The 110,595-nt window shown below is 72.0% G+C and carries 112 protein-coding genes, 1 other RNA gene and 1 riboswitch (2 of these 114 running past the window's edge); of the genes, 82 read left to right on the top strand and 31 right to left on the bottom strand.

Features of this window, described 5'->3' with window-relative positions; translation table 11 throughout:
• From NOCA_RS07345 to NOCA_RS07355, 3 genes are all read left to right on the top strand, one after another.
• A protein-coding gene (locus tag NOCA_RS07345) for a 3-keto-5-aminohexanoate cleavage protein (RefSeq protein WP_011754634.1) crosses the window boundary here: on the top strand, positions 1 to 120 show its final stretch. It extends 816 nt beyond the left edge of the window; 120 of the gene's 936 nt are visible here — the last part of the coding sequence; its start codon lies off the left edge, out of view; its stop codon occupies positions 118 to 120.
• A 40-nt stretch (positions 121 to 160) separates the two neighbouring features.
• Complete coding sequence (locus tag NOCA_RS07350; RefSeq protein ID WP_011754635.1) at positions 161 to 865, top strand: GntR family transcriptional regulator; 705 nt, start codon at positions 161 to 163, stop codon at positions 863 to 865.
• 193 nt (positions 866 to 1,058) lie between these two features.
• Positions 1,059 to 1,784 carry a GntR family transcriptional regulator gene (locus tag NOCA_RS07355; protein WP_011754636.1) on the top strand — a complete coding sequence of 242 codons (726 nt, stop codon included), beginning with the start codon at positions 1,059 to 1,061 and terminating at the stop codon, positions 1,782 to 1,784.
• 37 nt (positions 1,785 to 1,821) lie between these two features.
• Here NOCA_RS07355 and NOCA_RS07360 read toward each other — a convergent pair whose 3' ends face one another.
• From NOCA_RS07360 to NOCA_RS07375, 4 genes are read right to left on the bottom strand one after another with little or no spacing between them, the layout of a single operon-like run.
• Positions 1,822 to 2,937: a transaldolase family protein gene (locus NOCA_RS07360; protein WP_011754637.1), complete on the bottom strand. Its 1,116-nt coding sequence runs from the start codon at positions 2,935 to 2,937 to the stop codon at positions 1,822 to 1,824.
• Positions 2,938 to 2,974: 37 nt separating this feature from the next.
• A complete protein-coding gene (locus tag NOCA_RS07365) occupies positions 2,975 to 4,096 on the bottom strand; it encodes an NAD(P)-dependent alcohol dehydrogenase (RefSeq protein ID WP_011754638.1) in 1,122 nt (373 codons plus the stop codon).
• Positions 4,097 to 4,107: 11 nt separating this feature from the next.
• Positions 4,108 to 4,914 carry an SDR family NAD(P)-dependent oxidoreductase gene (locus NOCA_RS07370; protein ID WP_011754639.1) on the bottom strand — a complete coding sequence of 269 codons (807 nt, stop codon included), beginning with the start codon at positions 4,912 to 4,914 and terminating at the stop codon, positions 4,108 to 4,110.
• Between the two features lie 32 nt (positions 4,915 to 4,946).
• A complete protein-coding gene (locus tag NOCA_RS07375; RefSeq protein ID WP_011754640.1) occupies positions 4,947 to 5,819 on the bottom strand; it encodes an MBL fold metallo-hydrolase in 873 nt (290 codons plus the stop codon).
• Between the two features lie 322 nt (positions 5,820 to 6,141).
• On the opposite strand from NOCA_RS07375, the gene NOCA_RS07380 reads away from it, so the two are divergent.
• The 10 genes from NOCA_RS07380 to NOCA_RS07425 all read left to right on the top strand — a co-directional run bounded on the left by NOCA_RS07380 (position 6,142) and on the right by NOCA_RS07425 (position 16,443).
• Positions 6,142 to 7,134 (top strand): branched-chain amino acid ABC transporter permease, encoded by a 993-nt coding sequence (locus NOCA_RS07380; protein WP_041546362.1) that lies wholly within the window; start codon positions 6,142 to 6,144, stop codon positions 7,132 to 7,134.
• A gap of 4 nt (positions 7,135 to 7,138) precedes the next feature.
• Positions 7,139 to 8,080 (top strand): branched-chain amino acid ABC transporter permease, encoded by a 942-nt coding sequence (locus tag NOCA_RS07385; protein ID WP_011754642.1) that lies wholly within the window; start codon positions 7,139 to 7,141, stop codon positions 8,078 to 8,080.
• Positions 8,073 to 8,885, top strand: a complete 813-nt coding sequence (locus tag NOCA_RS07390; protein ID WP_011754643.1) for an ATP-binding cassette domain-containing protein — start codon at positions 8,073 to 8,075, stop codon at positions 8,883 to 8,885. The genes NOCA_RS07385 and NOCA_RS07390 overlap by 8 nt, the downstream gene beginning before the upstream one ends.
• Complete coding sequence (locus NOCA_RS07395) at positions 8,878 to 9,588, top strand: ABC transporter ATP-binding protein (RefSeq protein WP_011754644.1); 711 nt, start codon at positions 8,878 to 8,880, stop codon at positions 9,586 to 9,588. Before NOCA_RS07390 ends, NOCA_RS07395 begins: the two co-directional genes overlap by 8 nt.
• 36 nt (positions 9,589 to 9,624) lie before the next feature.
• Complete coding sequence (locus NOCA_RS07400) at positions 9,625 to 10,971, top strand: ABC transporter substrate-binding protein (protein WP_011754645.1); 1,347 nt, start codon at positions 9,625 to 9,627, stop codon at positions 10,969 to 10,971.
• Positions 10,972 to 11,136: 165 nt separating this feature from the next.
• Positions 11,137 to 12,915 (top strand): PEP-utilizing enzyme, encoded by a 1,779-nt coding sequence (locus NOCA_RS07405; RefSeq protein WP_011754646.1) that lies wholly within the window; start codon positions 11,137 to 11,139, stop codon positions 12,913 to 12,915.
• A gap of 44 nt (positions 12,916 to 12,959) precedes the next feature.
• Positions 12,960 to 13,787 (top strand): PEP/pyruvate-binding domain-containing protein, encoded by an 828-nt coding sequence (locus NOCA_RS07410; RefSeq protein ID WP_011754647.1) that lies wholly within the window; start codon positions 12,960 to 12,962, stop codon positions 13,785 to 13,787.
• 51 nt (positions 13,788 to 13,838) lie between these two features.
• Positions 13,839 to 14,672, top strand: a complete 834-nt coding sequence (locus tag NOCA_RS07415) for a fumarylacetoacetate hydrolase family protein (protein ID WP_202944655.1) — start codon at positions 13,839 to 13,841, stop codon at positions 14,670 to 14,672.
• A gap of 47 nt (positions 14,673 to 14,719) precedes the next feature.
• A complete protein-coding gene (locus tag NOCA_RS07420) occupies positions 14,720 to 15,013 on the top strand; it encodes a putative quinol monooxygenase (protein WP_011754649.1) in 294 nt (97 codons plus the stop codon).
• 44 nt (positions 15,014 to 15,057) lie between these two features.
• On the top strand, positions 15,058 to 16,443 hold the full coding sequence (locus NOCA_RS07425; RefSeq protein ID WP_011754650.1) for an NAD-dependent succinate-semialdehyde dehydrogenase: 1,386 nt from the start codon (positions 15,058 to 15,060) through the stop codon (positions 16,441 to 16,443).
• A 161-nt stretch (positions 16,444 to 16,604) separates the two neighbouring features.
• Here the strand turns inward: NOCA_RS07425 and aspS are convergent, their stop codons facing one another.
• Complete coding sequence (aspS, locus tag NOCA_RS07430; protein ID WP_011754651.1) at positions 16,605 to 17,879, bottom strand: aspartate--tRNA(Asn) ligase; 1,275 nt, start codon at positions 17,877 to 17,879, stop codon at positions 16,605 to 16,607.
• A 224-nt stretch (positions 17,880 to 18,103) separates the two neighbouring features.
• Here aspS and NOCA_RS07435 point away from each other — a divergent pair, with 224 nt between their 5' ends.
• Entirely contained in the window at positions 18,104 to 19,057 is a 954-nt protein-coding gene (locus NOCA_RS07435) for a DUF389 domain-containing protein (protein WP_140403899.1), read from the top strand.
• 18 nt (positions 19,058 to 19,075) lie between these two features.
• On the opposite strand, the gene NOCA_RS07440 is transcribed toward NOCA_RS07435, so the two are convergent.
• A complete protein-coding gene (locus tag NOCA_RS07440; protein WP_140403900.1) occupies positions 19,076 to 20,020 on the bottom strand; it encodes a GNAT family N-acetyltransferase in 945 nt (314 codons plus the stop codon).
• 58 nt (positions 20,021 to 20,078) lie between these two features.
• On the opposite strand from NOCA_RS07440, the gene fdxA reads away from it, so the two are divergent.
• Positions 20,079 to 20,405 carry a ferredoxin gene (gene fdxA / locus NOCA_RS07445; RefSeq protein WP_011754654.1) on the top strand — a complete coding sequence of 109 codons (327 nt, stop codon included), beginning with the start codon at positions 20,079 to 20,081 and terminating at the stop codon, positions 20,403 to 20,405.
• Positions 20,405 to 21,526, top strand: coding sequence for a succinyldiaminopimelate transaminase (gene dapC / locus NOCA_RS07450; protein ID WP_238383485.1), 1,122 nt, complete (start codon positions 20,405 to 20,407; stop codon positions 21,524 to 21,526). The genes fdxA and dapC overlap by 1 nt, the downstream gene beginning before the upstream one ends.
• A gap of 132 nt (positions 21,527 to 21,658) precedes the next feature.
• Here dapC and NOCA_RS07455 read toward each other — a convergent pair whose 3' ends face one another.
• Genes NOCA_RS07455 through NOCA_RS07465 form a run of 3 tightly spaced genes read right to left on the bottom strand, consistent with a single transcriptional unit; the run spans position 21,659 to position 24,186 of the window.
• A complete protein-coding gene (locus NOCA_RS07455; RefSeq protein ID WP_011754656.1) occupies positions 21,659 to 22,621 on the bottom strand; it encodes a hypothetical protein in 963 nt (320 codons plus the stop codon).
• Positions 22,622 to 22,674: 53 nt separating this feature from the next.
• Positions 22,675 to 23,637 carry a 2,3,4,5-tetrahydropyridine-2,6-dicarboxylate N-succinyltransferase gene (gene dapD / locus NOCA_RS07460; protein ID WP_011754657.1) on the bottom strand — a complete coding sequence of 321 codons (963 nt, stop codon included), beginning with the start codon at positions 23,635 to 23,637 and terminating at the stop codon, positions 22,675 to 22,677.
• A 24-nt stretch (positions 23,638 to 23,661) separates the two neighbouring features.
• Complete coding sequence (locus NOCA_RS07465; RefSeq protein ID WP_011754658.1) at positions 23,662 to 24,186, bottom strand: DinB family protein; 525 nt, start codon at positions 24,184 to 24,186, stop codon at positions 23,662 to 23,664.
• A gap of 130 nt (positions 24,187 to 24,316) precedes the next feature.
• Between NOCA_RS07465 and NOCA_RS25575 the strand changes: the two genes are divergently transcribed.
• Together NOCA_RS25575 and ileS are read left to right on the top strand one after the other, a co-directional pair.
• A complete protein-coding gene (locus NOCA_RS25575) occupies positions 24,317 to 24,868 on the top strand; it encodes a Uma2 family endonuclease (RefSeq protein WP_158305643.1) in 552 nt (183 codons plus the stop codon).
• Between the two features lie 226 nt (positions 24,869 to 25,094).
• Positions 25,095 to 28,280, top strand: coding sequence for an isoleucine--tRNA ligase (gene ileS, locus NOCA_RS07475; RefSeq protein WP_011754660.1), 3,186 nt, complete (start codon positions 25,095 to 25,097; stop codon positions 28,278 to 28,280).
• Between the two features lie 175 nt (positions 28,281 to 28,455).
• On the opposite strand, the gene NOCA_RS07480 is transcribed toward ileS, so the two are convergent.
• Positions 28,456 to 29,301, bottom strand: a complete 846-nt coding sequence (locus tag NOCA_RS07480; protein WP_011754661.1) for an LLM class F420-dependent oxidoreductase — start codon at positions 29,299 to 29,301, stop codon at positions 28,456 to 28,458.
• Positions 29,302 to 29,363: 62 nt separating this feature from the next.
• Here NOCA_RS07480 and dapE point away from each other — a divergent pair, with 62 nt between their 5' ends.
• From dapE to NOCA_RS25580, 5 genes are read left to right on the top strand one after another with little or no spacing between them, the layout of a single operon-like run.
• Positions 29,364 to 30,428 (top strand): succinyl-diaminopimelate desuccinylase, encoded by a 1,065-nt coding sequence (dapE, locus tag NOCA_RS07485; RefSeq protein WP_011754662.1) that lies wholly within the window; start codon positions 29,364 to 29,366, stop codon positions 30,426 to 30,428.
• 1 nt (position 30,429) lies between these two features.
• On the top strand, positions 30,430 to 31,161 hold the full coding sequence (locus NOCA_RS07490; protein ID WP_011754663.1) for a TIGR00730 family Rossman fold protein: 732 nt from the start codon (positions 30,430 to 30,432) through the stop codon (positions 31,159 to 31,161).
• Between the two features lie 6 nt (positions 31,162 to 31,167).
• Positions 31,168 to 31,470 carry a DivIVA domain-containing protein gene (locus NOCA_RS07495; protein ID WP_011754664.1) on the top strand — a complete coding sequence of 101 codons (303 nt, stop codon included), beginning with the start codon at positions 31,168 to 31,170 and terminating at the stop codon, positions 31,468 to 31,470.
• Between the two features lie 14 nt (positions 31,471 to 31,484).
• Positions 31,485 to 31,910, top strand: a complete 426-nt coding sequence (locus NOCA_RS07500) for a hypothetical protein (RefSeq protein ID WP_011754665.1) — start codon at positions 31,485 to 31,487, stop codon at positions 31,908 to 31,910.
• A gap of 44 nt (positions 31,911 to 31,954) precedes the next feature.
• Positions 31,955 to 32,710, top strand: coding sequence for a M14 family zinc carboxypeptidase (locus NOCA_RS25580; RefSeq protein WP_049774264.1), 756 nt, complete (start codon positions 31,955 to 31,957; stop codon positions 32,708 to 32,710).
• A gap of 54 nt (positions 32,711 to 32,764) precedes the next feature.
• Here NOCA_RS25580 and NOCA_RS07510 read toward each other — a convergent pair whose 3' ends face one another.
• Both NOCA_RS07510 and NOCA_RS07515 read right to left on the bottom strand, forming a co-directional pair.
• Positions 32,765 to 33,559, bottom strand: coding sequence for an enoyl-CoA hydratase-related protein (locus tag NOCA_RS07510; RefSeq protein WP_011754667.1), 795 nt, complete (start codon positions 33,557 to 33,559; stop codon positions 32,765 to 32,767).
• A 54-nt stretch (positions 33,560 to 33,613) separates the two neighbouring features.
• A complete protein-coding gene (locus NOCA_RS07515) occupies positions 33,614 to 34,390 on the bottom strand; it encodes a PaaX family transcriptional regulator (protein ID WP_011754668.1) in 777 nt (258 codons plus the stop codon).
• Positions 34,391 to 34,532: 142 nt separating this feature from the next.
• On the opposite strand from NOCA_RS07515, the gene NOCA_RS26435 reads away from it, so the two are divergent.
• Genes NOCA_RS26435 through NOCA_RS07525 form a run of 3 tightly spaced genes read left to right on the top strand, consistent with a single transcriptional unit; the run spans position 34,533 to position 36,624 of the window.
• Positions 34,533 to 34,700 (top strand): DUF3117 domain-containing protein, encoded by a 168-nt coding sequence (locus NOCA_RS26435; RefSeq protein ID WP_082574674.1) that lies wholly within the window; start codon positions 34,533 to 34,535, stop codon positions 34,698 to 34,700.
• Between the two features lie 5 nt (positions 34,701 to 34,705).
• Positions 34,706 to 36,289, top strand: a complete 1,584-nt coding sequence (locus NOCA_RS07520) for a leucyl aminopeptidase family protein (protein ID WP_011754669.1) — start codon at positions 34,706 to 34,708, stop codon at positions 36,287 to 36,289.
• Positions 36,286 to 36,624 (top strand): hypothetical protein, encoded by a 339-nt coding sequence (locus NOCA_RS07525; RefSeq protein WP_011754670.1) that lies wholly within the window; start codon positions 36,286 to 36,288, stop codon positions 36,622 to 36,624. Before NOCA_RS07520 ends, NOCA_RS07525 begins: the two co-directional genes overlap by 4 nt.
• A 122-nt stretch (positions 36,625 to 36,746) precedes the next feature.
• Here the strand turns inward: NOCA_RS07525 and NOCA_RS07530 are convergent, their stop codons facing one another.
• Entirely contained in the window at positions 36,747 to 37,397 is a 651-nt protein-coding gene (locus NOCA_RS07530) for an O-methyltransferase (protein WP_041546364.1), read from the bottom strand.
• A gap of 178 nt (positions 37,398 to 37,575) precedes the next feature.
• Between NOCA_RS07530 and sigE the strand changes: the two genes are divergently transcribed.
• Genes sigE through NOCA_RS07545 form a run of 3 tightly spaced genes read left to right on the top strand, consistent with a single transcriptional unit; the run spans position 37,576 to position 40,203 of the window.
• Complete coding sequence (gene sigE / locus NOCA_RS07535; protein WP_011754672.1) at positions 37,576 to 38,268, top strand: RNA polymerase sigma factor SigE; 693 nt, start codon at positions 37,576 to 37,578, stop codon at positions 38,266 to 38,268.
• Positions 38,265 to 38,741 (top strand): hypothetical protein, encoded by a 477-nt coding sequence (locus NOCA_RS07540; RefSeq protein ID WP_011754673.1) that lies wholly within the window; start codon positions 38,265 to 38,267, stop codon positions 38,739 to 38,741. The genes sigE and NOCA_RS07540 overlap by 4 nt, the downstream gene beginning before the upstream one ends.
• A gap of 46 nt (positions 38,742 to 38,787) precedes the next feature.
• Positions 38,788 to 40,203, top strand: coding sequence for a S1C family serine protease (locus tag NOCA_RS07545; protein ID WP_011754674.1), 1,416 nt, complete (start codon positions 38,788 to 38,790; stop codon positions 40,201 to 40,203).
• 151 nt (positions 40,204 to 40,354) lie between these two features.
• Here NOCA_RS07545 and NOCA_RS07550 read toward each other — a convergent pair whose 3' ends face one another.
• Positions 40,355 to 40,600, bottom strand: a complete 246-nt coding sequence (locus tag NOCA_RS07550; protein WP_011754675.1) for a helix-turn-helix domain-containing protein — start codon at positions 40,598 to 40,600, stop codon at positions 40,355 to 40,357.
• A 136-nt stretch (positions 40,601 to 40,736) separates the two neighbouring features.
• Here NOCA_RS07550 and NOCA_RS07555 point away from each other — a divergent pair, with 136 nt between their 5' ends.
• Both NOCA_RS07555 and NOCA_RS07560 read left to right on the top strand, forming a co-directional pair.
• Positions 40,737 to 41,411, top strand: coding sequence for a hypothetical protein (locus NOCA_RS07555; protein WP_011754676.1), 675 nt, complete (start codon positions 40,737 to 40,739; stop codon positions 41,409 to 41,411).
• 3 nt (positions 41,412 to 41,414) lie between these two features.
• Positions 41,415 to 42,728 carry an AAA family ATPase gene (locus NOCA_RS07560; protein WP_011754677.1) on the top strand — a complete coding sequence of 438 codons (1,314 nt, stop codon included), beginning with the start codon at positions 41,415 to 41,417 and terminating at the stop codon, positions 42,726 to 42,728.
• Here the strand turns inward: NOCA_RS07560 and NOCA_RS07565 are convergent.
• Entirely contained in the window at positions 42,707 to 44,035 is a 1,329-nt protein-coding gene (locus NOCA_RS07565) for a hypothetical protein (RefSeq protein ID WP_011754678.1), read from the bottom strand. The genes NOCA_RS07560 and NOCA_RS07565 overlap by 22 nt on opposite strands.
• A gap of 12 nt (positions 44,036 to 44,047) precedes the next feature.
• The gene (locus tag NOCA_RS07570; protein ID WP_011754679.1) at positions 44,048 to 44,413 is read right to left on the bottom strand and encodes a hypothetical protein; all 366 of its coding nucleotides are present in this window, start codon (positions 44,411 to 44,413) and stop codon (positions 44,048 to 44,050) included.
• 121 nt (positions 44,414 to 44,534) lie between these two features.
• Between NOCA_RS07570 and NOCA_RS07575 the strand changes: the two genes are divergently transcribed.
• The 4 genes from NOCA_RS07575 to NOCA_RS07590 are packed head-to-tail and all read left to right on the top strand — an operon-like array spanning position 44,535 to position 48,242.
• Positions 44,535 to 45,986: a WS/DGAT/MGAT family O-acyltransferase gene (locus tag NOCA_RS07575; protein ID WP_011754680.1), complete on the top strand. Its 1,452-nt coding sequence runs from the start codon at positions 44,535 to 44,537 to the stop codon at positions 45,984 to 45,986.
• Positions 45,983 to 46,339, top strand: coding sequence for a DUF6912 family protein (locus NOCA_RS07580; RefSeq protein ID WP_011754681.1), 357 nt, complete (start codon positions 45,983 to 45,985; stop codon positions 46,337 to 46,339). The genes NOCA_RS07575 and NOCA_RS07580 overlap by 4 nt, the downstream gene beginning before the upstream one ends.
• Positions 46,340 to 46,384: 45 nt before the next feature.
• Positions 46,385 to 48,013, top strand: a complete 1,629-nt coding sequence (gene pruA / locus NOCA_RS07585) for an L-glutamate gamma-semialdehyde dehydrogenase (RefSeq protein WP_041546366.1) — start codon at positions 46,385 to 46,387, stop codon at positions 48,011 to 48,013.
• A gap of 10 nt (positions 48,014 to 48,023) precedes the next feature.
• Positions 48,024 to 48,242, top strand: coding sequence for a hypothetical protein (locus NOCA_RS07590; protein WP_011754683.1), 219 nt, complete (start codon positions 48,024 to 48,026; stop codon positions 48,240 to 48,242).
• On the opposite strand, the gene NOCA_RS07595 is transcribed toward NOCA_RS07590, so the two are convergent.
• Both NOCA_RS07595 and NOCA_RS07600 read right to left on the bottom strand, forming a co-directional pair.
• Entirely contained in the window at positions 48,227 to 48,709 is a 483-nt protein-coding gene (locus NOCA_RS07595; RefSeq protein WP_011754684.1) for a DUF2505 domain-containing protein, read from the bottom strand. The genes NOCA_RS07590 and NOCA_RS07595 overlap by 16 nt on opposite strands.
• Positions 48,709 to 49,188, bottom strand: coding sequence for a DUF2505 domain-containing protein (locus NOCA_RS07600; RefSeq protein ID WP_041546367.1), 480 nt, complete (start codon positions 49,186 to 49,188; stop codon positions 48,709 to 48,711). The genes NOCA_RS07595 and NOCA_RS07600 overlap by 1 nt, the downstream gene beginning before the upstream one ends.
• A gap of 118 nt (positions 49,189 to 49,306) precedes the next feature.
• Here NOCA_RS07600 and NOCA_RS07605 point away from each other — a divergent pair, with 118 nt between their 5' ends.
• From NOCA_RS07605 to NOCA_RS07630, 6 genes are all read left to right on the top strand, one after another.
• Positions 49,307 to 50,110, top strand: coding sequence for a tryptophan 2,3-dioxygenase family protein (locus NOCA_RS07605; protein ID WP_011754686.1), 804 nt, complete (start codon positions 49,307 to 49,309; stop codon positions 50,108 to 50,110).
• The gene (locus tag NOCA_RS07610) at positions 50,086 to 55,065 is read left to right on the top strand and encodes an NAD-glutamate dehydrogenase (protein ID WP_083768092.1); all 4,980 of its coding nucleotides are present in this window, start codon (positions 50,086 to 50,088) and stop codon (positions 55,063 to 55,065) included. The genes NOCA_RS07605 and NOCA_RS07610 overlap by 25 nt, the downstream gene beginning before the upstream one ends.
• Before the next feature lie 59 nt (positions 55,066 to 55,124).
• Positions 55,125 to 56,912: an ABC transporter ATP-binding protein gene (locus NOCA_RS07615; protein WP_011754688.1), complete on the top strand. Its 1,788-nt coding sequence runs from the start codon at positions 55,125 to 55,127 to the stop codon at positions 56,910 to 56,912.
• Positions 56,909 to 58,768, top strand: coding sequence for an ABC transporter ATP-binding protein (locus tag NOCA_RS07620; protein WP_011754689.1), 1,860 nt, complete (start codon positions 56,909 to 56,911; stop codon positions 58,766 to 58,768). Before NOCA_RS07615 ends, NOCA_RS07620 begins: the two co-directional genes overlap by 4 nt.
• A gap of 155 nt (positions 58,769 to 58,923) precedes the next feature.
• Positions 58,924 to 60,324 (top strand): amidase, encoded by a 1,401-nt coding sequence (locus NOCA_RS07625; protein ID WP_011754690.1) that lies wholly within the window; start codon positions 58,924 to 58,926, stop codon positions 60,322 to 60,324.
• Positions 60,324 to 60,521 (top strand): hypothetical protein, encoded by a 198-nt coding sequence (locus tag NOCA_RS07630; protein ID WP_011754691.1) that lies wholly within the window; start codon positions 60,324 to 60,326, stop codon positions 60,519 to 60,521. The genes NOCA_RS07625 and NOCA_RS07630 overlap by 1 nt, the downstream gene beginning before the upstream one ends.
• A gap of 137 nt (positions 60,522 to 60,658) precedes the next feature.
• Here the strand turns inward: NOCA_RS07630 and NOCA_RS07635 are convergent, their stop codons facing one another.
• Positions 60,659 to 61,546, bottom strand: a complete 888-nt coding sequence (locus NOCA_RS07635; RefSeq protein ID WP_011754692.1) for an alpha/beta fold hydrolase — start codon at positions 61,544 to 61,546, stop codon at positions 60,659 to 60,661.
• Positions 61,547 to 61,595: 49 nt separating this feature from the next.
• Entirely contained in the window at positions 61,596 to 62,186 is a 591-nt protein-coding gene (locus NOCA_RS07640; RefSeq protein WP_011754693.1) for a TetR/AcrR family transcriptional regulator, read from the bottom strand.
• Between the two features lie 79 nt (positions 62,187 to 62,265).
• Between NOCA_RS07640 and NOCA_RS07645 the strand changes: the two genes are divergently transcribed.
• Entirely contained in the window at positions 62,266 to 63,132 is an 867-nt protein-coding gene (locus tag NOCA_RS07645; protein ID WP_197687674.1) for an SDR family NAD(P)-dependent oxidoreductase, read from the top strand.
• A gap of 101 nt (positions 63,133 to 63,233) precedes the next feature.
• Here the strand turns inward: NOCA_RS07645 and NOCA_RS07650 are convergent, their stop codons facing one another.
• On the bottom strand, positions 63,234 to 63,995 hold the full coding sequence (locus NOCA_RS07650; RefSeq protein WP_011754695.1) for a VOC family protein: 762 nt from the start codon (positions 63,993 to 63,995) through the stop codon (positions 63,234 to 63,236).
• 129 nt (positions 63,996 to 64,124) lie between these two features.
• Positions 64,125 to 65,120, bottom strand: a complete 996-nt coding sequence (gene ku / locus NOCA_RS07655) for a non-homologous end joining protein Ku (protein ID WP_011754696.1) — start codon at positions 65,118 to 65,120, stop codon at positions 64,125 to 64,127.
• A gap of 93 nt (positions 65,121 to 65,213) precedes the next feature.
• On the opposite strand from ku, the gene ligD (NOCA_RS07660) reads away from it, so the two are divergent.
• The 9 genes from ligD (NOCA_RS07660) (at position 65,214) to NOCA_RS07700 (ending at position 73,006) form a co-directional block, all read left to right on the top strand.
• A complete protein-coding gene (gene ligD / locus NOCA_RS07660; RefSeq protein WP_041546370.1) occupies positions 65,214 to 66,140 on the top strand; it encodes a non-homologous end-joining DNA ligase in 927 nt (308 codons plus the stop codon).
• Complete coding sequence (locus NOCA_RS07665; RefSeq protein WP_011754698.1) at positions 66,140 to 66,862, top strand: L,D-transpeptidase family protein; 723 nt, start codon at positions 66,140 to 66,142, stop codon at positions 66,860 to 66,862. The genes ligD (NOCA_RS07660) and NOCA_RS07665 overlap by 1 nt, the downstream gene beginning before the upstream one ends.
• Positions 66,862 to 67,776 (top strand): non-homologous end-joining DNA ligase, encoded by a 915-nt coding sequence (gene ligD, locus NOCA_RS07670; RefSeq protein ID WP_011754699.1) that lies wholly within the window; start codon positions 66,862 to 66,864, stop codon positions 67,774 to 67,776. Before NOCA_RS07665 ends, ligD (NOCA_RS07670) begins: the two co-directional genes overlap by 1 nt.
• A gap of 157 nt (positions 67,777 to 67,933) precedes the next feature.
• Positions 67,934 to 68,455 (top strand): hypothetical protein, encoded by a 522-nt coding sequence (locus NOCA_RS07675; protein ID WP_011754700.1) that lies wholly within the window; start codon positions 67,934 to 67,936, stop codon positions 68,453 to 68,455.
• A 228-nt stretch (positions 68,456 to 68,683) separates the two neighbouring features.
• On the top strand, positions 68,684 to 69,295 hold the full coding sequence (locus tag NOCA_RS07680; protein WP_011754701.1) for a S26 family signal peptidase: 612 nt from the start codon (positions 68,684 to 68,686) through the stop codon (positions 69,293 to 69,295).
• A 44-nt stretch (positions 69,296 to 69,339) separates the two neighbouring features.
• Positions 69,340 to 70,032, top strand: a complete 693-nt coding sequence (locus NOCA_RS07685; protein WP_049774542.1) for a response regulator transcription factor — start codon at positions 69,340 to 69,342, stop codon at positions 70,030 to 70,032.
• Positions 70,025 to 71,239, top strand: coding sequence for a HAMP domain-containing histidine kinase (locus NOCA_RS07690; protein WP_011754703.1), 1,215 nt, complete (start codon positions 70,025 to 70,027; stop codon positions 71,237 to 71,239). The genes NOCA_RS07685 and NOCA_RS07690 overlap by 8 nt, the downstream gene beginning before the upstream one ends.
• A 33-nt stretch (positions 71,240 to 71,272) precedes the next feature.
• Positions 71,273 to 72,079 carry an HAD-IIA family hydrolase gene (locus NOCA_RS07695; RefSeq protein ID WP_011754704.1) on the top strand — a complete coding sequence of 269 codons (807 nt, stop codon included), beginning with the start codon at positions 71,273 to 71,275 and terminating at the stop codon, positions 72,077 to 72,079.
• Positions 72,080 to 72,343: 264 nt separating this feature from the next.
• Positions 72,344 to 72,491: riboswitch (cyclic di-AMP (ydaO/yuaA leader) on the top strand.
• 5 nt (positions 72,492 to 72,496) lie between these two features.
• The gene (locus NOCA_RS07700) at positions 72,497 to 73,006 is read left to right on the top strand and encodes a C40 family peptidase (RefSeq protein WP_011754705.1); all 510 of its coding nucleotides are present in this window, start codon (positions 72,497 to 72,499) and stop codon (positions 73,004 to 73,006) included.
• A gap of 16 nt (positions 73,007 to 73,022) precedes the next feature.
• On the opposite strand, the gene NOCA_RS26775 is transcribed toward NOCA_RS07700, so the two are convergent.
• A complete protein-coding gene (locus NOCA_RS26775) occupies positions 73,023 to 73,658 on the bottom strand; it encodes a hypothetical protein (RefSeq protein WP_011754706.1) in 636 nt (211 codons plus the stop codon).
• Between the two features lie 157 nt (positions 73,659 to 73,815).
• Between NOCA_RS26775 and NOCA_RS07710 the strand changes: the two genes are divergently transcribed.
• The 6 genes from NOCA_RS07710 (at position 73,816) to NOCA_RS07735 (ending at position 79,453) form a co-directional block, all read left to right on the top strand.
• The gene (locus NOCA_RS07710) at positions 73,816 to 74,226 is read left to right on the top strand and encodes a hypothetical protein (RefSeq protein ID WP_041546371.1); all 411 of its coding nucleotides are present in this window, start codon (positions 73,816 to 73,818) and stop codon (positions 74,224 to 74,226) included.
• Positions 74,223 to 75,539, top strand: coding sequence for a hypothetical protein (locus NOCA_RS27465; RefSeq protein ID WP_011754708.1), 1,317 nt, complete (start codon positions 74,223 to 74,225; stop codon positions 75,537 to 75,539). The genes NOCA_RS07710 and NOCA_RS27465 overlap by 4 nt, the downstream gene beginning before the upstream one ends.
• Positions 75,540 to 75,659: 120 nt before the next feature.
• Positions 75,660 to 77,213 carry a methylmalonyl-CoA carboxytransferase subunit 5S gene (locus NOCA_RS07720; RefSeq protein WP_011754709.1) on the top strand — a complete coding sequence of 518 codons (1,554 nt, stop codon included), beginning with the start codon at positions 75,660 to 75,662 and terminating at the stop codon, positions 77,211 to 77,213.
• Between the two features lie 40 nt (positions 77,214 to 77,253).
• Positions 77,254 to 78,792, top strand: a complete 1,539-nt coding sequence (locus NOCA_RS07725) for an acyl-CoA carboxylase subunit beta (RefSeq protein ID WP_041547225.1) — start codon at positions 77,254 to 77,256, stop codon at positions 78,790 to 78,792.
• Positions 78,789 to 79,058 carry a DUF3322 domain-containing protein gene (locus tag NOCA_RS07730; protein ID WP_041546372.1) on the top strand — a complete coding sequence of 90 codons (270 nt, stop codon included), beginning with the start codon at positions 78,789 to 78,791 and terminating at the stop codon, positions 79,056 to 79,058. The genes NOCA_RS07725 and NOCA_RS07730 overlap by 4 nt, the downstream gene beginning before the upstream one ends.
• Positions 79,059 to 79,087: 29 nt before the next feature.
• Positions 79,088 to 79,453 (top strand): biotin/lipoyl-containing protein, encoded by a 366-nt coding sequence (locus tag NOCA_RS07735; RefSeq protein WP_011754712.1) that lies wholly within the window; start codon positions 79,088 to 79,090, stop codon positions 79,451 to 79,453.
• A 128-nt stretch (positions 79,454 to 79,581) separates the two neighbouring features.
• Here the strand turns inward: NOCA_RS07735 and NOCA_RS07740 are convergent, their stop codons facing one another.
• The gene (locus NOCA_RS07740) at positions 79,582 to 81,075 is read right to left on the bottom strand and encodes a glycoside hydrolase family 6 protein (protein WP_011754713.1); all 1,494 of its coding nucleotides are present in this window, start codon (positions 81,073 to 81,075) and stop codon (positions 79,582 to 79,584) included.
• A gap of 283 nt (positions 81,076 to 81,358) precedes the next feature.
• Between NOCA_RS07740 and NOCA_RS07745 the strand changes: the two genes are divergently transcribed.
• From NOCA_RS07745 to NOCA_RS07775, 7 genes are read left to right on the top strand one after another with little or no spacing between them, the layout of a single operon-like run.
• Positions 81,359 to 82,666 carry a CpaF family protein gene (locus NOCA_RS07745; RefSeq protein WP_011754714.1) on the top strand — a complete coding sequence of 436 codons (1,308 nt, stop codon included), beginning with the start codon at positions 81,359 to 81,361 and terminating at the stop codon, positions 82,664 to 82,666.
• Positions 82,666 to 83,520, top strand: coding sequence for a type II secretion system F family protein (locus tag NOCA_RS07750; protein WP_011754715.1), 855 nt, complete (start codon positions 82,666 to 82,668; stop codon positions 83,518 to 83,520). Before NOCA_RS07745 ends, NOCA_RS07750 begins: the two co-directional genes overlap by 1 nt.
• The gene (locus tag NOCA_RS07755) at positions 83,517 to 84,455 is read left to right on the top strand and encodes a type II secretion system F family protein (protein ID WP_011754716.1); all 939 of its coding nucleotides are present in this window, start codon (positions 83,517 to 83,519) and stop codon (positions 84,453 to 84,455) included. Before NOCA_RS07750 ends, NOCA_RS07755 begins: the two co-directional genes overlap by 4 nt.
• Before the next feature lie 43 nt (positions 84,456 to 84,498).
• Positions 84,499 to 84,705, top strand: a complete 207-nt coding sequence (locus NOCA_RS07760; protein WP_011754717.1) for a hypothetical protein — start codon at positions 84,499 to 84,501, stop codon at positions 84,703 to 84,705.
• Positions 84,705 to 85,088: a TadE/TadG family type IV pilus assembly protein gene (locus NOCA_RS07765; RefSeq protein WP_011754718.1), complete on the top strand. Its 384-nt coding sequence runs from the start codon at positions 84,705 to 84,707 to the stop codon at positions 85,086 to 85,088. The genes NOCA_RS07760 and NOCA_RS07765 overlap by 1 nt, the downstream gene beginning before the upstream one ends.
• Positions 85,085 to 85,549, top strand: a complete 465-nt coding sequence (locus NOCA_RS07770; RefSeq protein ID WP_011754719.1) for a hypothetical protein — start codon at positions 85,085 to 85,087, stop codon at positions 85,547 to 85,549. The genes NOCA_RS07765 and NOCA_RS07770 overlap by 4 nt, the downstream gene beginning before the upstream one ends.
• A complete protein-coding gene (locus NOCA_RS07775; protein ID WP_011754720.1) occupies positions 85,536 to 85,985 on the top strand; it encodes a pilus assembly protein TadG-related protein in 450 nt (149 codons plus the stop codon). The genes NOCA_RS07770 and NOCA_RS07775 overlap by 14 nt, the downstream gene beginning before the upstream one ends.
• 10 nt (positions 85,986 to 85,995) lie before the next feature.
• On the opposite strand, the gene NOCA_RS07780 is transcribed toward NOCA_RS07775, so the two are convergent.
• On the bottom strand, positions 85,996 to 88,200 hold the full coding sequence (locus NOCA_RS07780) for a hypothetical protein (protein ID WP_011754721.1): 2,205 nt from the start codon (positions 88,198 to 88,200) through the stop codon (positions 85,996 to 85,998).
• A 90-nt stretch (positions 88,201 to 88,290) separates the two neighbouring features.
• On the opposite strand from NOCA_RS07780, the gene NOCA_RS25585 reads away from it, so the two are divergent.
• The gene (locus NOCA_RS25585) at positions 88,291 to 88,785 is read left to right on the top strand and encodes a CAP domain-containing protein (RefSeq protein ID WP_011754722.1); all 495 of its coding nucleotides are present in this window, start codon (positions 88,291 to 88,293) and stop codon (positions 88,783 to 88,785) included.
• Positions 88,786 to 88,827: 42 nt separating this feature from the next.
• On the opposite strand, the gene NOCA_RS27470 is transcribed toward NOCA_RS25585, so the two are convergent.
• Positions 88,828 to 89,001 (bottom strand): hypothetical protein, encoded by a 174-nt coding sequence (locus NOCA_RS27470; RefSeq protein ID WP_158305644.1) that lies wholly within the window; start codon positions 88,999 to 89,001, stop codon positions 88,828 to 88,830.
• Positions 89,002 to 89,219: 218 nt separating this feature from the next.
• Here NOCA_RS27470 and NOCA_RS07790 point away from each other — a divergent pair, with 218 nt between their 5' ends.
• From NOCA_RS07790 to NOCA_RS07805, 4 genes are all read left to right on the top strand, one after another.
• Complete coding sequence (locus NOCA_RS07790; RefSeq protein WP_197687788.1) at positions 89,220 to 91,196, top strand: PAS domain S-box protein; 1,977 nt, start codon at positions 89,220 to 89,222, stop codon at positions 91,194 to 91,196.
• An 85-nt stretch (positions 91,197 to 91,281) separates the two neighbouring features.
• Positions 91,282 to 92,031, top strand: a complete 750-nt coding sequence (locus tag NOCA_RS25590; RefSeq protein WP_197687789.1) for a response regulator — start codon at positions 91,282 to 91,284, stop codon at positions 92,029 to 92,031.
• 46 nt (positions 92,032 to 92,077) lie between these two features.
• Positions 92,078 to 93,196 carry a peptide chain release factor 2 gene (gene prfB / locus NOCA_RS07800; RefSeq protein ID WP_041546373.1) on the top strand — a complete coding sequence of 373 codons (1,119 nt, stop codon included), beginning with the start codon at positions 92,078 to 92,080 and terminating at the stop codon, positions 93,194 to 93,196.
• A gap of 41 nt (positions 93,197 to 93,237) precedes the next feature.
• Complete coding sequence (locus tag NOCA_RS07805) at positions 93,238 to 94,134, top strand: oxygenase MpaB family protein (protein ID WP_011754727.1); 897 nt, start codon at positions 93,238 to 93,240, stop codon at positions 94,132 to 94,134.
• Positions 94,135 to 94,160: 26 nt separating this feature from the next.
• On the opposite strand, the gene NOCA_RS07810 is transcribed toward NOCA_RS07805, so the two are convergent.
• Positions 94,161 to 94,802 (bottom strand): hypothetical protein, encoded by a 642-nt coding sequence (locus NOCA_RS07810; RefSeq protein ID WP_011754728.1) that lies wholly within the window; start codon positions 94,800 to 94,802, stop codon positions 94,161 to 94,163.
• 25 nt (positions 94,803 to 94,827) lie between these two features.
• Here NOCA_RS07810 and NOCA_RS07815 point away from each other — a divergent pair, with 25 nt between their 5' ends.
• The 11 genes from NOCA_RS07815 to NOCA_RS07860 all read left to right on the top strand — a co-directional run bounded on the left by NOCA_RS07815 (position 94,828) and on the right by NOCA_RS07860 (position 104,309).
• A complete protein-coding gene (locus NOCA_RS07815) occupies positions 94,828 to 96,765 on the top strand; it encodes an alpha-amylase family protein (protein WP_011754729.1) in 1,938 nt (645 codons plus the stop codon).
• Positions 96,766 to 96,789: 24 nt separating this feature from the next.
• Complete coding sequence (gene ftsE / locus NOCA_RS07820) at positions 96,790 to 97,479, top strand: cell division ATP-binding protein FtsE (protein ID WP_011754730.1); 690 nt, start codon at positions 96,790 to 96,792, stop codon at positions 97,477 to 97,479.
• Between the two features lie 54 nt (positions 97,480 to 97,533).
• On the top strand, positions 97,534 to 98,445 hold the full coding sequence (gene ftsX, locus NOCA_RS07825; RefSeq protein ID WP_011754731.1) for a permease-like cell division protein FtsX: 912 nt from the start codon (positions 97,534 to 97,536) through the stop codon (positions 98,443 to 98,445).
• A 55-nt stretch (positions 98,446 to 98,500) separates the two neighbouring features.
• On the top strand, positions 98,501 to 99,760 hold the full coding sequence (locus NOCA_RS07830; protein ID WP_011754732.1) for a peptidoglycan DD-metalloendopeptidase family protein: 1,260 nt from the start codon (positions 98,501 to 98,503) through the stop codon (positions 99,758 to 99,760).
• A 94-nt stretch (positions 99,761 to 99,854) separates the two neighbouring features.
• Complete coding sequence (locus NOCA_RS07835) at positions 99,855 to 100,697, top strand: trypsin-like serine protease (protein WP_011754733.1); 843 nt, start codon at positions 99,855 to 99,857, stop codon at positions 100,695 to 100,697.
• A gap of 110 nt (positions 100,698 to 100,807) precedes the next feature.
• A complete protein-coding gene (smpB, locus tag NOCA_RS07840) occupies positions 100,808 to 101,287 on the top strand; it encodes an SsrA-binding protein SmpB (RefSeq protein ID WP_011754734.1) in 480 nt (159 codons plus the stop codon).
• Complete coding sequence (locus tag NOCA_RS07845) at positions 101,280 to 102,206, top strand: amidohydrolase family protein (RefSeq protein ID WP_011754735.1); 927 nt, start codon at positions 101,280 to 101,282, stop codon at positions 102,204 to 102,206. Before smpB ends, NOCA_RS07845 begins: the two co-directional genes overlap by 8 nt.
• 20 nt (positions 102,207 to 102,226) lie before the next feature.
• Positions 102,227 to 102,597: a transfer-messenger RNA gene (gene ssrA / locus NOCA_RS26450) on the top strand.
• Positions 102,598 to 102,853: 256 nt separating this feature from the next.
• Positions 102,854 to 103,195 carry a metalloregulator ArsR/SmtB family transcription factor gene (locus tag NOCA_RS07850; RefSeq protein ID WP_011754736.1) on the top strand — a complete coding sequence of 114 codons (342 nt, stop codon included), beginning with the start codon at positions 102,854 to 102,856 and terminating at the stop codon, positions 103,193 to 103,195.
• Complete coding sequence (locus NOCA_RS07855; RefSeq protein WP_011754737.1) at positions 103,192 to 103,851, top strand: dihydrofolate reductase family protein; 660 nt, start codon at positions 103,192 to 103,194, stop codon at positions 103,849 to 103,851. Before NOCA_RS07850 ends, NOCA_RS07855 begins: the two co-directional genes overlap by 4 nt.
• The gene (locus NOCA_RS07860; RefSeq protein ID WP_011754738.1) at positions 103,848 to 104,309 is read left to right on the top strand and encodes an SRPBCC domain-containing protein; all 462 of its coding nucleotides are present in this window, start codon (positions 103,848 to 103,850) and stop codon (positions 104,307 to 104,309) included. The genes NOCA_RS07855 and NOCA_RS07860 overlap by 4 nt, the downstream gene beginning before the upstream one ends.
• 7 nt (positions 104,310 to 104,316) lie before the next feature.
• On the opposite strand, the gene NOCA_RS07865 is transcribed toward NOCA_RS07860, so the two are convergent.
• Positions 104,317 to 104,814, bottom strand: coding sequence for a hypothetical protein (locus NOCA_RS07865; protein ID WP_011754739.1), 498 nt, complete (start codon positions 104,812 to 104,814; stop codon positions 104,317 to 104,319).
• 70 nt (positions 104,815 to 104,884) lie between these two features.
• Between NOCA_RS07865 and NOCA_RS07870 the strand changes: the two genes are divergently transcribed.
• Positions 104,885 to 105,184, top strand: coding sequence for a hypothetical protein (locus tag NOCA_RS07870; protein ID WP_041546375.1), 300 nt, complete (start codon positions 104,885 to 104,887; stop codon positions 105,182 to 105,184).
• A 438-nt stretch (positions 105,185 to 105,622) separates the two neighbouring features.
• Here NOCA_RS07870 and NOCA_RS07875 read toward each other — a convergent pair whose 3' ends face one another.
• The 3 genes from NOCA_RS07875 to NOCA_RS07885 form a co-directional block, all read right to left on the bottom strand.
• Positions 105,623 to 106,939: a hypothetical protein gene (locus NOCA_RS07875; RefSeq protein ID WP_011754741.1), complete on the bottom strand. Its 1,317-nt coding sequence runs from the start codon at positions 106,937 to 106,939 to the stop codon at positions 105,623 to 105,625.
• A gap of 35 nt (positions 106,940 to 106,974) precedes the next feature.
• Positions 106,975 to 108,219 (bottom strand): HNH endonuclease signature motif containing protein, encoded by a 1,245-nt coding sequence (locus NOCA_RS07880; protein WP_011754742.1) that lies wholly within the window; start codon positions 108,217 to 108,219, stop codon positions 106,975 to 106,977.
• A gap of 277 nt (positions 108,220 to 108,496) precedes the next feature.
• Positions 108,497 to 108,679 (bottom strand): hypothetical protein, encoded by a 183-nt coding sequence (locus NOCA_RS07885; RefSeq protein ID WP_041546376.1) that lies wholly within the window; start codon positions 108,677 to 108,679, stop codon positions 108,497 to 108,499.
• A gap of 175 nt (positions 108,680 to 108,854) precedes the next feature.
• On the opposite strand from NOCA_RS07885, the gene NOCA_RS07890 reads away from it, so the two are divergent.
• Positions 108,855 to 110,595 carry the 5' portion of a clostripain-related cysteine peptidase gene (locus tag NOCA_RS07890; RefSeq protein ID WP_140404209.1) on the top strand. 230 nt of this gene lie beyond the right edge of the window, so only the first 1,741 of its 1,971 coding nucleotides appear in the window; its start codon is at positions 108,855 to 108,857; its stop codon lies beyond the right edge, outside the window.

The following is a 110,595-nucleotide window of genomic DNA, read 5'->3' on the forward strand; positions in this document are numbered from 1 at the left end:
GAGCGTCTCCGGGCGGCGGCGGCGGTCCTCTACCGCGACATCGCGACCCCGTCCGAGGCGCGCCGCCGACTCGCGCTCCGGTCGGCCGAGCGGAGCAGCGGTCCGGGAGGAGAGTCGTGAGAACATGGGGTGTGCGTGAGACGTCCGAGGAGGAACGCCCGTGATCAACGGGCACGGCGTCGAGTCGGCAATCCGCGGCGAGCTGCTCTCGACCTCGGTGAAGAAGCTCCTGCTCGACAGGATCATGAGCGGCTACTACAAGCCTGGCGAGCGGATCATCGAGCTGCAGCTCTCCAAGGAGCTCGGCACGAGCCAGTCCCCGGTGCGCGAGGCGCTCAGGGACCTGGCCGCGATCGGCATCGTGACGATCCATTCCCGACGCGGAGCGCGGGTTCGGCTGCCCACCAGGAAGGAGCTGTCCGACATCAGTGTCGTCCGTTCCGAGATCGACGCACTGGCAGCCACCCTGGCGGCACCGCTCCTGGACGAGGACGTGCTCGGGCAGCTGCGGGAGACGTACGCCGAGATGCAACGCCACCACGCCGCCGGTGACCACGTGGCACTGACACAGGCCGATGCCCAGTTCCACCGGCTGATCGTGACGACCTCCACCAATCAGGCGATCGAGCACGTCTTCGACCAGCTGGAGCCGTTCGCGCGCACCTTCATCACCTTGACGCTCCCCAAGGCGAACGTCACGTCGATCATCGGTGAGCACAAGCTGATCCTCGACGCGCTCGAGCGAGGGGACGCCACGCTGGCAGCGCGGCATGCACGCGAGCACCAGCTCAACGTCAGCGCGCTCTTCCGCGACCTCTTCGAGGACGAGGAGCGCACGGCCGGCACCGACCCTGGCGGGAAGTAGGTCGCGTGCGACCGCACCGCCAGCCCGTCGCCTTGACGATGGGCGGGCCAGGCTCGTACGATGTAATCGATTATCGAAGGCTCCCTCGTTCAAGCGCGTCCCGACAGAGCGATAGGAAGGGGTGGGTTGCGGGAGCATGGGGGTGGATCCCCGGTGACCGCTCTGTCACGTCGAAGACCTTGGAGGGTGCCCCATGTCCAGCTCCGACCCGCTGACCCGCAGCGTGCTGGCAGATCAGGTCAAGGAGTGGCTGCTCGAGGCGATCCTGGGCGGCGCCTACCCCCCGGACTCGCGGATCGTGGAGACCGCGGTGGCCAAGGAGCTCGGCACCAGCCAGGCCCCCGTGCGCGAGGCATTGCGCGGTCTCGAGGCACTGGGGATCGTCGAGATCGCCCCGTTCCGCGGGGCCCGCGTACGCCGGCTCGAGGCAGCCGAGCTGCTCGAGGCCTACGTCGTCCGATGCACGATCGAGGTGCTGGGCGCCCGCCTGGCAATGGCTCGGCTGACTGATGAGGACATCGCCGGGCTGCTGGAGATCGGTGAACAGATGCAGAGCGCCGCCGACGCGTCCGACGGCCGGGCTCTCGCCGTGGTGGACGCCAGCCTGCACGGCCGCATCATGGAGCTGGCGGGCAACCGCACGCTGCTCCGCGTGTGGCGGTCCTTGGAGCCGATATCTCGTACCTACATCACCCTCGCCGGCCCCGGCTCCGACCCGCAGTGGACCGCAGGCCTGCACACCCCGATCCTCGACGCGATCCGCCTTCGCGACACCGATGGCGTCGTCCACGCGATCGAGAGCCACTTCGATGAGATCCGTGACTGGCTGGCGGACCACCTGGCGGAGGTCGTCGAGCAGCAGGCGGCCGGGACCTCGGGACGCACGGACACCATGAGTGCCGGTCGAGGCCACGACTGAGCGCGGTGACCTCACCGGATCCAGGTGTCCCGAGGATCTACGTCGTGGGATCGGGCAACAGCACGTCGCGCACCACGCTCTCGAGCTCTGCGCATGCGACGAGGAACTGCCGGAGCGTACGCCGCGTCGCACCGAAGTCCTCGAACTCGCTGATCGACATCCCGTCCGGCTCGTAGGCTCGCCGGAACTCCGGCAATCCCCGGTTCAGGCCGTCCAGGATGGCGTCGGCGACCGGCTCGTCGATCAGCGGCAGCGGCTCGATGCCACTGGCGTTGAGCCGTACCTGCCAGTCGAACGGCGGCGAGATGACCACGTCGCCCCCGACCAGCTCGCTCCAGTGCATGTGATTGCGGAACGCCGCGGAGAGAAGTCGGGTACGGAAGCCGCGCTCACGGAAGATGCGGTACGCGCGCTTGAACACCGCGACGCCGGCCCACTCCAGGCTCTCCGCGTCCACGATGTGGCCGTCACGGGCGGCGAGAGCCTTCAGCCAGTCGTCGAGCCGCCCGAGCATGATCGTGCAGACCGGCCCCATGCCGGTGACGTCGAGGCCCTCCGCCTCGCGTCGCTCCAGGCCGCGCTCGATGGCCTCTGCGACGGCAACCGCCTGCGGCACGGTGAAGGACACGGTCGCGTTGATGCTCACCCCCCGGTAGGTGGCCTCCTCCATCGCCCGGATGCCGACCTCCGTGGCGGGGACCTTGACGATGATGTTGGGCGCGAGAGCGTCGAACTGGACCGACTGCGCCACCAGCGCATCGGCGTCGCGATAGTGCCGCGGGTCGGTCTGCACCGACAAGCGGCCGTTGCGGCCGGCGTGCTCGGCGAACGCGCCGGTGAGCAGGCTCGCAGCCTCGATCGAGAGCTCCTCGACAATGGCCCAACCGATCCGTGACTCCGATGCTGTCGGGTGCGCGTCGGCGTACTCGCGGATCCGCCGCTGCCAATGGGGCAGATCGTCGCGCAGCGCGGCCAGGGCGATAACGGGGTTGCACGTTGCTCCTACCGCACCCCAGCCGATCGCGGCTGAGAGCTCCCTGGGCATCACGGAGTCGCTCCACAGCCGGGTCGGTGTCTCCTCCGTCATCCGCAGCAGCGGAGAGACGGCCAGGCCGGGGGAGGGGGCCGCCGGGCCGGTCACCTGATCGCTCATCTGTGCTCCACGCCTGGTTGTCTGTCGAGTGCGCCCGTCACGCCGGGCCGCCGCTCATCAGGAGCACCGGCTTGACCACGTCACCGCTGACGCAGTCGGAGGCGGCCCGGTTGATCTCGTCGAACGAGTAGTGGGTGATCAACCGGTCGAACGGGAGCAGGCCGCGTTGGTGCAGCGTGAGCATGCGGGGGATCATCTGGCTCGGAGTGCTGTCGCCCTGCAGGACGCCGCGCACGGTCAGGCCCCTGGTCATCGCCTCGAGCATCACGATGCCCCCGGTGGCGCCGGGCGGTGCCGTGCCGACGAAGGCGCAGGTGCCGAGGGAGTCCAACGACCGCACCGCCTGGGTCAGGACGGTCGGGACGCCCGTCGTCTCGAGCGCGAAGTCGACGCCCCGGCCCCCGGTCGCCTCCCGGATCGCCTCGACCGGATCGACCGCCTCGGGCGACACCAGGTGGGTGGCCCCGAGCTCGGCCGCCAGCTCGAGCCGGGAGGCGCGGCGGTTCACCGCCACGATCGTGGTCGCGCCGCACAGCCGCGCCGCCATGACGGCGCACAGGCCGACGGAGCCGGTCCCGTAGACCGCCACCGAGGACCCGGGGGTCACTCGGAGCACGTCGAGCACGGCGCCGACACCGGTCTGCACCCCGCAGGCCAACGGCCCGGCGATGCGCAGGTCGGTGTCGTCCGGGACTCTCACGACGCTGCGCGCGTTGGCGACGCAGAATGTCCCGAAGGAGGATTGACCGAAGAAATGGTCCCCGACCGGACGGTGGTCCAGGTCGGTCGTGGCCACCGAGCCGTCGGCGCGGCAGCAGCCGAACTTCAGCTGCGCGATGGAGTCGCAGTACGCCGACCAGCCGGTGCGGCAGCGACGGCACCGGCCGCAGGACGGGAAGCTGAGCACCACCTTGTCACCGGCCCCGACTTCGCGGACCGCGCTTCCCGTCTCCCTCACGATCCCTGCTCCCTCGTGACCGAGCACCGCGGGAAGGGAATCCGGCCGGGAGTCGCGCACCAGCAGGTCGGTGTGGCACAAGCCGGAGGCCACCACCTCGACGAGAACCTCGTCCGGCCGAGGCCCCGAGAGCTCGACCTGCTCGAGCCGGAACGGGCCGCCCGTCTCGCGGACGACGGCACACGTGGCCGTGGTGGTCACGGACGGATCACTCACTGGGTGGCCGTCAGGCCGCCGTCGAGCGTGAGCAGCTGTCCGGTCACGAAGGACGAGGCATCGGTGCAGAAGAAGAGGACGGCGCCGACCAGGTCGTCGGTCTCCGCGATCCGGTGCAGCGGGATCCGGCTGACCAGGTTGTCGTAGAACCCGGGGGCGGCGAGCAGCTCCGCCGCCTGCTCGGTGCGCACGAACGTCGGCGAGATGGTGTTCACCCGGATGTCGTGCTTGGCCCATTCCGTGGCGTGCTGTCGGGTCAAGGCGTCCAGCGCGCCCTTGGCCGCGACATAGGCTGAGAAGCCCGCGTCGATGCCGAGCTGGCCGCGCACGGAGCTGATGTTGAGGATGGCGCCGCCCCGGCCGCCGGCGACCATGGCCCGGGCCGCGGCCTGGGAGACCAGCAGGGCCGTCGTCAGGTTCAGGTCGAGGATCCGGTTCCAGTCCGCTTGCGGGTAGTCCTCGGCAGCGTGCAGGGCGGTACCGGCGCCGCCGCCGATCCCGTTGACCAGGACGTCGACGCGGCCGAAGGCACCGAGGGTCTGCGCGATGGCGTCATCGGCGGCCTCCTTCTGAGTCATGTCTCCGGTGATGACCAGAGCCTCGCCCCCGGCGTCCTCCACGGCACTGCGGGCCGCGGCGAGTCCCGCTTCGGACCGGCCGATGACGGCCACCTTGGCGCCGACACCGGCGAGTGCAGCGCAGGTCCGGACGCCGACACCGCCCGAGCCACCCGCGACGATGGCCACGCGATCGTCGAGCCTGAAGCGCTGCAGTTCGGTCGTGCTGACCTGGGCCGTCGCCATGAAGTTCCTCCGGTCGAAGTGGGTGTGCGCGCTCAGCGGGCAGGGGAGCGCTTGGTGGTGAACTTGTCCCACAGCGACGCGGCGTTGAGCGTCTGGATGTGGTCCATCATGTAGCCCTGGCCGATGTCGACCGGGCCGAACTTGTCGCGGAAGTCGATGCGAGCGATGGTCTCCTCGCGCGACCAGCCCAGCGCCACCGCCTCGGCGACGGCACCGGTCCACTCCAGGAGCACCGCACGCTGAGTGGCCAGGTAGTCGGGGGTGGTCACCGGTCCGTGACCGGGGACGACCGTGTCGACCTCGAGGCTGCCGATCACGTCGAGCGCACCGACCCACTGCTCGACGTCGGAGGTCATCAGCCAGGTCTGACACTGGGAGAACACCGTGTCACCGGTGAAGACCACGCGCTCGTCCGGCACGTACACCGCGACCTGCCCAGGGGTGTGGCCGGGCGTGTGGATTAGGTGGAAGGTCTTCTCGCCGACCTTGAGGTCCAGATCGCCGGTGAACACCAGATCACCGCGGTTCGGGTCCTCGTAGTAGGTGTCCCGGTCGGGCACGATGGCCGCAGCCTCCGGATCGTCGGTGGGGATGGCTTCGATGGCGTACGCGAACGGGTCCAGATCGGGGGTCGGGACCATGAAGTTGTCCGCGACGCCCTGATGGTGGACCACTTCGCCGGCGCCCTTGAAGAAGTAGTTGCCGAAGATGTGGTCGACGTGGTGCTCGGTGTTGATGACGAACCGGATCGGGCCCTCCGCCTCGGCCTGCTTGCGCATCTCGAGTGCCTTGGTCGGCAGCTGCGGCGTGTCGATGAGGACGACGCCGGCCGTGGTCACGACGTAGCTGGGGTTGCAGCCACGGATCGTGGTGGACGTGAAGACATGGGGCGTGACGCGCTGCACGTTGACCTCCGTAGGGACTCGAGCCTGGGCCATCCCGGAACAGCGATCGCTCGTGCTCTCGTCCGGCTTCCAGACATAATCGATTCTCGATGCATGACTGTCAAGCGAGGCTAGCGGACCCGATTTTCGGGCCTTGACGGGTCATGTGACCGCGGTTACATTCCATCTATTATCGAGAATCGACTGATTGGTCCGGGGTCATCGACCCGGGAGATTGGGTGGAGATGGACGCGACTCACCGGCCCGGGCGAGGCACGCCGGGCCCCCGCGCGCGAGCCGCTATCGGCGGGCTGACGTGAGCGGCCGCTCATCGGATCGGGCCGTGAGTGAGCAGCTGCTGCTGCCCTCGCCGCAAGACCCGACGAGTCGCAACCTCGGCCGCGCGGGGACGCCGGTGGTCGCCGCCGTCGCACTGCTCGCGCTGATCTGGATGACCGGGAACACCTCCTCGGTCGTTCCCTCCGTCGTCATCGGACTCACCGAGCACGCCCCCTTGGTGCTGGCCGCCACCGGCTTCGCGCTGCTGTACCGCCTGACGGGGCTGATCAACGTGGCCTACGCGGAGACGGTGACGCTGGGGGCCTATTTCGCCATGCACCTGAACACGACCTACGGGCTCGGCTTCTTCGCGGTCCTGGTCCCGGCAGGGGTACTGGCCGGCCTCCTGAGCGTGGCGACCTACCTGTTGATCTTCCGCCCCGCGAAGCTCCGCGGCGTGGGAACGCTCGAGCTCATCATCATCTCGTTCGGCCTGTCGATCGCCCTGCGCTACGGGCTCCAGTTCGTCTTCGGCACGCCGGTGCGGTTCTTCGACGTGCCGCCCCCGGACAGTGTCAACATCCTCGGGGTCGGGGTGGCGTCGTTCCGTCTGGTGGCCCTGATCAGCGTGCTGGTCCTCGCCGTGGGCCTCTACCTGTTCATCCAGCGGTCCCGCTACGGCCTCATGGTCCGTGCGCTGGCAGGGGACGAGGCGCTGGCCCAGGCCAGCGGGATCCGTCCGTTCGCGGTGACGGTGCTGATCTGGTTCATCGCCGGACTGGCGGGTGGCATGGCCGGTGCGTTCTACGGCGTCGGCTCCTCGGTCAGTCCGATGCTCGGAAGCCGGGTCTTCATCCTGATACTTCTCGTCGTCCTCGTCGGCGGGATCTGGGGCCTGAACGGCGTGATGGTCGTCGGCATCGCCACGGGCATCGCGCTCGCATTCATGACCCTGACCCTCGGCCAGGTCCTGTACGCGCACGTCGTCCTCATCGCCGGCTTCCTGGTCGTGCTCAAGGCCCGCGGCCGCCGGCTCACCGAGAGCACGAAGGTCTGACGCCATGGTTCTCGACACGTTCCTGATCTCAGGCCTGTTCCACGTCGTCATGCTGATCGGGCTGGCGCTCCTGCTGCACCTCCAGCTCGGCCTGAGCCGCATCGCCAACTTCGGCGTGGTCGGCTTCTGGGGGATCGGGCTCTACGCCTTCGGCGTCCTGTACGTCCGGGTCGACTGGCCGTTCGAGGACCCGATCCAGTTCCTCGTGTGCGCCGCGCTGGCCACCATGGCGGCGGGTCTGTGCGGCCTCCTCGTCGGGTGGCTGATCGCCGACCTGGACGTCGACGGTGTGATGGTCGGGACACTGGGGTTCGCGACGGTCGTCGCGCTGCTCGCGACGACGGAACAAGACCTCACGGGCGGGGCCCTCGGCATGGGAGGCCTGCGCTTCCCCTACGACACCGGCGACGTCGCCGTGAACGAGCTGATCTGGCTTCTCGTGCTGGTCGCGCTCGTCACTGGGATCCTCGCCTACGTCTGGCTCGTGCATCGCAATCCCTATGGCCGACTGCTCATCGCGATCGGAAGCAACGAGCCGCTCGCGAAGAGTCTCGGCAAGCCCGCGACGCGCACCAAGCTCGGACTGTTCACGGTCACCTCTGCGCTCATGGGACTGCTCGGGGCCATGTACGGGGTGATGGTGCGGTTCCTCGAGGTGTCCAGCCTGGGCATCGAGCTGACCCTCGCCGCCGTCGTCGGCCTGGTTGTCGGTGGTTCGGTGCGGGTGCTCGGGGCGGTGGTCGGAGTGATCCTGACAGTCGGGGTCTTCGACATCGTCATCCAGTCCTACATCCCGCTGCCGGCGGAGTGGTACACCCAGACGATTCCGCTGCTGCGCGAGGTCCTGTTCGGACTGGCGCTCATCCTTGTCCTGATCTTCCGGCCGCTCGGCCTGCTCGGCCACATGCGGCGCGACCGACTCATGAGGAGGATCCACGGTGCCTGAATCCAGCACGACCTTCCGCACCGAGCTGCCGACCCGGACCGCCCCGCGCCCGCGGCTCACCCTCACCGACGTCTCGAAGAGCTTCGCCGGCCGCACGGTGGTCGATGTCGAGGACCTCAGCCTCGGCGACCATCCCATCGAAGGACTCATCGGCCCGAACGGTGCGGGCAAGACGACCCTGATGCGCCTGATCATGGGGTCTCTCAGGGCTGACACCGGGCAGATCCGTCTCGAGCGGACGGGGCATCACGACGTCGTGCTCTCGCAGCTGCGCGCACACAAGATCGCTCAGTGCGGAGTCGTGAAGACCAACCAGGTGATCACTGACTTCGAGGGGCTGACGATCCTCGACTCGCTTCTGCTCTCGGTCACTCCCGAACGTCGTGAGTTCCCCCTTCACCTGAAGGGGGAACGATCGACCTACGACGAGCACCGGGCCGAGATCGAGCGCCAGCTCGATCACTTCGGGCTGGGGAACACCCGCCGGCTGGCGCTCTCGGCGGGCGAGAAGAAGCTCGTCGACATCATCCGATGCCTGCTGCTGAAGCCTGCCGTCCTGCTCCTGGACGAGCCGACGGCGGGGCTTCCGGCAGAGGTGACCCAGAGGGTCATGGACGCCGTGGGCGGCCTGGCCGCCGACGGCACCACCGTCGTCATCATCGAGCACGACCTCGACGTGATCTGGAACCTCTGTACCCAGGTGACCTTCATGGCCGAAGGCCGGGTGATGCTCCGCGGTGAGCCGTCGGAGATCCGGGAACACGGGACCGTCGTCGAGAGCTACCTGGGCCAGGGTCATGTCTGAGGCCACCAGGGTGCTCGAGGTCAGCGGCCTGCGAGCCGGCTACGACGGGATCGCCGTCCTCGACGAGGTCGACTTCACGGTCGGCGACGAGGTCTTCGCGATCCTGGGCGCCAATGGCGCAGGGAAGACGACCCTCCTTGCCACGCTGGCACGCCTCAATCCGTTGATGGCCGGGACCGTCACCTTCAAAGGCACCGACATCAGCCGGATGAGGGCCTACCAGAGCGCGGGCCTCGGTGTGGGGTACGTGCCCCAGGAGCGCGGTGTCTTCCCCGACCTGACCGTCATGGACAACCTGCGAGTGGGCGGGATGTTCGGCGACCGGTCTGTGTCCGAGCGCGTCGACGAGGTCTTCACGTTCTTCCCTGACCTCAAGCGCAAGCTGAACCTGCGCGCCGGAACCCTCAGCGGCGGCGAGTCGCGCATGGTCGCCTGCGGTCGCGCCCTCATGCAGGATCCCACGCTCCTCCTCCTCGACGAACCGACCGCGGGGCTGTCCCCGCTGTACGTCAGCACGTTCTTCGAGGCCATCCGGCGCATCCGCGACGAACGGCAGGTGGCCATCGTCGTCGCGGAGCAGAACGCCACGCAGGCACTCGGGGTCGCCGACCGCGTGATGGTGCTCAGCCTCGGCCAGAAGTCGGCCGTGATGGAGGCATCCGAGCTCACCACTGAGCAGCTGAAGCACGCCTATCAGATCTGACCAGGAAAGAACTGGCACGGAGAGAGGAACACCCCGATGAAGCGTTCGGTCCCGGTAGGCCGCGCACTCGTTGCGCTGCTCGCCATCACGCTGGTGGCCGCTGGCTGCACCACCAGCTCCGGCAAGGAGAAGGAGGCGACAGACGATGTGGCGGTCTGCGAGCTCGCCTACTACACCGGCGAGTTCGGCTCCTACGGCGAGTCCTTGACCGCCGATGTCGTGTTCCCGGTCGAAGAGGTCATCAACGAGGATCCGCCGCTCGGCCGGTCCTGGAAGCTGTTCCACGAGGACCTCGGCACGGTGGGTGAGGCGCAGGCCGCGCGCACCTGCCTGGACCGGCACGGTGCGGAGATCCTGGTCAGCATCGCTCACGGCTACCGGACCTACCGCGACCTCATGATGGAGCGTTGGCAGGAGGAGGACAGCCCCCTCGCACCCTCGGTTCACGGTGGGGCGATCCCTGGGAACCTCGGCGGCAAGGTCGAGGAGCCCATCTTCCGCGCTCAGGGGCTGGACGAGACGCTCGGCATGACCGGCGCGCTCTACGCCGAGCAGATCGGCGCCAAGTCGGTGGCCATCTTCGCCACCAACGTCGAAGGCTTCCAGCTGGCGGCGGACGCCGCCGAGCGGACCGCCGAGTACCTCGGCCTCGAGGTCCTCGAGCGGATCGATGCCGGTGCCGAGCAGCCCTCCTACGTTGCCGAGGCTCGGAGGATCGCGGACCTCAACCCCGACGCGGTCATCGTCCAGGCCGGTTCCGTGGAGTCCGCAACGCTGATCAAGCAGGCCACCGAGGCGGGCATCTCCCTGGAGTGGATCGGCGAGACCGGGTGGGTCCAGCCCGAGTTCATCAAGACCCTGGGCACCGGACCGCTCGCCAAGCAGAAGGGGATCGGCTTCGCCGCCTTCTCCTACAACGACGAGTCGCCGGCCTGGGACTTCTTCTCCGAGCTCTGGGAGAGCACACCCGGCTATGCCGACAAGTTCGGTCCGCCGAGCGACGCCTACCACTACTCGACCTATGACCTGATGGTGCAGACCGCGCTCGCGGTCGAGGCCGGCGGCTCCTACAAGGTGAGTGACTGGGCGCCGGCCATGCACGAGGTCGGGGAGGCTCCCGGGGAGGTTTGCTACACCTACGCGGACTGCCTCGAGCTCATCCGGGACGGTGAGGACATCGACTACGAGGGCATCACCGGCTCCGGCGACTACACCGACGGCGGCGTGAACCAGATCGTCCAGGCCTACACGCCCTTCGCCGAGGACGGCAGCCACGGGGAGCCGGTGGAGCTCGACGGCGAGCGTGCCATGGAGGTCGTCGAGGCCATCGCCACCGAGGCGAAGTGCGACCCGGAGAACCCGCCGAACGTCTGCGAGTGGTGAGCCCCTTCGCCACTGCCTGATCGGCAGTCGCCCGCAGCCCGGGGCAGCAGTCCCGGGCTGCGGGGGTCCGAGCCTTGACGAGTGACCCACGTCACTTTAGATTATCGATAATCCATTGCAGTGCCGTAGCCACGAAGCTGACGCCACCCACCAGGAGGGGCCCCGATGACCCAGACCGTTGCGACCTTCTTCGGAGACGAGGAGTTCCCTGTCCGCTGGGAGGACGGCCAACAGGACCTCCTGTGGGTCCACGACGACCTGCACATCCCCAACCCGGTCTCGCCGATGTACGCCGACATCGGCGGATGGTGGCTCAAGTGCGACTACATGTTCCGTCGGTTCGGGACACCCTTCGCCTCGGACTGGATCTCCAAGGTCGTCAACGGGTACGTCTACACCGCGGCGATCCCGGCGCAGCCCGGACTGTCGGCCGAGACGACCGAGTACGGCGCCCGCTACGTGCCTCGCGTCCCGGACAACGACGAGTACGCCGCGGAGATCGGTGGCTACCTCGGCTGGACGTTGCCCTACTACGCAGAGAACTTCCTGCACTGGTGGCGGGATCGTCTCGTGCCCGAGATGACGCGCAACTTCGAGCGCTTCGACGCCTACGACTACGAGTCCGCCAGCCTGGTCGAGCTCGCGATCCTCCTCGAGGACGCGATCGACATGCACGACCGCCACTGGCAGATCCACTGGGTGCTCAACTTCGCCCAGTTCTCGTCCACCACGAACCTCAACGCCATCATCGCCGAGGTGAAGGGTGAGGGCGACCACTCCGACCTGATGGGTCGCCTGCAGAGCTCGCTGGAGAACCGCAACTGGGACTCCATCGAGGAGCTGTGGAAGATCAAGGAGCAGATCAGGAAGGATGGCGGACCGGTCGCCGATGCCTTCACGAGGGACACCGCGTCCGAGATCCGGGTGGCGCTGGAATCGACGCCCGAGGGCCAGGCCTTCCTGGCGAAGGAGATCGAGTCCTACCAGGCCGTCTTCGGGTACAAGTCGATGTACGCCCACGAGTTCTCTTTCAAGACCTGGCGGGAGGACCCCGCTCCGGTCCTGGAGTCGATCCGCAGCTACCTCGAGGCCGACTACGACTACCCGGCCGAGATCGCTGCGGTCGGCAAGGACCTCGAGGCGGCCAAGGCGGAGGCGGTCGACGGCGTCCAGGGCGAGGACCTCGACCGCCTCCGGAGCGCGCTCGACCTGAGCCTCCGGATGAACCCGCTGACACCCGACCACCACTTCTACATCGACCAAGGAACCAACGCCCGGGTCCGGCTGGTGCTGATCGCGATCGGCGAGATGCTGGTCGACCTCGGCAAGCTCGCCGACCCCGAGGACGTCATGTACCTGCGCTACAACGAGCTGCGCACCCTCATGGCCGGCAGCAACGGGTTCGACGCCGAGGCACTGGTCGGTGACCGCCGTGACGAACGTGAGACCGCCTACGAGCTGCGCCCGCGCGACTGGTTGGGGACCGCGACCGAGGAGAACCTGGCGTTCCCGTACCTGGCGCTGTGGGCGTTCCCGGACAAGGTCTACCGCAAGCCGTCGGAGGTCGAGGGCGAGATCCAGGGCCTGGGAGCCTCGAAGGGAGTCATCGAGGGGACGGCCCGCGTCGTCCTCTCGCCCGAGCAGTTCAGCCAGGTGGAGCAGGGCGAGATCATCATCTGCCGGATGACCAGCCCGTCCTGGGTCGTTCTGTTCACGAAGATCGGGGGCCTCGTCACCGATGCCGGTGGCATGGCGTCGCACCCGGCGGTGGTCTCTCGTGAGTTCGGCATCCCGGCTGTCGTGGGGACCTCGGACGCGACCCGCAGGATCAAGACCGGTGACAAGATCCGCGTGAACGGGACGACCGGCATGGTCCAGGTGCTCTCGGCCGACCAAGGTGAGAGCGCGGCGGACCGGGCTGCCCATGCGCGAGGTCAGCTGTGAGCACGGCGGTCCGACCGGAAGCATCCATTCGGAAGGACGCGTCCATGCCCGAGACCCCCCTCGTCCTCCCCTTCACCGACGCGCGATGCCGCGAGGTCGCGTTGTCGGGGGGCAAGGGCGCGAGCCTCGCCGCCATGACCCAGAACGGGCTCCCGGTGCCGCCCGGCTTCGTGATCACGTCGACCGCGTTCGGGGAGGCGGTGGATGCGGGGAGGCTCTTGGGCTGCCTCGAGGTCCGAGACCTGGAGGGCGCCCGTGCCGTCGTGGCGGAGACCGAGCCGCCCGTCGAGCTGGTGAGGGCCGCCTACGACGAGCTACCGCGAGGCACCTCCGTGGCGGTGCGGTCCTCGGCCTGCGCCGAGGACGGGAACGACGCGTCGTACGCGGGCCAGCAGGAGACCTACCTGTTCGTCGAGTCGTTGGACGACGTGCTGGAGAAGGTGGTGGACTGCTGGCTCTCCTTCTTCTCCGATCGTGCGCTGTTCTATCGCGAGCACAAGGGAGACCTGCAGGACATCTCCATGGCCGTCGTCGTCCAGCAGATGGTCGACGCGGAGAAGGCGGGTGTCATGTTCACCGTCGACCCGGTGAACCACCGCCGGGACCGCATCGTCGTCGAGGCCGCCCGCGGCGTCGGGGAGCACGTCGTCTCCGGCGAGGTCACCCCCGACTACTACACGCTGGACCGGCAGGGAACGCTGAAGAAGGCGCGGGTCGTCGACGAACAGGTCCTCTCGGAGGCCGAGCTGGCCGAGCTCGCGCGGCTGGGGCTCCACCTCGCGGAGCTGAACGGCTGCCCCCAGGACATCGAGTGGGCCTACGACTCCACCGGCCTCTACATGCTGCAGTCGCGGCCCGTCACGACGCTCTAGCGACCACCTGATGTCCATGGGCGGAGCCGGGGAGGCCGGCCAGTGAGGTACGTGACCTACGAGTCTCCGGAAGGCCGCGGTCGCCGGGTCGGGTACCTCGACGGCGACGCCGTGGTCGATGCCGGGTTCGACGGCGACATGGTCGCGTTCATCGAGGCCGGGGCACCGGTCGGGACCACCCGGGGTGTCGCGAACGCGGTGCTGCGGGCACCCTTGCGGCCACGCACGCTGCGTGACTTCCTCGCCTTCGAGGGCCATCTACTCAACGTCTTCCCGGCCCTCGGCAAGGCGATACCGGAGGAGTGGTACCGGCTTCCGGCCTACTACAAGGGACTACCGGACACCGTGATCGGACCGGAGGACGAGATCCCGTGGCCGGCGTACACCCAGCGGCTCGACCACGAGCTCGAGCTCGCCGCGGTCATCGGCCGTCCGGGGAAGGACATCACCGAGGACAACGCCCTCGACCACGTCTTCGGCTACACGATCTGGAACGACCTCTCCGCGCGTGACGTCCAGGCGGGCGAGCTGCCGGTGGGGATGGGTCCGGGCAAGGCGAAGGACTGGGACGGCTCGAACGTCCTCGGCCCCTGCATCGTCACCGCCGACGAGGTCGACCCGCACGACATCGAGCTCGAGGTCCGCGTCAACGGCGAGCGTTGGGGCGGCGCCAACACCCGGGACATGCACCATACGTTCGAGTCGATGATCGTCTACGCATCCCAGGCGCTGATGCTCCGACCCGGCGAGGTGCTCGGCTCCGGCACGGCCACCGGGGGCAGCGGCGTGGAGCTGGGTCGCTGGCTCGCCCCCGCCGACACGGTCGAGATGGAGGCCTCCGGCATCGGAGTACTCCGCAACGTCGTCGGGCACCGACCGGCCTGACCCGAGATCACCACACCCATCCATCGAAGGAAGTAGAGGGAACGCACATGGCATTCGTCGTAGCCGCCATCTGGAAGGCCAAGGAGGGCGAGCAGAAGCGGGTCGAGGACGTCATCCGGAAGATGACACCGCTCTCTCGTGGCGAGGAGGCCAACCTCTTCTACCAGGCACAGGTCTCTCCCGAGGACCCGCGCACCTTCTTCCTCTACGAGCAGTACGTCGACGAAGCCGGCTACGAGGCGCACAAGGCCACGCCGTATTTCCAGGAGAACGTGTTCGGCTACATCCTCGAGTTCCTCGAGGAGCGATCGGTGCAGACCTACACCACCATCGATGACTGAGGTCCGGCGGGCGCCGGCCGGGCTCGACAAGAGGAGCCCTCGCCATGACCGCTGACCCGATCATCACCGTCGACCCCGCGACCGGCCGCGAGCTGCGTCGCTACGAGGTCATGACGGACACCGACATCGAGGGCGTGCTCGCCCAGGTGACCGCGGCCCAGAGCCTCTGGGCCGGCTCGTCCGTCGAGATCCGCACCGGGGTGCTCCTCCGGGCGGCCGGGATCCTGCGGGATCGGGCCGCCGAGCTCGGCGCCCTCGCGACCGCCGAGATGGGCAAGCCGATAACGGAGGCGATCGCGGAGGTCGAGAAGTGTGCGTGGGTGTGCGAGTACTACGCCGAGACCTCGCCCGGGCAGCTGGCGGACGAAGAGGTCTCCGCCGCCGGGTCCCGCAGCTTCATCCGTTACGAGCCACTCGGCACGGTGCTGGCGATCATGCCGTGGAACTACCCGTTCTGGCAGGTGTTCCGCTTCGTCGCGCCCACGCTCGCCGCGGGCAACGCGGGAATCCTCAAGCACTCGCCCAACGTGACCGGGGTCGCGCTCGCCATCGAGCAGGTGCTCACCCAGGCGGGCCTCCCGGCTGGCGTCTTCCGCACCCTTCTCGTGGCCGAGGCTGAGGTGCCCAGGGTCGTGGACGGACTCATCCAGGACGATCGCGTTGCTGCGGTGACCCTGACCGGCAGCAACAGGGCGGGAGCGAGCGTCGCCGCGAGTGCCGGTCGCGCCGCCAAGAAGACCGTCCTGGAGCTCGGGGGATCCGACCCGTTCGTCGTGCTCGCCGACGCCGATCTGGATGTCGTCGTTCCCAAGGCGGTGGCGGGGCGCTTCCTCAATACCGGCCAGTCGTGCCTGTGTGCCAAGAGGTTCATCGTGCACGAGTCGCTGGCAGGCGAGTTCGCTCGACGTTTCACCGCCGCGGTGGAAGACCTGGCGATCGGACCGCCGGGCGAGGAAGGCACCAGGATCGGGCCGCTCGCCCGGGCTGATCTGGCGGAGAACCTCGGGCGCCAGGTCGACGAGTCGGTCGCGGCCGGCGCGGTCGTCCTCACGGGCGGCAAGCGGCTGGACCGGGGACCGGCCTGGTACGCCCCCACCGTCCTGGTGAACGTCACGCCCGACATGCCGGTCATGGCCGAAGAGACCTTCGGCCCGGCAGCAGCGGTCGTCGAGTTCGCCACAGATGACGAGGCGGTGGCGCTCGCGAACGCGACCCCGTACGGCCTCGGGGCCAGCGTCTGGTCCGCGGATGCCGGCCACGCGCTCGAGGTCGGTTCGCGGATCAGCTCCGGCGCGCTCTTCGTCAACGCCACCACCGCATCCGACCCGCGGCTGCCCTTCGGGGGGGTGAAGCAGAGCGGCTACGGTCGCGAGCTGGGTCCACTCGGCGCACGCGAGTTCACCAACATCCGCACCGTCGTCATCGGGTGAACCCGACCCGGCGTACCGCCCCACGTGCGGTGCCACCGGCCTCCCGGGTGCCCCCTGACCGCGGACTGTTGGGCCGAAGCTGGAACCTCTGGCCCGAAGTTTCGGCCCAACAGTTCCGGTTTCCCCGGTTCACCGGGGAAACCGACTCCCCGCGCCGGCCCTCAGGGGGTCAGCCGGGTCAGGTCGCGCGGGAACAGCGTCACCTCGCGGATGTTCGCGACCCCGGTGAGCCGGGCCGTCCACCGCTCCAGGCCAATCGCGAACCCGCCGTGCGGCGGCATGCCGTGCTCGAAGGCCTGGAGGTACGGCGCGTACGCCGCCGGGTCCTCGCCCCGGGCGCGGATCGCGGCGTCGTACTCCGAGGGCCGGTGCAGGCGCTGCCCCCCGGTGACCAGCTCGAGCCCGCGGAACAGCAGGTCGAAGCTGTTCGACCACCTCTCCTCGCCCGGCCACGGGTGCGTGTAGAACGGTCGCTTCGCCATCGGGTAGCCCTCGACGGCCACGAAGTCGCTGCCGTGCTCGGTGAGCGCCCAGGCGCCGATCGCCCGCTCGTGCTCGGGCGCCAGGTCGGGCTCGTCCTCGGGGGCACCGACCAGTGCCAGCGCGTCGCGGAAGTGCAGGACCGGGATCTCCTCGGGAACGACCGGTATCGCCGCGCCGGACCGTTCCACCGCGGCGCCGACGTGCTCGTGCACCGCCGCGACCATCCCGGCGAGCACGTCGCGCAGCACCGACAGCACGTCGCGGTGGTCGCGGACGAAGCCGAGCTCGACGTCGAGCGAGACGTACTCCGCCAGGTGCCGCACCGTGTCGTGCGGCTCGGCGCGGAACACCGGGCCGACCTCGTAGACCCGCTCGAAGACGCCGACCAGCTGCTGCTTGTAGAACTGCGGGCTCTGGGCCAGGTACGCCGGCCGCCCGAAGTAGTCGACCTCGAACACGTTCGCCCCCGACTCGGTCGCCGACGCCACGAACTTCGGGGTCTGGACCTCGGTGAAGCCGGCGGCGTCGAGGGTCGCGCGGAAGCCCCGGACCGACGCCGCGGCCAGCTCCCACCGGGCCCGCTGCCGCGGGTGTCGCCAGGTCACCGGCGCGTGGTCGAGCAGGGTCGGCAGCACGACGTCCAGGCCGGGGCGCCACAGCTCCACCGGTGGGGTCGCGGCCGGCTCGGTCAGCGCGGTGACGACCGGGTCGGTCAGCTCCATCCCGCCCGGCGCCTGGGCGTTCGCGGTCGCGGTGCCGACCACCTCGACGGTCGTCTCCTCGGGCGGCACGGCCGAGCCGTCGCGGACCACGACCTGGGCCAGGCCGCTGCGGTCGCGGACCACCAGGAAGGTCAGCGCGGACAGCTCACGACGCCGGTGCACCCAGCCTTGGAGCCGCACGGTCGAGCCGGGCGTCGCGGCGGGCAGGTCGGAACAGAGCGTGCGGTGCATGACTACCTCCAGTTGCGGTGAAGCCCTGGAGGTGTGGGCGGGGGCAAGGTCGCGGTGCCACCACACCTTCGCCGATTGCCCGTCGCCGGGTCCCGGCCTCTCGTCGGTACGCCGATCCGCGCGGGCCGTGCTGTCACGAGGGTCGTCACGCCTCACCCGGCCACGTCGATCGTAGGTCGGCACGGCGCCGGGGCGCCAACCGATTGTCGCCGTACCCTCGACGGGTGCTGGTCCACCTCCGCCTCACCGTGCCGGCGGACCTGTCCGGCCCGGTCCGCACGCTGCTGCTCGAGCACGCGTGCACCACCAACATCACCGTGGCCGCGGGCGCGTGCCTGCAGCCCGAGGGCGACCTCGTGGAGTGCGACGTGGCCCGGGAGCAGGCCGGCCAACTGCTCGACGAGCTCGACCGGCTCGGGCTCGACGAGACCGGCGGCATCGTGATCACGACGCCGACGGGGACGCCGTTCGCGGCGGCCCGCCGGCTCGAGGCCGCCGCTCCGGGCCATCCCGACGACGCCGTGATCTGGGAGTCGGTCGAGGCGCAGGCCGAGTCGGGGGCGGTGCCGACCGTGTCCTACCTGGTGTTCCTGGTGATCGCGGTCGCGCTCGCGTCGATCGCGGTGATCACCGACTCCGCGGTGCTCGTGGTCGGCGCGATGGTCGTCGGCCCGGAGTTCAGTGCGATCGCTGCCGCCTGCGCCGGCCTGGTGCTCGGCCGCTGGGGACTGGTCGGGCGCAGCCTGCGGCTGCTGGTGCTCTCGTTCGTGTTCGCGATCGCGGCGGTCGCGCTGTTCGCCCTGCTCGGCACCTGGGCCGGGGTGATCACCGCCGCGGACGTCACCCGCCCGCGGCCCAACACCGGGTTCATCTGGCACCCCGATCTGTGGTCGTTCGTGGTCGCGCTGCTGGCCGGCGCCGCCGGCGCGCTGGCCCTGGCCATCGAGAAGACCGCCACCATGGTCGGCGTCTTCATCAGCGTCACGACCGTGCCGGCCGCCGGCAACCTCGCACTCGGCCTCGCGGTCGGTGAGCCCGGCGAGATCGTCGGATCTCTCGCCCAGCTCGGCGCCAACATCGGCGGCATGATCGTCTCCGGCACGCTGCTGCTCGCGGTGGTGCGGGTCGCGTGGCCGTGGCTCACCGCGCGCAGCGAGCGGCTGCTCGGCACCCGGTGACGCGGGCGGGATCCTGGCTCAGGCGGACGGCGCGAGGTAGCGGTAGGCGTGGTGCGTGGTGAACCCCAGCCGCTCGTAGAGCGCGAGCGCGGGCTCGTTGTCGCCGAGCACCTGGAGGTACGTCGTGGTCGCGCCGCGCTCGGCGCCCCACTCCAGCAGCGCCGCCAGCACCGCGAGCCCCAGCCCCTGGCGGCGGTGCTCCGGGGCGACCTCGATGCCGCGGAAGCCCACCCAGTCGCGCTCGTACGCCGCCACCCCGCGGGCCCGGTCGCCGAACCGGAGCGTCACGAGGTCGCCGTCCTCCTCGAGCTCCGCCGGGTCGGTCGGTTCCGCCGGGCGGGCGGCCCGCAGCGCCCGCCGCACCTGCGCCACCCCGGCCATCTGGAAGAGCGTGTCCGCGTCGTGGCTCTCGGCGACCCACCCGTGCGAGCGGAACAGCTGGTCCTCGGCCGAGTCCGGCAGCACCGCCGCGATCGGCCGCCCGGTGCGTCCGGCGTAGAAGTCGAGCACCTGCGCGTAGTCGTCGGCCACCCCGGACGGCGCCATCGCCAGCACCGAGTTGGCCCGGCGCGCGGTCGTCCCGGGGGAGTGCCGCAACAGCCAGTCGCCCAGCGGCCGGGTCTCCAGCCGGGGCCACAGCGCGAGCGCGCGCAGCTGCGCCTCCTGGGCCGGCACCCGGTGGCGCGGCGAGGGCCGCGGCGGCACCGGCTTGCCGGAGACGATGTCCGCGGTCGCGATGTGCACCGACTCCCCATCCGACCCGGCTGGACCACCCGAGTCGCGCTGCACCACGCAGACGCCGTCCGCCCACGACACGCACACGCCGAGGACGTCGGTGTACGCCGGTCCGCCCGACGGCCCGGTCCGGTCGCGCAGCAGCCGGCGGACCACCACCCGCTGGCCGACCACGTGCGGACCCAGCGCATGCTTGCCCAGATCGTGGGGTCCTACCTCCTCGGCCACGTTTCGGATACTAGGCTGTGCCGAGCAGCGCTCCCGCTACGCCCTACAGGAGGATTCGGTGACCTACGTCATCTCCCAGCCGTGCGTCGACGTCAAGGACCGGGCGTGTGTCGACGAGTGCCCCGTCGACTGCATCTACGAGGGCAAGCGGATGCTCTACATCCACCCCGACGAGTGCGTGGACTGTGGGGCCTGCGAGCCGGTCTGTCCGGTCGAGGCGATCTTCTACGAGGACGACACCCCGGAGGAGTGGAAGGCGTACTACGACGCCAACGTGCACTTCTTCGACGACCTCGGCTCCCCGGGCGGCGCGGCGAAGCTGGGTGAGATCGACCACGACCACCCGATGATCGCCGAGTTGCCCCCGCAGAACCAGGACCACTGATCACGCCGCTCGACCGCCCCGACCGCAGGGTCTCGGCCCGGCTGCCGGACTTCCCCTGGGACCACCTGGTCCCGTACGCCGAGCAGGCGCGGTCGCACCCCGACGGCATCGTCGACCTCTCGGTCGGCACCCCGGTCGACCCCACGCCCGAGGTCGTCCAGGAGGCGCTGCGCGCCGCGGCGGACTCGCCGGGCTACCCGCAGACCGCCGGCCGAGCCGACCTGCGGGAGTCCTGCCTGGACTGGCTGGCCCGCCGGCACGGCGTGACCTGCTTCGACACGGCGGACGGCACCGTGCTGCCGGTGATCGGCACCAAGGAGCTGATCGCCTCGATGCCGGTCCACCTCGGCCTCGGCCCCGGTGACCTGGTCGTCTACCCCGAGCTGGCCTACCCGACGTACGAGGTCGGCGCGGCGCTCGCCGGCGCGCGCGCCCTCGCCAGGGACTCGCTGACCTCCCTCGGCCCGGAGCGGCCCGCGCTGCTCTGGCTGAACTCCCCGTCGAACCCGACCGGCCGGGTGCTGCCGCCCGAGCACCTGAAGAAGGTCGTCGACTGGTGCCGCGAGCGCGGCACGATCCTGGTCTCCGATGAGTGCTACCTGGAGTGCGCCTGGGAGGACCGGCCGGTCTCCGTGCTGCACCCGAAGGTCTCGGGCGGCTCCGCTGAGGGCATCCTCGCAGTGCACTCGCTCTCCAAGCGCTCCAACCTGGCGGGCTACCGGTGCGGCTTCGTGGCCGGCGACACCGCACTCATCGGGGAGCTGCTCGCGGTGCGCAAGAACCTCGGGCTGATGCTGCCCGGCCCGCAGCAGGTCGCGATGAAGGCCGCGCTCGACGACGACGCGCACGCCCTGGAGCAGCACGCCCGCTACGCCGCCCGCCGAGCCAAGCTGCGCGACGCACTGCTCGGCGCCGGCTTCACCATCGAGCACTCCGAGGCGTCGCTGTACCTGTGGGCCACCCGCGACGAGGACTGCTGGGAGACCGTGTCCTGGCTGGCCGAGCGCGGCGTCCTGGTCGCCCCGGGCGCGTTCTACGGCCGCGCCGGCGGCCGCCACGTGCGGGTCGCCTTCACCGCCACCGACGAGCGGGTCGACGCCGCGGTCGCCCGGCTGGCCTGACCCGGCAGCCCCGTCCCCCCACCGGCTGGCCTTCGCGGTAGTCCCTGACGATTGCGCGGTTGGGAGCGCTCCCGGACCACGCAATCGTCAGGGACTACCGGGCGAGATTCCCTGCGATGGCGGCCCGGCTCATCAGTCGAACACGTCGACGTGCACGTGGTCGCGGTGCTCGAGGATCGCGCGGTCCCCGGCCCGCTCGGGCGGGTCGTAGTCGCGCCAGCCGTCGTCGGAGGAGCTGCCGGAGGTCCAGATCCGGTCGTCGAAGATCACGTGCTGGATGCCGAGCCGGTCGGCCATGGCCACGAGGTACTGCGCGATCGCCCAGCCGCGGACCTTGTTCTCCGCGCTGACCGGCCGGACGAAGACGTCGATCGCGCGGCCGCCGTAGTGCGTGGACCCCTCCATGTGGCCGGTCGACACCCCGCCCTGGGCGAAGCCGCCCATCGGCGGCTGGCCGAACAGCTGCCCGACCTCCCGGCGTACGACGTCGGCGCGGCGGGTCAGCCCCGAGTCGCGCAGCCGGTCCGGCTCGGCGTCGGGCGGGTCCGAGATCCGGCAGGTGAACGCGTGGCGGGAGTTCCCGGTGAGGGCCGAGGCGAGCACCCGGGCGTCGGCCTCGTGGTCGGCGTACGCCTCGGGGAACCCGGAGCGCTGCACCTCCTGGGCCGCGACGGTCACCCGCATCGACTCGTAGTCGCCGATCTTCTCCAGGGCGTCGTAGAACGCGTTGGTCGCGTAGTAGGGATCCAGCACCTGCTCGGCCGTCCCCCAGCCCTGGGAGGGCCGCTGCTGGAACAGCCCGAGCGAGTCGCGGTCGCCGGACTCGACGTTGTAGAGCTTCGACTCCTGGTACGCCGTGGCCAGGGCGATCGTCGCCGCCCGGGCCGGCATCCCGCGGCCGACCGAGATCGCGGTGATCAGCGCCGCGTTCTCGGCCTGCTCGACCGACAGGTGCACGGCGCGGCCGCTGACGGTCGCGGTGCACTCGTCGCGCTGCAACAGCGGGGAGACGTGGTCGAGCACGCCGTACCCCACGGCCGCCACCACCCCGACGGCGGCGAGTCCCAGCAGCGCGACACCCGTGCGCGTCCTCATGCCGTCGCCGTCCGGGTCACCATGAGGCAAGTGTCAGGGTCGGGTGAAACCGATCAGTTGGCGTGCAGCGCGGCGTTCAGCTCGATGCCGCCGCCCTGCCACGGGACCGCCTCGATCGCTCCGGTGACCGAGTTGCGGCGGAACAGCACGTTGCTGGCGCCGGAGAGCTCCAGCGCCTTGACCACCTTGGGCTTGCCGTCCAGGTCGCGCACGGTCACCTTGGTGCCGGCGGTGACGTAGCACCCGGCCTCGACCACGCAGTCGTCGCCCAGGGAGATGCCGATGCCGGCGTTGGCGCCGAGCAGGCAGCGCCGGCCGATCGAGATGACCTCCTTGCCGCCGCCGGAGAGGGTGCCCATGACCGAGGCGCCGCCGCCCACGTCGGAGCCGTCGCCGACGACGACGCCCGCGGAGATCCGGCCCTCGACCATGGAGGCGCCGAGCGTCCCGGCGTTGTAGTTGACGAAGCCCTCGTGCATCACCGTGGTGCCCTCGGCCAGGTGCGCGCCGAGCCGCACCCGGTCGCCGTCGGCCACCCGGACGCCGCTGGGCAGCACGTAGTCGACCATCCGCGGGAACTTGTCGACGCCGAAGACCGTGAGGTGCCGCCCGTTCGCGCTCAGCCGCGCCCGGGTCGCCTCGAAGCCCTCGACGGCGCACGGGCCGGCACTGGTCCACACCACGTTCGTGAGCAGGCCGAAGACGCCGTCCAGGTTCACCGAGTGGGGTACGACGAGCCGCGTCGACAGCAGGTGCAGCCGCAACCACACGTCCTCGGTCGCCGTCGGCGGGGCCTGCAGGTCCGCGATCTCGACCAGCAGCACCTCGCGGGTCACCCCGCGGTCCTTGTCGCGGCTCTGCAGCGCGCTCAGCTCCGCCGGCGTCACCGCGTCGGCCGGCGCCTCGCCCAGGGCGGGGGACGGGAACCAGACGTCGAGGACCGTGCCCGCGCCGTCGATCGTCGCGAGGCCGAAGCCCCAGGCAGTGCTGGGCCGTGTCGCAGCTGTCGCAGTCACGGCGTACACCCTAGGGCGCCGCGGTCACTGGCCGGTGCGGCCGTCCACGGACTCGCGGAGCAGGTCGGCGTGGCCGCAGTGCCGGGCGTACTCCTCCACCAGGTGCACGGCGATGTCGCGCACCTCGGTCGGCTCGCCGTGCACGGGGACCAGCCGGCCCCAGTCCTGCTCCGCGGCCAGCCACGCGTCGGCGTCGGCGACCTCGCGGCGCCACGACTCCCAGGCGTCCGCCACCAGGTCCGGGTCGGGGGCGGCTCCGTCGAAGTCCAGGTCGGGCGTGTCCGCGGACCAGTACAGCCGCGGCAGGTCCATCCGCTCCTGCAGGACCCGGCGGTTCCAGCTGTGCTCGACCTTCGCGAGGTGCCTCAGCAGGCCCAGCAGCGAGAGCGTCGAGGGCGGCACGGCACGCCGGGCGAGCTGCTCGGGGTCCAGGCCCTCGCACTTCATCTCGAACGTGATCCGGTAGTTGCGCAGGTAGGTCAGCACCGTGTCGCGCTCGCCGTGGGTGGACCGGTAGTCGCGGCGGTCCGGCCGCTCGGGCTCACTCATGCGTCTACTCGACCAGCCGGGTGTGGAGAACGCAATCGGGTTGTCGGTCGGCGGTGACACGCTTCCGTCGTCCTGCTCTCGGGTCCAGAATGGAAGGAGTCCGGATGTGTCGAGCCGTCGAGGAGTGGCCGTGTCGGTCCAGCGCGAAGAGCCGCTGCGCCGAGTCCGCATGTCCTGGGAGGAGTTCCTGGAGCTGCCCGAGTGGCCGCGGGCGGAGTGGGTCGACGGCGAGGCGGTCATCATGAACTCGCCGCCACTGTTCAGACATGGTCGAGCGGTCATGCAGTTCGGTGCGCTCCTGGTGCCGCTCTTCCCCGAGCACCATGTGGTGACTGAGGTCTATCTCAGGTTGCCCCGCAACCGGGTGCGTCTCCCCGACGTCATGCTCACCGACACCGAGCCGAAGGACGGCTGCGTGTCCGATCCACCGCTGATGGTGGCCGAGGTGCTGTCGCTCGCGACCCGGTCCGAGGACACGATCCGCAAGCCGATGGAGTACGCGAAGGGCGGCATCGGGCAGTACTGGGTGGTCGACCCATGGCTGCGGGCCATCGACCTGTGGCGCAACGCCGACGGCGAGTGGGAGCTGCTCGCCCGGGTGGACGACGATCATCCGACCGCCGAGGTCGAGCTCGCCGGGGTGACGGTGCCGATCGACCTGCGCCGGCTCCTGGGCGACTGAATGCGATTGGCGGACCGGCGCGCGCACGCCGTACCCTGTGGCCACAGGCGTTCGAGCCGTCATCAGCGGCGAGCCTCCGGAAGAACGGTCCACGAGACCCAGTAGAACCGGACGGGTAGGCCCGTCACAGCTGTGAAGGAGCGGTCCCTTCGGGGGCAAGCAGGGTGGTACCGCGGTCCTCGGATCGTCCCTGCGGTGGAGGATCGACCGAACCGCAGGAGCCCAGATGACCTACCCGAAGAACGACTCCGGCAGCGTGCCCTCGAGCCCCCGCTTCCCGGAGATCGAGGAGCGCATCCTCGCGTTCTGGGAGCAGGACGGCACGTTCCAGGCCAGCATCGACCAGCGCGACGCCGGCGAGAACGGCGCCAACGAGTTCGTCTTCTACGACGGCCCCCCGTTCGCCAACGGCCTGCCGCACTACGGCCACCTGCTCACCGGCTACGTCAAGGATCTGATCCCGCGCTACCAGACGATGCGCGGCCGCCGGGTCGAGCGGCGCTTCGGCTGGGACACCCACGGCCTGCCGGCCGAGCTCGAGGCGATGCGGCTCAACGGCATCAAGACCACCGACGAGATCCTCGAGCTGGGCATCGAGAAGTTCAACGAGGCGTGCCGCGCCTCGGTGATGAAGTACACCGGCGAGTGGCGCGAGTACGTCACCCGCCAGGCCCGCTGGGTCGACTTCGACAACGACTACCGCACGATGAACCCCGACTACATGGAGTCGGTGATCTGGGCGTTCAAGCAGCTCTTCGAGAAGGGCTGGGTCTACGAGGGCTTCCGGGTGCTGCCCTACTGCTGGAACGACGAGACCCCGCTGTCCAACCACGAGCTGCGGATGGACGACGACGTCTACCAGACGCGGCAGGACCCCGCGGTCACCGTCGGCTACGACATCACCACCGAGGGCCCGTTCCAGGGCACCAAGCTGCTGATCTGGACGACGACCCCGTGGACGCTGCCGAGCAACCTCGCGGTGATGGTCGGCGACGACATCGAGTACGTCGTCGTGGCGGTGGACGGCCCGGAGAAGACGGAGCGCTACCTGCTCGCCGCGGCCCGGCTGGCGGCGTACTCCCGCGAGCTCGGGGAGTCGCCGGAGGTCGTGTGGCGGGGGCCGGGCGCGGACCTGGTCGGGCTGACCTACGACCCGCCGTTCTCCTACTACCGCGGGCACCCGAAGGCGTTCCGGGTCGTCGCGGCGGAGTTCGTGACCACCACGGACGGCACCGGGCTGGTGCACACCGCCGGCGCCTTCGGCGAGGACGACAAGGTCGTCACCGACCGCGAGGGCATCGAGGCGGTGATGCCGGTCGGCAAGGACGGCCGCTTCACGTTCCCGGTCACCGACTACGAGGGCCTGCAGGTCTTCGACGCGAACCTGCCGATCATCGAGCACCTCCGCGACGGCGGCGGCTCGGTGACGCCCGGCACCGTGCTGCTGCGGCGCGAGACCTACGACCACAGCTACCCGCACTGCTGGCGCTGCCGCGAACCCCTGATCTACAAGGGCGTCTCGTCGTGGTTCGTCGAGGTGACCGCGTTCAAGCAGCGGATGATGGAGCTCAACCAGCAGATCAACTGGGTGCCCGAGCACATCAAGGACGGCCAGTTCGGCAAGTGGCTGGAGAACGCCCGCGACTGGTCGATCACCCGCAACCGGTTCTGGGGCAGCCCGGTGCCGGTGTGGAAGAGCGATGACCCGGCGTACCCCCGCATCGACGTCTACGGCTCCTTCGAGGAGCTCGAGCGCGACTTCGGCACGCTGCCGCGCAACCAGGCCGGCGAGCCGGACCTGCACCGGCCCTACGTCGACGACCTGGTCCGCCCGAACCCCGACGACCCAACGGGAAAGTCGACGATGCGCCGGGTCGCCGACGTGCTCGACGTGTGGTTCGACTCGGGCTCGATGAGCTTCGCGCAGAACCACGTGCCGTTCGAGAACGCCGACTGGTTCGCCCACCACTTCCCGGCCGACTTCATCGTCGAGTACATCGGCCAGACCCGCGGCTGGTTCTACACCCTGCACATCCTGGCGTCGGCGATCTTCGACAAGCCGGCGTTCGAGAACTGCATCAGCCACGGCATCGTGCTCGGCTCGGACGGCAACAAGATGTCGAAGTCGCTGCGCAACTACCCCGACGTGCGCGAGGTCTTCGACCGCGACGGCGCGGACGCGATGCGCTGGTTCCTGATGTCCTCGCCGATCCTGCGCGGCGGCAACCTGATCGTCACCGAGCAGGGCATCCGCGACTCGGTGCGACAGGTGCTGATCCCGCTGTGGAACAGCTGGTACTTCTTCCAGCTCTACGCGAACGCGGCCGAGGGTGGGCAGGGCCACGACGCCGTCGCGCGCACCGACTCCGAGCACCCGATGGACCGCTACATCCTCGCGAAGCTGCACGACTTCGTCGCCGAGATGACCGAGGCGCTCGACGGGTACGCCGTCGCCGACGCGTGCGACGCCACCCGGTCCTTCCTCGACGTGCTCACGAACTGGTACATCCGCCGCTCGCGGGACCGGTTCTGGGAGGGCGACGCGGACAGCTTCGACACGCTCTACACGGTGCTCGAGACGGTCTGCCGCGCCGCCGCGCCGCTGATGCCGCTGGCGACCGAGGAGGTCTGGCGCGGGCTGACCGGCGGCCGCTCGGTGCACCTGGCGGACTGGCCGCTGGCCGAGTCGCTGCCGGTCGACCCCAAGCTGGTGTCCGCGATGGACCAGGTCCGGGAGGTCTGCTCGGCCACGTCGGCGCTGCGGAAGGCCGGCAGCCTGCGCAACCGGCTGCCGCTGTCGACCCTGACCGTGGTCGTCGACGACCCGGCCGCGCTGGCCGGGTTCGAGGCGATCGTCCGCGACGAGGTCAACGTGAAGGAGGTCCGGCTGCTCGCGACCGAGTCGCCCGAGGCCTCGTCGTACGGCGTGGAGCAGCGGCTGACCGTCAACGCGCGCGCGGCCGGCCCGCGGCTCGGCAAGGACGTGCAGGCGGCCATCAAGGGCTCGAAGTCCGGCGACTGGTCGGTCGCCGACGACGGCACCGTCACCTCCGGCGGGCTGGTGCTGGCCGAGGGCGAGTACACCCTCGAGACCGTCGCCGGGTCCGCCGACGGCGGGTCCGCGACCGGCGTGCTGCGCAGCGGCGGGTTCGTGGTGCTGGACACCACGGTGACGCCCGAGCTCGCGGCCGAGGGCCTGGCCCGCGACCTGGTCCGTGCAGTCCAGCAGGCCCGCAAGGACGCGGGCCTGGACGTCTCCGACCGGATCGCGCTGACGATCGGCGGGTCGGACGAGGTGCAAGACGCCGCTCGGACGCACGAGCAGCTGATCACCGCCGAGACCCTGGCGACGTCGTACGACGTGGTCGCCGCCGACGGCCCCGAGCCCACCATCACGGTCGCGAAGGCCTAGCCGTGTCGGCGCAAACTGCCCGCCTGCGAGGCTCGAGTCGGCGCGTCTTGCCCGGCTGAAGGGGTCGAGTCGGCGCAAACTGCCCGCCTGTCCACAGCACCTGGGGACCGGGTGGGGCATGACGCGCCGACTCGGCGTGCTGGGGCGGGCAAGATGCGCCGACTCGGCGTTGGGGTCAGGTGAGGCCCAGGCGGCCGGCGAGGCGGTCGAGCGAGGCGAGGACCTCGTCGGGGGCCTTGTCGGGCACGCCCCAGATCAGCTCGGTGGCGCCGGCCTCGGCCCAGGCCATCAGGTCGGCGGGGTCGGGCCTGAACGCGATCAGGATCCGGATCTCGGGCCGACCCTCGCGGCCGACGTCGGCCCAGGCCTTGTGCAGCGCCTCGATGTTGGCCGAGATGTCGGCCTGGGTCGGCGTGGTCATCCAGCCGTCGGCGTGCTCGGCGATCCACCGGAACGTCTTCGGCCCGCCGCCGGCGCCGATCACCAGCGGGATGTGGCCGGCCGGCTTGGGGTAGGCCCAGGACGGCCCGAACGAGACGAACTCCCCGTCGTAGGACGCCTCCTCCTGGGTCCACAGCGCGCGCATCGCCTCGACGTACTCCTTCAGCACCGTACGGCGGCGCGCGGCCGGGACGTGGTGGTCCGCGAGCTCGTCGGTGTTCCAACCGAAGCCGGCGCCGATGTCGACCCGGCCGCCGGAGAGGTGGTCGAGGGTGGCGATCTGCTTGGCCAGCGTGATCGGGTCGGACTCGACCGGCAGTGCCACCGCGGTGGAGAGCCGGATCCGCGAGGTGACCGCGGCGACCGTGGCCAGTGAGACCCAGGGGTCGAGGGTGCGCAGGTAGCGGTCGTCGGGCAGCGTCTCGTCGCCGGTGCTGGGGTGGGCCGCCTCCCGCTTCACCGGGATGTGGGTGTGCTCGGGCACGTAGAACGTGTCGAAGCCCCGCTCCTCGGCCGCGGCGCCGAGCGCGGCCGGCGTGATGCCGCGGTCGGAGGTGAACAGGACGAGTCCGTTACGCATGCGGCCGATACTAGAACGAGTTCTAGTTCGGTCGATAGTCCCGCGGCTGGTTGGATGAGGGCATGCACCGGATCGACCTCACGACCGACGTCGTCACGCTGACCGAGCGGCTGGTCGACATCGAGTCGGTCAGCCGCAACGAGCAGGCGATCGCGGACGCGGTCGAGACGGCGCTCGCGGCGTACCCCCACCTGACCGTCACCCGGCACGGCAACACCGTCGTCGCCCGCACCGACCTCGGCCGGCCCGAGCGGGTCGTGATCGCCGGCCACCTCGACACCGTGCCGGTCAACGACAACCTCCCCGCCCGCCGCGAGGGCGGGCTCCTGCACGGCCTCGGGACCTGCGACATGAAGGGCGGCGACGCGGTGATCCTCCGGCTCGCCGCCACCGTCACCGAGCCCACCCGCGACGTCACCTACCTGCTCTACGACGCCGAGGAGGTCGAGGCCGAGCACAACGGCTTGCGGCTGCTCTCGCTGAGCCACCCCGAGCTGCTGGCCGCCGACTTCGCGATCCTGATGGAGCCGTCCAACGCCGGCGTCGAGGCCGGCTGCCAGGGCACGCTGCGCGTCGACGTGCGCACCACCGGCGAGCGCGCCCACTCCGCGCGCAGCTGGCGCGGCGTCAACGCGATCCACCGGGCCGGCGAGGTGCTCCGCCGCCTCGAGGGGTACGCCGCCAGGCGGCCGGTCATCGACGGGCTGGAGTACCACGAGGGCCTGAACGCGGTGGGCATCCGCGGCGGCGTGGCCGGCAACGTGGTCCCCGACGAGTGCGTCGTCGCGGTCAACTACCGGTTCGCCCCCGACCGCTCGGAGGCCGAGGCCGAGGCGTTCGTCCGCGAGTTCTTCGCCGGCTTCGACGTCACCGTCACCGACTCGGCGCCCGGCGCGCTGCCCGGGCTCGACCGGCCGGCCGCGAAGGCGTTCGTCGACGCCGTCGGCGGCGAGGTCAACCCGAAGTTCGGGTGGACCGACGTGGCCAGGTTCACCGGGCTCGGCATCCCGGCGGTGAACTACGGGCCGGGCGACCCGGTGCTCGCGCACAAGCAGGAGGAGCACGTGCCGATCGAGCAGATCGAGCGTTGCGAGACCCGGCTCCGGGCCTGGCTGGAAGGACGCTGAGATGGTGCGCTCGAAGTCCAAGGGCCCGATCCTGCAGCGCCGCGCCCAGGTGGACGCGGTCACCACCGACCAGCGGCTGCTCGACAGTCGTGGGTCGGCCGACTGGGTGCACACCGACCCGTGGCGGGTGCTGCGCATCCAGGCCGAGTTCATCGAGGGCTTCGGCGCCCTGGCCGAGCTCGGCCCCGCGATCTCGGTGTTCGGGTCCGCCCGCACCCCGGCCGACCACCCGGCGTACGCCGTCGGCGAGGAGGTCGGCCGCAAGCTCGTCCAGGCCGGGTTCGCGGTGATCACCGGCGGCGGGCCCGGCGTGATGGAGGCGGCCAACAAGGGCGCGAGCGAGGCGGGCGGCATCAGCGTCGGGCTCGGGATCGAGGTGCCCTGGGAGGCCGAGCTCAACGGCTGGGTCGACGTCGGCATCAACTTCCGCTACTTCTTCGTCCGCAAGACGATGTTCGTGAAGTACTCCCAGGGCTACATCGCGCTGCCCGGTGGGCTCGGCACCCTCGACGAGCTGTTCGAGGCGATGACGCTGGTGCAGACCCAGAAGATCACCTCGTTCCCCATCGTGCTGCTCGGGGTCGCGGAGTGGGCCGGGCTGCTGGACTGGATGGGCGACTCGATGCTCGCCGACGGCCGGATCAAGCAGGCCGACCTCGACTCGCTCCTGGTCACCGACGACATCGACGAGGCGATCGCGTGGATCGTCGCCGGCCGCCGGGACGGTGAGTAGGCCGTGATGTGGTTCTTCGCGGTGCTGATCGTGCTGGCGCTGGGCGGGATCGCGGTCGTCGCGGCCGGACGCGGGGCCCCGCTGGCCGAGGTGTACGACGACCGCCCCGACGCCGGTGTGCCCGCGGAGGGGCCGGTGACGGCCGAGGACCTGCGGCGGGTGCGGTTCCCGCTGGCGGTCCGCGGCTACCGGATGTCGGAGGTCGACGCGCTGCTCGACCGGCTCGCCTCGCAGCTGGAGAACGGCCGCGGTCCGGAGGATGAACGTCCCGGGTCCCCGCCCCGTCATGGCGGCGAACCCCACGCGTAGGGCACACTGCGCACGTGTCGACCGAGGTGATCGTCTACGTCCTCACCGGGCTGGCGGCCGTGGTGATCGTGCTGACCCGGCTCCGGCTCGGTCGCCAGGACGGCGGCGCCGGGCGCCTGCAGATGGGCAGCGGGCTGCTCAACGTGCACACCGGCGCCGGGGCCCTGGCGCTGGTCCTGTGGCTGGTCTTCCTGGTCGCGGGCGAGGACTCCGCGGCGGGCAGCGAGACCGTCGGGATCATCGCGCTGGCGCTGTGGTGGGTGGTCGTCGTCGCCGGCCTGCTGATCCTGGTGCGGTGGCTGCCCAGCCGCGGGCGGCACGCGTCGGAGGGACGCGAGGACACCTGGTCCGAGGGGCCGGGGCTCTCGATCCTGGCGCACGTCGGGATGCTCGTCGGCGTCGGCGTCTTCACCTGGGCCTACCTCACCGCCGCGGTCTGACCGGCGCGCGGATGATCCGGCCCGATGTTCTAGGGTCGGTGCCCATGCGTCTCGGGACCCTGCTCGCCACCGCCCTCACCGTCACCCTCGCCACCGGGCTGCTCGCCGGCGTGCCGACGGCGTCGTACGCCGTGCGCGCCCCCGACGACCGGCCGGCCGTCAAGGAGGTCCGGGTGATCGGGCACTCCGTGCGGGGCCGGCCGATCAAGGCCTTCCGGCTCGGGGAGCGCGGCCGGCCGAAGGCGCTGCTGATCTCCACCATGCACGGCAACGAGGGCCACCCCCGGCAGATCCTCGCCACGCTGCGCGACGGCCGGCCGATCCACGGGCTCAACCTGTGGGTGCTGCCGATCTACAACCCCGACGGGCTCGCGCGGCACACCCGCAAGAACGCCCACGGCGTCGACCTCAACCGCAACTTCCCCTACCGCTGGGCCGACCTCGACGGCAGCTACGAGTCCGGGCCGCGGCCCGGCTCCGAGCCGGAGACCCGAGCGGTGATGAAGTTCCTGAAGCAGATCAAGCCGCGCTGGATCGTCAGCTTCCACCAGCCGCTGCACGGCGTCGACACCGACACCAAGAACGCGCGGTTCTCCCGGCGGGTCGCCGACAAGCTGAACCTGCCGCGCAAGTCCTTCACCTGCGGCGGCGTCTGCCACGGCACGATGACCGGCTGGTACAACCACCAGTTCCGGGGCTCGGCGCTGACCGTCGAGTACGGCGCGCACCCGTCCACGCGGCTGATGCGCAGGATCGCGCCGAAGCAGGTGCTCTCCATCTGGGGTGCCCGGCGGGGTTGAGTCGCCCCCGAGCGACGGGGTCCCGGCCCGGCTCACCGACCCCTGGACACCGGTTCACCGGCCCTCGAACACCGGCTTCTGCTTGGCGACGAAGGCGGCGACCGCGGCCCGGTGGTCGGCGGTGGCGCCGGTCTTCTGCATCATCGCGCTCTCGAGCTCCAGCGACTCCTCGAAGGAGTGCCCGGCGGCGTACGCGACGGACTGCCGCATCGCCCCCAGCGCGACCGTCGGGCCGGCGGCCAATCGGCTGGCCAGGGCACCGACCTCGGCGGCCAGCTCGTCGGCCGGCACCACCCGGGTGGCCAGACCCAGCTCGAGCGCGTCCGCGGCGGGGACGGTGCTCGGGAAGTAGAGGAGCTCCAGCGCCTTCGCGCGGCCGACCAGCCGCTGGAGGTGGTAGCTCGCGCCGGTGTCACAGGACAGCGCGACGTTGGCGAAGGCGAGGTTGAAGCCGGCCGTGTCGGCCAGGATCCGCAGGTCGCAGGCGAACGCCAGGCTGGCCCCGGCGCCGGCCGCGACCCCGTTGACGGCCGCGACCACCGGCTTGGCCATGCCGGCCAGCGTGGTCACGATCGGGTTGTAGTGCTTGTCCACGGTCGTGAACAGCAGGTCGCTGCCGCCGTTCTCGAGCAGCTCGATGTGCTCCTTGAGGTCCTGGCCGGTGCAGAAGGCCCTGCCGCTGCCGGTCAGCACCACGCAGCGCACCGCCGGGTCGTCGGCCACGGCCCGCACCGTCTCGAGGAGCAGCTCCTTGGTGGCCACGTCGAGGCTGTTGTAGGCGTCCGGACGGTTGAGCGTGATGGTCCCGACGCCGTCGGTGACGTCGAGGAGGACGGAGGGCTCGGTCATGCGGGCATCCTGTCAGGTCGGGCCGAGGGCCGGGGGCCGGCGGGTACGGCGGTGTCAGTCGCCCAGGCAGCGGGCCACGAACCGGTCGGCCCCCGGCTTGAGCCGGCCGGCCGCGCCCGCGAACAGCTCGGCCGCGGCGTGGCCCGGCCAGTCGCGCGGCAGCAGGGCGTCGGGCAGCCCGGGGTCGGTGAAGAGGAACTTGCGCCACTCGTGGACGAGGTGGAACCGGGCCGCGAACGCGGCCTCGTCGGGGTCCTCGTGGGCGGCGAGGTGCTGTTCGACCAGGTCGTCGGCGGCCTGCAGCCACCCCTCGTAGGCCAGCCGCAGGGCGGCCAGGTCCCAGGCGCCGGTCGGCGGGGGGTCGAAGCGGTCGGCCCGCGCGGTCGTGGCGCTGGCGCGCTCGCGGTCCAGCACCGAGCCGAGCTCGGTCCGCTCGAACGGGGTGACCCACACGTGGTCGGCGAGCTCGGCGTACCCGATGAAGGTGAGCCCGGCGCGCAGCCGGGCCCGGGCGGCCCGGCCCGGCGGCGGGCTGACGAACGCCAGGTGCCAGTGGCCGTCCCAGGCGGGTGCGTCGCGGCGGTAGACGCGACGCCCGGTCTCGTCGAGACGCCGGTCCGCCCGCGTGGTGGTGCGGTAGCCGCGGCCGCCGTCGAGCTGGACCGGCTCGAGCCAGCCCTGCATCACCATCCGGGAGATCGCCGTGCGCACGGCCGGGGCCGCGATGCCGACCGGGTCCAGGAGCCGCACCAACGCGGCCACCGGGGCCTCGCTGCCGCGCGCGCGCAGGTGGTCGCCGTACACGTCGAAGAGCGCCGAGCGGGCCTGCATGTCAGGAGTGTGCCAGTAGCCCGGCCGGGCTCCGGGCGGGCTGTGCTCCGCGTCACCGTCGGATAGGGGATAATGGTCCGTGCGTACGGCGCAGCCGGGTCCTCGGAGGCCCGCTGCCACATCACAAGAGGAAGGTGCGCGGATGGCGGCGATGAAGCCGCGGACAGGCGACGGTCCGCTGGAGGTCACCAAGGAAGGGCGCGGCATCGTGATGCGCGTCCCGCTCGAGGGCGGTGGCCGCCTCGTAGTCGAGCTGAACGCCGAGGAAGCAGGCGCTCTCGGGGATGCCCTCAAGGACGTCGTCGGCTGACCCCGGTGCCTGCGACCCCCTCATCGGCCCCCTCATCGGCCCCGTCCTCACCGGCCCTCCCGAGCCAGGTCTCCCCACCCGAGTTCGCGCTGAGCGCGGCGCTCCCGCACGCCATCCTCGGGGTCGAGGTGGTGGCCCTACCGGTGCTCCCCGGCGACGACGGCGGCCCGGTCGCGTTGGGTCCCGGTGCGGCCGAGCTCGGCGAGCAGCTCGGGCTCGACCTGCTCGCGTACCTCGAGGGTGACGGCGCGACCGGTGCGGCCGGCGAGATCCTCTCGGTGCCCGTGCCGCTCGGTACGCCGGACAACGCGGGGCTGCGATGCGTGCTGCTCGCCGGCGTCGGCGCCCAGACGGCCGCGGACCTCCGGCGCGCCGGGGCGGCCCTCGCGCGGGCGACGTACGACCGCAGGTCGCTGGCGACCACGGTCCCGGCGATCGCCCCGGACGACGGGCTGGAGGCGTTCGTGGTCGGCGCCATGCTCGGCTCGTTCGGGTTCAGCTGGCGCTCCGGCCCGCCCCCGCACCAGCCGGTGAAGCGGGTCGTGCTCGCGGGGCTGCCTGACCCGCGGCCGCTCGCGCCGGTGCTCGACCGGGCGGTGGCCATCGGGGGCGCCGGCTGGCGCTCGCGGCTGCTGGCCACGGTGCCGTCCAACCTCAAGAACCCGCCCTGGCTCGCCGACCAGGCCGAGCAGATCGGCCGCGAGGCCGGCCTCGAGGTCACCGTGTGGGACGAGCACCGGCTCGCGGAGGAGGGATTCGGCGGCCTGCTCGGCGTCGGCCGGGCCTCGGCGACGCCGCCCCGCCTGATCCGCCTCGACTACAGCCCGCGCAAGGCGGGCCGCCGTACGCCCACCGTCGCGCTGGTCGGCAAGGGCATCACCTTCGACACCGGCGGCCTGTCGATCAAGCCGGGCGAGGCGATGGTGAACATGAAGCGCGACATGACCGGCGGCGCCGTCGTGCTCGCGACGATGGCCGCGCTGAGCGCCGTCGACTGCCCGGTGCGGGTGGTCGGCCTGGTCGTCGCCGCGGAGAACGCCATCGGCGGCGACGCGCTGCGGCCCGGCGACGTGATCCGTCACTACGGCGGCCGCACCAGCGAGGTCACCAACACCGACGCCGAGGGGCGGCTGGTGCTCGCCGACGCTCTCGCGTACGCCGTCGCCGAGGTGAAGCCGGACGCCGTGGTCGATGTCGCGACGCTGACTGGCGCCATGAAGGTCGCCCTCGGCCAGCGGACCGGCGGCCTGTTCGCCAACGACGACGCGCTGGCCGCGACCCTGGTCGCCGCCGCGGAGCGGGCCGGCGAGCCGCTGTGGCGGTTCCCGCTGGCGAGCGTCTACGAGCCCAAGCTCTCCTCCACCGTGGCCGACGCCGACAACGCCCCCAGCGGGCCCGGCGCGATCGTGGCCGCCCTGTTCCTGCAGCACTTCGTCGGCGACCTGCCCTGGGCGCACCTGGACATCGCGTCGGCCGGCGACTCCCCGGACGAGCGGCACGAGTGGACCACCGGGCCGACCGGCTTCGGCGCCCGCGCCCTGCTCGCCTGGCTCGGCACCGGGCACCCCCTCGAAGGAGTCGGATCATGAAGGGTCTCACCGTCCGCTGGTCGCTCGCCGACGCCCCCGCCGGGGTCGAGGAGCAGCTCGCGTCGTACGTCGCCGACAGCTCGCACGCGCGGTTCACCGGCCAGCCGGGGCTGCGCTTCAAGACCTGGCGGTGCCGTCCGGGGGAGTGGTTCGAGGGCTGCTACGTCTTCGTCAGCGACGAGGCCCGGGCGGCGTTCCAGGAGGCGTTCTCCCAGACGGCCGCCGAGTCGCCCGGCTCCCAGATCATCGGCAGCGCCCCGATCCTGATCGAGGAGTGCGACATCGTCGCCGTCGCCGAGGGTGGCGACGGGTTCCTCGCCGCCGGCCGCTACTGAGGTTCGCCGGTGGCCGGGGTCCGGTTTCCCCGGTGAACCGGGGAAACCGGAACTGTTGGGCCGAAGTTTCGGGCAAGAAGTTCCAACATCCCCGGTGAACCGGGGAAACCGACGCCGGGCCCCTAAGCCCCCGGGTTCCACTCCTTCTTGGCGACCAGCAGACCGTCACCGACAGGCAGCAGGACGGCGACCAGGTCGTCGTGCTCGGCGACCTGGCGGCCGAGCTCGCGGATCGCCACGGTGTCCTCGTCGCGCTGGGCAGGGTCGGCCACCCGGTCGTGCCACAGCGCGTTGTCGAAGGCGACCACACCGCCGGGGCGCAGCAGCCGCAGCGCCTCCTGGAGGTAGGCGGAGTACTCCGCCTTGTCGCCGTCGCAGAACACCAGGTCGTAGTGGCCGTCGGTCAGCCGGGGGAGTACGTCGAGCGCCGCGCCGGAGATGGTCCGGGCCCGCTGTGCGGCGATGCCGGCCTCGGTGAACGACTGGCGGGCCAGGCGCTGGTGCTCGGCCTCGATGTCGACGGTCGTCAGCACGCCGTCGGCGCGCATGCCGCGCAGCAGCCACAGCCCGGAGACGCCGGTGCCGGTGCCGATCTCGACGACGGCCCGCGCGTCGAGCACCGAGGCGAGGAAGCGGAGTGCGGCGCCCCCGCCGGGACCGATCGGGACGACCCCGACCTCCTCGGCACGGGACCGGGCCGCGGCGAGGACGTCGTCCTCGACGACGTACGCCTCGGCGTAGGACCAGCTCGCGGGCTTGATCGGCGTGGTGATGGCGGCCTCCTGGGATCGGCGGACTCACCGTACCGCGACCGACGGGAACGCCGCGGGAGCCGCGCACGTTCTCCTGGATGAGGTCGCACCGGCCTCGCGAGAGACCCGCACCACCCGCGCGAAGAGCAGGCGAAAGAGACACGATGCTCACAGGTTCCTCTCAGCAGAGGTCTCTACGGTGAGGAAGGACAAGACCCTGTTCCCCCAGGCACGCAAGCGCCAGCAGCCCCTCCAGGAGGCACCCATGGACACGCCGGTGACCCCCGCTGCGGGCGGTCCTGCCGACCGACCGGCCGAGGGCGTCCCGTCCTGGGAGGAGATCGTCGAGCAGCACTCCGACCGGGTGTTCCGGCTGGCCTACCGTCTGACCGGCAACCGCCACGACGCCGAGGACCTCACCCAGGAGGTCTTCGTCCGGGTGTTCCGTTCGCTGTCCACCTACACCCCCGGCACCTTCGAGGGCTGGCTGCACCGCATCACCACGAACCTCTTCCTCGACCAGGCCCGGCGCAAGCAGCGGATCCGCTTCGACGCCCTCTCCGACGAGCGCGCCGACCGGCTCACCAGCTCCTCGCCGAGCCCGGATGCGGCGTACGCCGACCGCACCTTCGACGACGACATCGAGCGTGCCCTCGCGACCCTGCCGCCGGACTTCCGCGCCGCGGTCGTCCTCTGCGACGTCGAGGGGCTCGCCTACGAGGAGATCGCCGAGATCCTGGGCGCCAAGCTCGGCACCGTCCGCTCCCGCATCCACCGCGGCCGCGCCATGCTGCGCTCCGCCCTCGCGCACCGGGCGCCGAGCGCCGGCCGGGTGCGGTACGCCGGTCCCGCGGCCGGGCCGCTGCTCTCGGGCTGGGGGTCCGCGACGTGATCGGCCACCACCTGGGCTCGCGCACCAGCGCCCTGCTCGACGGTCAGCTCTCCACCGACGAGACCGAGCGGGCCTGGGCGCACGTGCACGGCTGCCACGCGTGCCGCGACCTCGTCGAGCGCGAGGGCTGGATCAAGACCCGGCTCGCGGGCCTCTCCTTCGAGGTCGCCGCGCCCGCGGCCCCGGCCTGGCTGAAGGGCTCGCTGATCGACGCCTCGGCCGGCTGCGGCTCGGCGTGCCTCACGATGGCGGCGCCGGCCGACCACCGACGCCGCAACCTCGGCCTGGCCGCCATCGGCGGCGGCGCCGTCGGCGCCGCGGTGATGGGCGTCCTGGTGTTCGGGGTCGCGCCCGCCGACGCCCCCACCATCGACCGGCGGGCGCCGCTCACCTCGATCACGAACACCCAGGCTCCCCGGACGCCGACGCCGACGGTGCCGGCCGCCCACGTCACCCGACAGGCGAAGCGGTAGCGAGCCCGCCGGTCCCGGATTTCGCGGCGCGGGTCAAGATAGTGCCGTGACGCAGGACGAGCCCCGCGACGACGAGTCGACGCAGCCGCTGGCGGCCGCGCCCCTCGGGCCGCCGCCAGCCACGCCCCCGGCCACGCCCGCAGAACCCCCCGCCGCGCCGCCGGCGGCACCACCCGTCGCACCGCCGGCCGGACCGCCCGCGGGTCCGCGGCCGCCGAGCTGGCTGCCGCCCACCGTGCAGTCCCCTCCGCACCGGTGGGCCGGGCTGCCGCCGGGAGCGCCGTACGCCGGCCAGCAGCAGCCCTTCGGGCCGTCGTTCGGTCCTCCGTCGGGCCCGCCACCGGGCCACCTGGCCCCGCGCGGCCGGGTCCCCGGCTGGCTGTGGCCCGTGGTCTGCGTGCTCGCCCTCACCCTCGGGCTCGTGGGTGGCGCGCTCGGCGGCCTCGCCTACGATCAGCTCAGCGAGGACGAGCCGGGCACCGTGAGCAGCGGCCTGGCCGGCGTCGACACCGTCTCCGAGGCGCCGCTGTCGGCGGACAACGGGTCGATCGAGGCGGTCGCCGCGCGGCTGCTGCCGAGCACCGTGCAGATCTCCGCCGAGTACGAGGGCCAGCGCGGCGGGGCCACCGGCTCCGGCTTCGTGTTGGACCGGCAGGGGCACGTGATCACCAACAACCACGTGGTGGCCGACGCCGACGAGGCCGACGGCCCGATCCAGATCGTCGACCAGGACGGCAACCGCTACCCCGCGACCGTGGTCGGGCGCAGCCCGGTCTACGACCTGGCGGTCCTCTACTCGCCGAAGGCGAAGGGCCTGACGCCGGCCGCCCTGGGTGCCTCCCAGGAGCTGCGGGTCGGTGAGGGCGTGGTCGCCATCGGCTCGCCCCTCGGGCTCAGCTCGACCGTGACCGCCGGGATCGTGAGCGCGCTGCACCGGCCGGTCACCACCGGCGACGCCGGCAACGACTCCTCCTACATCAACGCGGTCCAGACGGACGCGGCGATCAACCCCGGCAACTCCGGGGGGCCGCTGGTGAACCTGCGCGGCCAGGTCGTCGGCGTGAACTCCGCGATCGCGACGACCGGCGGCGGCATCGGCGGTGAGTCCGGCAACATCGGCGTCGGCTTCGCGATCCCGATCGAGCAGGTGCGGGTCACCGCGGACCAGATCCTGCGCACCGGCGAGGCGAAGTACCCGGTCATCGGCGCGCAGGTGCAGACCGGGCAGAACGACGGCAACGGCGCCGAGATCGACGAGGTCATGCCCGACACCCCCGCCGAGAGGGGCGGCCTGCGCAAGGGCGACGTGATCATCGAGGTCGAGGGCGAGCGGGTCACCGACGGCATCGCCCTGATCGTCGCGATCCGCACCCACCAGCCGGGGGAGACTGTGGAGTTCACGATCCTGCGGGACGGTCAGGAGCGCACCATCTCGCTCACCCTGGGCGCCGAGACCGGCTGAGCTTCGCGTCCGCGGTGGCCAGGGCTCGCGGTGATCGGTTTCCCCGGTGAACCGGGGAAACCGGAACTGTTGGGCCGAAACTTCGGGCCAGAAGTTCCGGTTTCGGCCCAGGGGTCCGGGTCGTGGCGACGAAGTCGACACCCATGCGCGGTCAGGCGTCGGCCTCGGAGCGGGTGTCGGACTCGACGTAGGGGTGCTCGTCGACGAAGGTGCGGGTCTCGGCGTACATCCGCTCGATGAACTCCTCGAGCTGGGCCGACTCCACCCGCCACTGGCCCCGGCCGCCGATCTTGATCGCGGGCAGGTCGCCGCGCCGGACCAGGGCGTAGACCTGCGCGCTGGAGGTGTTGAGGACCTCGGCGACGTCGGCGAGCGTGAGGAAGCGGGGGCCGGCCATGGGGTCATCGTCGCACCTGGAAGGGCCGGGCGCGGGGCCGGCCGGGCCGGTTGTGGACGACCGGCCGGACGACCGGCCGGACGACGGGTTGTGGAGGACGGGTTTCGATGCGCCGGAGTGTGGTGATGATGAGCGGGTGACTCGGCGGCCGGCGCAGCGTCCGGAGATCGGGGGAGTCGCCCCGGTCCCGCCGGCGACGCGCGCGACCCGGGCCGGTTGGCGCGATCCGCGGCTCTGGGTCGGGGTCCTGATCGTCGCCGTCTCCGTCGTCGCGGGCGCGCGGCTGCTCGCCGCCGCCGACGACACGGTGTCGGTGTGGGCGGTCTCGGGCGATGCGGGCCCGGGGGCGGAGCTGGACGCCGGCGACCTGGTCGCCCACCGGGTTCGGTTCGCCGACGCGGAGGACCTCGGGCGCTACTTCACCCTCGACGACGAGCTGCCCGCCGACCTGCGGCTGGTCCGTGGCGTGACGGCAGGGGAACTGCTGCCACGATCCGCGCTCGGCGCCGCCGACGACGGTGCGGACACGGTCGAGCTGCCGGTGGCGGTCGACGTCGAGCTGGTGCCGCCCTCGGTGCGCGCCGGGTCGGTCGTCGACGTCTACCTCGTCGGCCGCGGCAACCGCGACCACACGGGGCCGGCGCTGGCCGGCGCGACGGTGGTCGACGCACCCGGCATCGACACGACGTTCGGGTCGGCGAGCGGGCACCGCCAGCTGGTGCTCGCCGTACCGCAGGCCGATGCGGCCGCCTTCCTCGACCAGCTGGGCCGCACCGAGGCGCCGGTCCTCACCGTGGTTCGCCGAGGCTGACCCGTGGCCGACCGTGCGCTCGTCCTGATCGTCGCCTCGGGGGCGGCGTGGGAGCCGGCCGCCCTGCGTCGGCTCGGCGACCACCCCGGCATCGTCGTGCTCAAGCGCTGCGTCGACATCGACGACCTGCTCGCGGCGGCGACGGCGGGACAGGCCGACGTCGCCGTGCTCGGCCTGGATGCCCCGGGTCTGGACCGCAGCGCGGTCGACCTGCTCCGCAAGCACGGCGTCCGCCCGGTCGCCATCGCCCCCGGCGGCGTCACCCTCGACGGCGGGCGGCTCCGGGCCGCGCGCATCGGCGTGCACCGGGTCGTCACCGACGACGACCTCGACCGCCTGGTCGAGACCGTCCTCGCCGAGGAGTCCCCGGCCACCGCGGTCCGGCCGCCGGCCCCGCTCGGACCGCCACCTGCCGGACCCCCGAGTCCGCCTCCGTCGGGACCGGCACCCGGTACGCCGGCGCTACCCGGCCGGGTGATCGCCGTCTGGGGCCCGGCCGGTGCACCGGGGCGGACCACCGTCGCGACCGCCCTGGCGGCCGAGACCGCCCGCCGGCAACGCCGTACCGTCCTGGTCGACGCCGATCCGTACGGCGGCGCCGTCGCCCAGCAGCTCGGCATCCTCGACGAGGTCTCCGGCCTGCTCTCCGCGGCTCGGCTCGCTTCCTCGGGGCAGCTCGAGGAGCGGTTCGCCTCGGTCCAGCGCGGCATCGACCCCCACCTCAGCGTCGTCACCGGCCTGCCCCGGGGTGACCGGTGGGTCGAGGTGCGGGTCGGCGCGATCGAGCACCTGCTGGAGGTCGGCCGTGAGCAGGCCGAGGTGGTCGTCGACACCGGCTTCAGCCTGGAGGAGGACGCCGCGCCGGACTTCGGCACCCGCCCGGCCCGCAACCAGATGACGCTGGGCGCGCTCGAGGTGGCCGACGAGGTGGTCGTCGTCGGTGCAGCGGACCCGGTCGGCCTGTCCCGGCTGGCGCGCGGCCTGGTCGAGCTGCGCGACCTGACGGCCGGACGCCCGGTCCACGTCGTCGTCAACCGGATGCGCGGGACGCTCGGCTGGTCCGAGCGCGACATCGCCGGGATGGTCCACGGCTTCGCCCGGGTCGCGGGCCTGCACTTCCTCCCCGAGGACCAGGTGGCCGTCGACCGGGCACTCGTGAGCGGCCGCACCCTCGTCGAGGTGGGCGACTCATCGCTCGGCCGGGCGGTCGCGCGGCTCGTGGACGCCCTGTCGCCGCGGGGCTCGACCGGCGCACCGGCGGACCTCCCGGCGCCCGGTGCTCGGCGGGCGCAGGCTCAGGCCGCGAACAGCAGGTAGAGCCCGCCGACGGTGAACGCCACCATCGCGAACAGCAGCGGCAGCTGACCGGTCAGCTGGTGCCGCGGCGGCAGGATCTTGATCGCCCGGTCGTGGGCCGCGATCACGCCCAGCACGTGCCCGACGACCACCGCGAGCACCTTGACGTTCGCCAGGAACGTGGGGTGGTAGGCCAACCAGTAGACCGGGTCCAAGTTCCCCGTCCCCAGGTAGTTGCTGCCGTCGCTGAACGGGTCGCTCGCCTGCACCAGCGTCAGCTGGCCGACCTCGACGAGGTAGCGCAGGTAGTGGGCGATGATGTAGCCGACGATGATCGGCACCACCGAGTGCGCCAGCAGGTTCGGCAGCTCGCGGCGGCGCAGGTCGTCACCGAGCCCGGTGAGCACGCAGCCGACCACGAACACCAGGCCGACGCCGACGCAGAACGCCAGCAGCGCCAGGTTGTTCAGCAGGTACGACGAGGTGTCGGTGGACTGCACGAAGGACAGCCACCGGGTGGAGTCCTTGAACGAGTCGAACGCCGTGCTGCCGAACAGGACCGCGACCACCGCCACCAGCCCCGGGCGGGCCGGCGTCGTGTCCAGGTTCGCCAGCGGGCTGCGGACCACCAGCAGGTCACCGCGCCGGCCCCACACCGAGAGCCGGGAGACCAGGGTGGAGTAGACCTCGAACGGGTCGGCGCGCTCGTAGAACGTGGTGCCGAACAGCGCGCCGCCGACCAGCATCACCGCGACGTACGCCGCACACCACAGCCGGACCGGCCCGAGCTCGGTGGAGAACGGGTAGACGAGCTCCATCCACACGAACGCGAACAGGCCGAGCGCGGCCGGCCAGTAGCCGAGTCGGTCGGGGTAGGTCAGCAGCCCGCGGTCCGGGTCGCTGCCGGAGACCTTCGCGAACGCCAGGTTGATGGTCCGGGCCGGGCTGATCGCCTTCCACACCGGGCCGAGCAGCACCGACAGCGGGACCAGGCCGACCCACCACCACACGTAGAAGATCCCGAAGATCGGGTTGATCACCAGGTCCTTGCCGAACACGGCGGCCATCGCGGCCCAGAGGAAGACCACCATGCCGAACACCCGGCAGGCGACCCGCCAGCCGGTGGAGTCGACCAGCCGGCCGAGCAGCGTCGGCGCCGGCCGGCCGCTGGTGGCCGCGTCGTACCGCGGGGTGCGCCAGGCGACCGCCAGGACCGTGAAGGAGACGACTAGGGCGGCGCTGGCTCCCGCGATCGCCAGCTCCGGCGAGATCGGGAGGTCCTTCGCGCCACCGATCCCGTGCGCGAGGGTGATGCCGTCAGGAGACAACTCAGCAGGCCCTCATCGGACCTCGAGCTGGACGATGACCTTCTCGAGGTTGTGCGACTCGACGTCGACCGTGCCCGGCTTGTCGATGCCCTTGATGGTCAGCGTCGACTCGCCGGCCTCGTACTCGAGCTCCTGCTCGGGTGTGGAGTGCACGTGGATCTCGCCCGGGGCGTCCGCGGTCACGTCGAGCTCGACGTCCTGCCCGACGGCGACCTCGACCCGCTCGCCGTTGGGGGTGACGCTCTCGCCCTGGATCGTCACCTCGACGACCTCGGGGCCGGAGTCCGCGCCATCGCTGGGGGAGTCGCTGCCACCGCATGCCGTGAGGGCGGGGAGGGAAGACAGGAGTACGGCCAAGGAGGCCAGCACACGGCGCATCGTCTCGTCCTTCTGCTCGGCCCTGCTGCTGGGGCTGCGTCGACCTCGGTAACGTTCGTCAGGATCGCACGTCGGACCAACGCCCGATGCGCCGCCCCGGCGGTGCGACGAAAGGGACACCATGACCGAGAGGCTCCGTCCGCGTGACGTGGCCATCCTCGCCGAGGAGTCCGCGTCGACGCCGATGCACAACGCGACCGTCGAGATCTTCGAGCCCGGCCAGTCCGGCTTCGACTACGCGCGGCTGGTCCGGCTGGTGCAGGAGCGGATCTCGTTCGTCCCGCGCTACCGCCAGCGGGTCCAGCCGGTGCCGGGCCGCCTCGCCAACCCGGTGTGGGTCGACGACGAGCACTTCGACATCGGCTACCACGTACGCCGCTCCGCGCTGCCCCGGCCGGGCACCCTCGACCAGCTCCGCGACCTGGTGGCGCGGATCGTGTCGCGCCCGCTGGACCGCAGCCGCCCGCTGTGGGAGATGTACTTCGTCGAGGGGCTGGCCGACGGCCAGGTCGCGATCCTCACCAAGTCGCACCAGGTGCTGGTCGACGGCATCGAGACCGTCGACCTGGGCCAGGTGCTGCTCGACAAGTCGCCGGAGCCCAAGGAGCTGGGCGCCGACGGCTGGCGGGCCCGCGCCCGCCCCTCGCCCATCGCGCTGATGGCCGGCGCGGTCCACGACTCGCTGACCGGCCCGGAGACCGTGGCCGAGACGCTGCTCAGCACGACCGGGTCGGTGCTGCGCGGGGCCGCCTCGAGCGCCCGGTCCGCGGGCCGCGTCTTCGACGCGCTCGCGAACCGCAGCGTCGCCGGCGACTCGCCGATCATCGGGCCGCTGTCGCAGCAGCGCCGGATCGTCGCGGTGCGCACCGACCTCGCCGACTACCGTAAGGTCCGCGAGGCGCACGGCGGCACCGTGAACGACGTCGTGCTCGCGACCGTCACCGGCGCGCTGCGAGCCTGGCTGATGACCCGCGGGGAGTCGATGCGCGGGATCCGGCAGATCAGAGCCGTCGTCCCGGTCTCGGTGATCGACGAGGAGCTCGAGGCGACCTCGCTCGGGAGCCAGATCGCCGCCCACTTCGTCGACCTGCCGGTGTGGGAGGCCAGCCCGGTGGTGCGCCTCCACCAGGTCTCGTACTCCTTCCAGGCGCACAAGGAGACCGGTCGCGCGGTCGGGGCCAGCCGGCTGGCCAGCATGTCCGGCTTCGCGCCGGCGACCTTCCACGCGATCGGCTCCCGCGTCGCCACGGTCGAGCGCCGCCGCGGGTACCAGCTCAGCGTCACCAACGTCCCCGGTCCGCAGGCGCCGCTGTACGCCGCCGGGGCCCGGATGGTCTCGACCTACCCGGTCCCGCCGCTGCTCGAGGGCCACCCGCTGGCGATCGGGGTGACGTCGTACGACGGGCACGTGTACTACGGCCTGACCGCCGATCGCGACCTGCTGCCCGACGCCGACCTCCTCGGCCCGTGCGTCCAGGAGGCGCTCGACGAGCTCGTGGACTCCGCGTCCGGCAGCCGCAGCCGCGCCCCCCGTGGACGCAAGAAGCGGCAGCCCCCCGAGGAGCCGTCGTGACGGTCCGGGCCTACCTGCCGACCACGATCGCCCTGCTCGCCGAGCAGCACGCCCAGGGCGGGTTCGCGGTCACCGACGAGGTCGTCGTGCTCGACGGCGCCGAGGACGACGAGGAGGCGGAGTACGACGCCCTGATGACCGCGGCCGCCGCCTCGGCCGTCCTCGTGGCGGGCCCCGGCCGGCGGGTCGTGGTCGTGGCCGAGCTCGACCGCGAGCCCGAGCCCGGGTGGACGGTTCCGCTCAAGCGGGTCGTGGCGGTGCACGCCGACGCGGAGGACCGCCCCGCCGATGCGGACCCCGACGAGGACCTCGCGTGGTTCGCCACCCAGGAGATCCCGCACCTCCTCGACTGACCGCCGACTCGGTACCGTCGCACCCCGGTGGATACGCTCGCAGGCATGGACGCTGTGACCCACCCCCCGGCTCCGGTCAACGAGCCGAACCTGACCTACGCACCCGGCACTCCCGAGCGGGAGTCGCTGCTGGTCGAGATCGAGCGGCTCGAGAAGAGACAGAAGAGCCTGCGGGCCTACATCGGCGGGCGGTGGAAGGCCGGGGGCGGCGCGGAGGTCGCGGTGGTGCAGCCGCACGACCACCAGCACGTGCTCGGGGTGCTGAAGAACGCCACCCAGGCCGACGCGCGGGCGGCGGTGAAGGCTGCGGGCGAGGCGGCGCCACAGTGGCGGGCGATGGACTTCGACGACCGGGCAGCCATCCTGCTCAAGGCCGCGGAGCTCCTGGCCGGGCCGTGGCGCCAGCGGCTGAACGCCGCGACGGTGCTGGGGCAGTCCAAGACGCCGTTCCAGGCGGAGATCGACGCGGCGTGCGAGCTGATCGACTTCTGGCGCTACAACGTGCACTACGCGCGGGAGATCCTGGCCGACCAGCCGATCGCGAACAGCCGGGGGATCTGGAACCGGACCGACCACCGGCCCCTGGAGGGGTTCGTCTACGCGATCACGCCGTTCAACTTCACCGCGATCGCGGGCAACCTGCCCACGGCGCCGGCGTTGATGGGCAACACGGTGATCTGGAAGCCCTCGCCGACCCAGCAGCTGGCCGCGTCGTTGACCATGGAGCTGCTCGAGGAGGCCGGCCTGCCGCCCGGCGTGATCAACATGCTTCCCGGCGACGGCATCGACGTCTCCGCGGTGGCGCTGGCCCACCCGGACCTGGCCGGGATCCACTTCACCGGCTCCACCCCGACCTTCCAGCACCTGTGGCGCGAGGTCGGCAACAACATCGAGAACTACCGGTCCTACCCGCGGATCGTGGGGGAGACCGGCGGCAAGGACTTCATCGTCGCCCATGCCTCGGCCGACCCCGACGTGCTGCGCACCGCGATGATCCGCGGCGCCTTCGAGTTCCAGGGTCAGAAGTGCTCGGCCGCCTCTCGCGCGTACGTCGCCCGGTCGGTGTGGACCAGGATGAAGGACTCCTTCCTCGCCGAGATCGAGTCGATCACCGTCGGGGACCCCACCGACTTCTCCAACTTCATGGGCGCGGTCATCGACGAGCGAGCCTTCGCCAAGCACCGGAAGGCGATCGAGCGGGCCAAGCGGTCCCGCAAGCTCGACATCGTGGTGGGTGGCACCCTCGACGACTCGGCCGGCTGGTTCGTGGACCCGACCGTGGTCGAGGGCGGGGACCCGACCGACGAGATGTTCACGACCGAGTACTTCGGCCCGATCCTCGCGGTGCATGTCTTCGAGGACGGCGACTTCGAGAAGGTCGTTCGGGGCATGGAGTCGATCGCCCCTTACGCGCTGACCGGGTCCGTCATCGCCCAGGACCGCCGCGCGATCGCCTGGGCCCAGGACGAGCTCCGCTTCGCCGCCGGCAACTTCTACATCAACGACAAGCCCACTGGCGCCGTCGTGGGCCAACAGCCCTTCGGGGGTGGCCGCGCGTCCGGCACCAACGACAAGGCCGGCGCGGCGGTCAACCTCCTGCGCTGGACGTCGCCGCGCTCGATCAAGGAGACTTTCGTTCCGCCGACCGACTACCGCTACCCCTACTTGGGCTGAGGATGGGCTGATGATCCCGTTGCACCTGGGTGCCCTGCACCCGGTCGAGCAGGCGCTCACGCTCATCCTGGCGTTCGGCCCGTTCGCGCTGCTCGGCCTGGTGGCCTGGCTGCGGCGGCGCGCCGACCGTCGCGAGGACGCCCGGACCGAGAGCACCGCGACCAGCCAGACCGACAGTCGCGTCGGCAGTCACGCCGGCAGTCACGCCGGCGGTCACGCCGACAGGTAGCGGGCGCCGACCTTCTCCTCGGCCACCAGGGCCTTGCGGAGCAGGTCGGAGACCAGCCCCTCGATCTTGCCGCCGACCAGCGGCAGGTTCACCCGGATCTCCACGTCGACCGTCTCGACGGTGGTCCCGCCGGACTCCACGAGGGTGATGGTGCCGTCCATGTGCCCCGGCTTGCCCGGGATCGTGACGTGCAGCTCGGCGGTATCGGGGGCGGACCAGTCCTCGCGCTGCACGATCCGGATCTCGTCGCCGACGAACTTCTTCGCGAACGACGGGATCCCCGCGGCCGGCTGAACCTGCTCGATCAGGACGGTCATCGCGTCGCCGGACCGGTCGATCTCGACGTCGGCGCTGACGACCCGTTGGTACTCGCAGACCCCCTCCCGGAAGCGGGGGTCGGCGAGCATCTCGACGACCTGCGCCAGGGGCGCGGCGTAGGTCATCTGGTGGGTGAGACGGCGCGACATCAGCGGCCCGCGAGGTACTCGACGCCGACGCCGTGCTCGGCGTCCATCCCGGCGGTGACCTTGTCGGCGAGCAGGTGCTCGAGCTTGCCGCCGATGAGCGGGAGCTTGACCTTTATCTCGAGCTCCACGATCTCGACGGTCCCGGAGCCCTCGGGGCGCAACGTGATCGTGCCCTTGAGCGTGGACGGCTTGCCGGGGGTGTCGATCTGCAGGGTGCCGCCGGTCGTGTCCGTCCAGGTCTCGCGCTGGATCGCGCGGGTCGACGCACCTGCGAAGGTGCGCGCGAACGACGGTAGGTCGTCCGTGCGCTGCTCCTGGTCGACGCTCAGCGTGAAGCCGTTGCCGTCGCGCTCGAGGGTCACCTCGGCCGAGATCACGTCCTGGGCCGCGCAGGCGGCCTCGCGGAACGCGGCGTCGGCCAGCATCTCGAAGACCGCGGCCGGCGCGGCGTCGTAGTGGAGCTCGTGTCGGAACCTCATGCCCCACATCATGCCCGCGTCTCGCGTGTCGGCTTCGCCGCCACGCAGGCCGCGGAGTCGCTCCCGGGGCGGCCGCACCGCGCGGTGGTACAGGTCGTGGAGCCCTAGGGTCGGGCCTATGAGCGACAACTTCGTGTCCTTCGGTGAGCAGGGCGCCCAGCTCACCTACGGGAGCTACCTGCGACTGCCGCAGCTGCTGGAGGCCCAGCACCTGGAGTCGGACCCACCCGCGCACGACGAGCTGCTGTTCATCACGATCCACCAGGTCTACGAGCTGTGGTTCAAGCAGCTGCTGCACGAGGTCTCCGCCGCGCGCGATGCGATGCTCGGGGGCGAGGCCGGCGGCCGGCTGTGGTGGGCCCAGCACCTGCTCACGCGGGTGCACGTCATCGAGCGGGTGCTGGTCCAGCAGATCGACGTCCTGGAGACGATGACGCCCCAGGAGTTCCTGGAGTTCCGGCAACGGCTCGCTCCGGCCAGCGGGTTCCAGTCGGTGCAGTTCCGCGAGCTGGAGTTCCTCTCCGGCGCGAAGGACCCGGCGTACCTCGAGCGGTTCCGGGGGATCACCCCTGCCGAGAAGGCGCGGCTCGACGCGCGGCTGTCGGAGCCGACGCTCTGGGACGCGTTCCTCGCGATGCTGCGCTCCTTCGGCTTCGCCGCCGACTCCGACGCCGAGGTCTCCGCGGCGCTGCGCACCGCCGCCCACGACCGGACCCGGTACGCCGTGGTGTGGGCCCTGTCCGAGGGATTGCTCCAGCACGACGAGCTCGCCGCCAACTGGCGCGCCCGGCACGTCGTCATGGTCGAGCGGATGATCGGCAGCAAGTCCGGGACCGGCGGGTCGAGCGGCTCGTCGTACCTCCGCTCCCGGCTGCCGGTCCAGTACTACCCGCTCCTATGGGGACTGCGCAGCGAGCTGTAGGAGCCCCGAAACGCCGACTCGGCGGGGCGGTGTTGGTGGACGGACGACGGCGTCCTAATGTCGGACCCGTGTCAACGACGACGCGTGAGCAGGACCTGTCCGAGCTGCTGTCCGAAGCCGCTGCCCTCGCCCGCAAGGGCAAGGGGACGGGCAGCCCGCCGCACGACGCCATCGACGACCTGATCCGGGCCTACTACCGCCACGTCGCCCCCGAGGACGTGTGCGAGCGCTCCGCCGTCGACGTGTACGGCGCGTTCGCGTCGCACTACCGGCTGGCCGCCGAGCGACCCCAGGGCACCGCTCGGGTCCGGGTGTTCACGCCGACGCCCGGCGACCAGGGCTGGTCCGCCGCGGGGCACTCGGTCGTCGAGGTCGTCGTCGACGACATGCCGTTCCTCGTCGACTCGCTGACCATGGAGCTCTCGCGGCAGATGCGCGACGTGCATCTGGTCGTCCACCCGCTCTTCGACGTGGTCCGCGACATCACCGGCCAGCTGCGCGAGGTCAACCCGGGCGCCGACGCGACCGACTCCGACGAGACCGGCCGCGAGCTCGGCCGGGAGTCGTGGATGCACGTCGAGATCGACCGGATCCCCGAGGGCGAGGACCACGGTCGGATCGAGGAGTCGATCCAGCGGGTGCTGCGCGACGTGCGCGAGTCGGTCGAGGACTGGTCGAAGATGCACGCCCAGGTCGCCGACATCGTCCACGAGCTGACCGTCGAGCCGCCGGACGGTGTCGACGCCGAGGAGGTCCGTGAGGCGCGGGACCTGCTCCAGTGGCTCGCTGAGGACCACTTCACGTTCCTCGGCTACCGCGAGTACCACCTCGAGCGGCAGGACGACGGCGAGCACCTGCGCGGCGTCCCGGGCACCGGGCTCGGCATCCTGCGTGCCGACCAGGACATGGCGACGTCCTCGGGCAAGCTGCCGGCCCAGGCCGCGGCGAAGGCGCGCGAGAAGACCGTGCTCGTGCTCACCAAGGCGAACTCGCGATCGACCGTGCACCGCCCGGCGTACCTCGACTACGTCGGCGTGAAGAAGTTCGAGAACGGTGAGGTGGTCGGCGAGCGACGGTTCCTCGGCCTGTTCTCCAGCGCGGCCTACACCGAGTCCCTCACCCGCATCCCGTTGCTCCGCGACCGTGCGACGGCCGTCCTCAAGCGCATCGGCTTCTCGCCGCACAGCCACGACGGCAAGGCGCTGATGGACACCCTCGAGACCTACCCGCGCGACGAGCTGTTCCACACCAGCGTCGACGAGCTGGCCCCGATGGCCCAGGCCGCCATGCACGCGCGCGAGCGCCGCCAGCTGAAGATGTTCATCCGGCGTGACACCTACGGGCGCTACGTGTCGGTGCTCGTCTACCTGCCCCGCGACCGTTACAACACCGCGGTCCGGGAGCGGTTCTCCGAGATCCTCCGGGAGAGCCTGGGCGGCGACACCGTCGAGTTCACCGTCCGGCTCACCGAGTCGACGACGGCCCGGGTGCACTTCGTCGTGCACCCGCCCAAGGGCTCGGCGATCCACGAGGTCGACTCCGCCGACCTCGAGCGGCGCCTGCTCGAGGCGTCCCGGTCGTGGCGCGACGACTTCGCCTCCGCGGTGCTCGCCGAGTACGGCGAGGAGGACGGCGCGCGGCTGGCCCGCCGCTACCTCGACTCGTTCCCGGAGGCCTACAAGGAGGACTTCCCGGCCCGGATCGGGGCGCTGGACCTGGGCCGGCTCGAGGCGGTGCGGGTCGGCGAGAACGGCGCCGGGCTCGACCTGTCGCTCCACCAGGACCTCGACGCGGGCCAGGGCGAGGCCCGGCTCAAGGTGTACCGGATCGGACCCCCGCTGTCGCTCTCGGAGGTCCTCCCGATGTTGTCCTCGATGGGGGTCGAGGTCGTCGACGAGCGGCCCTACGACCTCGACGGCCTCGAACGGCCGACCTACATCTACGAGTTCGGCCTGCGCTACGAGCGGGCCCTGCCGGACGACTCCCGTGAGCTGTTCGAGGACGCGATCCGCGCCGTGTGGGGCGGGCACAACGAGATCGACGGCTTCAACTCGCTGATCCTCGGGGCCGGCCTCACCTGGCGGCAGGCGACGGTGCTGCGCGCCTACGCCAAGTACATGCGCCAGGGGAACTCGCCGTTCGCGCTGGACTACATCCACGACGCGCTGAGCAACAACGTCGACATCACCCGGCTGCTGGTGCTGCTCTTCGAGATCCGGTTCGACCCGACGGCCGACCACACCCGGGCCGCGAAGATCGAGGAGCGGATCACTCGCGCCCTCGACGACGTCGCGAGCCTCGACCACGACCGGATCCTGCGCTCCTACCTCGCGCACATCCGGGGCACGCTGCGCACCAACTACTTCCAGGCGTCTCGCGACGGCGGGGTGCGCTCCTACATCTCGTTCAAGCTCGACCCGTCGGGGATCCCAGACCTCCCGGAGCCGCGGCCGCGCTTCGAGATCTTCGTGTACTCACCGCGCGTCGAGGGCGTGCACCTGCGCTTCGGCGCGGTCGCCCGCGGTGGCCTGCGCTGGTCGGACCGTCGCGACGACTTCCGCACCGAGGTGCTGGGCCTGGTGAAGGCGCAGATGGTGAAGAACACCGTGATCGTGCCGGTCGGCGCGAAGGGCGGGTTCTTCTGCAAGCAGCTCCCCGACCCCGGCGACCGGGACGCGTGGCTGGCCGAGGGCATCGCCTGCTACAAGACGTTCATCTCCGGGCTGCTCGACATCACCGACAACCTGGTCGACGGGGAGACGGTGCCGCCGGAGCAGGTGGTGCGCCACGACGGCGACGACTCCTACCTGGTGGTGGCCGCCGACAAGGGCACCGCGGCGTTCTCCGACATCGCGAACGGCGTCGCCAAGGACTACGGCTTCTGGCTCGGCGACGCGTTCGCCAGCGGCGGCTCGGTCGGCTACGACCACAAGGGCATGGGCATCACCGCCCGGGGCGCGTGGGTCGCGGTCCAGCGGCACTTCCGGGAGCGCGGCGTCGACTGCCAGACCGAGGACTTCACCTGCGTCGGCATCGGCGACATGTCCGGCGACGTGTTCGGCAACGGCATGCTCCGCTCCGAGCACACCCGCCTGGTCGCGGCCTTCGACCACCGCGACATCTTCTTGGACCCGAGCCCGGACGCGGCCGCGTCGTACGCCGAGCGCAAGCGGCTCTTCGAGCTGCCCCGCTCGAGCTGGCAGGACTACGACCACGCGCTGATCTCCGAGGGTGGCGGCGTCTACTCGCGGTCGCTGAAGAAAATCCAGCTCAACGACCCGGTGCGCTCGGCGCTCGGCATCGCGAGCGACGTGGAGTCGATGACGCCGGCCGAGCTGATGCGCGCCATCCTGCTCGCCCCGGTCGACCTGCTCTGGAACGGTGGCATCGGCACCTACGTGAAGTCCTCGGAGGAGACCAACGCCGCCGCCGGGGACAAGGCGAACGACGGCATCCGCGTCGACGGCCGCGACCTGCGGGCCCGCTGCGTCGGCGAGGGCGGCAACCTGGGCTTCACCCAGCTGGGCCGCGTCGAGTACGCCCTCGAGGGCGGGCCCGCAACCGCCGACTCCGGGCACGGCGGCCGGATCAACACCGACTTCATCGACAACTCCGCCGGGGTCGACACGTCCGACCACGAGGTGAACCTGAAGATCCTGCTCGACCGGGTGGTCAAGAACGGCGACCTCACCGAGAAGCAGCGCAACGCCCTCCTGGCCGAGATGACCGACGAGGTCGCCGACCTCGTGCTGCGCGACAACTACGAGCAGAACCTCGCCCTGGCGAACGCGGCGGCGAACGCCGGCTCGATGCTGCACGTCCACGAGGAGTGGGTCCGCAGGCTCGAGCGCGACGGCTTCATCAACCGGGAGCTCGAGGGGCTGCCCACCAGCCGGGAGGTGCGTCGTCGGCTCGACCGCGGTGCGGGCCTCACCACACCGGAGATGTCGGTGCTGCTCGCCTGGACGAAGATCGCGCTGGCCGAGGAGCTGCTGGTCTCGGACCTGCCCGACGACCCCTACCTCGACCTGGACCTCCGCGCCTACTTCCCGCAGCCGGTCCAGGACGGCTTCGGGCCGCAGATCCACGAGCACCCCCTGCGACGCGAGATCATCGTGACCCAGGTCGTCAACGACATCGTGAACGGCGCCGGCATCACGTTCTGGCCGCGGCTGTCCGGGGAGACCGGCGCCACCGGCGCCGAGCTGACCCGCGCGAACTTCGTGGCCCGGGAGATCTTCGGCTCGCTGCCGCTGCGCGACGACCTGCGGACCCTCGACAACCAGCTCGACGCCGCGGTGCAGACCCGGATGCGGCTGGAGATGCGCACGCTCGTCGAGCGGGCCTCGCGGTGGCTGGTCAACAACCGGCGGCCGCCGCTGGACAGCCAGGGGACCGTGGACCAGTTCTCCGGGCCGGTCCAGCGGGTGATGGCCGAGCTGCCGGACCTGATGACCGGCCGCGAGCTCGCGGCGTACCAGGACCGGTGCGAGCGACTGGAGGGCGAGGGCGTCCCGTCCGACCTGGCCAGCCGGGTCGCGGTGCTCCCACCCGCCTACGTGCTGCTCGGGATCGTGGAGGTCGCAGCCCGCGAGGAGCTGGACCCGGCCGACGTCGCCCGGGTGCACTTCGCGCTCGGGGAGCGGCTCGGCCTGGCCGCGCTCGTCCAGCGGATCCTGGGGCTGCCGCGCGACGACCGGTGGCAGACGATGGCCCGGGCGGCGCTGCGCGACGACCTGCACGACGTGCACACCCAGCTCACCGCGCAGGTGCTGGCGACGACCTCCGCCGATGACCCGGCCCCGGTCCGGATCGCCGCCTGGGAGGACGCCGACGGCGTCCTCGTCCCGCGGGCGGCCGCCACCCTCGAGGAGATCTGCGCCGACGACGCGGCCGACCTGGCCCGGCTCTCGGTCGGGCTGCGCGTCGTCCGCGGACTGCTCGGGACGAGTTGACCCGGTCCGCCGATAACCCGTCGCCCGGTGTCGGCGGGCCGACCTAGGATCGAGCAACGATGCGCGACCCTCTCGGCCCCTCGCCCGACCAGGACCCACCCGCCGGCGTGCACTCGCTCTGGCGGCTGCGCGGGTACCTACGCCCGCACGCGCTGTCGATGTCGATCATGCTGCTCGCCTCGCTCGGCGGGGTCGGGCTCTCGATCGCGATCCCGCTGGTCACCAAGGCCCTCATCGACGGCCCGATCACCCACCACGAGCTCCGCGGGCTGATCGGCCTCGGGCTGCTCGCGCTCGCCCTCGGGGTGCTCGAGGCGGTGCTGGTGTGGTGGCGCCGCTGGGTCCAGTCGGCCACCGTGCTCGACCTGGAGACGGCCCTGCGCGGCGACCTCTACGACCACCTCCAGCAGCTGCCGATGAGCTTCCACAGCCGTTGGCAGTCCGGCCAGCTGCTCTCGCGGGCCACGACCGACCTGTCCGCGATCCGCCGGTTCAGCGGCTTCGGGCTGATCTTCCTGATCACCAACGTGCTGCAGCTGGGCGTCGTGACCGTCGTGCTGCTGGAGATGTACTGGCCGCTCGGCCTGGTCGTCGCCGCGACCGCGGCGCCGATCGTGTGGCTCTCGATGCGCTTCGAGCGGTCCTACGTGCTGGTCTCCCGCCGGGTCCAGGACGAGCAGGGCGACCTCGCGACCCTGGCGGAGGAGGGCGCGGTCGGCATCCGCGTGATCAAGTCCTTCGGGCGCAGCGAGCACGTGTCCGCGCAGTACGAAGCCGCCGCCCGCACCCTCCACGCGACCAGCATGGACAAGGTCCGCCTGTCGGCGAAGTTCTGGACCTTCCTCGAGGTGATCCCCAACCTGGCGGTGGTCGTGGTGCTGCTGCTCGGCTCGATCGGCGTCGGCAAGGGCTACCTGACCCCCGGCGAGCTGGTCGCGTTCATCACCCTGATGCTCTCGCTGGTGTGGCCGGTCGCCTCCCTCGGCGTCATCCTCGCGATGGCCCAGGAGGCGATGACCGCGGCCGCCCGGATCCTGGAGATCTTCGACACCGCACCGGCCATCGTGACCGGCACCCGTGAGATCGAGCGGCCCCGCGGCCACGTGCGCTTCGAGCACGTCGACTTCGCGTTCCCCGACGCGCCCGGTGAGCTGGTGCTGCGCGACGTCAACCTCGACATCGCGCCGGGGGAGACCGTCGCGCTGGTCGGCGCGACCGGGTCCGGCAAGACCATCCTCACGGCGCTCGTGCCGAGGCTGTACGACGTCACCGCCGGCCGGGTCACCATCGACGGCGTCGACGTCCGCGAGCTGCGCCTGAGCCACCTGCGCCAGCTCGTCGCGACCGCCTTCGAGGAGCCGACGCTGTTCTCGATGAGCGCCCGGGAGAACCTCACCCTGGGCCGCGCCGACGCCACCGAGGAGGAGATCGAGTCCGCGCTCGAGGTCAGCCAGGCCGGGTTCGCCCGGGACCTGCCGTGGGCCCTGGACACCCGGATCGGCGAGCAGGGGATGGCGCTGTCCGGCGGCCAGCGCCAGCGCCTCGCCCTGGCCCGGGCGGTGCTCGCCCGTCCTCGGGTCCTCGTCCTCGACGACACACTCTCGGCGCTCGACGTGCACACCGAGCGGCTGGTCGAGGAGTCCCTGCGCCGGGTGCTCGCGGACACCACCGGCCTGGTGGTCGCCCACCGCGCCTCGACGGTGCTGCTCGCCGACTGGGTGGCGTTGATCCAGGACGGCACCGTCACCCACGTCGGCGATCACCGTGAGCTGCTCGCCACCGTGCCGGCCTACCAGGAGCTCCTGGCCGCCGAGGCCCTCGACGACACCGAGGGTGGTGCGGCATGACGACCGGCCCCGGGAGCAACACCGACGACGACACCGACGTCCGGCGCTGGCGGGGCGTGGCCGAGGTCGACGCCGACGAGGCGGCGGAGCGGATGACCGCCGGTCGGCTCGGGGGTGGCTCCGGACGGCTGCTGCGCGAGCTGCTGGCGCCGTACCGCCGCGCCATCCAGGCCCTCGTGCTGATCGTGGTGGTCGAGAACGCCGCGCGGCTCTCGATCCCCTACCTGGTCAAGGAGGGCATCGACACCGGCATCCCGCCGATCCAGGAGTCCGGCGACCTCGAGCCCCTGTTCCTCGTCGTCGGGGCGGTGCTCGTCGCCACGCTGGTGCAGGCCCTCTCGCGCAACCTGTTCCTCGTGCGCTCGGGCCGGATCGGCCAGGACGTGCTCTTCGAGGTGCGCCGCCGGGTCTTCCGTCACTTCCAGGTGCTCAGCCCGGCGTTCCACGACGGCTACACCTCCGGGCGGGTGATCTCGCGGCAGACCTCCGACGTGGACGCCATCTACGAGATGCTCGAGACCGGCTTCGACGGCCTGGTCACCGCCGCGCTCACCCTGGTCGGCACGGCCGGCATCCTGTTGCTCCTCGACGTCAAGCTCGGACTGGTCGCGCTGCTGTGCGGCCCGTTCCTCGCCTGGTTGACGAACTGGTTCCGCAAGGAGTCGGCGCGCAGCTACCAGGTCACCCGCGAGAAGGTCGCGCTGGTCATCGTCCACTTCGTCGAGTCGATGGGCGGCATCCGCGCGGTCCAGGCCTTCCGCCGCGAGCCACGCAACCAGGAGATCTTCGACGACGTCAACGACCAGTACCGCGCCGCCAACCTGGTGGCGTTCCGGCTGGTCGCCTGGTTCATGCCCGGCATCCGCCTGATCGGCAACGTCACCATCGCGCTGGTGCTGCTCTACGGCGGCTACCGCGCCTACCAGGGCGAGGTCACCGTCGGCGTGCTCGCCGCGTTCCTGCTGTACCTGCGGCAGTTCTTCGAGCCGATGATGGAGATCTCGCAGTTCTACAACACCTTCCAGTCCGCGTCGGCCGCGCTCGACAAGCTCGCCGGCGTGCTGGACCAGGAGCCCGGCGTACCCGAACCGCAGCGTCCGCGCGACCTGCCGGAGGCCCGCGGCGAGCTGCGCTTCGAGCACGTCGGCTTCGCGTACGTCGAGGGCCGGCCGGTGCTGCCCGACCTCGACCTCACCGTGCCCGCCGGGCAGACCCTCGCGCTGGTCGGCACCACCGGCGCCGGCAAGACCACCCTCGCCAAGCTGGCCACGCGCTTCTACGACCCCACCTCGGGGCGGGTGCTGCTCGACGGCGTCGACCTGCGCGAGCTGGCCTCGGACACGCTGCGCGACCGGGTCGTGATGGTCACCCAGGAGAACTACCTGTTCTCGGGCAGCGTCGCCGACAACATCCGCTTCGGCCGCCCGACGGCCACCCGGGAGGAGGTGGTCGCCGCGGCGCGGGCGCTGGGTGCCGACGACTTCATCCGGACGCTGCCCGCGGGCTACGACACCGACGTCAGCAACCGCGGCGGCCGGCTCAGCGCCGGCCAGCGCCAGCTGGTGGCGTTCGCCCGGGCGTTCCTCGCCGACCCCGCGGTGCTGATCCTCGACGAGGCGACCTCCTCGCTGGACATCCCGAGCGAGCGCCTGGTCCAGCGGGCGCTGCGCACCGTCCTCGCCGGCCGCACCGCCGTGATCATCGCCCACCGGCTCTCGACCGTGGAGATCGCCGATCGGGTGATCGTCATGGAGCACGGCCGGATCGTCGAGGACGGCTCGCCCGCGGAGCTGGTCGCCGGCGGGTCGGGCCGCTTCTCCGACCTCCACCGCGCCTGGCTCGACTCGCTCGCGTGACCGTCCGGCCCTCTGCCGCGGCTCCCGAAATGCTGTCGTTTGGTCACCAACGGCGGGACCTGGATGGGGCGAGGTCCCGCCGTTGGTGACCAAACCACAAGGTTTCCGGACCACCGAGCCGCGCGATCGGCCCCGCCAGCCCATAGCCTGGGCGCATGACCGATCTCTCCCGAGCCGGGGTGGCCGAGACCGCACGACTGGTCGCGGGGGGTGAGGCCTCGGCGCGCGGCGTGGTCGAGCACGCCCTGGCCCGTATGGAGGAGCGCGACCGCGGGCTGAACGCCATCTCCCAGCTCCTGGTCGACGCGGCGATCGCGGAGGCGCAGGCGCGCGACGAGGCGCTGGTCGCCGGCGGTCCGATCGGCCCGCTGCACGGCGTACCGGTCGTGATCAAGGAGGAGATCGACGTCGCCGGCACGGTGACCACGTTCGGCGGCGAGGCCAACTCGACGCCGGCCGACGCGGACGCCGAGGTGGTACGCCGACTCCGCGCGGCCGGTGCGGTGATCGTCGCCAAGACGACCATGCCGGAGTTCGGGGCGTTCCCGTTCACCGAGTCCGCCTCACGCGGTGTGACCCGCAACCCCTGGGACCCGAGCCGCACCCCGGGCGGCTCCAGCGGAGGGACCGCCGTGGCGGTCTCGGCCGGAATGGTGCCGGCCGGCATGGGTGGGGACGGCGGCGGCTCGATCCGGATCCCGAGCGCCAGCTGCGGGCTGTTCGGGCTCAAGCCCCAGCGCGGCCGGGTGACCACCGCCCCGCACCCGCACCTGTGGTGGGCGCTGGGCACCGCCGGGCCGCTGACCCGCAGCGTGCTCGACAGCGCGCTGGTCTACGACGCGATCCGCGGCAACGTCGCCGGCGACCTCTACACCGCCGGCGGCGACGAGCCGTTCGTGGCGGCCGCCGGCCGCGAGCCGGGGCGGCTGCGGATCGGCTGGTCGGTCAAGCCGGTGACCCTGGGCGTGCGCCCCGACCCGGTGCACGTCCGCGCGGTCGAGGACACCGCCCGGCTGCTGACCGACCTGGGCCACGACGTCCGGGAGGTCGACCCGCGCTACCCGGACCCGACGGCCGCGTTCGTGCCGCAGTTCTTCGCCGGCATCCGCACCGAGGCCGACCAGGTCGAGCACTTCGAGCGGCTCGAGCGCCGCACCCGCGAGACCTACCGGCTCGGGTCCTGGGTGACGCCCAAGGTCATCGACCGCGCGCTCCGCACGACCGAGCAGGTCGCCGCCAAGGCGAACCGGGTCTTCGAGGACGTCGACGTGCTGCTCACCCCGGCGATCGCGCACCGGCCGCCCCGCGTCGGCCGCCTCGACGGCGTCGGCACCGTGCGCGCCTCGCTGCGGGCGATGCCCTCGATCGCCTACGCCGCGCTCTGGAACGTGGCCGGCAACCCGGCTGCGTCGGTGCCCTGCGGCCTCGCTGCGGACGGCCTCCCGGTCGCCGTGCAGCTGGTCGGCCGTACCGACGACGAGGCGACCTTGTTCTCCCTCTCCGCGCAGCTCGAGGCCGCCCGGCCGTGGCCGCTGCTCGCGGGCGACCCCGCCTGATGCCGGCGATCGCGGTCGCCGACCTCACCATGACGTACGGCGAGCTGCGGGCGGTCGACGGCGTCAGGCTCCAGGTCGGCGAGGGCGAGTTCTTCGGCATCCTCGGCCGCGGCCCTGCCCCGATGGGCATCCTCGCGGCGTTCGCGGTTGTGGTCACCCTCGTCGCCGCCCGGCTGTTCTGCTGGGAGACCACCTGAGGCGAGCGGCGTGCCCTTGGTCGGTTTCCCCGGTGAACCGGGGAAACCGGAACTGTTGGGCCGAAGTTTCGGGCCAGAAGTTCCAACTTCCCCGGTGAACCGGGGAAACCGGAACCGGCGCTGAGCCCAGGGGCGGCTCAGGAGGCGAGCTCGTCACGGGCATCGGCCACCTCGTCGGCCACGAACCGCACCACGCTCGCGACGACGTCAGGATCGGCCAGCACCCGGCTGTGGCCCAGGCCGCGGGTCTCCAGGTACGTCGCGCCCGGCCAGCCGGCGGCGAGCTCGCGGGCGAGACCGGTGCCGACGCTGCGGTCGTCGCGGTCCTGCACGACCAGCGCCTCGGGCAGGCCCGGACGCTCGGCGAGCAGCAGCGTCTGGAGCTCGTCGGGGCGGTAGCCCGTCCGCTCCTCGACCAGCCGCTCGGTGTGCCGCTGGACCCGGTCGCCGAAGCCGAGGAGCCGGCGGAAGTACGCCGTGAACCCCGGGACGCCGTCCACGGGCGCGACGAGCACCACCCGTTCGGCGGTGAACCAGCCGTCCCGCAGGGCGAGGAGCAGGGAGAGCGTGCCGAGCGAGTGGGCCACGACCGCCCGCGCCGGGCCGAACTCCGCGACCACGGCGTCCAGGGCCTGGGCGAGCTCGACCGCGTCGGTCGTCTCCGGACCGTGCCGGCCCGCGTCCGAGCGGCCGTGGGAGGGCCCGTCGTACGCCACGACCCGGTGCCCGGCGGCGACCAGCGGCTCGACGAAGTGCCGCATCTGGTCGCCGTTGCCGCCCCAGCCGTGCACCAGGTAGACCGGCGGACCCTCGCCCCAGACCTGACCGCGCAGGGTGCGGCCCTGCCAGCGCACCTCGAACGGGGCGCCGGTCGGCGCGACCAGCGGCATGCCGCGCGGGATCCGGAACCAGATCCGGATCACGAGCCGGGCGCCGAGCCCCGGCGCCACCCGGTCGAGCAGCCCGAAGCCAATCCGGATAATAGAACGAACGATCGTGCGTTTCTGAGCGCCTGACGATGCCATGGCGGTTCCTCTCGGGGGATGGGGCGGTGGTGGGTCCGGGGCGGTGGGGTCAGCGCGGGCGGGCCGACTCGACGAGCCGCTCGAAGGCGGTGCGGGCGCGGTCGGTGGCGTCGGGGACGCGCAGCATCCGGCAGCTGTGGTGGTGGGTGAGCATGATCCCTTCGAGCTCGAAGGCGAACTGCTCGAGGTCGAGGTCGGCGGCGAAGTCGCCCTCGGCGACCGCCGTGGCCACGATCGTCATCACGGACTCGGCCTTGTCACGCTCCGAGCGGAGCAGCTCCTCGCGGACCGGGCCGTCCTGGTCGTCGAACTCGCTCACGGCGTCGACGAACAGGCAGCCACCGGCGAGGCCGCCCTGCTGCCAGGCCAGCCAGTGCTCGAAGAGCGCGCGGACCCGCTGCTCTCCGCGGGGGGTGGCGACGGTGGGCCGCAGCACCCGGTCGACGAAGCGCTCCCGGGCGCGGCCCAGGACGCCGATCTGCAGCGTCTCCTTGGAGGAGAAGTGGCCGAACAGGCCGCTCTTGGACAGCCCGGTCTGGGTGGCCAGGGTGCCGATCGTCAGCCCGCCCAGGCCCACGCGGGAGGCCAGGTCGGCCGCCTCGTCGAGGATCGCGGCACGGGTCTCGGTGCCCTTGCTCATGACCCAAGAAAAGCACGACCGTTCGGACGTGTCAACGCCCGCGCGCCTCGTGCGTCCGGCTCCGCTACGGTCCTGGCCCATGGGACTGCTGCTCGCCACGCCGCGGGCGCGCGCCGCCCGGGCGCTGCGCCGACTCGTCCACGACCCGGCCAGCCCGCTCGCCGGGCGCACCGTGCTGGTCACCGGGGCGTCCTCCGGGATCGGGGAGGCGACCGCCCGCGAGGTGGCCCGGGCCGGAGCGACCGTCCTCCTCGTGGCGCGCCGCGCCGAGGAGCTCGAGCGGGTCCGGCAGGAGATCGAGGAGGCCGGCGGCCGGGCCTCGGCGTACCCCTGCGACCTGACCGACGGCGACGCCGTCGACGCGCTGGTCGCGCAGGTGCTGGCCGAGCACGGCGTCGTCGACTACCTGGTCAACAACGCCGGCCGGTCGATCCGGCGGTCACTGGACCTCACCCAGGACCGGTTCCACGACTTCGAGCGCACGATGGCGATCAACTACTTCGGACCCGTGCGCCTCACGATGGGCCTCCTGCCGGCGATGCGCGAGCAGGGCTTCGGACACGTCGTCAACGTGCTCAGCTGGGGCGTGCAGATGAAGGCACCGAAGTTCAGCGCCTACCTCGCCTCGAAGACCGCGCTCGACACGTGGAGCCGGATCGCGGGTCGGGAGACGTACGGCGACGGGGTCACCTTCACCAACATCCGGTTCTCGCTGGTGCGTACCGCGATGTCCGCGCCGACCGAGGCGTACGCCGGGCGCGGCGCCAGCCCCGAGCAGGCCGCCGCGCGGGTGCTGCGCGCGCTGGAGGACCGGCCGGTGACGCTGAACACCCGCGCCGGGGACGTGGGCGAGCTGCTCAACATCCTCGCGCCCCGCCTCAGCGACTGGCTCTACCACCGCTTCGACGCGGTGTTCCCCGACTCCAAGGCCGCCCGCGGCGACTGACGCGACTGCTGTAACGCCGTGTTACCCCTTCCTCCCACCGTGCTGCAGCACGGTCGGTAGGACCGGTAACCGGGCGTTACAGCAAGAAGGGGGCCGGGCGCTCACCCCCGGTTCGGGCCCACGACGCTGAGCTGCACCCCGGCCGGGTCGGCGAGCACGGCCAGCCGGCCGTACGGCGTGTCGTGCGGGCCGCTGTCCGGGAGCAGGCTGCCGCCGAGCTCGACGGCGCGGGCGACGGTGGCGTCGGCGTCCGCGACCTGCACGTAGAACACCCAGGTCGACGGCGCCCCGTCGAAGTGTCCGGTGGCGTCCATGATGCCGGCGAGCGCGTCGTCGTCCCTGCCGAGCGTCGTGTACCGGAACTCCGGGGTGTCGCTCATCTGGTGTGTGGACCAGCCGAACACGTCGCGGTAGAAGGCGACCGCCGCCGGGTAGTCGGTCGTGTGCAGCTCGAACCAGGACGGCGCGCCCACCTCGGCGCGGACGGCGGTGCCCTCGAACGCCAGCGGCTGCCAGACGCCGACCGCGGCCCCGGAGGGGTCGGCGACGACCGCCATGTGGCCGAGGTCGCCCACCTGCATCGGCTCGACGACGACCTGGCCGCCGTGCTGCCGGGCCGAGGCGACCGTGGCCGCGACGTCGGTGCTGCGCAGGTACACCGACCACGTGTCGGGCAGGCCCACCTCGTTGCGCATCAGCCCGGCGACGGGCGCGCCGTCGCGCAGGAACTGCGCGTAGCCGCCGTACTCCGGGCCGCTGCCTTGGACCGTCCAGCCGAACAGCTCGCCGTAGAAGGTGCGGGCGGTGTCGGTGTCGGCCGCGAACAGCTCGATCCAGGTCGGTGCTCCGGGGACGTTGCTCATCGTGGGCTCCTCATGGTCGTGGCGGGCGGGTGCTCACGAGTCCGACCGGGCCGGGCCGGCGTTCTCATCGGCCCGCTCGACGAACGTGATGGAACGCATCGGTGTCCCCTGCGGACAGCCGGCTCCAGGTCAGCTGGCCTTGCGGGCCGGTGCCTTCTTGGCGGCCTTCTTGGCGGGTGCCTTCGTGGCGGCCTTCGTGGCCGCCGACTTCTTGGCGGCGGTCTTCTTCGCGGGTGCCCTCTTTGCCGCCGACTTCTTGGCGGCGGTCTTCTTCGTGGGCTCGGTCTGGTCCTCGGCCTCCTCCTCGGAGTCGTCCCGGGGACCGGCCGCGGTCTCCTCGCCGCGGGCGGACTTCGCGGCGTCCACCGAGCGCTGCAGCGCGGCGAGCAGGTCGACGACCTCGCCGGAGGACTTGGTCGACGTCGGTGTGCGCTTGACCTCGCCGCCCTCGACCTTGGCCTTCACCAGCGCCTCGACCGCCTCGGCATAGTCGTCCTCGAACTCCGCCGGGTCGAAGTCCCCGGCCAGCGTCTCGACCAGCATGTTCGCCATCTTGACCTCGGCCGGCTTGACCTCGCCGGCGTCCACCACGAAGTCCGGGGTGCGGATCTCGTCGGGCCACATCATGGTCTGCAGCACGATCACCTGTCCGTTGTCGGCGTCCTTCACCCGCAGCACGCCGACCGTGGTGCGCTGGCGGAGCGCGACCGTGACGACCGCCATCCGGTCGGCGTCGAGCAGCGCCTGGCGCAGCAGCGCGTAGGGCTTGGCGCCGGACTTCTCCGGCTCGAGGTAGTAGGACTTCTCGAACAGCATCGGGTCGATCTGCTCGGACGGCACGAACTTCTCGACCGCGATCTCGCGCGACGACGTCGACGGCAGCTCGGCCATGTCGTCGTCGGTGAGGACCACCATCTCGCCGTCCTCGGTCTCGTAGCCCTTGGCGATGTCGGCGTAGGCGACCTCCTCGCCGTCCAGCGAGCACACCCGCTGGTACTTGATCCGCCCGCCGTCCTTGGCATGCACCTGCCGGAACGAGACGTCGTGGGACTCCGTCGCGGCGTACAGCTTCACGGGCACGCTGACGAGCCCGAACGACACCGCGCCCTTCCAGATCGCACGCATCCGCATCCTCCTCCAAGGGGTGGTGCCCAGTGTGACTCATGTGAACACCCGCAGTCATCGGTGCGCAGTCGACGGTCCGGCAGGATGGAGTCCATGCGCCCGATGCTCGCCACCCATGGTCGGCAGGTCCCGACGGGGGAGGCCTGGGCGCACGAGGTGAAGTGGGACGGGGTCCGCGCGCTGACCGAGGTGCGCGACGGCGCGCTGCGGATGACCAGCCGCAACGAGAACGCGATCACGATCGCCTGGCCCGAGCTCGCGACCAGCCCGCTGGGTGATCGCGACCTGCTCGTGGATGGCGAGATCATCGCGCTCAACGAGCGCGGGCTGCCGGACTTCCGCACCCTCCAGGACCGGATGCACGTGCGCAAGGCGGCCACGGCGGCCCGGCTCTCGCGGGAGGTGCCCGCGACCTACATGGTCTTCGACGTGCTCCGGATCGACGGTCGCGACCTGACCGGCGAGCCGCTCGACGTACGCCGGGAGCTGCTCGCCGGCCTCGGCCTGGACGGCACCTGGCAGGTGCCGGGCTCCTACGACGACGGGCCGATGCTGTTCGAGGCCACCCTCCAGCAGGGCTTCGAGGGCATCGTCAGCAAGCGCCGCAGCTCCCGCTACGCCTTCGGCGAGCGTTCGCCGCACTGGCTGAAGTTCGCGCACCGGCACCGGGTCTCCTACGTGGTGGGCGGGTGGCGCCCCCAGGAGGGCACCGCCGACCGGCTCGCCTCGCTGCTCGTGGGGGAGCCGACCGCCGACGGGCTGCTCTACCGTGGCCGGGTGGGCAGCGGGATCGGGCCGAAGCAGGGGCGTGCGCTGGCCGAGCTGGTGGCCCGGCTCGGCCGCCCCGCCAGCCCGTTCGCCGACGAGGTGCCGCGCGCCGACGCGCAGGGCACCCGCTGGCTGGAGCCGGTCCTGGTCGTGGACATCGACACCCACGGTCGTGGGTACCAGCGCCTGCGCCAGCCCTCGTTCCAGGGGGTTCGCTCCGACCTCACCCCGGAGGACCTGTGCTCCACCTGATGGCCCGTTCACTCCTGATGTCCGTCGGCACGCCCTTCGTTCTCGCGGTCGCGCTGGCCGCGACCGTGCTCGTCGCGCCGCCTCCGGCGCAGGCGGCGCGCGACCACGTCCGCCTCGACGGCGTCGACGTCCGCCTGCGCCCGGGCACCACCCAGGTCGTCACCGTCAACCACACCCGGGGCTACCGGGCCCGGGTGACCTGGTGGGTGCGGACCGGCGAGGGCTGGCAGAAGCGGATGCGGGCCACCGACGGCCGGATCGGGTACGGCGGGCTGGTCGTCGGCCGGCACCGCAGGCAGGGCACCGGCACGACTCCGCTGGGCACCTACGACCTGCCCTCGGCGTTCGGCACGCACCGCGCGCGGCCGGGCTGGGACCTCGACTACCGCAAGATCCGGAAGGGCGACTTCTGGGTGCAGGACAACGCGTCGGACCACTACAACCGGTACCGCAACAAGCGCCAGGGCGGCTTCCGCTGGTGGCTGCCGGCCGGCGACCCGAACTCCTCCGAGCGGCTCTCCGACTACCCCGTCCAGTACGAGTGGTCGATCGTCACCGGTTTCAACGGCCGCCAGGTCCGCCACCGCGGGTCCGGGATCTTCTTGCACGTCAACGGCTCGGGCGCGACGGCCGGCTGCGTGAGCGCACCGCGCTGGTTCATCAAGTCGCTGATGGACCGCCTCGACCCGGACCGGAAGCCCGTGATCGCGATCGGCCGCTGATGGCGCAGCCCGAGAAGGAGGAGGTCCGGGTCCAGGTGGACGGCCGGACCCTCACCATCAGCAACCTGTACAAGGTGCTCTACCCCCGCACCGGCACCACGAAGGGGGAGGTCCTCAACTACTACGCCCAGGTCGCGCCGACGCTGCTGCCGCACCTCGCGGGGCGCTGCGTCACCCGGATCCGATGGCCGCACGGCGTGCACGAGGGCAGCTTCTTCGAGAAGAACGCCCCAGCCGGCACCCCGTCGTGGGTGCGGACCGCCGAGGTCCCCACGACCGGCAGCCGCGCCCAGTCCAGCTCCGATACCTTGGTCTTCCCGATCATCGAGGACCTGGCGACCCTCACCTGGCTGGTCAACCTCGCGGCCCTCGAGCTGCACGTGCACCAGTGGACCGTCGACCGCAGCGGCCGCCCGCGGGGCGCGGACCGGGTCGTCGTCGACCTCGACCCGGGGGAGCCGGCCGGCCTGCACGAGTGCTGCCGGGTCGCCCTGATGGTGCGCGACCGGCTCGCCGAGCGCGGGCTGGCGGCCAAGCCGGTCACCAGCGGCAGCAAGGGCCTGCACCTGTACGCCGACCTGCCGGAGCGGGTGCCGTCCGAGGACTCCTCGGCGCTGGCCAAGGCGGTCGCCGAGGAGCTCCAGGGGGAGCACCCGGCGCTGGTGACCGCGACCATGACCAAGGCCCGGCGCGCGGGGAAGGTGTTCCTGGACTGGTCGCAGAACGCCGGCTCGAAGACCACCGTCTCGCCGTACTCCCTGCGGGGGCGAGAGCTGCCCACGGTCGCGACGCCGCTCGCCTGGGCCGAGGTCGAGGCGGGCGCCCAGGACCCGATGGCGCTGCGCCAGTTCCGCTTCGACGAGGTGCTCGAGCGCGTCCAGGAGCACGGCGACCTGTTCGCCGGCCCCCGCTGAGTGCTGCCCCGGATCGCATCTGCGCAGGTCAGAGGCGGTGCGGGACGGTGGCGCCTTCTGTTACCGAACGGTGGATCTTCCGTGGAGATCGTGTTCATCGGGTGTGGACCGGGCCTGCCTACCTTGGCGGTGTAGCACTGGAGCACCAGGGGATGACATGACCACCACGACAGCTGCCGCCACGGCCAGGAAGCTCATTCTTCCTGTGGGCAGCGTCGTCGGCGCCGGCTTGCTGGCCATGTTGATGGGGGTCCCCTGGACGAGTGCCGGCGAAGGAGCCTCCGGGATCCGGCTGCTGGCCGACGACCACCAGGGCGCGACCCTCACGATCAGCAGGATCGAGCCCGGTGAGTCTGTGTCTCGCAGCGTGACCATCCGCAACTCCGGTGGCACGCCGTCGAGGCTCTCCTTCCAGGAGACGGGAGACCCCTCGCCGTTCGCGGACGGGGAGCTGCGCCTGGTCATCGACCAGGACGGCCGAACCTTGTACGACGGCGACTTCGCCGCCATGAGCGACATCGCGCAGGACGTGGGCACCGTCGAGTCCCACGGGTCCAGCACGTTCACGTTCACGGTGTCCCTGCCGGACGACGCCCCGTTCGCCAATCAGGGCGACCCGGCGTCGGCGTCGTACACGTGGGTGAACTCGACCTCTGGATCGTCCGGATCCTTCGGCTGAGGAGGGCCGACCGGCACTGATCGACCATCGGGGACGACGTCGGCCGCCCGCGCACCTGGGGGGCGCGCGGACGGTCGCCGTCCGACCCGGAACCTGGACGAGTCGTCCGGCGCGCCTGGGGGGAGCGCCGAGCGGCCCGACCGTCCCGGAGGGAAGCCTGTCCGGCGCTGTTGGGGGGGAGCGCCGGACGGGCCGTCCTCCCCGACCACATCTCGGAGAAATCCGCCCATGGAGATCACGACCTCCCCGCACCGCCCGGCGTCGACGCCGTGGGGGCGCCTGCTCGCGCTCGTGGTCATCGTCGCGCCCGTCTCGATCCTGGTCCTGCTGCCGATCGGGCTCGGCCTGGAGCGCTACGTGATGTCCGGCGACTCCATGGACTCCGGAGCCGCGGGCGGCATCTCACAGGGGTCGGTCGTCTTCGAGCGCGCGGTCCCGGTCGGTGACCTGCGGGTCGGCGACGTGATCACGTTCCGGCCGCCCGCCGGCGCTGGCGTCGACGGGCTCGTCACGCACCGGATCGTCAGCATCGGGACCGACGGGATCCGCACCCGGGGCGACGCCGAGGCGGTCCGCGACCCGTGGGTGCTGCACCCGAAGGAGCCGACCCTGCCCCGGGTCGTCTACACGCTCCCGTGGGTCGGCTACGGCTACCTGGTGATCTTCCACCCGATCTCACGCCTGCTGATGGCCGGCTCCGCGGTGCTGCTGGTGCTGCTGATCACCAGTGAGATCCGCCGCCGCCGGGGGGTGGCGGCCACCGGCCACGACGCCCCCGACCAGCCGGAAGCGCCGGTCCCCGGTGCGGCCACCCGCGCGACCGAGGGGAGCGAACGTTGAGTACCGCCCTCGGGCCGGGTGCCGCGGGCCCTATGCTCGCTCCCATGGCGCAACGAGTTCTGGTGGTCGAGGACGAGGAGGACATCGCGTTCCCCCTCGTCCGAACGCTGGAGCGCGAAGGTTACGACGTCTCGTGGGTGGACAGCGGCCAGAAGGCCCTGGACACCATGGCGACCGCACCCGAGGTCGTGATCCTCGACCTCGGGCTCCCGGACATCGACGGCCTCGAGGTGTGCCGCCGGGCCCGGGAGGCGGGGTTCGAGGGCGCGATCATGATCGTCACCGCCCGGGCGGGCGAGCTGGACCGGGTGGTCGGGCTCGACTACGGGGCCGACGACTACCTGGCCAAGCCGTTCGGCCTGGCCGAGCTGCAGGCGCGCGTGCGCGCCCTGTTGCGCCGTACCTCCTCCGGCTCGGCCACGGCCGAGGGCGCGAAGCCCGACGGGCTGCGCATCGACGTGGACGCCCGGCGGGTCTACGCCGGCGACGAGGAGGTCCCGCTCACCGGCAAGGAGTTCGAGGTGTTGAACATCCTCGCCGCCAACCGGGACAAGGTCGTCTCGCGCGGCCGGCTGATGGCCGACGTGTGGGACGAGAACTGGTACGGCTCGACGAAGACGCTCGACGTCACCATCGGACGGCTGCGCCAGAAGCTCGAGAGCGTCGGCGTGACCGACAGGGTGGTGGCCGTTCGAGGTGTGGGGTTCCGCCTCGAGGGCGGCACCCCAGATGCGTGAACGCCTGACGATCGCCTTCGTCGTCCTCACCATCGTCCTGCTCCTCGGCGCCGGCGCGGTGCGGACGTTCGTGCTGCGCGACCTGATCCAGGAGCAGGAGGCCGGCCACCTGCGCCAGGAGGTCGAGCTGATCGGTGCGATCATCGACGACCGGGAGGCGGCCGGTGGGGCGATCGACGACCGGTTCCTGACGACGCTGGTCAGCCCGGACCGCCGCCTCGAGTACGACCCCGAGAACGGCCCGGCGGTCGTGGTCCGCGGCCCCGACTACACCGGAACCGACGACCCCCAGGACGACCTCGCCGCGGTCCTCGCGGTCCGTGGAGCCCGGGTCACGGTGAGCCAGTCGCCGCAGGTGGCCAGTGACATCGTCGGGCGCGACACCGGGTCGATCGCGGCGCTGTTCGTCCTGATCGCGGTGGTCGCCGGCATCGCCGGCTTCCTGATCGCCTCCGCGCTCTCCTCGCCGTTCCAGCGGCTGGCCGTCGCGGCCGCGGCCCTCGGCCGCGGCCGGTTCGACCTCGAGCTGCCGCGCACCCGGATCCCCGAGGCGCGGGCGATCTCGAACGCCCTGCGGGCCAGCGCGCACCAGCTCGAGGACCGGGTGCACCGCGAGCGCGACTTCGCCGAGCACGCCTCGCACGTGCTGCGCACCCCGCTGACCGGGCTGCGGCTCGAGCTGGAGGACCTCACGCTGCGCGACGACGTGCCGGCCGACGTGCAGGAGTCGGCGGCGCGCAGCCTGGCCGCGGTCGAGGAGGTCGGCGCGGTCGCCGGCGAGCTGGTCGAGCTGACCCGGCGGGGCAGCCTGGTGGCGGGCTCCGAGCTGCCGCTGGTCGACCTCGCGACCCAGCTGGCGCAGCGGTGGGCCGACCGGCTCGGGGTGCGCACCCGGTCGCTGACCGCTGCCGCCGAGGGAGAGCTCTCGCTGACCTACACACCCGGCCCGGTCGAGCACGTCACCGACCTGCTGCTGGCCGACGTCGTCCGCCGCGGGAGCGGCCCGGTGCGCATCGTCTTCCACGGCGAGGAGGCCGGCCACCTGCGCATCCACGTCGAGTGCGAGGGCCGCGGACGGGAGGACCACCACGGCGCCGAGCCCGTGGACCGGGTCGCGCAGGTCACCTCCGTGGTCGAGGCGCTCGGCGGGCGGGTGACCGGGTCGCATCCCGCCGAGGGCATCGAGGTCCTGCTGCCCCGTCGCTGACTCCTAGGACGCTGGGTCGGGGCCTGGGCAAGAATGGCGGCCATGACGACTCGCCCCGTGGAGACCTGGCTGACCGACATGGACGGCGTGCTCGTGCACGAGGAGGTGCCGATCCCGGGCGCCCAGGAGTTCATCGAGGCGCTCAAGGCCTCGCAGCGCCGGTTCCTGGTGCTGACCAACAACTCCATCTTCACCCCGCGTGACCTGCGCGCCCGGCTGCTCGGCAGCGGCATCGACGTGCCCGAGGAGGCGATCTGGACCTCCGCGCTGGCGACCGCGCAGTTCCTCGACGACCAGCGCCCGCGCGGCACGGCGTACGTCGTCGGCGAGGCGGGCCTGACCACGGCGCTGCACGACATCGGCTACGTGATGACCGACCGCGACCCGGACTACGTCGTGCTGGGGGAGACCCGCACGTACTCCTTCGAGGCGATCACGCGGGCGATCCGGCTGGTCGCTGCCGGGGCCCGCTTCATCGCCACCAACCCCGACGCCAGCGGGCCGAGCCAGCAGGGGATGCTGCCGGCCACCGGCTCGGTCGCGGCGTTGATCAGCACCGCGACCGGGCGGCGGCCGTACTTCATCGGCAAGCCCAACCCGCTGATGATGCGCAGCGCGCTGAACCGGCTCGAGGCACACTCCGAGACGACCGTGATGGTCGGGGACCGGATGGACACCGACATCATCAGCGGCCTGGAGGCGGGGCTGCGCACCATCTTGGTGACCACCGGCTCCACCCGCCCCGAGCAGGTCTCGACCTTCCCCTACCGGCCGACCCGGGTGGTCGACTCCGTGGCCGACCTCCTCGAGCTCGTCGACCCACGCCCCGACGCCGGCTGAGGCCTGCGGCTGCGCCGGCCGGTCTTCCGGTTTCATCGGCCGGCCGATGAAGCTCGCGCGAGTCCGCATCCCGGCCCCGCGGCTACGCGGGCCGCGTCGGGGTGTGACGTTCGTCCAACGGGCCGGCGGATCCAGGCGGGGAGTGTGGCCCGCGCCACGGCCGAGGCCGTCCGTCGGGTCGTGATCCGGCGGGGTCTGTGGCTACCGTCCTCGACCGTTTGCACCACGCACCACCGGCCGCGGGTACGCCGAGTCCTGCCCGTCCGCGACCGGTCGCCGACATCCGGGGCAGGAGTGGGGGAACCACCTTCGTCGTCCGCGCGGACCACTCGGGGTGAAGCCACCAGCCGGTGGCCGGGCACCTTCCACGCCCGAACCCGACAGCTCACCTCACAGGCGTGGGAAGGAACCACGCACATGACACTCATCCTGCGCGCGCTCGCGAGCGCCGCCCTCGTCGTCGGCCTGCTGACCACGGCGCCCGCCGTCCCTGACGCACACGGCGCGACCGCGGCCCGGGAGACCAAGCACCGGACCGCTCGCCAGGCCACGGCTCGCAAGATCGGCCACGCGATCAGCATCGCGGTCAACCAGAAGGGCGACCCCTACCGGTCCGGAGCCGCCGGCCCGCACGCGTTCGACTGCTCCGGGCTGACCTTCTTCAGCTACCGCAAGGCCGGCTTCAAACACCTGCCCCGGACGTCCTCCGCCCAGGCCCACTTCGCGAAGCGGATCAAGCGCGGCGCGATGCGTCGCGGCGACCTGATCTTCTTCTACGACGGCGGCGGCGTCTACCACGTCGGCGTGTACGCCGGCTTCAACCACGGGCACCGCTGGGTGCTGCACTCGCCGTACTCCGGCACCCGCGTGCGCACCGACAAGCTGTGGACCGACCGGTGGTTCGCCGGCACCCTGCGCTACCGCTGAGACCCGAGCCGCCGGCTCACTTCCACTCGAAGGTCGCCAGCACCGAGTCGACGATCCGCTGTCGCTCGGCCGGCGGGATCCGGGCGTAGAGCTGGAACCGCAGCACGATGATGCGGTCGTCGATGATCACGCCGTACTCCGACTGCCAGTTCAGCGGCTGGGCCCGGCCCTCGAGGTGGTACATCTCCACGCCGTCGAGGACGGCGTTGGGGAGCTGCTTCGGTGTCATCGGGTAGATGCGGCGCGAGACCTTCAACGAGTTCCGGCCGAGCTCGGTCGGGCCGGCGGTCGAGCCGAACGCCGGGGTCTCGCCGAGCGACAGCAGCGACGTCGAGCCGGGGTCCTGCCCGTCCTTCTGGGTGGTGACCAGCTGGTCGCCGACGAACCAGCCCTTCGGGATCCGCAGCCGGGCGTGTGGCATCGAGAGCTGCGGCCCCGTCGCGGGCGCCACCGTCGGCGCGGCGGAGGCGGTGCTGTCGGGGCCGTCGGTGGGGTCGGCCGGACCGGTGGCACCGGGGGAGCCGGCGGCGCTGCTGCTCGCGCCGCCGGGCGACGGGTCCGGGGGTGCGGCGCCGCTCGGGTCGCCGCCGGAGCAGGCGGTGCCCAGCGTCAGGACCGCGACCACGGCGGCCGCGGGGACCGAGGAGCGCACGTCGTCCTCCCGAGCTGGGTGCGGATGTGTCCCGTGGGCCTGAGCCTAACCACGCCGCCCGGTCGGCAAACCGGGTGAGCCGACAGGTTTGGGCCGTCCGGGTTGCGGGCAAGCGGCCGTCGACGGACACGCTTCCATCGGGGGAAGGTCGACGCAGATGCACGCCGTGGACATGCTCGGGACGCTCGGGCTTCCGGACGACCTGATCGAGGAGGTGCGCGGGATGCTCGCGTCCCGCGCCACGGCGCTCGAGGCCGCCGAACCCTCGCCCATCGGCGACGTGTTCGGCGGGTCCGCCCAGGGGGCGATCCTCGGCCGGCACGCCTCCCTCGCCCAGCGGCACGTCGCCGAGGCGGTCCTGGAGATGGTGGCCGGCCTGCGCGGCTACCGCGACGAGCTCGGCGCCCACCAGGCGCGGATGGGCGACACCGACACCCAGGGCGCAGCCGACCTGCGTCGGATCGAGCAGGCGACCGCGTGCGTCGCGGCGACCAGCTTCGCCACGAACGACGCCTGCGCGCTGCCCACCTCGGGAGCCACGCGGCCCGCGGACGGGGTGGGCGGGTGAGCGGCCCGCAGCGCGCGCGGCTGGACCGGGCGCTGGCCGGCGCCCACGAGGACGCGGTGACCTCGAGCGCGCGGGAGTGGGTCCGGTGCGTCGGCATCCTGCACGACATCGCGGCCGCCCTCGACGGCGCCTCGCCGGAGGTCAGACGAGAGATCGGCGGCCGGACCGGGCCCGCGATCGACGCCGCGTTCCAGCGGTCCAGCCAGGGCATGGTCCGGCGGGCCGACGACCTGGTCCGGGGCAGTACGGCGCTCCAGGCGGCGGCCGAGGCGATCGGCGCCGCGCGGGCCGAGCAGGAGCAGCTGCGGCACCAGCCGCTGACCGCGCCCGCGCCGTACGTCGCGGGCCCGGGTCCACGCACCGACGAGGACATCGCCAGGGAGGCCGCCGCGCGGCAGGCACAACGCGACTACGACCTCGCCTACGCCGACCAGGAGGCCCGGGCCCAGGCCCGCGCCGACCACCTGGACCGGGTGTTCGCCGCGTCCACCGCGACGATGAAGGACATCCACAAGGTGCCCGACCCCGAGCCGTCCGGCTCCGGCTCGGACACCTCCGGCGGGTCGGGGGCGGGGTCCGGCGGCGCCGTGCCGCACCCGGTCCCGGCGGGTGGCGGGAGCGGGCCCCGGGGCGACGGCCCGTCGTCGACCCGGCCGCCCGGCGGGTCCGGTGACGGCTCCGGCCACCACCATCCCGGCACCCACGGCACCCACGGCACCCACGGCGTGCCGCCGCCCGCACCGGGTGACGTCGGCGCGCCCCAGGGCGGCAGCGCCGTCGACGTCCCCGGCCCGACGCCCGTCGGAGCCCTCGGCGGCGCCGTACCGGTGGGCAGCCCCGGCGGCCTCGGTCTCGGCCTGGCCGGCGCCGCCACGGGCGGCCTCGGCGGCGGACCGCTCGGCACCGGCCTCGCGGCCGGTGGCATCCGCGGCGGGGTCGCCGGCCCCATCGTCACCGCCCCCGGGACCACGGCCGGCGGCGTCCGCGGCATCGGCGCCACCTCGCGTGCGGGGGTGACCGGTGCCCTCGGGCGACCCGGCGGGGTTGCTGCGGTCGGGTCCGGCCCGGGCAGCACCGGGCGCGGGACCGCGGCCCGCTCGAGCGGGGTCGCCTCCGGACGCGGCACGGGCCGGGGCGCGGGCGGCCGTGGCGCTGCCGGTGCACGCGGTTCGGGCGGTCGTGGCACGGGCGCGGCGGCCGGTGCCCGCAGCGGGCGCAAGCAGGACGACCGACACGGCGGGCGCGACCCGTTCGGCACCGTCGCCGAGGACTGGATCGACGACGAGGAGGTCGCTCCGGGCGTGCTCGACTGAGGTCGTCCGGCGGGTCCCGGGACTCCGTTCCCGCGACGTCCCGGGACGGGCGGGCAACGGCCCGCCGACGTGGGACCAACGACCCGGGGCAGGCCCCGTGCTGGCTGCCAGCATGAAGTCATGACCTACGGCGACACCGAGACAGGGGGCGCCGGCGCCGCCGGCGTGAGCGCGGCACGGCGAGAGATCGGGGTCACCGAGCTGATCCTGCGCGACGCCCACCAGAGCCTGATGGCGACGCGGATGGCCCTCGAGGACATGGTCGACGCGTGCGCCGACATCGACGCGGCCGGCTACTGGTCCGTCGAGTGCTGGGGCGGCGCGACGTACGACGCCTGCATCCGCTTCCTCAACGAGGACCCGTGGGAGCGGCTGCGCACGTTCCGCCGGCTGCTGCCCAACAGCCGCCTCCAGATGTTGCTGCGCGGGCAGAACCTGCTCGGCTACCGGCACTACGAGGACACGGTCGTCAACAAGTTCGTGGAGAAGTCGGCCGAGAACGGCATGGACGTCTACCGGACCTTCGACGCGCTCAACGACGTGCGCAACGTGCGGGAGGCGATCAAGGCCGTGCGCCGCGTCGGCAAGCACGCCCAGGGCACCATCTGCTACACCGAGAGCCCGCTGCACACGGTGCAGGGGTACGTCGACATGGCCCACGAGCTGATGGAGCTCGGCTGCGACTCGCTGTGCCTCAAGGACATGGCGGCGCTGCTGCGGCCGCAGCCGGCCTTCGACATCGTCGGGGCGATCAAGCAGTCGCTGGGCCAGGACGTCCGGGTGCACGTGCACTGCCACGCCACCACGGGCGTGACGCTGGTCAGCCTGATGAAGGCGATCGAGGCGGGCGCCGACGTGGTCGACACCGCGATCTCGTCGGTCTCGATGGGCCCCGGCCACAACCCGACCGAGTCGCTGGTCGAGATGCTCGCGGGCACGCCGTACGAGACCAAGCTCGACGACGCGCGGCTGCTCAAGATCAAGGACCACTTCGCGGTCGTGCGGCCCAAGTACACCGAGTTCATGTCCGCGATCACCGGCGTCGAGACCGAGATCTTCAAGAGCCAGATCCCCGGCGGCATGATCTCGAACATGGAGTCGCAGCTGCGCCAGCAGGGCGCGGGTGACCGGCTCAAGGAGGTCCTCGAGGAGGTGCCGCGGGTCCGCAAGGCCGCCGGCTACCCGCCGCTGGTGACTCCGTCCAGCCAGATCGTCGGCACCCAGGCCGTGTTCAACGTGCTGATGGGCCCCTACCAGGTGCTCACCGCGGAGTTCGCCGACCTGATGCTGGGCTACTACGGCGAGGCGATCGGCCCCCGCGACCCCGAGATCGTCGAGGCCGCCCGGCTGCAGACGAAGAAGGAGCCGATCGAGGTCCGGCCTGCCGACCTGCTCGAGCCCGAGTGGGACAAGCTCTGCGCCGAGGCCAACGCCCTCGAGGGTGCCGACGGCACCGACGAGGACGTACTGACCTACGCGATGTTCCCGGGCGTCGCGCCGAAGTTCTTCCTCGAGCGGCCCGAGGGCCCGAGGAACGTCGGCAAGGACCCCGCGCAGCAGGCGGCCGAGAAGCTCGCCGCCGCAGCGCCCGGCACCGGCCCGGTCACGGGCCCCATCCACTACGCCGTCTCGATGAACGGCCGCAAGCACGACGTCACCGTCGAGCGAGCCTGAAGGGAATCCGGTGAGCAAGCACAAGCAGCACCAGGCCTCCATGGAGGAGCGCACCTCCGAGCTCGCGGAGCGGCGCCACAAGGTCGAGCTCGGCGGCGGCGAGTCCCGCCAGCAGAAGCAGCACGACCAGGGCAAGCTGACCGCCCGCGAGCGGATCGAGGCGCTGATCGACCCCGGCACGTTCCAGGAGACGGGGATGTTCGCCCGGCACCAGTCGACGTACTTCGGGCTCGACAAGGCCGACTACCCGGCCGACGGCGTGGTCACCGGCGAGGGCGCCGTCCTCGGCCGTCCGATCCACGTAGCCAGCCAGGACTTCACGGTCGCCGGCGGCTCCGCGGGCGAGGTGCACAGCGACAAGGTCGTCGCGATGATGCAGGCGAGCCTGACCACCGGCACGCCGTTCGTGTTCATCAACGACTCCGGCGGCGCCCGCGTCCAGGAGGGCATCGGCTCCCTGGCCGGCTACGGCCGGGTGTTCTACAGCAACGTGCTGCTCTCCGGTGTGGTCCCGCAGATCGCGATCATCGCGGGGCCGTGCGCGGGCGGCGCGGCGTACTCCCCGGCGCTGACCGACTTCATCATCCAGACCCGCAAGGCCCACATGTTCATCACCGGGCCCAACGTGATCGCCCAGGTCACCGGCGAGCAGGTCTCCTCCGACGCGCTCGGCGGCGCGGACGCGCACATGGCGCGCTCCGGCGTCACCCACTTCGTGGCCGACGACGACGAGCAGGCGGTGCTGATCACCAAGAAGCTGCTCAGCTTCCTGCCGCAGAACAACACCGAGGACCCGCCGATCGTCGACCCCGACGACACCATCGAGCCGGACCTGGAGCTGCCGAAGGTGGTGCCGGTCTCGGACAAGAAGGGGTACGACGTGCGCGAGGTGATCGCGCGGATCGTCGACCGCGCGGACTTCCTCGAGGTGCAGGCGGGCTACGCCCAGAACATCGTGATCGGCTTCGGCCGGATCACCGGGCGCACGGTCGGCATCGTCGCCAACCAGCCCAGCGTGATCTCCGGCGTGCTCGACATCAACGCCTCCGACAAGGGCTCGTGGTTCGTGCGGTTCTGCAACGCGTTCAACATCCCGCTGGTGACCCTGGTCGACGTGCCGGGCTTCCTGCCGGGCGTCGCGCAGGAGCACGGCGGCATCATCCGCCACGGCGCGAAGCTGCTCTACGCCTACTCCGCGGCGACGGTCCCGAAGATCACCGTGGTGCTGCGCAAGGCCTACGGCGGCGCGTACGTCGCGATGTGCTCGAAGGACCTGGGCGCCGACAAGGTGTTCGCCTGGCCGACGGCCGAGATCGCGGTGATGGGCGCCGAGGGCGCGGCCGAGATCGTGTTCCGGCGCGAGATCGCCGACGCCGAGGACCCCGACACCCGGCGCGCGGAGCTGGTCGACGAGTACCGCTCGACGTTCTCCACGCCGTACGTCGCGGCCGGCCGGGGCCTGGTCGACGACATCATCGACCCGTGCTGCACCCGGGCGCACATCTCGCGGGCGCTGGAGATGCTGGCCAGCAAGCGCGAGCTGCGGCCCGCCAAGAAGCACGGGCTGGGCCCGACGTGAGCGGCAGCGACATGCAGGAGCTGCTCGCGGCGGTCCGCGAGCTCACCGAGCGGGTCGCGGCCCTCGAGGCCGAGGTCGCCGCCGTACGGACGCGGCAGGAGCAGGAGATCCCCGAGGAGGTCGTGCTCGCGATCTCCGCCGCGGTGGCGTCGTTCCTGGGCCACCGCGCGAAGGTCAAGCAGGTGCACTACCGGACCGGTCAGGCATGGGCCCAGCAGGGTCGCGTGGCGGTGCAGGGTCACCGGATCATCCATGGTGCCCGGTGACGGGGCCCGGTCAAGGCGAAGGTGAGGACATGCAGCTCAAGGTGACCGTGAACGGCCAGGTCTACGAGGTCGAGGTCGAGGTCGAGGAGGAGCAGCCGCCCACGCTCGGCATCTTCATGGCCGGAGGGACCTTCTCCGCGCCCGCGGGGGCGCCCGTCAACGGGGCCGCGCCCGCCGCCGACGGCGAGGGCGTGCGCGCCCCCCTGGCCGGCACCGTCGCCCGGATCCCGGTCGAGGAGGGCCAGGAGATCGAGGCCGGCGCCGTGCTGGTGGTGCTCGAGGCGATGAAGATGGAGACCGAGATCACCGCCCCGGCGGCCGGCACCGTCGGCAGCATCCTGGTCAAGCCCGGCGACGCCGTCACCGGCGGCCAGCTGTTGGTCGAGCTCGCCTGACGCCGCCGGCGGTTTCCCCGGTGAACCGGGGAAACCGGAACTGTTGGCCCGAAGTTCCGGCCCAACAGTTCCGGGATTGCCCGGGAAGTACCGGTGCCCCGTGGTGCCGGGGGCCGTGGGCCATCGGCCTACGGCGTCCCGGTGAAGTACGGCGAGAACGTCCAGGTCTTCTTGAGCAGCTCGGCGTACTCCGGGCTGAACTTGGTGCCGCCCTCGCCCTGGTCGGGCAGCCAGGGCCGACTGATCCACAGGTAGGCGTCGACGTACTTCGCGGCGATCCGTCCGACGTCGGCCGGCAGTCCCCAGGCCCGGTTGTCGACGTCGGTGGTGGGCGGGACGCCCAGCGCGGTGCACGGCGTCTTCTGGGTCTTGGTCCGGCACGGCGGGATCTCGCCCGGCTGGGTGTAGTTCGGCGTCTGCCCGCCCTGCGGATTGATCTCGCTGCCGTGGAACGGTTGGCCGTTGTCACTGGTCTCCAGCACGGCGTGCTTGTTCTTCAGGCCCTTGCGGGCCAGCGCCTCGGAGACCTTCTTCGCGAACACGATCTCGCGCTCCAGGTAGTTCTTGTGGGAGACGTTGAGCGAGAACCCGCGCGCGTGCTCGACGCCGCTGAGCGCGAGGTACTTCGCGACCGCCGCGACGTCGCCGCGGGCCCAGTCCTCCGAGCCCATGTCCAGGTAGACGGTGGCGCGCGGCTGGGCCGCGAGGGTCTGCACGGTCCACGCGAGCATCCGGGCCGGCAGCAGCGCCTTCCGGCGGCCGACCTTCCCGACCCACGCCTCGAACGCCTTCTTCACGAAGTAGCCGTCAGGCTGGACGATCACCGCGACCCGGCTGTCGCCGATGCCCTGCGCCAGGTTGGTGACGTAGCGGCGGTACGACGCCTGCTCGGCCTTGGTCGGCAGCCGCTGGTCGATGCGCGCCTCGCCCTCCCAGGGGAACATCCGGAACAGCGTCATCAGCGCGAGCTTCTCCGGGTCGCCGGCCTGGGCGCCGGCGACGTAGGCCCGCACCTTCGTGGTGACCTCGTCGTCGCCGATCCAGCGCCCGAAGTACGTCGCCTTCTCGATCATCGCGAACAACGCCAGCTCGTCCTTCTGCGCCGGACCCAGCTTGTTCCAGCCGATGTAGGCCTGGTCCTGCAGGCCGGTGTAGACCCCCCACTCCCGGCCCGCGAGCGGGTTCGACGGGTTCGCCCGCTGCGCGACCGTCACCGGCGCGATGTAGAGGGTCTGCTCGGCGTACGCCGCCTCGCCGAGCGCCGCCCGCACCGCGATCTCGTAGGTGTGGCCCAGCACCAGGTCGGCGTCGTCGGTCGTGATCGTGTACGACGTGGTCACGGGCAGGACGGTGCCGACGAGCTGGCCGTCGAGCAGGATCTCGTAGTCCAGGACGAGCGGCAGCCCGGCCGGCGCCTCCCACGTGACCGAGATCGCGTTGCGGCCCGGCACGACCGTCGTCTGCAGGTTCTGCGGGGGACCGGCCGCGGGTGGCAGGATCCCGGCCCGGTGACCGGGCTTCCGATCGTTGTCGGCCGACGCGGCCGAGGCCGCGCCGAGCAGGGCGATCGCGAGGCATGCCGCGAGGGTGACCGCGAGTCCCCGCGCAACCCGAGTGTGCATGGCTGCAGCCTAGGAGTCCGGAGCCGCGCTGTGTACTGGTTCGCGGCGCGGCCCAGGACGTGATCCGGATCGGGGTCCAGTGGCCCAGGGGCCCCGATCCGGATGCGTCCGCGATCTCGCACGGCGACCTCAGCCCGCAACCGTCGCCGTCGCCGTCGGCGTGAGATGAGTGCATGGGAACCGGCCCCGGCCCGATCGTTGTCCACAGGCAGCGACGCCGGTGGGTTTGGCGGGGGCCTCGATCAGGAAGACTCACCGCCAAGGAACCATCTCGGGGGACTCGATGTCACTGACCCACCCACCGGCGCACCCGGCGACGCACCCGGCGACGCACCCGGCGGCCCGACGTACGGCGAGCGCGCACGAGGAGCTGGTCGAGCAGCTCGACCTGCACGTCCGGGAGCTGGTGCGGCGCGAGGCCGTGGACCCGCAGCGCGAGGCCGACCTGGTCCGACGGATCGCCGAGTCGGTGGTGCGCGAGCACGACGAGCGCAGCCTCACCGGCGCGGTCGCGCCGGTGTCCGACGTCGACTCGATGGTCGGCGAGCTGGTCGCCCGGGTCTCCGGCTTCGGGCCGCTCCAGCCGCTCCTCGACGACCCCACGGTCGAGGAGGTCTGGATCAACGACCCGAGCCGGGTCTTCGTGGCCCGCAACGGCCGTCACGAGCTGACCACGTTGGTGCTCACCTCCGCGCAGGTGCAGGAGCTCGTGGAGCGAATGCTGAAGACCAGCGGCCGACGCATCGACATCAGCCAGCCGTTCGTGGACGCGATGCTGCCGGAGGGGCACCGCCTGCACGTGGTGCTGGAGGGGATCAGCCGAGGCTTCTCCGCCGTCAACATCCGCAAGTTCGTGCTGCGCGCCGCCCGGTTGCGCGACCTGGTCGAGCTCGGCAGCCTGACGCCCGCCGGCGCCGGCTTCCTCGAGTCCTCGGTCCGCGCCGGGCTGAACGTGCTGGTCGCCGGCGGCACCCAGGCCGGCAAGACCACGATGCTCAACTGCCTGGCGGCCGCGATCCCCGGCGGCGACCGGGTGGTCTCGGCGGAGGAGGTCTTCGAGCTGCGCTTCCCGCACCCCGACTGGGTGCCGCTGCAGACTCGGCAGTCCGGGCTCGAGGGCACCGGCGAGATCCGGCTGCGCGACCTGGTCAAGGAGAGCCTGCGGATGCGGCCGAGCCGGATCATCGTCGGCGAGGTCCGGGCCGAGGAGTGCCTGGACCTGCTGCTCGCCCTCAACGCCGGCCTCCCGGGGATGTGCACGATCCATGCCAACAGCGCCCGGGAGGCGCTGGTGAAGATGTGCACCCTGCCGCTGCTCGCCGGCGAGAACATCTCGGCGCGGTTCGTGGTCCCGACGGTGGCGGCGAGCGTCGACCTGGTCGTGCACCTCGGCGTCGACGAGCACGGCGTCCGCCGGGTCAACGAGATCGTCGGCGTGCCGGGCCGGGTCGAGAACGACGTGATCGAGGTCGAGCCGCTCTTCGAACGCCACGGCGGCGACCTGCGCCGCACCGGCGGGATGCCACCACACCCCGAGCGCTACGAGCGGTTGGGCATCGACGTCCGCCGGGTGCTGGCCGAGGGGGCGTGATGGGCGCGCTCGTCGGACTGGGGGTGGGCGTCGGGCTGATGCTGGTCTGGAGCGCGTTCGCCCTGCCCCGCGGGACCCGCGCGACGTCCTCGCGCCGCGGTCGGGCCGCCGGGCTGTTGGCGCGGGCGGGCCTCGGGCAGGTCTCGGTCACCGGTTTCGTCGTGCTCTGCGTCGGGTGCGGTGTCGTCACGACAGTCGTGCTCCAAGCGGTCTCCGGCACCCCGCCGGTCGCGCTCGCGTTCGGACTGATGGGTGCCTGGGCGCCGGTCGGGATCGTCTCCGGCCGGGCCCGGCGACGTCAGCGTGAGCTCGCCGAGGTGTGGCCCGAAGCCGTGGACAACCTGACCTCAGCGGTGCGCGCAGGCATGTCACTGCCCGACGCCCTGGCCGGGCTCGGCTCCCGCGGCCCGGAGCCGTTGCGCGACGCGTTCGACCAGTTCGCGCTCGACTACCAGGTCACCGGGCGGTTCGGCGAGTGCCTGGACCGGCTCAAGGAGCGGCTGGCCGACCCGGTCGGTGACCGGGTGGTGGAGGGTCTGCGGATCGCTCGTGAGGTCGGTGGCGGCGAGCTCGGCCGGCTGCTGCGCAACCTCTCGTCGTACCTGCGCGACGACGCCCGCACCCGCTCGGAGCTCGAGGCACGGCAGGCCTGGACCGTGAACGGCGCCCGCCTGGCCGTGGCGTCCCCGTGGCTGGTGCTGCTCTTCATGTCCTTCCAGTCCGAGGTGATCCACCGGTACGCCTCGCCGGGAGGCGTCCTGGTGCTCGCCGTCGGTGCGGGCGCCTGTGTGGTCGCGTACCGCCTGATGATGCGCATCGGGCGGCTCCCCACCGAGCGGCGGATCCTGTCATGACACCCGCGGTGTGGGGTGCGCTGCTGGGCGCCGTGGCGGGCTCGGGGCTGCTGCTCGTGGCGGCACGGGTGCGGGTGATCCGCCGGCCCCAGCTCGCCGTGCGGGTGCTGCCCTACGTCCGCGACCTCCCCCTGGTCGGCCGGGCGCCGCAGCTGAGGGTCGCGTCCTCGTCCACCTCCGCGGCTGCCGGCGTGTTCGGGCCGGTGCTGCGCTCGGCCGCCGACGCCGTCGAGCGGATCCTCGGCGGCGCGACGTCCGTACGTCGTCGCCTCCAGCGCGCCGGCCTCGACAAGACCGTGCACGAGTTCCGCATCGAGCAGGTGCTCTGGGGGGTGGTGGGCTTCGCCGTCGCCGCTGCCTGGGGTGTGCTGCGGATGCTCACCCAGCCCGGCGCCGCGGTGTCCTCCCTGCTGGCCTGCGCGGTGGCGTTCATCGTCGGCGTCCTGGCCCGCGACACCTACCTGACCAGCCAGGTGCGCGCCCGCGAGCGCCGGATCCTGGCGGAGTTCCCGACCGTGGCCGAGCTGCTCGCGCTCGCGGTCGCCGCCGGCGAGGGGCCGGTCGCCGCGCTGGACCGCGTCGTACGCCGCAGCGGTGGCGAGCTGTCCGCCGACCTGGCCCGGGTGTTGGCCGAGATCCGCACCGGCGAGCCCGTGGCTACGGCCTTCGACGCGATGGCGTCGGCAAGCGGGCTGCCGCTGGTCGCCCGCTTCGCCCAGGGCATCGCGGTCGCGGTGGAGCGCGGCACGCCCCTCGCCGACGTGTTGCACGCCCAGGCCGCCGACGTCCGCGAGGCGGGCCGGCGCGAGCTGATCGAGGCCGCCGCCCGCAAGGAGGTCTTCATGATGGTGCCGGTCGTGTTCCTGGTCCTGCCCATCACCGTGCTCTTCGCATTCTGGCCCGGCGTCGTCGGGCTGCACCTGACCACTCCCTGACCAGCCTGCCCTCGACGAGGACCCTTCGGAGAACGGAAGAACCATGGAACACATCTCGCTCGCGATCACCCGGCTCCACCTGGCGCTCGCCCTGGTGCTCGGGCGGCCGCGGGACCGCGACGAGCGCGGCGACGTGCCGGGCTGGGTGATGATCACGGTGATGACGGCCGGCCTCGTCGTCGCGATCACCGCCGTCGCCCAGCCGCAGCTGAAGTCGATGCTCGACTCGGCGCTCAACCAGGTGAAGTAATGCCCCGCCGCGGCCAGCGCGGGTCCGCGGTCGTGGACTTCGTGCTGGTGCTCGTGGTGCTGGTGCCGATCGTCCTCGGCATCCTCCAGGTGGCACTGGTGCTGCTGGTGCGCAACACCCTCGCCTCGGCGGCGTCCGAGGGCGCGCGGTACGCCGCCACGTTGGGCCGCGGGCCGGCCGACGGCGTGGCTCGCACCCGCCGCCAGATCGACGGGGCGATCTCGGGGCGCTTCGCGCGCGACGTCTCGGCGCGCCCAGCCACGGTTGACGGCGCACCGGGCGTGGAGGTGGTCGTCCACGCGACCGTGCCGGCGCTCGGCCTCGGCGGGCCCGGCATCTCCCTGACCGTGACCGGGCACGCGGTCGAGGAGCAACGACCGTGAGCCGCTCGCTCGCCCGGCGCCGGGGGGAGGACGGCAGCGCGCTGGTCGAGCTGACCTGGCTCGGCATCCTGCTGCTGGTGCCCCTGCTGTGGATCGTGATCTCGGTGTTCGAGGTACAACGCGGCGCGTTCGCGGTCAGTGGCGCCGCCCGCGCCGCGGGCCGCGCCTACGCGCTCGCGCCCACCGACGCGGAAGGCTCCGCGCGGGCCCGGGCGGCGGCCCGGCAGGCGCTCGACGACCAGGGCGTGCACGGCGTGCCGCTCGACGTGCGGGTCACCTGTACGCCGTACCCGCACGACTGCCACACCGGCACCTCGGTCATCACCGTGGTGGTCGCCTCGCGGGTGGACCTGCCGCTGCTGCCGGCCTTCCTCGGGGGCGGAGCGCCGAGCTTCGCGCTGGATGCCACGCACGCGGTGCCGATCGGGCAGTTCCAGGAGATCGACCGTGCCACGCCGTGACCGCACGGAGGCCGGCCAGGCCACGCTGCTGATCGTGGGCTTCGCGTTCGTGCTGGCGATGGGGGTCGCGCTGGTCGTCGACGCGTCCGCGGCCTACCTGCAGCGCCAGGGCCTGGACACCGTGGCCGACGGGGCGGCGCTGCGGGGCGCCGATCTGGGCGCCACCGGCCGCGAGGTCTACACGGGAGGAGTGCCGGAGGCTCGGCTCGAGCTGACGGCCGCGGCCGCCCGGGCCTCGGTCCACGACTACCTGGTCTCCTCCGGCGCGTACGCGTCGTACCCGGGCCTGAGCTTCACCGTCGACGTCGACCCGGACGCCGCCAGCGTCACCGTGCACGTGCGTGCCCCGCTGGACCTGCCGCTCACGGTCCCCGGCTCGCCAGAGGTCGCCGTCATCGGCGCCTCCGGGTCGGCGGTCGTGGTGCCCGAGCGGTGAGCCGCTCGGGTCAGCCGACCGGGGCCACGAAACCCAGCCGGTACGGGTCGCGACCGCCGAGGTTCGGCTCGATCCACGACGTGAATGCGAGCGCGCCGTCGGTGCCGGTGATCGACTGGACCCGGTCGGCCCAGCCATCCGTGGGATCGGGTGCGACCGTGCCGGTGGCCGCGTCGAGGAAGGGGGTCGAGCCTCCGTCGACCCAGAGCAGCCGGCCGAGCGGACTGACCCGGAGCAGCACCCGGTCGCCGGCGAAGGGTCCCGGGGCGAAGGAAGGGTCGCGGCGCGACCGGGCGTCCAGTCGGGTCAGACCGGGGCTGGCGAGATCCGGTCCCTGCAGCACCCGGGTGAACAGCCCCGCTGCGAACAGCGACCGGCCGGCGGAGGCGACGTCGTACACCGGACCCTCGATCCGGGGGTCGAACGCCGGCCGTCGCTCGCCGGTGCGCCGGTCCAGCCGCAGGATCGCCGTGTTCCGCGGGCCGCCCGCACGGGTGCGACGCTTGAAGCTGCCCGCGGCGACCAGGTCGCCGTCGATGCTGTCGAGCTCGGTGACGTAGCCGCGCAGCGGCAGCGGGTAGATCGCCACCCGCTTGCCGGACGCGCCGTAGACCTCGATCTGGTTGCGCGGGAACCGGACGTCGTCCTGCATCCGACGGGCCACGTAGAGCCGGTTGCCGATCGTCGTGACGCCGGTCAGGTCGCTGACCTGCAGGGACCGGCCCGGCAGCTCTGCGCCGGTGTCGCGGTCGAAGGCGCGGATCCACCAGTCCCACTGCGAGTAGAACTGGTGGCTCTGGGCGGCCGCGGGCGACGGGTCGTAGCCGAGGAAGTGCGTCGGTGCCACGAACAGCGCGGTCCGGCCGACCAGCAGGTCGCCGTAGGCGCGGTCCGGCACCGCGAAGCCGGGCATCGGCTCGAGCGTGTCGGCGTCCAGCGCGGCGATGCCCTCGGTCCGCACGAAGTCGCTCAGGTAGAAGTGCCCCCCGACGTAGGCGTGGCCGCCGGAGAGCTCGACCGTGTTCGCCTGCAGGTCGTACGACGGCACCGCGGGGCCGGTCGGCGCGCCGGTCGTGGCGTCCAGCACGGCGAGGCCGCCGGCCGGCTGCCCGGCCACGGTGGTGAAGCTGCCCGCGGCCCAGAGCCGGTCGCCCTCGAGCGCGAGGTCGTAGACCCCCGCGGGCACGCCGACCGCGTTGCGCTCGGCCGGGATCGCGGGCGCGAACGCGGGGTCGACCGCCCCGCTGGCGGGATCCAGCGCGACCAGGCGGCCGGCCGCCAGGTCACCGCCGACGTAGAGCCGGCCCCCGGTGTAGAGGAGCGCGTGCACCCGGCGGTCGAAGGGCGGGCCGGCCGGGCCGCCGAGGTCGGGCGCGAAGCCCGGGTCGACCGCGCCGGTGGAGGCGTCGAGGGCGGCCAGCCCCGCGCCGCCGACGTAGAGGCGGTCGGCGCCCAGGGTCATCGCGCGCACCGGCTCGTCGACGGCGGCGGCGAAGCCCGCGACCGGGTCGCCGGAGGCGGGGTCCACCGCGGAGACATTCTCCGCGGCCACGAACAGCCGCGCCGAGCGGTCTCCGGCCGCCGGGGCGAGCACGAGCTCGGTGACCCGCTTCGCCTGGGGCGCGTCGAAGTCGGACACCGCGCCGTCGTCGGTGGCGAGGGCCGCCAGGTGGTGGCGGGACACCCCGTCGATCGACTCGAAGATCCCGCCGGCGTAGAGCGTGTCGCCGTCCAGCGCCAGCGCGCTGACCAGGCCGTCGGCGACCGGGAGGAAGCCGCTGTCGAGACTGCCGTCCGCGCGCACGTGCGCCAGCCCGCCGGCGGCCCGGCCGCCGATCCGGGTGAAGTCACCGCCGAGGTACCAGCCGCCCGACCCGTCGGCGAGCGCGACCGAGACCTGGCCGTCGGCGATCCGCGGACTCGCGGCGTCGGCTCCGGTCGCGGTGTCGAGCGCGGTGCCGGGTCCGGCGTACCGACCGACGGTGGAGAACCAGCCGTGGGCGTAGATCCGGTCACCGGAGCGCACCAGCTGCTCGATCCGCTCGTCGGCCACGACCGATCCCGCCGGCAGGTCGTCGCTCGTCACGGCCGCCGGCGCGCCGACCCGCCCCGCCGGACCCGAACCGGGGTCGGCGGCGGGGCCGAGCGTCACCGCACCCAGGCCCAGCGCGATCACGACGGGCAGGGCGAGCGCGGGGTAGCGGCGTGGGGGCATGGCCCGGAACGTAATTCGACAGCACCCCGGGGGTGAGGCTTACCGTGGGGATTGGCCCAGACGGTCTAGCCCATGATCCGGGAGGGACGCATGACCGACCGACGCCGACCGGTCCGCACCGCGCTGGTGGCCTGCGCCGCGAGCGTGGCGATGGCCGCCGGCACCGTCGTCGCGACGGTGACCGTCGCGCCGCCCGCGCAGGCGCGGGTGGCCGCGGTGGAGTACCAGGCCGAGGCGTTCACGGTGACCAACGTCCAGCGGTTGGCGCACGCGCGGGTGCCGCTACGGCACCAGGCCTGCGTGCAGAAGTGGGCGGTGCGCCAGGCGCGCAAGATGGCCCGCCAGGAGCGGATGTTCCACCAGGACCTCGCGCGGGTGGCCAACGACTGCGGGCTCTCGCTCGCCGGGGAGAACGTCGCGTACGGCTACCCCTCCGGGCGGTCGGTGGTCGTCGACGGCTGGATGAAGTCCAAGGGCCATCGCGCGAACATCTTGAAGCGGGACTATCGGCTGATGGGCATCGGCGCGCGCCGCGCCGGTGGCACCTGGTACGTCGCGCAGGTGTTCGGCCGCAAGGCCCGCTGACCCACCGGCCGCACCCTCGGCGCTGCCGCCCCAGCGTTTGGCTCAGCGTGGGGCCGGGTCGCTCACCGTGACGTTGCCGGGAGGCAGGTCGGTCGTGCTCGCCAGCTCCGCGACCGAGACGAGCGTGACCGCCAGCAGCCCGACGCCCGCGACCACGCCCACGATGCGTGCGCGGTGGCGCCGCAGGGTGGGGGTCGGACGGACCTCGATGATCATTGCGGGCTCCCCGAAGAGCTGGTCGGCGGGACTTGTAGAGACTGGTGGCGCCGCCCGAGCAGCGCCTGCGCACCACGGTTCCACCCCCGCAGGCCGCGCGGGCCGGAACGGTGCCTCATCTCCGTGCGCTGCACAAACCTGCACAACTCCCGCAGAAGTTCCCAGAAGTCGATCGCTGGGCCGCGACATCGGTGCCCCCGCTGGGTTAGGTTCCCCTGGTGTCCGGGGTGGGCGAGGAACTGGGGTCGGATCCGGGTGGATCGGGCCGGCGTCCGACGATCGTGATCGTCGACGACGCCGCCGACGTCCGCACGCTGGTCCGCAGCCGGTTGCGCCTCTCCGGCCGGCTCGAGGTGGTCGGCGAGGGGTCGACCGGCGTCGAGGCGGTCGACGCGGCCCGGCGGCACCGGCCGGACCTACTGCTCCTCGACGTCTCGATGCCGGAGATGGACGGCCTGGTCGCCCTGCCCCTGATCCTCGACGTCTCGCCCGGGACCCGGGTGGCGATGTACAGCGGCTTCTCCGAGGACGGCCTGGCGCACCGGGCGGTCGCGCTGGGGGCCGCCGCCTTCCTGGAGAAGTCCACGCCGCTGGAGAGGCTGGTCGACCAGCTGGTGGCGCTGCTCGACGCCGGGCCCGTCGCCCCGGTCGAGCGCAGCGGCCCCGAGGTCGACGAGCGGGACCGCACGGTCCTGCACGAGCACCAGGAGCGGTTCCGCGAGGTCTTCGACGACGCGGCCATCGGCATGGCCACGGTCACCCTGGCCGGACAGGTGGTCCGCGCCAACGCCGCGCTGGCCGCGCTCCTCGGCCGCCGCGTCGAGAGCCTGGTCGGGCTTCCGTACGCCGACCTCACCGGCGGCCGCGCCGACCTCGTCGCCGACGCCCTGGCCCAGATCCTCGACGGCCGCAGCCGGGTCGTGCAGCTCGAGCACGACGTCACGGGCGCGACCCCGCCGCGCCGGGTGATGGCGACGGTCGCCCCGGTCCTGGACAGCAACGGCCGGCCGCTCTACCTGTTCTGGCAGGTCCAGGACGTCACGGCCCAGCGTGCGGCCGAGGAGGAGCTGCGCCGCAGCGAGGCACGGTTCCGGCTGCTGGTGGAGAACGTCGAGGACTACGCGATCTTCATGCTCTCCCCGGAAGGGCTCGTGGAGAGCTGGAACGCCGGGGCCCAGCGGATCAAGGGCTACACCGCGAGCGAGATCGTCGGCCGGCACTTCCGCACCTTCTACCCGCCCGAGGTGCAGGAGGCCCGGCACCCCGAGCACGAGCTCGAGCTCGCGCTGCGCGACGGCCACTACGAGGAGGAGGGCTGGCGGGTCCGCAAGGACGGCGGCCGGTTCTGGGCCAACGTGCTGATCACCGCCGTCCACGACCAGACGGGCCGGCACATCGGCTTCGCGAAGATCACCCGGGACAACACCGAGCGACGCGAGATGCTCGAGGGCCGCGAGGCCGCCGCCGGCGCGCTCGCCGAGGCCAACGCCCAGCTCCAGCAGGCGGCCGAGGACCAGGCCCACTTCCTCGCCGTGACTGCGCACGAGCTGCGCACTCCCGTCGGCGTCCTCGCCGGCACGGCGGAGATGCTGGCCGCGCACGCCGACGAGCTCGACGCCGAGGAGCGGCACGAGCTGCTCGAGGGCATGGGCTCCAGCGCCGCCCGGCTCCGCCGCCTGCTCGCCGACCTGCTGACCGCCTCCCGCCTCCAGGCCAGCGCCCTCGAGCTCGACGTCGAGACCGTCGACGTCGGTGCCCTTCTCGACACCGCGGCCGCGGCCGCCCGTCGCGCCCACCCGGGCGCGGAGATCGAGGCCACCGCCGAGCCCGGGCTCCTGGTCGAGGGCGACCGCGACCGGCTCGGGCAGGCCGTGGACAACTTGGTCGCCAACGCCCTGCGCCACGGGAGCCCGCCGGTGCTGGTGTGGGCCCGGGCGGCGGGCACCGACCCGGACACGGTCGAGATCGAGGTCCGCGACGCCGGGCCGGGGGTCAGCGAGGAGATGCGCGAGCGGCTCTTCGACCGGTTCGCGACCGGTCGCAGCGGCGGTGGGACCGGTCTCGGGCTCTACATCGTGCGCCAGCTGGCCCGCTCCCACGACGGGGAGGCGACGTACCGTCCCGGTGGCGCCGACGGCACCGGCGGCTCGTTCGTGCTCACCCTGCCGCGCTCGGGTGCCGATGCGCTCGGCTGACCGGGGGGCGAGGCGCCGGCCGACGCGCGGACGCGGACGGCCCCGGGTGCGTGCCACGGAGGAGTTGAGCGCCTACGCTTCCATCGTGCCCATCCGCGTCCTCCTGGTGGACGACGTCGTTGAGGTACGCCGGCTGGTCCGCACCTCGCTTCGCTTCCGGGGTGGTTTCGAGGTCGTGGGCGAGGCGGCGGACGGTGTCGGGGCCGTCCGGCTCGCCGCACAGTTGCGTCCCGACGTCGTCGTACTCGACCTCGGCCTGCCCGACATCGCGGGCCGCGAGGTCCTCACCCGGGTGCGCGAGGTCTCGCCCGTGACCAAGGTCGTCGTCTTCTCCGGGCTGGAGACCGCCGACCGCAGCTGGATCAACGACCACGCCGAGGGGTACGTCGTCAAGGACGCCGACCTCGGCTACCTCGTCGACCTGCTCGAGTCGGTGGGCAACAGCGCCGACACCCGGGCCACGATCGACCTCCCCGACGACCTGCGCAGCGTCAGCACCGCGCGCCGCTTCGTGCGCGAGAAGCTGGCCGAGTGGGGAGTCGACGGGCCCGTCGATGACGCGCTGCTGGTGACCAGCGAGCTGGCCGCCAACGCCCTCACCCACGCCGGCTCCTCATACCGGCTCCGGCTCTCGGTCAGCGAGCGAGCGCTGCGGATCGAGGTCGCCGACGGCGGGCCCGGCACCCCGGAGCCACAGCCGCTCACCGAGACCGAGGAGCACGGCCGTGGCCTGCACCTGGTCGGGGCGCTCGCAGCGTCGTGGGGGATGGAGTCGGCCGGCAGCGGGAAGCGGGTCTGGGCCGAGCTTCCGCTGTCGATCGCGGTCGCCGAGTAGGCGGCCGAGTAGGCCGGGGCCGCGGCGCACCGTAACCTTGGTCCTTGTGGCAGGACCGGACTACGACACCGAGATCAAGCAGCTCCAGGCGACGATGCACACCATCGAGCAGGTGCTCGACCTGGAGACCATGCGCGCCGAGATCGCCGACCTCGGCGAGCAGGTCGCCGCGCCCGACCTCTGGGACGACCAGGACAACGCCACCCGGGTGACCGGGCGCCTCTCCGCCCTCCAAGGTGAGCTGGACCGCTTCACCGCGCTCCAGGGCAGCGTCGACGACCTGGCGATCATGGTGGAGATGGCCCAGGAGGAGGGCGACGCCGACGCACTCGCCGAGGCCGAGGCCGAGCTCGGCCGCCTGAAGCGGTCGGTGGAGGCCCTCGAGGTCCGCACCCTGCTCTCCGGCGAGTACGACGCCCGCGAGGCGATCGTCACGATCCGCTCCGGCGCCGGCGGCGTCGACGCGGCCGACTTCGCCGAGATGCTGATGCGGATGTACACGCGCTGGGCCGAGCAGCACAAGTACCCCGTCGAGGTCTTCGACGTCTCCTACGCCGAGGAGGCTGGCATCAAGTCGGCGGAGTTCGCGATCCACGCGCCGTATGCCTACGGCACCCTCTCGGTCGAGGCCGGCACGCACCGGCTGGTCCGGATCAGCCCGTTCGACAACCAGGGCCGTCGCCAGACCTCGTTCGCGGCGGTCGAGGTGGTGCCGGTCCTGGAGCAGACCGACGAGATCGAGATCGACGAGAACGACATCCGCACCGACGTGTTCCGCTCCGGCGGCCCGGGCGGCCAGTCGGTCAACACCACCGACTCCGCCGTCCGCCTGACCCACATCCCGACCGGCATCGTCGTCAGCTGCCAGAACGAGAAGTCGCAGCTTCAGAACAAGGCCTCCGCGATGGTGGTCCTCAAGGCCAAGCTGCTGGCGAAGAAGAAGGCCGAGGAGGCCGCGCTCAAGAAGGACCTGAAGGGTGATGTCGCGGCCGCGTGGGGCGACCAGATGCGCAACTACGTGCTGAACCCCTACCAGATGGTCAAGGACCTGCGCACCGGCTACGAGGTCGGCAACCCGCAGTCGGTCTTCGACGGCGACGTCGACGACTTCATCGAGGCCGGCATCCGCTGGCGCCGCGGCGCGGAGAAGGCCGCCGCCAACTGACGACTCGGCCAACTGGCCAGAACGTGTTCTAAGGTCGGTCCATGCGGCGGGACCACTGGAAGAGGCGCAACGACTCGCTCGACCCGGAGACCGACTTCGTCGAGATCTACCGCAACGTCGTGATGTACGAGTTCCCGTGGGACATGAACCAGGCGCTCAGCTTCGCGCTGTTCCGCACCTACGCCGTGCCCGGCATCGGCCGGCTGCTCGACGACACCGGGGCGTTCACCGAGCAGGTGCAGAAGAGGTACGACGACACCGCGCTGCTGCTCGAGCCGCCGACCCGGCTCGGCTTCGACCACCCGGAGTCGCGGGCCGCGATCCGCCGGATCAACACCATGCACCGCGCCTACGACATCCCGGACCACGAGTTCCGCTACGTGCTCTCGACGTTCGTGGTCGTCCCGAAGCGCTGGCTCGACGACTACGGCAAGCGGTCGCTGACGCCGACCGAGCTCGAGGCGTCGGTGCGCTACTACCGCACGCTCGGGCGGCACATGAACATCCGCGACGTGCCGGAGACCTACGCCGGGTTCGAGGAGCTGATGGACTCCTACGAGGCCGAGCACTTCGGGTACGACGAGGGCGCCCGCCGGGTCGCCGACGCCACGCTGGCGCTGATGCAGACGTTCTACGCCCCGCCGGTGCGCCGGCCGGCCGGGCTGTTCGCCAAGGCGCTGATGGACCAGCCGCTGCGCGAGGCGTTCCGGTACGACGCGCCCGCGGCGGCCGTCCAGCGGGCCAGCCGGGCCGCGCTGCGGGCCCGTGGCCTGGCCCTGCGGGCCTTCCCGGCCCGCCGCTCGCCGAAGCGGATCGAGGACATCTCCTGGATCCGCAGCTACCCCGACGGCTACCGGATCGAGGAGCTCGGCACCTTCCCGGTGCCCGGCGTCGCCGGCTGCCCGGTCCGCCACGATCGGGAGGCGTCTACCGGCTGAGCCCGCGCGGCCGCGACGACGAGGAGTCAGGCGGCCGCCGCCTGCAGGACCGTCGCGCACCAGCCGCTGGCGCGGTCCAGCGCCTCGCCCGGCGGTCCCGGCTCGGCCCCCGAGGTCTCCACGGAGCAGGACAGCCAGGCATCGCCGAACAGCCCGTGGAACGCGGTGACCCCGCCGGCGCCGCCCGAGCAACGCACCGCCACCCCGCGTGACCCGAACCGCGGCGCGCCGGTGACCGGCGCGCAGCCCTCCGGCCGCGTGGCCGCGCGCCGCAGGTACTCGGCCTGGCCGGCGGTCACCGGTGGCGCGAACACCCACGCGCGGACCGTCGTACCGTCCGCCGACCAGCGGCAGCCGTACTCGTGGGCGACGTCGGTCAGGCCGGGCGCGAGCGTGGCCCGCTCACCGTTCGCCCACGCGTGCTCGTCGGCGGGGGCGGCGCCGAGCGCCTCCTCGACCGCGGCCGGCGCCACCCGGGCGCAGAAGTCTTCGCGGGCCACCGTCATGGTGTCGGTCGCCAGCTCGGCCAGCGGCGCGGCGGAGTCCAGCGGGGGGCGCGGTTCGGGAGCATCGCCCTCGCACGCGGTCGTGAGCGCCAGCAGACCGGCCAGCAGGCCCGTGAGCAGCCCCGTGAGCGGGGCCACGGATGGAGCACGCGGAAGGGGCACGAGGACAACCTACGGGGGTGCTTGAATGCGGGGGATGAGCGCTCCCGCCGACGTCCAGGCCGCAGCCGCCGCCCTCCTGGGCGGGCTGGGCGCCGAGCGCCGCGAGTCCTTCGCGCTGCGACTGGACCGCTGGTGGCCGGACCTGCGCGCCGCCGTCGTCGAGCTGTACGACGACCCCGATGCGGTGGCCCGTCGTCTCGTAGCGGTCGCCGCCGCGGGCCACGCGGCCCGCTCGGAGGACCTGCACCGGCTCGACGAGCGCCGGCTGCTGGAGCCGGACTGGCTGCAGCACCCGCGGATGTTCGGCTACGCCTGCTACACCGAGCGCTTCGGGGGTGACCTGGCCGGGCTGCGCGACCGGCTCGACCACCTCGAGGACCTCGGCGTCACCTACCTGCACCTGATGCCGCTGCTGCAGCCCCGGGAGGGCGACAACGACGGCGGCTACGCCGTCGCCGACTACCGCACGGTCCGCCCGGACCTCGGCACCACCGCCGACCTCGCCGACCTCGCGGGGGTCCTCCGCGCCCGCGGGATCAGCCTCGTGGTCGACCTGGTGCTCAACCACGTCGCGCGCGAGCACGAATGGGCGGAGCGCGCTCGGGCCGGGGAGCCGGCGTACCTCGCGTACTTCCACCACTACCCCGACCGCGAGCTGCCCGACGCCTACGAGGCGACCCTGCCCGAGGTGTTCCCGGACTTCGCGCCCGGCAACTTCAGCTGGGACGACGACCTGGGCGCCTGGGTGTGGACGACGTTCAACGCGTGGCAGTGGGACCTCGACTGGGCCAACCCCGCGGTGCTCGAGGAGTTCGCCGACATCGTCGTGACGCTCGCCAACCTGGGCGTCGAGGTGCTCCGCCTCGATGCCATCGCGTTCCTGTGGAAGCGGCTCGGCAGCACCTGCCAGAACGAGCCGGAGGTGCACGCGATCACCCAGGCGCTGCGCGCCGTCGCGCGGCTCGCGGCGCCGGCGGTGGCGTTCAAGGCCGAGGCGATCGTCGGCCCCCGCGACCTCGTGCAGTACCTCGGCCTCGGCGCGCACGCCGGGCGGGTCAGCGACCTGGCCTACCACAACAGCCTGATGGTGCAGGTCTGGTCGATGCTCGCCACGCAGAGCACGACGCTGGCCCGGCACGCGCTGGCCGCGCTGCCGTCGGCGCCCGCCACCTCGACCTGGATCACCTATGCCCGTTGCCACGACGACATCGGCTGGGCCATCGACGACGGCGACGCGGCGGCCGTCGGCCTCGACGGCCCGGCGCACCGGCGCTTCCTCGCCGACTGGTACGCCGGTGACTTCCCGGGCTCCTGGGCCGACGGGCTGGTCTTCCAGCACAACCCGGAGACCGGCGACAAGCGGATCAGCGGTACGGCGGCCTCGCTGGCCGGGCTGTCCGAGGACACCGACGCCGGGCTCGCGCGGATCTTCCTCGCCCACGCGATCGTCGCCGGCTGGGGCGGGATCCCCGTGGTGTGGAGCGGCGACGAGCTCGGCCAGCCCAACGACCCGGACTGGGCGACCGAGCCCGGCCACGAGGACGACAACCGATGGGCGCACCGGCCCCGGCTGGACGGCCGGCTCGCCGCACAGCGCCACGACCTGCGCACGGTCCCGGGCCGGGTCTTCAGCGGGCTCGCCCACCTGTCCCGGGTCCGGGCCGGCCTGCCGCAGCTGCACGCCTCCGCGGCCAGCGAGGTCCTCCTCGACACCGACGAGGGCGTGCTCGCGTGCGCGCGGCGGCACCCGAGCGGCGCGATGGTGACCCTCTACAACGTCACGACCACGCCGCGGCCGTTCCCGATCCACCGGCTGGCGGAGTGCGGCATCGGTGCGCCGTACGACGCGCTCGGCGGGCACCCGATCACCGCGGGCGCGGACGGCCAGGCCTGGCTGCCGCCGTACGCCGCCTGGTGGGTGGTCGACAGCACAGGTCCCCAGACACGTCCCCGGAAGCATTAGGCCCAGGGTCTACGCTCGACTCCCGTGATCCGGTTCGAGAAGGTGGTCAAGACCTACCCCGGCCAGGCGAGCCCTGCGCTCGACCAGGTCTCGGTCGACGTCGACAAGGGCGAGTTCGTCTTCCTGGTCGGCACGTCCGGCTCCGGCAAGTCCACCTTCCTGCGGCTGGTGCTGCGCGAGTACCGCGCGACCTCCGGCCGGATCTACGTCGCCGGCAAGGAGATCAACCGGCTCGCCAGCTGGAAGGTGCCGCGGATGCGCCGCCAGATCGGCACGGTCTTCCAGGACTTCCGGCTGCTGCCCAACAAGACCGTCGCGGAGAACGTCGCGTTCGCGCTGCAGGTGATCGGCCGCTCGCGCTCGGAGATCAACCGGCTGGTGCCCGAGACGCTGGAGCTGGTCGGCCTGGAGGGCAAGGGCGACCGGATGCCCGACGAGCTCTCCGGCGGCGAGCAGCAGCGGGTCGCGGTCGCCCGGGCGTTCGTGAACCGGCCGATGATCCTGATCGCCGACGAGCCGACCGGCAACCTGGACCCGGCCACCTCGGTCGGCATCATGAAGCTGCTGGACCGGATCAACCGCACCGGCACCACCGTCTTGATGGCCACCCACGACGCCGGCATCGTCGACCAGATGCGCAAGCGGGTCATCGAGCTCGCCGACGGCCGGGTCGTGCGCGACCAGGCGCAGGGCATCTACGGCTTCCAGCACTGACCCCCAGCACCGACTGCAGAGCCCCGACCCCCGAACGAGGACCTCGACACCCACATGCAGCTTCGCTACGTCTTCTCCGAGCTCGGCCAGGGCCTGCGCCGCAACCTGTCGATGCACCTGGCGGTGATCCTGACCCTCTTCGTGTCCCTCACGCTGGTGGGCCTGGGGGTGCTGCTCAACCAGCAGGCCACGAAGGCTGCCGACCAGTGGGGCTCGGAGCTGCAGATCACGGCGTTCCTGTGCAAGGCGCGCGACGACAACCCGGCCTGCACCAGCGAGGTCACCGACGCGCAGAAGGACCGGATCACCAAGGTCATCGAGGAGAACCCGGAGGTCGCCGGCTACCGCTTCGAGACCAAGGAGGAGGCCTTCGCGAAGATCAAGGACCTCCTCGGCGCGGACAAGTTCGCGGGGCCCAACCCGGCCGCAACCGCCGACGACATGCCGGAGTCGGTCTGGATCACGCTCGAGGACCCCGACGAGTACGCCGGCATCGAGAGCGCGATCGTCGGCCTCGACGGAGTGTCGAACGTGCGCGACCAGCGCCAGATCGTGGGCCCGGTGCTCCAGGGCCTGCGGGTGATGCAGTGGGGCGCGTTCTGGATCGCCGCGTTCCTGGTGGTCGCGGCGCTGCTGCTGGTGGCGAACACGATCCGGCTCGCGGCCTTCGCGCGCCGCCGGGAGATCGGCATCATGCGGCTGGTCGGTGCGTCCACCCTCTACATCGCGCTGCCGTTCATCATGGAGTCATTGGTGACCGCGGCGATCGCGGTCGGGGTGTCCGTCGGCACCCTCGGCGCGTTCATGTGGTTCGCGGTCCACGGCCGGCTGGAGGACCTGGTCGGCTTCATCCCGTGGATCGGGGCCGGGGAGTTCACCGTCGCAGCCATCTGGGTCGCGGTGCTCGGCCCGGTCCTGACGCTGCTGCCGACACTCGTGCTGACGCGCAAATACCTCAAAGTCTGACGCGCGCACGTTACCGTCGAGGAGTTCTCTTCCCCGAACACGTGAAGGCAGACCGGTGCGTCTCTTCCCCCGTACCGCACGCCATCGCCTGACGGCAGCCACCGCGGCCTGCACGCTGGCGATCGGTGCGCTGGCCGTTCCCCTCGCGAACGCCGAGCCGAAGGACCTCAAGCACAAGCAGCAGCAGGCCCAGCAGCAGGTCAAGAGCGCCGAGCAGGACCTCGACGAGTCCAGCGCGCGGCTGCGCCGGGCCCAGGGCGCGCTGGACCGGGCGATCCACGAGCTCTCGACCGCCCGTGGCGAGCTGCGGGCCGCCAGCGCCCGCCTCCAGGCCGCCGAGATCCGCGACCGCGAGATGCAGGCCCGCCTCGAGACCGCCGAGCAACGGCTCGTCGACGCGCAGACCGACCTCGCCGACGGCCAGGCGGCCCTCGACGACCAGCGGCTGAAGCTGACCGACACGGTCACCGACATCTACGAGCAGGGCGACCCGCAGCTGCTCGCGTTCGCCACGCTGCTGGAGTCGCGGAGCACCGCCGACCTGACCCGCCAGTCGGCGCTCAACGACGTGATCGTGGGTCGTGAGGCCCGGGCGTACGACGACCTCCACGCCGCCGAGGTGCTGCTCCAGGTCCGCGAGAACCAGGTGCAGGCCGCCCGCGACGACGTCGAGGTGCAACGCCAGGCTGCCGCCGAGCACCTGGTCACGATGGAGACCCTGCACCAGGAGGCGCGCGCCGCCCGCGACAAGGTGATGACCCTGGTGGAGACCCGGCGCGACGCGCGCGCCGGCGCGATCCGGGCCCGCCAGCAGGACCGCAAGGAGCTGCAGGAGGCCAAGCGCCGCGAGAACCACGTCCGCCAGCTGATCCTGGCGGCCGCCCGCCGCGCCAAGGGCGGCTACACCGGGCCGACCAACGGCCTGATGATCCGGCCCGTCCCCGGCGTGGTCACCTCGCCGTTCGGCTACCGGATCCACCCGATCTACGGCTACTGGGGTCTGCACGACGGCACCGACTTCGGGGTCTCCTGCGGCGAGGGGATGCGCGCGGTGGCCTCGGGCACCGTGATCGCGAAGTACTTCTCGTCGGTCTACGGCAACCGCCTCTACCTCAGCCTGGGCCAGATCAACGGCAAGAACGTCACCGCGGTCTACAACCACGCCACCGGCTACCGGGTCGGCGTCGGCGACCGCGTCAGCCAGGGCGAGATCGTCGGGTACGTCGGCTCCACGGGCTGGTCGACCGGCTGCCACCTGCACTTCTCGATCCTGGTGAACGGCACCGCCGTGGACCCAATGAACTGGCTGCCCTGACCCCGCCGGAACTTCTCGGCCCAGGGGTCTCCCGCTGGACGATCTTCTGTGATGGACTCCCTCTCCTCGGGGGAATGACGAGAGGGAGCGATACATGAAGAAGATGTTCTGCGCGGTGCTCGCGGCCGCGATGCTGCCGGTGCTGTTCCTCGCCCGGCCCGCCCAGGCCAGCACGGGCGGCACGTTCGACGGCGCCAACCAGTACTCGAACGTCGGCCTGATCCTGTTCTACGACGCGACCGGCCGCTACCGCTGCAGCGCGACCCTGATCAGCCCCACGGTGCTGGTCACCGCGGCGCACTGCACCGACGGCGACGTCGGCAGCGTGCTCGTCGACTTCCGCAACTTCATCGCCGCGACCGGCCCCTCGCCGTACGCGCCGGCCGCCGACCCGTCCGCGGGCTACACCGACCAGGAGATCGCGGACATGGGCTTCGTGTCGGGCACGGCCCACGCCCACCCGGCGTACTCCGACTTCACCGACATGGACAACTGGAACGACGTCGGCGTGGTCGTCCTCGACGAGCCGGTGGACATCGCCCCGGCCAGCCTGGCCGGCCTGGGCACCCTGGACCAGATCGGCACCAACAACCTGCGCAAGACCCTGTTCCGTGCGGTCGGCTACGGCACCGAGGTGCGCAAGTCCGAGACCGGACCGCAGAACCCGACGCCGCAGAGCTACCCGCTCGAGCGGCGCTACGTCGACATGCCCGGCCAGAAGCTCACCCCGCAGATCCTGCAGACCAACGGCAACGAGCGCGACGTCTTCGGCACCGGCGGCACCTGCTTCGGCGACTCCGGCGGTCCGGTGTTCTACCAGGGTGAGATCGTCGCGGTGACCAGCTACGGCTACACCTCGAACTGCCGCTACCTCGGCGGCTACCAGCGCGTGGACATCGCGGTCACCCAGGACTGGGTCAACTCCTTCCTGAGCTGACCCCGACCCGGGTCGCCCGGGACGTCATACGGAGGGTGTTGCCCCTTGCACCGTCCGTATGACGTCCGCCGACTCGGCATTCCGGTTGCCGGTCCTGGGAGAATGGGCGGATGGCCAAGGAGCAGGGGCGCAAGCTGATCGCGCAGAACAAGAAGGCGCGGCACGACTACCACATCGAGGACACCTACGAGGCCGGCCTGGTCCTCCAGGGCACCGAGGTGAAGTCGCTGCGGCAGGGCCGGGCGTCCCTCGTCGACGGCTTCGTGGACATCGACCGCGGCGAGGCCTGGCTGCACGGCGTGCACATCCCGGAGTACTCCCAGGGCACCTGGACCAACCACGCCGCGCGCCGCAAGCGCAAGCTGCTGCTCAACCGCGACGAGATCGACAAGATCGAGCGTCGGGTCAACGAGAAGGGCCTCACGGTCGTCCCGCTCGCCCTGTACTTCAAGGACGGCCGGGCCAAGGTCGAGATCGCGCTCGCCAAGGGCAAGAAGTCGTGGGACAAGCGGGCCGCGCTCGCCGAGCGGCAGGCCAACCGGGAGACCGAGCAGGCGGTCGGCCGCCGGCTCAAGGGCATGCATGACTGAGCACCCCGCGCCCGACCCGGCGCCCGACGTCGACGACGTACGCCGGTTCTGGGAGGGGCTCGGCCTGCCCGGCATCTTCGACGTGCACGTGCACTTCCTGCCGCCGAACATCCAGCGGGCCGTGTACGCCGTCTTCGACAGCGCCGGGCCGAAGATCGGCCGGGCGTGGCCGATCCGCTACCGCCAGGACCACGCCGACCGGGTCGAGCTCCTGCGCGCGATGGGAGTGCGCCGGTTCCCGACACTGCCCTACGCCCACAAGCCGGGCGTCGCGGGCTACCTCAACGACTGGGCGGCCGGGTTCAAGAAGGACGTGCCGGAGTCGCTGTGGTCGGCGACGTTCTACCCCGAGGCCGAGGCGGCGTCGTACGTCGGCGCCGCGCTGGCCGCGGGCGTGGAGGTGTTCAAGGTGCACCTGCAGGTGGGGGAGTTCCACCTCGACGACCCGCTGCTCGACGAGGTGTGGGGCCAGCTCGAGGCCGCCGGCACGCCCGTGGTCGTGCACGCGGGCTCCGGCCCGGTCGGCAACGACTTCACCGGGCCGGCCTCGACCGAGCGGCTGCTGCGGCGCTTCCCGCGACTGGCCCTCGTCCTGGCGCACATGGGCGCCCCGGAGTGCACGGAGTTCCTCGAGCTCGCCGAGGCCCACGAACGGGTCTTCCTCGACACCACGATGGTGTTCACCGACTTCTTCCCGCCCTACCCGCCCGAGCTGGTCCCCCGGCTGCGCGACCTGGGCCACCGGGTGCTGCTGGGCAGCGACTTCCCGACGATCCCGTACCCCTACGCCCACCAGCTCGAGGGCCTGGCCCGGCTCGACCTCGGCGACGACTGGCTGCGCGCGGTGTGCTGGGGCAACGGCACGGCGCTGTTCGGTGCCGCGGGAATCGATGCGGCGCCGTCGGGGTTGACCACCTAGACTGGAAGCACAACTCAAGAGGGGCTGATCGGTTTCGACTTGGGACGTTAGTTCCAGGGGAAGCGGGTCGAGAAGCCAGCGCCATCTCGTAAACGATCGCTGGAAACCTATAACTGCCAACACCAATCGCAGTTCCTTCGCTCTCGCTGCCTGAGCAGTGATCGAAGCGTCAGTCCGGGCACCTGTCTCCGTCCCGGGTCCTGGCGTCATCTAGGAGACTTGCCGCCCACTCCGCGTCACGGAGGGTGAGCGGGACTTTTCCGTGACTGAGCCTGTCGGGGACGTGTCCGTGCGAGCCCCGGGGCCGAGAAAAGCGACAGCACGGACTGCACCCGGAGAAGACCTGGTTCGACGCTCGAGGACCGGGGTTCGATTCCCCGCAGCTCCACAACAACGTGATCAGGTCCCGGCACCGAGCGAAGCGACGGTGCCGGGGCCTGTCACGTTCTCGGACCGAGCCGAGTGGGCGGTTCTGCACCGGGGGAGCGAAGCGGAGGAGGTGCCGAAGCGCCAACTCGGCGATCGCCGCCGACGGCGGGTGACCACGTCGTACGTCGGGCGCCGCCCGTCGGGGAGGCGCCGGTCGCTGTGCCGCCCGACACACAAAGCGGTTGACGGCACCCATCCATTGGTCAATAGTTAGGCATATGCCTAAGTATCTCGACGAGCTCGACGTCGTGCTCCGCGCCCTCGCGGACCCCACGCGCCGGGCCGTCGTGGAGCGGCTCGCGAAGTCGCCGGCCGTCGTGTCCGAGCTCGCGGCGCCGTTCTCGATGGCGCTGCCCTCGCTCATGCAGCACCTGCGCATCCTCGAGGACGCGGGCCTGGTCTGCTCGGAGAAGCACGGGCGGGTCCGCACCGTCAGCCTGCGGCCGGGCGCCCTCGACGTGCTGCACCTGTGGTTGGGCGAGCAGCGCACCCCGGCCGAGCGTCAGGCCGACCGGCTCGCCATCCACCTGACCCGCAGCCCCGGAGGGAACCCGACATGACCCGCGTCCGCATCGACCTCAACATCTCGTTGGACGGCTACGCGGCCGGCGAGCCGACCCCGGAGAACCCGATGGGGGAGGACTGGGAGCGCCTCACCGGCGCGTACGCCGCCACCCGCACGTTCCGCGAGCGGGTCCTCGGCGACACCAGTGGCGGTGGCACGACCGGCGTCGACGACGCCCATACCGCGGCGTACTTCGAGGGGGTGGGCGCGGAGATCATGGGCGCGGCGATGTTCGGGCTGCACTCGTTCCCGGACGACCCGGACTGGCAGGGCTGGTGGGGCGACCGGCCGCCGTTCGGCTGCCCGGTCTACGTCTTGACCCACACGGCACCGCGGCCTTCGATCCGCATGGAGGGCGGCACGACGTTCCACTTCCGCAGCACCGCGATCGAGGAGGTGCTGGCCGAGGCGGTCGAGGCCGCCGGCGGCTCGGACGTGCGCGTCGGCGGGGGCGTCGGCACCGCCCGCGACTTCCTCCGCGCCGGGCTGGTCGACCGGCTGCACGTCGCGATCGCCCCGATCCTGGTCGGCGGCGGTGCCCGGTTGTGGGACGACCTGCGTGGCCTGGACCGCACCCACCGGGTGACGAGCGAGGTGGCGGAGAGCGGCACCGTCCACGTCACCTTCGAGCGACAGAGCACCGAGCGATGACGATCGAGCGCCGCCTCGCCCACGCCGGATTCACCCTGACCCGCGACTACCCCGTTCCCGTCGAGCGGGTCTGGGCTGCGTTCGCCGAGGAGGACCAGAAGCGCGCCTGGTTCGGTGAAGGCGATGCCTACGAGGCCGGCGAGTGGGCCTTCGACTTCCGCATCGGCGGTCAGGACGTCGCCGAGGGGTCCTTCCACGACGGGCCGGTCTCGCGGTACGTCGCGACGTACACCGACATCGTCGAGCAGGTCCGGATCGTGACGACGTACGACATGTGGCTCGACGGGGTGCACATGTCGACCTCCGTGGCCACGCTGGAGCTCGAGCCGGTCGCCGGCGGCACCAGGTTCACCCACGTCGAGCACGGCGTCTTCTTCGACCGGTTCGTGGCCGACGCCCCCCAGCGAGAGGCGGGCAGCAGGGGACTGCTCGACGTCCTGGCCCGGCACCTCGCCTGACGCGAGCCTAGGAAGTGGCCCCGCCCGACGGGTCCGGCTCGTAGCTGCCCTCCGGCGTCTCCACCCGGACCGGCCCGGAGCCTCGCTTGAGGGTCACGGCCCGGTCGCCGAGCTCGACCACGGTGCGCTCGTCCGCGGTGGCGGCGTCGAGCACGAGCCGCGGCTGCGCGCCGTGCCGGCCGGCACGCCAGGAACCCTTGCGTCCGTACCACCACAGGCTGCCGGAGTCCTCCTCTACGAAGTAGTCGGTGGTGTAGTCATCGCCCAGCTTCCAGGTGAGCGCCGACGCGTAGGTGCCATCGATGTCGTAGGTCTCGTCGACGAAGATCAGCAGTAGCTCGCCACCGGGGCCGTCGAAGGCGCGGACGTCCTCCGGCCCCATCGCGAGCCACGAGTCCCGTGCCTGCGTGGCGTCGGACGTGGGCCCGTTCGAGGACGTCGCATCTGAGGAGCAGCCGGCGACGAGCAGGAACAGCAGGATCAGCAGGACCGCCGCGCGCTTCACGCGCCCATGATGGCCGTTCGCTCCGGCGAGCGCGAGGGAAGCGCTGAGGGGACCTGGCTACGGTGACCGGGTGGGCGTGACGGTGCGGCTGCCGGGCGCGCGGGTCGACACGTGGCGAGCGATCCCCGGCGAGACGAGGTGGGTCGACTACTCCTGCCAGGAGGCCGGCGACGACCTCGTGGTGTACGTCCACACCTTCCGCCGGGTCCGCGAGCGCCTCGACCGCACCGAGGACCTGCTGCTCTGGAAGCCGGGCACCACCCGGGTCGCCCGGCGGTACGTCGTGGGGGAGTGGGAGGAGGTCGGCCGCGCCGAGCGGGAGTGGCCGCCGGCCGAGCTCCGGCAGATCCCACGCCGGCGGCGATCCTGATCGCTGCCAAGGAGACTGCTGAACAAGACATCATCTGGGGCGCGAGTGATGGCGTGGGCGGCGGGCGGAGCGCCGCCAAGGCCGTCGAGCGGCGAGTTTGAGTCAGCACTCTGGGTGCGACAACGGGTCGTTCCGCCCGCCGTGGCCATCGTGCGCGGCAGCGTCGGCCGGCGCAAGGTGTTGGGGAGCCCGGGCAGGTCTCTCAGGTCAGGATCCAGGCTCCGTTCTCGTTCGCGAGGCCCACGGCGAGGAGTCGGCGCAGGTTGAGCGCTGCGACTGCTCGACCGGCGACTGACACCAGATTTCGCCGACGGTTCCGGCCCAGGTCTTCCATTTCTCCCGAGTTCGGAGTATTCAAGGAGGCACGTAGCCGGCAGGCCTCGGGATCGCCCTTACGCAGCGGTGATGGCCCGAGGCCTTGCCGTGAGGGGGACCGGGTCAGCCCTGGTCGAAGCCGCCGTCCGGCGTCCACGACAGGTCGCCCACCACGACCCGGTCGTCGTCGACCACCGGGTCGGCGCTGACGTCGGTCGCCCACGCCGACTCCCAGTGCGCCAGGTCCGGAGTGGCGGCGACGGCGTACGCGTCACCGCGGAACTCGTCGCGGACCTCACCGGAGTGGCAGGTCATCAGCACGACGAAACCGTCCCCGACCTCGCGGCCCTCGAGCCAGGTGCAGGCGAAGCCCGCGGGTGCGCCGTCGAACAGGAGCGGGGCGCTCCACGTCTCGTCGCCGAGCAGGTGCGTCTGCACCTGGATCCGCCGGCCGTCCGGCGAGCCGTAGGCGACGTCGTTCCAGTGCACGAAGCCGGCGACCGCCGTGTCGCAACAGCCCCGGCCGGTGTCGACGATCTCCAGGCCGCTGGGGTCCTCGCGCGTCGTGGTCCACGTCTCGCCGCGCCGGACGAACCAGAAGTCGCGGGCGCGGTGGTCGTCGGGGTGCACCGCCACCCAGTCGGCACTGTAGGTGTCCAGGTACGACGCACAGTCCGACCCGGCCGCGCCGCGCAGCGGCCGGGTGCTTCGGGCGACCACGGAGAGGTCGGCCGCCCGCGGCTCGGAGGCCAGCAGCTCGAACGTGCAGCTCCCGCGGGCGGGCCGCGAGGAGACCACCCGCAGCGACCCGTCGGGTGCCAGCACCGGGCGAGACGGCGAGACCTCGCCGTACTCGAAGCCGGGGTGCCCCGCCCAGCGTGCGCGCGCGAAGCCCGCGCCCTCGGTCCAGAGGCTGACCGCCTGCTCGTCCTGGCCGAGGTAGACGACCTTCCCGTCCGGCGTCACCTGCGGCTCGCTGCCGAATCCCGGCTTCCGCGTCGCCGCGCAGACCAGGGCGCGGCACACGATGCCGACCTGCACGTCGGAGCTGTCGTCGTCGTCGCTGGTGTCTGGGGTGTAGGTCTCGACGATGCCGACCGTGCCGCCGCCGTAGCGCACGGTGCTGTCGATCGCGGTGTTCGTCCGGTCCGTCCACACGGTCTCGGGCTCGGTCCACCCGTGTCCGTCCGGGTCGCGCCACTGCACGACGATCCGGTGGCCGTCCGGCGACCCGAGCGAGAGCTGGGCCGCGCCGTCCTCGAGGTTCACGTAGCGGTTCGGCTCGCCGTGCTCGTCGCCGTACCGCTCCAGCGAGTGCCCGTAGACCCCGTAGACATCGTCGCCGGACCACGGCCAGCCGCCGAGCGCGCCGGCGACGACGAGTGCCGTCGCGGCGGTGACCGCCAGGCCGCCACCGGCCCATGCGTGTCCCCGAGACATGGGCGGAGCCTACGTGCATCGGTGGGCCGGTCGGTCTACGTGCGTCGGTGGTAGGTGATGGTGCCGTTGGGGTGGTGGGTGGTCCGGTAGGAGCCGTCGTGGGCTCGTGCGTGGTGCCAGGGGCACAGGGTGATGGCGTTGGCGAGGTTGGTGGGGCCGCCGTCGGTCCAGTGGGTCTTGTGGTGGGCGTGGAGTCCGGTGGTGCGCTGGCAGCCGTCGGCACGGCAGCCGTGGTCGCGGACGAGCAGCGCGATCCGCTGGTAGTCGGTGAACAGGCGGCGCTTGCGGCCGAGGTCGAGGGGTTGGGAGTTGCCGTCGAGGACGGCGGGGATGATGCCTGCTTCGCAGGCGAGGCGGCGGGCCTGGGTGGGGGAGATCTTGTCCCCGGTCTCGAGGATCCCGGCTTTCTCCAGCCGGCCGAGGAGGGTGTCGAGGTCGAGGAGTACGACCATGGTGGCGCTGATGCCGCCGGTGTGGGGGAGCTGGTGGGCGGGGTAGCGCTCGAGGAGCTCGCAGAGGGCCTGGCCCAGGGCTTCGGGGGTGGGTCGGCGTTCGGTCCCTGCTCCTTGGGTGGCGGCGAGGTGTTTGGGGGCGGCCAGGGCGTGCAGCATCTTGCGCAGCGCGGCGCCGTGGAGGGTCGGGATCGTGAAGACCCCGCGGGTCTTGCCGTGTCCGTCGTCGACCATGGTCAGGTGGCAGGCGCGGGCCGCGGCGGCTTCCTCCTTCTCGAGGAGGGCGGCTTCGTGGGCGTCGGCCTCCTCGGGGGCGATGACTTCGTAGAGGTGTTTGCCGAGCCGGGTCAAGGCCTTGGCGTCGTGCTCTGTGGCGGCGTCGAGGAGGTGGTGTTCGGCCCGGGCCCGGGTGGGGGCGTCGATGGTGTCGGGGAGCTGGTCGAGGGCGCGGAGGATCACTCGGGCTTGGTCGGCCAGGATCTGTCCGGTGGCCAGGGCCTCGCGGGTGGGTCGGTGTTCTTCGAGGGCGTGGCCGAGCCGGACGGTGTGGTGGGCGGCGGACCGGGTGGTCCTGGTCGCATGTGCCAGCCAGTTCGCGGCGCAGGAGGCGCCGATCTCACCGCCGACGTGGAGGTCGTCGGCGTGCGCGGCGACCCGGGCCTTGAGCTCGACCAGCCGGGCCTCGGCGCGTTCGAGGGTGACCAGGGTGGTGGCGGTCTCGGCGGGGTCCATCGACCACACGGAGGCGTCGAGGACGTCGTCGAGGGTGGTCTCGAGCTGGGTGGCGGCGCGCGAGACCTGGTGTCGTGGCTGGGCCATCGCGGTCATAGGGCGCTCCCGAGAATGTTGCGTGGCCGCATAGTATCAAACACCTGTTCGATTTGTCAAGAGGGCAGGGCAAGGGGCTTCGAAGAACTTCGAGGCGGACCGCGCCCGCCAGGAGGCGGCGGCCAGCGACCCGGGCATCGGGCGGCGACCACCCGCTGACCTCTCCGTAGCTGCCGAGAACCGCAGCCACCCACCGCCGGCGAGGCGAAGCACAGCCGCGAGGGGTCCCGCCTCGACGTCAGATGTTGACGCGCACCTCGACCACCGAAGCCGCGCCTCAGGCGGTGCGGGCCAGCGGCCGCACCCGAGCCAGCTCACGGAGCACGGCGACGATCGCCGCCGGGGTCATCCCGGTCCCGAGCAGCGCGCCGTACGCCGCGTCCGACTCCGGGTCCCCCGGGGGCAGACCGCGCGCGATCCGCGCCAGGAGGCCGTCCGCCTGGCGATGCTGCTGGTCCATGTCACCCCCCGGTGTTCGGCTCAGGCCTCGAGTGTCCGAGCGGTGTGACGTAGGCAACAGGGACCAAGGTCCCGGTCCAGACATCCGCTCGGTCCGACGGTGTGCTCGTCGTGGTCGCCACCGGCGAGATCGGCGTTCGGCGGACGGCGCTCGGCGCGGGCCCTAGCCTCGCGTGGTGCCCCTCCTGACTGCGCGGTCGCCGCGCTCGCTGACCGCTGCCCTCGCCGTGCTCCTGCTGACCACCCTCGGCACCGCCGCCTGCACGGGCGGCTCCGACGGAGGCGACGACGAGCCCGCCGGCACCGCCGCCCACACCGGCCGCGAAGGCGACGGCTGGACCGTCCTGCACTACTCGATGGCCGACACCAACCTCGAGCCGTTCATGGTGACCGACGTCAACGAGCTCGGCGCCGTCGGCTCCCACGGCAACCTCCAGATCCGCGAGTTCATGGACCGGTCCGCGGAGTACGGCGAGGACGAGCTGCTCGACCAGGGCAGCTGGGTGGGCGCGCGGGTGCTCGACCTCGGCCCCGACGGCAGCACCGAGGTCGTCGAGGACCTCGGCGACGTCGACTCGGCCGACCCCGAGGTGCTCGCGACGTTCATCGCCGACGGCATCGAGGCGCACCGCGCCGGCCACTACGCGCTGGTCATCTCCGACCACGGCTCCTCCTGGCCCGGCATCGGCCCCGACGAGGGCAGCGACTGGGACGTGCTCGATCTCGCCGAGATCACCGACGCCATCGCCACCGGCCTGGACCGCGCCGGTGTCGACAAGCTCGACCTGCTCGGCTTCGACGCCTGCCTGATGGCCAACTTCGAGGTCGCCAGCGCCGTCGCGCCGCTCGCCGACCGCCTGGTCGCCTCCCAGGAGCTCGAGCCCGGCCACGGCTGGGACTACGGCGCCCTGGGGCTGCTCGCCGAGGACCCGGACGCCACGGCCGACGACCTGGGCGCGGCGATCCTGGACGGGTTCGCCGACCAGGCCGCCGACCAGGGCACCCAGGACCAGATCACGCTCGCGCTCATCGACCTGACGAAGATGGACGCCCTCGACGAGGCCGTGTCCGGGTTCGCCGCCGCGATGGCCGAGGAGTCGACCGACGTCGCGCCCGCGGTCGGGCAGTCGGAGGCGACCACCCTGGCCTTCGGCAAGAGCCCGGACGAGACCCAGGACAAGCACCTGAGCGACCTGGGCCAGCTCGCGGGCGCGATCGGTGCGGCCGCCCCGGAGGTCGCCGACCAGGCCGATGCCGTCGTCACGGCGCTCGACGACGCCGTGCTCGAGACCGTCGACGGCGTCGGGACCGCCGGCGCCACCGGGCTGTCGATCTACCTGCCGCCGGTGGCCGACCTCGCGGACCCGGCGTACCTCGATGTCGAGAGCTCCGCGGACTGGGCGGACTTCCTGGACGCCTACTACAGCGCCGGCGCCGCGATCCCGGCCGCCGAGCAGCCGGCCTTCACCGATCCCGCCGAAGGGCCCGACGTCAGCTTCGACGACGACGGCAGCATCACGCTCACGGGCACCTTCGACCCGGCGGCCCTGGGCAACATCACCGAGGCCACCATCAGCTACGCGCTGGTCAACGACGACGACTCGATCACCTACCTGGGCGAGGAGATCGCGGACTTCGACGACAGCGGATCCGCGCCCGAGGCGTCCGGCAACTACGACCTCACCGTGCTGCAGATCGACGACGGCGAGGACTCCGCCTACGCCTACGTCCAGCTCGACCTCAGCGACGACCTGGGCACCGCGTTCTTCGACGTCCCGCTGACCTACTACGCCTCGACCGACCCCGAGGGCACCGACCCGCAGGACGCGCTGCTCTCGCTGGTTCTCGACATCGAGTCCGGCACGTTCGTCAGCGAGACCATCTACATCTACGACGAGCAGTCGGGCGGGTACGGCG

Origin of the sequence: Nocardioides sp. JS614, from assembly GCF_000015265.1 — a bacterium.
GTDB lineage: Bacteria > Actinomycetota > Actinomycetes > Propionibacteriales > Nocardioidaceae > Nocardioides.

Excerpts from the sequence above, each read along its gene's own strand:
- NOCA_RS07355 (WP_011754636.1), top strand. The coding sequence starts at position 1,059 with ATGTCCAGCTCCGACCCGCTGACCCGCAGCGTGCTGGCAGATCAGGTC.
- NOCA_RS07360 (WP_011754637.1), bottom strand. The coding sequence starts at position 2,937 with ATGAGCGATCAGGTGACCGGCCCGGCGGCCCCCTCCCCCGGCCTGGCC.
- NOCA_RS07370 (WP_011754639.1), bottom strand. The coding sequence starts at position 4,914 with ATGGCGACGGCCCAGGTCAGCACGACCGAACTGCAGCGCTTCAGGCTC.
- NOCA_RS07385 (WP_011754642.1), top strand. The coding sequence starts at position 7,139 with ATGGTTCTCGACACGTTCCTGATCTCAGGCCTGTTCCACGTCGTCATG.
- NOCA_RS07395 (WP_011754644.1), top strand. The coding sequence starts at position 8,878 with ATGTCTGAGGCCACCAGGGTGCTCGAGGTCAGCGGCCTGCGAGCCGGC.
- NOCA_RS07400 (WP_011754645.1), top strand. The coding sequence starts at position 9,625 with ATGAAGCGTTCGGTCCCGGTAGGCCGCGCACTCGTTGCGCTGCTCGCC.
- NOCA_RS07405 (WP_011754646.1), top strand. The coding sequence starts at position 11,137 with ATGACCCAGACCGTTGCGACCTTCTTCGGAGACGAGGAGTTCCCTGTC.
- NOCA_RS07410 (WP_011754647.1), top strand. The coding sequence starts at position 12,960 with ATGCCCGAGACCCCCCTCGTCCTCCCCTTCACCGACGCGCGATGCCGC.
- NOCA_RS07420 (WP_011754649.1), top strand. The coding sequence starts at position 14,720 with ATGGCATTCGTCGTAGCCGCCATCTGGAAGGCCAAGGAGGGCGAGCAG.
- NOCA_RS07425 (WP_011754650.1), top strand. The coding sequence starts at position 15,058 with ATGACCGCTGACCCGATCATCACCGTCGACCCCGCGACCGGCCGCGAG.
- aspS (WP_011754651.1), bottom strand. The coding sequence starts at position 17,879 with ATGCACCGCACGCTCTGTTCCGACCTGCCCGCCGCGACGCCCGGCTCG.
- NOCA_RS07455 (WP_011754656.1), bottom strand. The coding sequence starts at position 22,621 with ATGAGGACGCGCACGGGTGTCGCGCTGCTGGGACTCGCCGCCGTCGGG.
- NOCA_RS07465 (WP_011754658.1), bottom strand. The coding sequence starts at position 24,186 with ATGAGTGAGCCCGAGCGGCCGGACCGCCGCGACTACCGGTCCACCCAC.
- ileS (WP_011754660.1), top strand. The coding sequence starts at position 25,095 with ATGACCTACCCGAAGAACGACTCCGGCAGCGTGCCCTCGAGCCCCCGC.
- NOCA_RS07480 (WP_011754661.1), bottom strand. The coding sequence starts at position 29,301 with ATGCGTAACGGACTCGTCCTGTTCACCTCCGACCGCGGCATCACGCCG.
- dapE (WP_011754662.1), top strand. The coding sequence starts at position 29,364 with ATGCACCGGATCGACCTCACGACCGACGTCGTCACGCTGACCGAGCGG.
- NOCA_RS07490 (WP_011754663.1), top strand. The coding sequence starts at position 30,430 with ATGGTGCGCTCGAAGTCCAAGGGCCCGATCCTGCAGCGCCGCGCCCAG.
- NOCA_RS07495 (WP_011754664.1), top strand. The coding sequence starts at position 31,168 with ATGTGGTTCTTCGCGGTGCTGATCGTGCTGGCGCTGGGCGGGATCGCG.
- NOCA_RS25580 (WP_049774264.1), top strand. The coding sequence starts at position 31,955 with ATGCGTCTCGGGACCCTGCTCGCCACCGCCCTCACCGTCACCCTCGCC.
- NOCA_RS07510 (WP_011754667.1), bottom strand. The coding sequence starts at position 33,559 with ATGACCGAGCCCTCCGTCCTCCTCGACGTCACCGACGGCGTCGGGACC.
- NOCA_RS07515 (WP_011754668.1), bottom strand. The coding sequence starts at position 34,390 with ATGCAGGCCCGCTCGGCGCTCTTCGACGTGTACGGCGACCACCTGCGC.
- NOCA_RS26435 (WP_082574674.1), top strand. The coding sequence starts at position 34,533 with ATGGCGGCGATGAAGCCGCGGACAGGCGACGGTCCGCTGGAGGTCACC.
- NOCA_RS07525 (WP_011754670.1), top strand. The coding sequence starts at position 36,286 with ATGAAGGGTCTCACCGTCCGCTGGTCGCTCGCCGACGCCCCCGCCGGG.
- NOCA_RS07550 (WP_011754675.1), bottom strand. The coding sequence starts at position 40,600 with ATGGCCGGCCCCCGCTTCCTCACGCTCGCCGACGTCGCCGAGGTCCTC.
- NOCA_RS07570 (WP_011754679.1), bottom strand. The coding sequence starts at position 44,413 with ATGCGCCGTGTGCTGGCCTCCTTGGCCGTACTCCTGTCTTCCCTCCCC.
- NOCA_RS07575 (WP_011754680.1), top strand. The coding sequence starts at position 44,535 with ATGACCGAGAGGCTCCGTCCGCGTGACGTGGCCATCCTCGCCGAGGAG.
- pruA (WP_041546366.1), top strand. The coding sequence starts at position 46,385 with ATGGACGCTGTGACCCACCCCCCGGCTCCGGTCAACGAGCCGAACCTG.
- NOCA_RS07590 (WP_011754683.1), top strand. The coding sequence starts at position 48,024 with ATGATCCCGTTGCACCTGGGTGCCCTGCACCCGGTCGAGCAGGCGCTC.
- NOCA_RS07595 (WP_011754684.1), bottom strand. The coding sequence starts at position 48,709 with ATGTCGCGCCGTCTCACCCACCAGATGACCTACGCCGCGCCCCTGGCG.
- NOCA_RS07600 (WP_041546367.1), bottom strand. The coding sequence starts at position 49,188 with ATGAGGTTCCGACACGAGCTCCACTACGACGCCGCGCCGGCCGCGGTC.
- NOCA_RS07605 (WP_011754686.1), top strand. The coding sequence starts at position 49,307 with ATGAGCGACAACTTCGTGTCCTTCGGTGAGCAGGGCGCCCAGCTCACC.
- NOCA_RS07610 (WP_083768092.1), top strand. The coding sequence starts at position 50,086 with ATGGGGACTGCGCAGCGAGCTGTAGGAGCCCCGAAACGCCGACTCGGC.
- NOCA_RS07615 (WP_011754688.1), top strand. The coding sequence starts at position 55,125 with ATGCGCGACCCTCTCGGCCCCTCGCCCGACCAGGACCCACCCGCCGGC.
- NOCA_RS07620 (WP_011754689.1), top strand. The coding sequence starts at position 56,909 with ATGACGACCGGCCCCGGGAGCAACACCGACGACGACACCGACGTCCGG.
- NOCA_RS07625 (WP_011754690.1), top strand. The coding sequence starts at position 58,924 with ATGACCGATCTCTCCCGAGCCGGGGTGGCCGAGACCGCACGACTGGTC.
- NOCA_RS07630 (WP_011754691.1), top strand. The coding sequence starts at position 60,324 with ATGCCGGCGATCGCGGTCGCCGACCTCACCATGACGTACGGCGAGCTG.
- NOCA_RS07635 (WP_011754692.1), bottom strand. The coding sequence starts at position 61,546 with ATGGCATCGTCAGGCGCTCAGAAACGCACGATCGTTCGTTCTATTATC.
- NOCA_RS07640 (WP_011754693.1), bottom strand. The coding sequence starts at position 62,186 with ATGAGCAAGGGCACCGAGACCCGTGCCGCGATCCTCGACGAGGCGGCC.
- NOCA_RS07645 (WP_197687674.1), top strand. The coding sequence starts at position 62,266 with ATGGGACTGCTGCTCGCCACGCCGCGGGCGCGCGCCGCCCGGGCGCTG.
- NOCA_RS07650 (WP_011754695.1), bottom strand. The coding sequence starts at position 63,995 with ATGAGCAACGTCCCCGGAGCACCGACCTGGATCGAGCTGTTCGCGGCC.
- ku (WP_011754696.1), bottom strand. The coding sequence starts at position 65,120 with ATGCGTGCGATCTGGAAGGGCGCGGTGTCGTTCGGGCTCGTCAGCGTG.
- ligD (WP_041546370.1), top strand. The coding sequence starts at position 65,214 with ATGCGCCCGATGCTCGCCACCCATGGTCGGCAGGTCCCGACGGGGGAG.
- NOCA_RS07665 (WP_011754698.1), top strand. The coding sequence starts at position 66,140 with ATGGCCCGTTCACTCCTGATGTCCGTCGGCACGCCCTTCGTTCTCGCG.
- ligD (WP_011754699.1), top strand. The coding sequence starts at position 66,862 with ATGGCGCAGCCCGAGAAGGAGGAGGTCCGGGTCCAGGTGGACGGCCGG.
- NOCA_RS07675 (WP_011754700.1), top strand. The coding sequence starts at position 67,934 with ATGACCACCACGACAGCTGCCGCCACGGCCAGGAAGCTCATTCTTCCT.
- NOCA_RS07680 (WP_011754701.1), top strand. The coding sequence starts at position 68,684 with ATGGAGATCACGACCTCCCCGCACCGCCCGGCGTCGACGCCGTGGGGG.
- NOCA_RS07685 (WP_049774542.1), top strand. The coding sequence starts at position 69,340 with ATGGCGCAACGAGTTCTGGTGGTCGAGGACGAGGAGGACATCGCGTTC.
- NOCA_RS07690 (WP_011754703.1), top strand. The coding sequence starts at position 70,025 with ATGCGTGAACGCCTGACGATCGCCTTCGTCGTCCTCACCATCGTCCTG.
- NOCA_RS07695 (WP_011754704.1), top strand. The coding sequence starts at position 71,273 with ATGGCGGCCATGACGACTCGCCCCGTGGAGACCTGGCTGACCGACATG.
- NOCA_RS07700 (WP_011754705.1), top strand. The coding sequence starts at position 72,497 with ATGACACTCATCCTGCGCGCGCTCGCGAGCGCCGCCCTCGTCGTCGGC.
- NOCA_RS07710 (WP_041546371.1), top strand. The coding sequence starts at position 73,816 with ATGCACGCCGTGGACATGCTCGGGACGCTCGGGCTTCCGGACGACCTG.
- NOCA_RS07720 (WP_011754709.1), top strand. The coding sequence starts at position 75,660 with ATGACCTACGGCGACACCGAGACAGGGGGCGCCGGCGCCGCCGGCGTG.
- NOCA_RS07725 (WP_041547225.1), top strand. The coding sequence starts at position 77,254 with ATGGAGGAGCGCACCTCCGAGCTCGCGGAGCGGCGCCACAAGGTCGAG.
- NOCA_RS07735 (WP_011754712.1), top strand. The coding sequence starts at position 79,088 with ATGCAGCTCAAGGTGACCGTGAACGGCCAGGTCTACGAGGTCGAGGTC.
- NOCA_RS07740 (WP_011754713.1), bottom strand. The coding sequence starts at position 81,075 with ATGCACACTCGGGTTGCGCGGGGACTCGCGGTCACCCTCGCGGCATGC.
- NOCA_RS07745 (WP_011754714.1), top strand. The coding sequence starts at position 81,359 with ATGTCACTGACCCACCCACCGGCGCACCCGGCGACGCACCCGGCGACG.
- NOCA_RS07750 (WP_011754715.1), top strand. The coding sequence starts at position 82,666 with ATGGGCGCGCTCGTCGGACTGGGGGTGGGCGTCGGGCTGATGCTGGTC.
- NOCA_RS07755 (WP_011754716.1), top strand. The coding sequence starts at position 83,517 with ATGACACCCGCGGTGTGGGGTGCGCTGCTGGGCGCCGTGGCGGGCTCG.
- NOCA_RS07760 (WP_011754717.1), top strand. The coding sequence starts at position 84,499 with ATGGAACACATCTCGCTCGCGATCACCCGGCTCCACCTGGCGCTCGCC.
- NOCA_RS07765 (WP_011754718.1), top strand. The coding sequence starts at position 84,705 with ATGCCCCGCCGCGGCCAGCGCGGGTCCGCGGTCGTGGACTTCGTGCTG.
- NOCA_RS07780 (WP_011754721.1), bottom strand. The coding sequence starts at position 88,200 with ATGCCCCCACGCCGCTACCCCGCGCTCGCCCTGCCCGTCGTGATCGCG.
- NOCA_RS25585 (WP_011754722.1), top strand. The coding sequence starts at position 88,291 with ATGACCGACCGACGCCGACCGGTCCGCACCGCGCTGGTGGCCTGCGCC.
- NOCA_RS27470 (WP_158305644.1), bottom strand. The coding sequence starts at position 89,001 with ATGATCATCGAGGTCCGTCCGACCCCCACCCTGCGGCGCCACCGCGCA.
- NOCA_RS07805 (WP_011754727.1), top strand. The coding sequence starts at position 93,238 with ATGCGGCGGGACCACTGGAAGAGGCGCAACGACTCGCTCGACCCGGAG.
- NOCA_RS07815 (WP_011754729.1), top strand. The coding sequence starts at position 94,828 with ATGCGGGGGATGAGCGCTCCCGCCGACGTCCAGGCCGCAGCCGCCGCC.
- ftsX (WP_011754731.1), top strand. The coding sequence starts at position 97,534 with ATGCAGCTTCGCTACGTCTTCTCCGAGCTCGGCCAGGGCCTGCGCCGC.
- NOCA_RS07835 (WP_011754733.1), top strand. The coding sequence starts at position 99,855 with ATGAAGAAGATGTTCTGCGCGGTGCTCGCGGCCGCGATGCTGCCGGTG.
- smpB (WP_011754734.1), top strand. The coding sequence starts at position 100,808 with ATGGCCAAGGAGCAGGGGCGCAAGCTGATCGCGCAGAACAAGAAGGCG.
- NOCA_RS07845 (WP_011754735.1), top strand. The coding sequence starts at position 101,280 with ATGACTGAGCACCCCGCGCCCGACCCGGCGCCCGACGTCGACGACGTA.
- NOCA_RS07850 (WP_011754736.1), top strand. The coding sequence starts at position 102,854 with ATGCCTAAGTATCTCGACGAGCTCGACGTCGTGCTCCGCGCCCTCGCG.
- NOCA_RS07855 (WP_011754737.1), top strand. The coding sequence starts at position 103,192 with ATGACCCGCGTCCGCATCGACCTCAACATCTCGTTGGACGGCTACGCG.
- NOCA_RS07860 (WP_011754738.1), top strand. The coding sequence starts at position 103,848 with ATGACGATCGAGCGCCGCCTCGCCCACGCCGGATTCACCCTGACCCGC.
- NOCA_RS07875 (WP_011754741.1), bottom strand. The coding sequence starts at position 106,939 with ATGTCTCGGGGACACGCATGGGCCGGTGGCGGCCTGGCGGTCACCGCC.
- NOCA_RS07880 (WP_011754742.1), bottom strand. The coding sequence starts at position 108,219 with ATGACCGCGATGGCCCAGCCACGACACCAGGTCTCGCGCGCCGCCACC.
- NOCA_RS07885 (WP_041546376.1), bottom strand. The coding sequence starts at position 108,679 with ATGGACCAGCAGCATCGCCAGGCGGACGGCCTCCTGGCGCGGATCGCG.